68 protein-coding genes, 1 pseudogene and 1 riboswitch are annotated in these 100,517 nt (G+C 72.5%); of the genes and pseudogenes, 50 read left to right on the top strand and 19 right to left on the bottom strand.

Features of this window, described 5'->3' with window-relative positions; genetic code table 11:
* Positions 1-59: 59 nt before the first annotated feature.
* Positions 60-914: a glutamate ABC transporter substrate-binding protein gene (locus tag ACWGDE_RS00810; protein ID WP_453386783.1), complete on the bottom strand. Its 855-nt coding sequence runs from the start codon at positions 912-914 to the stop codon at positions 60-62.
* Between the two features lie 88 nt (positions 915-1,002).
* Positions 1,003-1,788, bottom strand: coding sequence for an amino acid ABC transporter ATP-binding protein (locus ACWGDE_RS00805; protein WP_453386782.1), 786 nt, complete (start codon positions 1,786-1,788; stop codon positions 1,003-1,005).
* A 275-nt stretch (positions 1,789-2,063) separates the two neighbouring features.
* Between ACWGDE_RS00805 and ACWGDE_RS00800 the strand changes: the two genes are divergently transcribed.
* Positions 2,064-2,816 (top strand): response regulator transcription factor, encoded by a 753-nt coding sequence (locus ACWGDE_RS00800; protein ID WP_453386781.1) that lies wholly within the window; start codon positions 2,064-2,066, stop codon positions 2,814-2,816.
* Between the two features lie 12 nt (positions 2,817-2,828).
* Positions 2,829-4,247: an ATP-binding protein gene (locus ACWGDE_RS00795; protein WP_453386780.1), complete on the top strand. Its 1,419-nt coding sequence runs from the start codon at positions 2,829-2,831 to the stop codon at positions 4,245-4,247.
* A 96-nt stretch (positions 4,248-4,343) separates the two neighbouring features.
* On the opposite strand, the pseudogene ACWGDE_RS00790 reads toward ACWGDE_RS00795, so the two are convergent.
* A pseudogene (locus tag ACWGDE_RS00790) lies at positions 4,344-6,447 on the bottom strand (endo-beta-N-acetylglucosaminidase).
* Between the two features lie 146 nt (positions 6,448-6,593).
* Positions 6,594-7,916: a glycoside hydrolase 5 family protein gene (locus ACWGDE_RS00785; protein WP_453386779.1), complete on the bottom strand. Its 1,323-nt coding sequence runs from the start codon at positions 7,914-7,916 to the stop codon at positions 6,594-6,596.
* Between the two features lie 249 nt (positions 7,917-8,165).
* On the opposite strand from ACWGDE_RS00785, the gene ACWGDE_RS00780 reads away from it, so the two are divergent.
* From ACWGDE_RS00780 to ACWGDE_RS00770, 3 genes are all read left to right on the top strand, one after another.
* Positions 8,166-12,395, top strand: a complete 4,230-nt coding sequence (locus tag ACWGDE_RS00780; protein ID WP_453386778.1) for a glycoside hydrolase family 38 N-terminal domain-containing protein — start codon at positions 8,166-8,168, stop codon at positions 12,393-12,395.
* An 8-nt stretch (positions 12,396-12,403) separates the two neighbouring features.
* Positions 12,404-13,435: a LacI family DNA-binding transcriptional regulator gene (locus ACWGDE_RS00775; RefSeq protein ID WP_453386777.1), complete on the top strand. Its 1,032-nt coding sequence runs from the start codon at positions 12,404-12,406 to the stop codon at positions 13,433-13,435.
* Positions 13,436-13,532: 97 nt separating this feature from the next.
* Positions 13,533-14,462 (top strand): ROK family protein, encoded by a 930-nt coding sequence (locus ACWGDE_RS00770; RefSeq protein ID WP_453386788.1) that lies wholly within the window; start codon positions 13,533-13,535, stop codon positions 14,460-14,462.
* An 18-nt stretch (positions 14,463-14,480) separates the two neighbouring features.
* Here ACWGDE_RS00770 and ACWGDE_RS00765 read toward each other — a convergent pair whose 3' ends face one another.
* A complete protein-coding gene (locus tag ACWGDE_RS00765) occupies positions 14,481-15,476 on the bottom strand; it encodes a TAXI family TRAP transporter solute-binding subunit (RefSeq protein ID WP_453386776.1) in 996 nt (331 codons plus the stop codon).
* Between the two features lie 106 nt (positions 15,477-15,582).
* Between ACWGDE_RS00765 and miaB the strand changes: the two genes are divergently transcribed.
* Both miaB and ACWGDE_RS00755 read left to right on the top strand, forming a co-directional pair.
* A complete protein-coding gene (miaB, locus tag ACWGDE_RS00760; protein WP_453386775.1) occupies positions 15,583-17,097 on the top strand; it encodes a tRNA (N6-isopentenyl adenosine(37)-C2)-methylthiotransferase MiaB in 1,515 nt (504 codons plus the stop codon).
* Positions 17,098-17,210: 113 nt separating this feature from the next.
* Positions 17,211-17,918: a class III extradiol dioxygenase subunit B-like domain-containing protein gene (locus ACWGDE_RS00755; protein ID WP_453386774.1), complete on the top strand. Its 708-nt coding sequence runs from the start codon at positions 17,211-17,213 to the stop codon at positions 17,916-17,918.
* 145 nt (positions 17,919-18,063) lie between these two features.
* Here the strand turns inward: ACWGDE_RS00755 and ACWGDE_RS00750 are convergent, their stop codons facing one another.
* Together ACWGDE_RS00750 and ACWGDE_RS00745 are read right to left on the bottom strand one after the other, a co-directional pair.
* Complete coding sequence (locus tag ACWGDE_RS00750) at positions 18,064-18,309, bottom strand: antitoxin (RefSeq protein WP_453386773.1); 246 nt, start codon at positions 18,307-18,309, stop codon at positions 18,064-18,066.
* A 25-nt stretch (positions 18,310-18,334) separates the two neighbouring features.
* Positions 18,335-18,550, bottom strand: coding sequence for a gliding motility protein (locus ACWGDE_RS00745; RefSeq protein WP_453386772.1), 216 nt, complete (start codon positions 18,548-18,550; stop codon positions 18,335-18,337).
* Between the two features lie 232 nt (positions 18,551-18,782).
* Here ACWGDE_RS00745 and miaA point away from each other — a divergent pair, with 232 nt between their 5' ends.
* From miaA to hflX, 6 genes are all read left to right on the top strand, one after another.
* A complete protein-coding gene (gene miaA / locus ACWGDE_RS00740; RefSeq protein ID WP_453386771.1) occupies positions 18,783-19,721 on the top strand; it encodes a tRNA (adenosine(37)-N6)-dimethylallyltransferase MiaA in 939 nt (312 codons plus the stop codon).
* 125 nt (positions 19,722-19,846) lie between these two features.
* Complete coding sequence (locus ACWGDE_RS00735; protein WP_453386770.1) at positions 19,847-20,398, top strand: hypothetical protein; 552 nt, start codon at positions 19,847-19,849, stop codon at positions 20,396-20,398.
* 59 nt (positions 20,399-20,457) lie between these two features.
* Positions 20,458-21,333 carry a diaminopimelate epimerase gene (dapF, locus tag ACWGDE_RS00730; protein ID WP_453386769.1) on the top strand — a complete coding sequence of 292 codons (876 nt, stop codon included), beginning with the start codon at positions 20,458-20,460 and terminating at the stop codon, positions 21,331-21,333.
* Positions 21,334-21,473: 140 nt separating this feature from the next.
* Complete coding sequence (locus ACWGDE_RS00725) at positions 21,474-23,555, top strand: RelA/SpoT family protein (protein ID WP_453386768.1); 2,082 nt, start codon at positions 21,474-21,476, stop codon at positions 23,553-23,555.
* 85 nt (positions 23,556-23,640) lie between these two features.
* Positions 23,641-25,089: a M1 family metallopeptidase gene (locus ACWGDE_RS00720; protein ID WP_453386767.1), complete on the top strand. Its 1,449-nt coding sequence runs from the start codon at positions 23,641-23,643 to the stop codon at positions 25,087-25,089.
* 208 nt (positions 25,090-25,297) lie between these two features.
* The gene (gene hflX / locus ACWGDE_RS00715) at positions 25,298-26,806 is read left to right on the top strand and encodes a GTPase HflX (protein ID WP_453386766.1); all 1,509 of its coding nucleotides are present in this window, start codon (positions 25,298-25,300) and stop codon (positions 26,804-26,806) included.
* A 109-nt stretch (positions 26,807-26,915) separates the two neighbouring features.
* On the opposite strand, the gene ACWGDE_RS00710 is transcribed toward hflX, so the two are convergent.
* Positions 26,916-28,085, bottom strand: coding sequence for a hypothetical protein (locus ACWGDE_RS00710; protein WP_453386765.1), 1,170 nt, complete (start codon positions 28,083-28,085; stop codon positions 26,916-26,918).
* 505 nt (positions 28,086-28,590) lie between these two features.
* Between ACWGDE_RS00710 and ACWGDE_RS00705 the strand changes: the two genes are divergently transcribed.
* The 5 genes from ACWGDE_RS00705 to ACWGDE_RS00685 all read left to right on the top strand — a co-directional run bounded on the left by ACWGDE_RS00705 (position 28,591) and on the right by ACWGDE_RS00685 (position 39,129).
* Entirely contained in the window at positions 28,591-29,862 is a 1,272-nt protein-coding gene (locus tag ACWGDE_RS00705; protein WP_453386787.1) for a diaminobutyrate--2-oxoglutarate transaminase family protein, read from the top strand.
* Positions 29,863-32,537: 2,675 nt separating this feature from the next.
* Entirely contained in the window at positions 32,538-34,355 is a 1,818-nt protein-coding gene (locus ACWGDE_RS00700) for an IucA/IucC family protein (RefSeq protein WP_453386786.1), read from the top strand.
* A 31-nt stretch (positions 34,356-34,386) separates the two neighbouring features.
* Entirely contained in the window at positions 34,387-35,058 is a 672-nt protein-coding gene (locus ACWGDE_RS00695; RefSeq protein ID WP_453386764.1) for a GNAT family N-acetyltransferase, read from the top strand.
* Positions 35,059-35,192: 134 nt separating this feature from the next.
* Positions 35,193-37,106, top strand: coding sequence for an IucA/IucC family protein (locus tag ACWGDE_RS00690; protein ID WP_453386763.1), 1,914 nt, complete (start codon positions 35,193-35,195; stop codon positions 37,104-37,106).
* 52 nt (positions 37,107-37,158) lie between these two features.
* A complete protein-coding gene (locus tag ACWGDE_RS00685) occupies positions 37,159-39,129 on the top strand; it encodes an ATP-dependent DNA helicase (protein ID WP_453386762.1) in 1,971 nt (656 codons plus the stop codon).
* 153 nt (positions 39,130-39,282) lie between these two features.
* Here ACWGDE_RS00685 and lexA read toward each other — a convergent pair whose 3' ends face one another.
* Positions 39,283-40,074, bottom strand: coding sequence for a transcriptional repressor LexA (lexA, locus tag ACWGDE_RS00680; protein ID WP_214953278.1), 792 nt, complete (start codon positions 40,072-40,074; stop codon positions 39,283-39,285).
* Between the two features lie 477 nt (positions 40,075-40,551).
* Between lexA and nrdR the strand changes: the two genes are divergently transcribed.
* Positions 40,552-41,064 (top strand): transcriptional regulator NrdR, encoded by a 513-nt coding sequence (nrdR, locus tag ACWGDE_RS00675; RefSeq protein ID WP_453386761.1) that lies wholly within the window; start codon positions 40,552-40,554, stop codon positions 41,062-41,064.
* A 141-nt stretch (positions 41,065-41,205) separates the two neighbouring features.
* Complete coding sequence (locus tag ACWGDE_RS00670) at positions 41,206-44,103, top strand: vitamin B12-dependent ribonucleotide reductase (protein WP_453386760.1); 2,898 nt, start codon at positions 41,206-41,208, stop codon at positions 44,101-44,103.
* A gap of 76 nt (positions 44,104-44,179) precedes the next feature.
* Here ACWGDE_RS00670 and ACWGDE_RS00665 read toward each other — a convergent pair whose 3' ends face one another.
* On the bottom strand, positions 44,180-45,139 hold the full coding sequence (locus ACWGDE_RS00665) for a DUF1152 domain-containing protein (RefSeq protein WP_453386759.1): 960 nt from the start codon (positions 45,137-45,139) through the stop codon (positions 44,180-44,182).
* A 69-nt stretch (positions 45,140-45,208) separates the two neighbouring features.
* On the opposite strand from ACWGDE_RS00665, the gene ACWGDE_RS00660 reads away from it, so the two are divergent.
* The 5 genes from ACWGDE_RS00660 (at position 45,209) to ACWGDE_RS00640 (ending at position 50,351) form a co-directional block, all read left to right on the top strand.
* Positions 45,209-46,033 (top strand): arylamine N-acetyltransferase family protein, encoded by an 825-nt coding sequence (locus ACWGDE_RS00660; RefSeq protein WP_453386758.1) that lies wholly within the window; start codon positions 45,209-45,211, stop codon positions 46,031-46,033.
* Between the two features lie 32 nt (positions 46,034-46,065).
* Positions 46,066-46,671 carry a YdbC family protein gene (locus tag ACWGDE_RS00655; RefSeq protein WP_453386757.1) on the top strand — a complete coding sequence of 202 codons (606 nt, stop codon included), beginning with the start codon at positions 46,066-46,068 and terminating at the stop codon, positions 46,669-46,671.
* A 107-nt stretch (positions 46,672-46,778) separates the two neighbouring features.
* Positions 46,779-47,438 (top strand): histidine phosphatase family protein, encoded by a 660-nt coding sequence (locus ACWGDE_RS00650; protein WP_453386756.1) that lies wholly within the window; start codon positions 46,779-46,781, stop codon positions 47,436-47,438.
* Between the two features lie 11 nt (positions 47,439-47,449).
* Complete coding sequence (locus tag ACWGDE_RS00645; RefSeq protein WP_453386755.1) at positions 47,450-48,367, top strand: ADP-ribosylglycohydrolase family protein; 918 nt, start codon at positions 47,450-47,452, stop codon at positions 48,365-48,367.
* Positions 48,368-48,548: 181 nt separating this feature from the next.
* Positions 48,549-50,351: a DUF4153 domain-containing protein gene (locus tag ACWGDE_RS00640; protein ID WP_453386754.1), complete on the top strand. Its 1,803-nt coding sequence runs from the start codon at positions 48,549-48,551 to the stop codon at positions 50,349-50,351.
* Positions 50,352-50,438: 87 nt separating this feature from the next.
* Here ACWGDE_RS00640 and ACWGDE_RS00635 read toward each other — a convergent pair whose 3' ends face one another.
* On the bottom strand, positions 50,439-52,007 hold the full coding sequence (locus ACWGDE_RS00635; RefSeq protein ID WP_453386753.1) for an MFS transporter: 1,569 nt from the start codon (positions 52,005-52,007) through the stop codon (positions 50,439-50,441).
* A 125-nt stretch (positions 52,008-52,132) separates the two neighbouring features.
* Between ACWGDE_RS00635 and ACWGDE_RS00630 the strand changes: the two genes are divergently transcribed.
* The 3 genes from ACWGDE_RS00630 to ACWGDE_RS00620 all read left to right on the top strand — a co-directional run bounded on the left by ACWGDE_RS00630 (position 52,133) and on the right by ACWGDE_RS00620 (position 54,347).
* Positions 52,133-52,735, top strand: a complete 603-nt coding sequence (locus ACWGDE_RS00630) for a TetR/AcrR family transcriptional regulator (protein WP_453386752.1) — start codon at positions 52,133-52,135, stop codon at positions 52,733-52,735.
* A 188-nt stretch (positions 52,736-52,923) separates the two neighbouring features.
* Positions 52,924-53,634: a ribonuclease HII gene (locus ACWGDE_RS00625; protein ID WP_453386751.1), complete on the top strand. Its 711-nt coding sequence runs from the start codon at positions 52,924-52,926 to the stop codon at positions 53,632-53,634.
* A 59-nt stretch (positions 53,635-53,693) separates the two neighbouring features.
* The gene (locus ACWGDE_RS00620) at positions 53,694-54,347 is read left to right on the top strand and encodes a hypothetical protein (RefSeq protein ID WP_453386750.1); all 654 of its coding nucleotides are present in this window, start codon (positions 53,694-53,696) and stop codon (positions 54,345-54,347) included.
* Between the two features lie 178 nt (positions 54,348-54,525).
* Here ACWGDE_RS00620 and ACWGDE_RS00615 read toward each other — a convergent pair whose 3' ends face one another.
* Positions 54,526-55,155, bottom strand: coding sequence for a hypothetical protein (locus ACWGDE_RS00615; protein ID WP_453386749.1), 630 nt, complete (start codon positions 55,153-55,155; stop codon positions 54,526-54,528).
* A gap of 215 nt (positions 55,156-55,370) precedes the next feature.
* Positions 55,371-57,530, bottom strand: coding sequence for a RecQ family ATP-dependent DNA helicase (locus tag ACWGDE_RS00610; protein WP_453386748.1), 2,160 nt, complete (start codon positions 57,528-57,530; stop codon positions 55,371-55,373).
* A gap of 152 nt (positions 57,531-57,682) precedes the next feature.
* Here ACWGDE_RS00610 and ACWGDE_RS00605 point away from each other — a divergent pair, with 152 nt between their 5' ends.
* The 7 genes from ACWGDE_RS00605 (at position 57,683) to ACWGDE_RS00575 (ending at position 68,371) form a co-directional block, all read left to right on the top strand.
* Positions 57,683-58,960 (top strand): DUF4192 domain-containing protein, encoded by a 1,278-nt coding sequence (locus ACWGDE_RS00605; protein ID WP_453386747.1) that lies wholly within the window; start codon positions 57,683-57,685, stop codon positions 58,958-58,960.
* Positions 58,961-59,235: 275 nt separating this feature from the next.
* The gene (locus tag ACWGDE_RS00600) at positions 59,236-61,233 is read left to right on the top strand and encodes a glycogen debranching N-terminal domain-containing protein (protein WP_453386746.1); all 1,998 of its coding nucleotides are present in this window, start codon (positions 59,236-59,238) and stop codon (positions 61,231-61,233) included.
* 126 nt (positions 61,234-61,359) lie between these two features.
* Positions 61,360-62,106, top strand: coding sequence for an NUDIX hydrolase (locus ACWGDE_RS00595; RefSeq protein ID WP_453386745.1), 747 nt, complete (start codon positions 61,360-61,362; stop codon positions 62,104-62,106).
* 182 nt (positions 62,107-62,288) lie between these two features.
* Entirely contained in the window at positions 62,289-64,115 is a 1,827-nt protein-coding gene (locus ACWGDE_RS00590; protein WP_453386744.1) for an ATP-binding cassette domain-containing protein, read from the top strand.
* Positions 64,116-64,266: 151 nt separating this feature from the next.
* The gene (locus tag ACWGDE_RS00585) at positions 64,267-65,208 is read left to right on the top strand and encodes a FadR/GntR family transcriptional regulator (RefSeq protein ID WP_453386743.1); all 942 of its coding nucleotides are present in this window, start codon (positions 64,267-64,269) and stop codon (positions 65,206-65,208) included.
* Between the two features lie 486 nt (positions 65,209-65,694).
* Positions 65,695-67,287, top strand: a complete 1,593-nt coding sequence (locus ACWGDE_RS00580) for an RNA polymerase sigma factor (RefSeq protein WP_453386742.1) — start codon at positions 65,695-65,697, stop codon at positions 67,285-67,287.
* Between the two features lie 124 nt (positions 67,288-67,411).
* On the top strand, positions 67,412-68,371 hold the full coding sequence (locus tag ACWGDE_RS00575) for a S1 family peptidase (RefSeq protein ID WP_453386741.1): 960 nt from the start codon (positions 67,412-67,414) through the stop codon (positions 68,369-68,371).
* A gap of 119 nt (positions 68,372-68,490) precedes the next feature.
* Here the strand turns inward: ACWGDE_RS00575 and ACWGDE_RS00570 are convergent, their stop codons facing one another.
* On the bottom strand, positions 68,491-68,727 hold the full coding sequence (locus ACWGDE_RS00570; RefSeq protein WP_112449103.1) for a DUF7455 domain-containing protein: 237 nt from the start codon (positions 68,725-68,727) through the stop codon (positions 68,491-68,493).
* A gap of 446 nt (positions 68,728-69,173) precedes the next feature.
* Between ACWGDE_RS00570 and ACWGDE_RS00565 the strand changes: the two genes are divergently transcribed.
* The 3 genes from ACWGDE_RS00565 (at position 69,174) to ACWGDE_RS00555 (ending at position 73,588) form a co-directional block, all read left to right on the top strand.
* Positions 69,174-71,291 (top strand): DNA gyrase/topoisomerase IV subunit B, encoded by a 2,118-nt coding sequence (locus tag ACWGDE_RS00565; RefSeq protein WP_453386740.1) that lies wholly within the window; start codon positions 69,174-69,176, stop codon positions 71,289-71,291.
* 174 nt (positions 71,292-71,465) lie between these two features.
* Complete coding sequence (locus tag ACWGDE_RS00560; RefSeq protein WP_453386739.1) at positions 71,466-71,999, top strand: DUF485 domain-containing protein; 534 nt, start codon at positions 71,466-71,468, stop codon at positions 71,997-71,999.
* Entirely contained in the window at positions 71,996-73,588 is a 1,593-nt protein-coding gene (locus ACWGDE_RS00555) for a solute symporter family protein (RefSeq protein WP_453386738.1), read from the top strand. The genes ACWGDE_RS00560 and ACWGDE_RS00555 overlap by 4 nt, the downstream gene beginning before the upstream one ends.
* A gap of 69 nt (positions 73,589-73,657) precedes the next feature.
* Here the strand turns inward: ACWGDE_RS00555 and ACWGDE_RS00550 are convergent, their stop codons facing one another.
* Positions 73,658-74,314, bottom strand: coding sequence for a DUF7342 family protein (locus ACWGDE_RS00550; RefSeq protein WP_453386785.1), 657 nt, complete (start codon positions 74,312-74,314; stop codon positions 73,658-73,660).
* Positions 74,315-74,415: 101 nt separating this feature from the next.
* Entirely contained in the window at positions 74,416-76,017 is a 1,602-nt protein-coding gene (locus ACWGDE_RS00545; RefSeq protein ID WP_453386737.1) for an ATP-binding protein, read from the bottom strand.
* Between the two features lie 239 nt (positions 76,018-76,256).
* On the opposite strand from ACWGDE_RS00545, the gene ACWGDE_RS00540 reads away from it, so the two are divergent.
* From ACWGDE_RS00540 to ACWGDE_RS00515, 6 genes are all read left to right on the top strand, one after another.
* On the top strand, positions 76,257-80,546 hold the full coding sequence (locus ACWGDE_RS00540) for a discoidin domain-containing protein (RefSeq protein WP_453386736.1): 4,290 nt from the start codon (positions 76,257-76,259) through the stop codon (positions 80,544-80,546).
* A gap of 170 nt (positions 80,547-80,716) precedes the next feature.
* Entirely contained in the window at positions 80,717-81,736 is a 1,020-nt protein-coding gene (locus ACWGDE_RS00535; protein ID WP_453386735.1) for a LacI family DNA-binding transcriptional regulator, read from the top strand.
* A 226-nt stretch (positions 81,737-81,962) separates the two neighbouring features.
* Positions 81,963-83,363: an ABC transporter substrate-binding protein gene (locus ACWGDE_RS00530; RefSeq protein ID WP_453386734.1), complete on the top strand. Its 1,401-nt coding sequence runs from the start codon at positions 81,963-81,965 to the stop codon at positions 83,361-83,363.
* A gap of 112 nt (positions 83,364-83,475) precedes the next feature.
* A complete protein-coding gene (locus ACWGDE_RS00525) occupies positions 83,476-84,384 on the top strand; it encodes a carbohydrate ABC transporter permease (RefSeq protein ID WP_453386733.1) in 909 nt (302 codons plus the stop codon).
* Positions 84,385-84,398: 14 nt separating this feature from the next.
* On the top strand, positions 84,399-85,274 hold the full coding sequence (locus tag ACWGDE_RS00520) for a carbohydrate ABC transporter permease (protein ID WP_453386732.1): 876 nt from the start codon (positions 84,399-84,401) through the stop codon (positions 85,272-85,274).
* Positions 85,275-85,328: 54 nt separating this feature from the next.
* Positions 85,329-86,936, top strand: coding sequence for a glycoside hydrolase family 13 protein (locus tag ACWGDE_RS00515; protein ID WP_453386731.1), 1,608 nt, complete (start codon positions 85,329-85,331; stop codon positions 86,934-86,936).
* A gap of 24 nt (positions 86,937-86,960) precedes the next feature.
* Here the strand turns inward: ACWGDE_RS00515 and ACWGDE_RS00510 are convergent, their stop codons facing one another.
* On the bottom strand, positions 86,961-88,205 hold the full coding sequence (locus ACWGDE_RS00510) for a citrate synthase (RefSeq protein ID WP_453386730.1): 1,245 nt from the start codon (positions 88,203-88,205) through the stop codon (positions 86,961-86,963).
* A 69-nt stretch (positions 88,206-88,274) separates the two neighbouring features.
* Here ACWGDE_RS00510 and ACWGDE_RS00505 point away from each other — a divergent pair, with 69 nt between their 5' ends.
* Together ACWGDE_RS00505 and ACWGDE_RS00500 are read left to right on the top strand one after the other, a co-directional pair.
* A complete protein-coding gene (locus tag ACWGDE_RS00505) occupies positions 88,275-89,360 on the top strand; it encodes a citrate/2-methylcitrate synthase (RefSeq protein ID WP_453386729.1) in 1,086 nt (361 codons plus the stop codon).
* Between the two features lie 14 nt (positions 89,361-89,374).
* Positions 89,375-90,493 (top strand): CobW family GTP-binding protein, encoded by a 1,119-nt coding sequence (locus tag ACWGDE_RS00500; RefSeq protein ID WP_453386728.1) that lies wholly within the window; start codon positions 89,375-89,377, stop codon positions 90,491-90,493.
* A 97-nt stretch (positions 90,494-90,590) separates the two neighbouring features.
* Here the strand turns inward: ACWGDE_RS00500 and ACWGDE_RS00495 are convergent, their stop codons facing one another.
* Both ACWGDE_RS00495 and ACWGDE_RS00490 read right to left on the bottom strand, forming a co-directional pair.
* A complete protein-coding gene (locus tag ACWGDE_RS00495; protein ID WP_453386727.1) occupies positions 90,591-92,696 on the bottom strand; it encodes a restriction endonuclease in 2,106 nt (701 codons plus the stop codon).
* Between the two features lie 106 nt (positions 92,697-92,802).
* On the bottom strand, positions 92,803-95,259 hold the full coding sequence (locus tag ACWGDE_RS00490) for a DNA gyrase/topoisomerase IV subunit A (RefSeq protein WP_453386726.1): 2,457 nt from the start codon (positions 95,257-95,259) through the stop codon (positions 92,803-92,805).
* A 293-nt stretch (positions 95,260-95,552) separates the two neighbouring features.
* On the opposite strand from ACWGDE_RS00490, the gene ACWGDE_RS00485 reads away from it, so the two are divergent.
* The 4 genes from ACWGDE_RS00485 to ACWGDE_RS00470 all read left to right on the top strand — a co-directional run bounded on the left by ACWGDE_RS00485 (position 95,553) and on the right by ACWGDE_RS00470 (position 100,279).
* The gene (locus ACWGDE_RS00485; RefSeq protein WP_453386725.1) at positions 95,553-96,905 is read left to right on the top strand and encodes a M16 family metallopeptidase; all 1,353 of its coding nucleotides are present in this window, start codon (positions 95,553-95,555) and stop codon (positions 96,903-96,905) included.
* Positions 96,906-96,925: 20 nt separating this feature from the next.
* Entirely contained in the window at positions 96,926-98,293 is a 1,368-nt protein-coding gene (locus ACWGDE_RS00480) for a M16 family metallopeptidase (protein WP_453386784.1), read from the top strand.
* Positions 98,294-98,477: 184 nt separating this feature from the next.
* Positions 98,478-98,636, top strand: a riboswitch (cyclic di-AMP (ydaO/yuaA leader).
* 13 nt (positions 98,637-98,649) lie between these two features.
* The gene (locus tag ACWGDE_RS00475; protein WP_453386724.1) at positions 98,650-99,450 is read left to right on the top strand and encodes a M23 family metallopeptidase; all 801 of its coding nucleotides are present in this window, start codon (positions 98,650-98,652) and stop codon (positions 99,448-99,450) included.
* A gap of 163 nt (positions 99,451-99,613) precedes the next feature.
* Positions 99,614-100,279, top strand: coding sequence for a GntR family transcriptional regulator (locus tag ACWGDE_RS00470; protein WP_453386723.1), 666 nt, complete (start codon positions 99,614-99,616; stop codon positions 100,277-100,279).
* The last annotated feature ends 238 nt before the right edge of the window (positions 100,280-100,517 follow it).

Below are 100,517 nucleotides of genomic sequence, written 5' to 3'. Positions count from 1 at the left end.
GTCCCTCACCGATGAATCAGTCCTCACCGAATGGATCGGCCGGCGGACCGGCCGCCGGATCAGCTGCCTTCGGTGACCGCGGGGGCCGGCTCGTTCTTGTAGCCGGAAGGACCGAAGTTCTTCTTCACGGCCGCCTCCCAGGCGCCGTCCGCCTCCATCTTCTTGATGGCGGCGTTGACCTTGGTCTGGAGCTCCTTGTCGCCCTTCTTCAGACCGATGCCGTAGTTCTCGTTGCTCAGGGTCAGCCCGACCAGCTTGAACTTGCCCTTGTTCTTGTCCTGCGAGGCGTAGCCGGCCAGGATCGAGTTGTCCGTGGTCAGCGCGTCGACGGCCTTGTTCTCCAGGCCGGTGAGGCACTCGGAGTAGCCGGCCTGCTCGAGGAGGTCGGCCTCGGGGGCCAGCTTCTTCTTGACGTTCTGCGCCGAGGTGGAGCCGGTGACGGAGCAGAGCTTCTTCTTGTTGAGGTCCTCGGCCTTGGTGATCGAGGTGTCGTCCGCGCGGACCAGCAGGTCCTGGTGGGCGAGGAAGTACGGGCCGGCGAAGTCGACCTTCTGCTTGCGCGTGTCGGTGATCGAGTAGCTCGCCACGACCAGCTTGACGTCGCCGTTGTTGATCAGGTTCTCGCGCTCGGCGCTGACGGCCTGCTTGAACTCGATCTGGTCCGGCTCGTAGCCGAGCTCCTTGGCCACGTACGTCGCCACGTCCACGTCGAAGCCCGTGAACTTGCCGTCGGGGGTCTTGAGGCCCACACCCGGCTGGTCGAACTTGATGCCGATGACGATCTTTTCCTTCTTGGCCCCGCCCGACGGGCCCCCGTCGCTGGCGGCCTTGTCGCTGTCGCCGCCACAGGCGGTCGCGGTCAGGGCGAGAGCGACGGCGATGGCGGCGGCCGCGCCGACCTTGGTGAGCTTCATGGTGGACTTCCCTCGAAGTGAGACGTGAGACAGACGTGAGACGTTGTCGGAAGACGATCCGTCACCGGATCACTACCAGACGCGAAGCTCAGTGGTGCAGGATCTTCGACAGGAAGTCCTTGGCGCGGTCGCTTCGCGGGTTGCTGAAGAACTGATCGGGCGTCGCCTCTTCGACGATCTTCCCGTCGGCCATGAAGACCACCCGGTTGGCGGCGGAGCGGGCGAAGCCCATCTCGTGGGTGACGACCACCATGGTCATTCCCTCCCGGGCGAGCTGCTGCATGACCTCCAGCACCTCGTTGATCATCTCCGGGTCGAGCGCCGAGGTGGGCTCGTCGAACAGCATCACCTTCGGGTCCATGGCCAGGGCGCGGGCGATCGCCACGCGCTGCTGCTGGCCGCCCGAGAGCTGCGCCGGGTACTTGTCGGCCTGCGAGCCGACACCCACCCGGTCGAGCAGGGACTTGGCCTTCTCCTGCGCGGCGGCCTGGCTCGTGCCGCGGACCTTGAGCTGGCCCAGCATGACGTTCTGCAGCACCGTCTTGTGGGCGAAGAGGTTGAAGGACTGGAAGACCATGCCCACATCGGCGCGGAGCCTGGCCAGCTCGCGTCCCTCGGACGGCAGTTGCTTGCCGTCGACCGTGATGGTGCCCGAATCGATCGTCTCCAGGCGGTTGATGGTCCGGCACAGGGTGGACTTGCCCGACCCCGAAGGGCCGATCACCACGACGACCTCACCGCGGGCGATGCTCAGGTCGATGTCCTGCAGCACGTGCAGCGCGCCGAAGTGCTTGTTGACGTTGCTCAGTACGACCAGGCCGTCCGCGGCACCCGCCGCGTCCTGCACGTCCTTGGTCACTGATACTCCGCTCATCGGCTTCTTGCTCCGTCCTCCGTCGGTTGGGAGGACAGTAGTGACGTGGCGCGCACAGCGTCATCACATCTGAGGGAGAATTGAGCATAACGATCCGGCCTCGCACCGATACGCTCCGTACGCTCGGACGCCGGGCACCGGCCGCGGCCGTACCGGGTGCATAACGGAAGCCCCGTCGGACCGGAACCGCCTTGACGTGGGAGTCCGCATCGGCGTGGATGCTTGGTGGCCGCCAAACGAATGACTGATGAGGAAGAAGTGGAGAGGGGGACGACATGAGACTGCTGCTCGTCGAGGACGACGACCACGTCGCCGCCGCCCTGTCCGCGATCCTGGCCCGGCACGGCTTCAAGGTGACCCATGCCCGCAGCGGCGAGGAGGCCCTGCAGGCACTGCTGCCCGCCGGCGCACCGCCGCAGGTGGCTCCGTACGGGGTGATCCTGCTCGATCTCGGCCTGCCCGACCAGGACGGTTACGAGGTCTGCGGCAAGATCCGCAAGCGCACCGGCACGCCCGTCATCATGGTCACCGCGCGGGCCGACGTGCGCTCGCGCATCCACGGCCTCAACATGGGCGCCGACGACTACGTGACCAAGCCCTACGACACGGGCGAGCTGCTGGCCCGCATCCACGCCGTCGCCCGCCGGACCGGAGCCTCCGAGGAGAGCGCCACCGGCGTCGTGGGCGCGCCCGGAGTCGTACGGCTGGGCCCCGTCTCCATCGAGCTCTCCACCCGCCGGGTCGGCGTGGACGGCACCGATGTGCCGCTCACCCGCAAGGAGTTCGACCTGCTGGCCCTGCTCGCGCAGCGCCCCGGAGTCGTCTTCCGCCGCGAGCAGATCATCAGTGAGGTCTGGCGCACCAGCTGGGAGGGGACCGGGCGGACCCTGGAGGTCCACGTGGCCTCGCTGCGCTCCAAGCTGCGCATGCCGGCCCTCATCGAGACCGTCCGCGGCGTCGGGTACCGGCTCGTCGCCCCGCCGGCGCCGCAGGCACCGCCCGCGCCGCCGGCCCAGCCCGCGCCCTAGCGGGGAGTCGCCGTGCGCGCCCGTCTGCTCCCGCTGCTCGTCATCCTGATGGCGGGCGTCCTGCTCGCCCTCGGCTTCCCGCTCGCGGTGGCCCTGGCCGCCGGGCAGCAGCAGCGGGTGGTCGTCGACCGCATCGACGACAGCGCCCGCTTCGCCGCCCTCGCCCAGTTCGTCATCGACGCCGAGGGCTCGGACTCCAGCGGGGCCGACGAGCGCCGCGCGACCCTCCAGGGCGAACTGGCCCGCTACCAGGAGCTGTACGGCATCCGCGTCGGCATCTTCCGGCGGGACGACAACGCCATGGTCCGTTCCCCCAGCTGGTGGGAGCTCCCGGAGGACGGCGAGGGGCGCCGCGCCTTCGCGGAGGCCCTCGCCGGGCGGCGCAGCCACGACCCCGGCCAGGTGTGGCCCTGGCAGACGGGCGGCCGGCTCCTCGTCGTCTCCCCGGTCGTCCTCGACGGGGACGTGGTCGCCGTCGTCGCCACCGAATCGCCCACCGACCAGATGCGCGGCCGCATCCTGCGGGGCTGGCTGATCATCGTCGCCGGGCTCGGCGCCGCCATGCTCCTCGCCTTCGGCGCCGCGCTGCGGCTGACCAGCTGGGTGCTCAAGCCCGTGCAGACCCTGGACGCCGCCGCCCACGGCATCGCCACCGGGCGGATGAACTCCCGGGTGGCGGCGGGCGGCGGCCCACCGGAACTCAGACGCCTGGCCCGCTCGTTCAACGAGATGGCCGACAACGTCGAGGACGTACTGGAACAGCAGCGCGCCTTCGTCGCGGACGCCTCCCACCAGCTGCGCAACCCGCTCGCCGCGCTGCTCCTGCGGATCGAGCTGCTCGCCCTCGAACTCCCCGAGGGGAACGAGGAGATCGCCTCCGTACGGACCGAGGGCAAGCGGCTGACCCAGGTACTGGACGACCTGCTGGACCTGGCGCTGGCCGAGCACGCCACCGCCGAGATCAGCCTCGTCGACATCGCGGGACTGGCCGCCGAACGGGTCACCGCCTGGCGGCCGTACGCCGAGGAGAAGGGCGTGCGGCTCACCGGGACGGGCCGGACCGCGGCCACCGGCTGGGCCGATCCGATCGCGCTCTCCAGCGCCCTCGACGCCGTCATCGACAACGCCCTCAAGTTCACCCCGGCCGGAGAGGCCGTCGAGGTCGGCCTCTCCGTGGAGGGCGACCAGGTGCGCGTCGTGGTCGCCGACCGGGGGCCCGGGCTCACCGAGGAGGAACTGCTCCGCGTCGGCGACCGGTTCTGGCGCAGCGGCCGCCACCAGAACGTCAAGGGCTCGGGTCTGGGCCTGTCCATCTCCCGCACCCTGCTCGCCGCGGGCGGCGGATCCCTCTCCTACGAGACGAACCCGCCGCACGGGCTGCGGGTGACGGTGGCGGTCCCGCGCACCGACCCCAGCGCCCTGCGGGAGTGAACCGCGGGGGCGCCGGCTCGAAGGGGCCGGCCGTACGGAGCCCCGCGCGTGCGGGGCCGGTACCGCTACCGGCGCGGCCTTCGGGCGTCGGGCGGCTCAGGTCCAGGTGAGGGCGGTGCGGGCGGGGGCGGAGACGGCGTACAGCTCGTCCACGGCCCTGACCTCGAACACCGCCGCAGGCTCCCGGCCCGCCCGTTCCACGGACGGCAGGTAGAGGGCGGTGGCGCAGGTGCCCCCGAGGAAGCGGCGGGTCCCGTCCGGGAGGAGCCGGGACACCTCGTAGTGCCGCGGCTGCCGGTCCGGACAGTCGCAGGGCCGCCGTGCCGGACCGCTGGGCCGAGGCGGTCACGGCCGGCGTCCCCGGAGCAGCCGGGCGGGGCCGCGCGGCGCCGTCGCGTACCGTCAGGGCGCCGAGCCGCCAGCGCACCGGCTTCTTCCCGAGCCGGGTGATCCGTACGGCCAGTGCGTACGCCGTCCCGCCCGCCAGGTCCGAAAGCCGGACCCGGCCGGTGCGCCAGCCCCGGCCGGTGCCGGGGGTCTCCGCCTCCAGCCAGGTGTACGGGACCTCCCGCCCCGGGGCGGACGGCTCGCGCACGGCCACCCCGAGCTCCACGGCGACCGGACCCGACTCGGTGGCGTGCACCAGCTCCACGACCGTCCCGCGGGTCAGCGGCAGCCGGGTGGAGTGCAGCCCGACGGCGGCCGGAGCGGTGAGTTCCCCGGCGACGAGGAGGCTGGAGCCGCCGCGCCAGGCCCCGGCGAAATCGAGGGTGACCTCGGGGCGGGGCCCGGCGGTGTCCACGACCCAGCGGCGGCCCGGGAGCCGGTCCTGGAGGCCGAGGTTGTTCCACGGGGTGTCGGAGACGACCTCGCCGTCCTCGTACCAGCGCTCGCCGTGCCCGGTGTTGAAGGAGCAGGCGAAGGGCGGGCCGGTGACGGTGGACCGGTCGGCGACGACGGTCGCGGGCGCCCGCCAGGGGTTCGCCGCAGACTCGGGCGCCGGGCGGGCAGGATCCAGGGACGCACCCGTCCAGAACCGGTCGTCGGCGCGGTGGAAGGCGCCGGGGGAGCGGTCCGTGAGGTGGTTGCGCGTCCATTCGGGCCGGTAGAAGCCGTAGGAGACGATGTGGTCGCGCTCGCGGGGGACGATCGCGTCCCAGTCCACCGCGGCGTTCCATCCGTGGGATTCGGTGTCCACGGCCGCCCACAGCTCGTGGCGGTCGCGCCCCAGCCGCCGCGCGAGCGCGCCGGAGGCGGCCAGCTTCTCCCGGGTCCAGCGGAAGTCCACGAACATGGTGTCCGCGACCTTGCCCCGGCGGTCCTCGAAGAAATCCTGGTTGAGCTCGTTCAGCGCACCCTGCCAGCCGACCCGGCCGGTGGAGTTCATCGCGTCGTACCAGGTGACGCGCAGTCCGTGCGGAGCGCCGGCGGCGCGCAGGGCCCGTAGGAACTGCTGCGTGCGGGAGGCCAGTTCGCTGTCGCCGCCCTCCGTCTCGGCGTTGACGAACCAGCCGTCGAACCCGTACGCGCGCGCCACCTGGACCAGCTTCTCGGCGACCGGGAAACGGCCCAGGGCATCGCGCTGGACCAGGTCCCGGGTCCAGCGGAGGTCGCCGCCGTAGACCGCGGGGGGCAGGAACACGTTCCCCAGCACCCGGACGCCGTTGCGGTGGGCGGCGTCGACGACGGGCGCGTTCGGGGCGAGCACGGTGCCCTCGCCCGCGGAGCCGCCCCAGAAGACCAGCTCGTCGATGTACGCCCAGTGGGTGAGGGCGTAGTAGTCGGCGGTGGGGGAGCCCTGGGAGGGGTTGGCGGCCGTGCTCCCGAAGGAGACGAGCGAGGCGATGCGGGCCCGGCCGGCCCGGGCGGTGGTGTTCGGCGGCACCGGGGTGAAACGGGGCGCCAGCGGCACGGTCGAGGTGTTGTGGGCCAGATCGGGATCGGACTCGGGGCTCCACCGCATCAGGGAGCGCCAGGTGATGCCGGGGCCCGGCGTGCCCGCGGGGAGCGAGTCCGGGAACCAGTACGAGGCGTACGGGGCGAGCCCCTCCGGGGGTTCGGCCGGTGCGGTGGGTGTGGCGGGTGCGGCCGCCGGGGCCGCGGGGGAGGCCTTCGCGGCGGCCGCGGCCGTCCCGCACAGCAGGGTGGCGGCGCCGGCCCCGGCTCCGGCGAACAGCATCCCTCGCCGGGTCGGGCGCATGGAGGACGGGCGGCGGAGGGCGGTGTGAGGGTCGACGCCGTTGTCGGTCTCGGACATGAGGGGTTCTCCTCGATAGCGGCCGGTGGGGACGGGGTCGGGTCGGGGCCGGTCAGGTCCCGGTGGGGACGCGGTCGGGTCGGGGCCGGTCAGGTCCCGGTGGGGACTTCGGACACGTGCAGTACCTCGGTGATGCCGCGCGCGGCCAAGTGCTCGGCGTCCCCGGCGAGTTCGGCCAGGACCACGGCCGGCCGGACCCCTTCGGCGGTGAGCGCCGCCCAGGCCTCGAAGAACGCCCCGCCGGGGGCGCACACCGAGCGGCGCGGCGCGGCCTCGGCTCCGCCGACGTCCACGGCGAGCGCGGTGGAGCGCACCGCCGGCCGGTGCTCGCGGCCCCGCCACTCCTGGGCGATGCGGGAGATGGCCTCGCCGGCGGGCTTGGTCCGGCGGTCGTTGGTGAGCAGCCCGAGGCCGTACTCCAGCTCCGGGAAGTCCGCGAGCTCCCGCGACACGTCGTGCGAGCACCACCAGGTCACGCCCCACAGGTCCGGGCAGTCCAGGGCGTTCGCCACGGTCGCCTCGGTGAAGGAGGCCGCGTGCCCGGCCGGGATCAGCGGCGCGGGCGCGCCCACCTCCTGGAGCCAGACCGGCCGGCGCGGATCCAGGGCCCAGGCCTTGGAGAGCTCGATCAGGTAGGCCGCGTGGTGCTCGGTGGCCGTCCCGGTCCGGCCGTGGCGCTGGGCGGTGCCGTTGAACACCCAGGAGTGCACGGCGGTCGCGGCACCCAGGCGGGCCGCCTGGGCCACGGTGAAGGGGTGCCCGTCCCGGTACCAGGCGGCGTCGTACTCGGCGTGCAGGTGGGCGCGGCCGGGCGCGCCCTTCTCGCAGGCGGCGAGCATCCGCTCCAGCCACGCCCCGGCCTGCTCCCGCGTGATCCGGTCGGGGGCGGGGTGGGGGTCGTCGGAGAACTGGTTGATCTCGTTGCCGACGGTCATGCCGAGGAAGTTGGGCCGGTCGGCGAGGGCGGCGGCCAGCGTGCGCAGGTACTCCTCCTGCGCGGCGACGACCTGCGGGTCGCTGAAGATGTTCCGGCGGTGCCAGGTCCCGGTCCAGGCGGGCAGGAAGTCGAAGCTCGACAGGTGGCCCTGCAGCCCGTCCACGTTGACGTCGAGCCCGCGCTCGGCGGCCGCGTCGGCGAGCGCCACGAGCTGCTCCACGGCGCGGGGGCGGATCAGGGTCCGGTTCGGCTGGAACACCGGCCAGAGCGGGAAGACCCGTACGTGGTCCAGGCCGAGGCCGGCGATCGAGTCGAGGTCGGCCCTGACCTCGTCGAGGTCGAAGTCGAGCCAGTGGTGGAACCAGCCGCGCGTCGGCGTGTAGTTGGCACCGAAGCGCAGGGTGCGGGCGGGGGCCTGGGCCTGGGCGGGTGAGGCGGCGGGGGCGTTCGCGGAGGCGGCGGTGCCGTCGTGCATGAAAGGTCCTGGAGTTCAGGGGGAATTCGCCGGATGCCCCATAACCTGCCGCCCGCGGCCCGGGAAAGTCAATACGCTTCTCATCTCCGAACACCCCGACGTGGCGGGATGGAAGTCCCTCCCTTCGAGGCAGCGGAACTTATGCGCTTCAGCCCTGTTGACAGAAGGGTTTCAGCCGCCCGAAGCTGACCGCACTAATACGGTTTAGCTGTTGTTGACCGGTGTTGTCACGCAAGGAAGTGTGCGGAAATGGACAGCGGAATTACCGTCACGGAGGTCTCCACCCCGGCCCTCTTCACCGGCCCTCCGGAAACCCCTTCCCAAGTCGTCCGCGTCCGCATCCGCCGGGCCCGGCCGGCCGGTCCGCTGCACGTCCGCGTGCTCGGCGGGGGCATCACCACCCCGCATCCGCGCATCGTGCGCGCCGACACCGCCGAGGACTGCGCCGGCACCGATGCCCGCGCGGATCTGGCCGGGTCCGGCCCCCGGCCCGTCCCGGAGTCCACCGTCGAGGTCGCCGTCCGCACCGCCGGCGCCGCTCCCGGAACCGTCCTGCCCGCCACCGTCCGCGTCACCACCCCGGACGGTCGCCCGCTCGCCGACCGGGCCTTCGGGCTGGTCGTCGCCGAGCCCGGCTGGACCGTCCGGCTCGTGCCCCACTTCCACTACGACCCCATGTGGTGGAACACCCAGGCCGCCTACACCGCCCTGTGGGACGCCGCGCCGCGGCCCGGCGAGGCCGAGCGCGGCTGGGAGTACACCGGGGTCCCCGCCTTCACCCTGATCCCGCTCCACCTCCAGCAGGCGCGCGAGGACCCGGCGTACCGCTTCGTGCTCTCCGAGGTCGACTACCTCAAGCCCTACTGGGACACCCACCCCGGCGAACGCGCCGAGCTGCGCGCGCTGATCGCCGAGGGCCGCGTGGAGATCGTCGGCGGCACCTACAACGAGCCGTCCACCAACCTCACCTCCGCCGAGACCACCGTCCGCGGCGCCGTCCACGGACTGGCCCTGCACCGCGGCACCCTCGGCGCCGATCCGCGCACCGCCTGGCAGCTCGACGTGTTCGGCCACGATCCGTCCTTCCCCGCCCTGATGGCCGGCGCCGGCCTCGACTCCGCCGTCCTGGCCCGCGGCCCCCACCACCAGTGGGGCCCGATGATGGACACCTGGGGCGAAGAGCTGCGAGCCCCCGCCGCCATGCAACTGCCCGCCGAGTACGAGTGGATCGGCCCCGGGGGTGAGGGGCTGCTCCTGCACTACCTGCCCGCGCACTACTCCGCCGGCTGGTTCTCGCACCAGGCATCCGACGCCGAGGCCGCCGCCGAACGACTGCTGGACCTCTACGAGCTGCTGCGCACCGCCGCCGCCACGAAGAACGTCCTGATCCCGATGGGCACCGACTTCTCCTGGCCGCACCGCTGGGGGCTGGACGTGCAGCACGCCTGGAACCGCCGCTACTGCTGGCCCCGCATGGAACACACCGGCCCGCGCGCCCACTTCGACGCCGTCCGCGCCGAGTTCGCGGAGCGCGGGGAGCGGCCGCTTCCCGTCACCCGGGAGATGGGCCCCGTCTACACCGGCAAGGACGTCAGCTACGGCGATGTGAAACAGGCCCACAGGGCCGCCGAGAACCTCCTCGAACAGGCCGAGTCCTTCGCCGCCCTCGCCTGCGCCGAAGGCCTCCTCGACTACCCGGGCCAGACGCTCGCCAAGGCCTGGCGCCACCTGCTGCACGCCGCCCACCACGACGCCGTCACCGGGAGCTTCTCCGACCAGGTCTACCTCGACCTGCTCCCCACCTGGCGCGAGGCCCACGAACTGGCCGCCGGTGTACGGGCGGAGGCGCTGCGCGCGCTGACCGCCGAGGCCGACACCCGGGGCCCCGGCCCCCTCGCCGTCACCGTGCACAACCCGGTGTCGTGGACCCGCACCGACCTGGTCCGCGCGAGCGCCGGGCTCGCCGTACTGGGCCTGGCCGGCACCGATGCCGACGCCCGCCACGTCGCCGTCCTGGACGACGCGGGCCGCGGTGCTCCGGTCCACGTCGAGGCCGTCTCGGACGGGGTCGCGGAACTGGTCTTCCTCGCCGAGGACGTGCCTTCGCTCGGTCACCGCACCTGGTGGCTCGCCGCGTCCGAACTCCCCGTCTCCGGCGGCTGGGAGCGGGCGCCGGGGAACGCGGTCCAGAACGAGTTCCTGCGCGCCGAGGCCGACCCCGCGCGCGGCGGCGGCCTGGCCCGGCTGCTGGACCGGCGCACCGGGCAGGAGCTGATCACCGCCGGCGAGGTGGACGAGCTCGTGGTGCAGGAGGAGTACGCCGAGCACCCCTACTTCGGCGAGGGGCCCTGGCACCTGCTGCCCAAGGGGCCGGGCACCGGATCGGGGGCCGCGCCCGCCGAGTCCTGCCGCGTGGAACGCGGACCGCTGGGCTCGCGCATCGTGGCCACCGGGCGGACCGGGCCCGTCCGCTGGACCCGGACGACCACCCTGTGGGACGGCCTGGACCGGGCGGAACTCACCACGACGGTGCACCAGTTCGAAGGCTCCGACCAGCTGCTGCGGCTACGCGTTCCGGCCGACGTGCCCGGCGCGCTGCCGGTCGCGGAGACCGCGGCGGCCGTGGTCGGACGCGGCTTCGCCTTCCCCGAGGCCGACGCCGGGGCCGACCACGCGCGAGCACCGTGGACCCTGGACAGCCCCTGCCTCAACTGGTTCGCCCTGTCGGCGCCGATGACCGGGCCGGGCGGCCGGGCCCTGGGGGCCGCCGAGATCGTGCTCCCCGACGCGGGGGCGCCCCCGGGCCTGCGGGAGCTGGTCACCGCGCTCGGCCGGCACGGAGTCACCTCGGCCCCGACCCGGCCCGGCGGCCCGCGCTGGGGCGACCTGGCGGTGGACAGCAGCCTGCCCGACTTCCGCGTCGCACTCGGCGGCCCCGGGGAGAACGCCTTCACGGCGGCGCTGCTGGAGTCGGCCGGTCCCGCGTACGCGCGGGCGGTACGGGAACACGCGCGGGTCTGGATCCCGGCCCGCGCCGGGCTCCGCTCGCTCTGGAGCCCCGGCTGCGACCTGACCGGGCTCCGCGACCTGCCGGTCCTCGTCGTCACGGAGCCGGCGGCGCGGCTCGCCCGGGCCGTCGCGGAGACGGGCCGGCTCGAAGCCCGGCCCCCGGAGGCGGCGGCGTACCCGCACGGGGAGGCGTACGCGGGCCGCACCGTCGGGCTCCTGGTGCGCGGAACGCCCAGCTTCGCCGTCGACACCGCCGGGCGCCTGCACAGCACCCTGATGCGGTCCTGCACCGGCCGCCCGAGCGGGGCGTGGATGGACCCGCCGCGGCGCACCGCGCCCGACGGCAGTTCCTTCCAGCTCCAGCACTGGACCCACGTCTTCGAGCACGCACTGGTGGCCGGAGCCGGGGACTGGCGGGCGGTGGACCTGGTGCGCCGGGGGCGGGAGTTCAACAAACCGCTGACCGCCGTCACGGCCGCCCCCGGCGAGGGGCCCCGGCCGCCCGCGCGCTCACTGCTCGGGGTGGAGCCGGCCGACCGGGTCCTGATCGAGACGGTCAAGCGGGCCGAGGGCTCCGGCGAGCTCGCGGTGAGGCTGCGCGAGACGCACGGCCGCCCGGTGGTGGCCGAGACGCTGTGGCCGACCGATCCTGCCGCCGAGGCCGATCTGCTGGACCGCCCGCTCGGCTGCTCCGGGGGCGGGATCGAGGGCGCCGCGACGACCACGCTGCTGCTGCTCGCGGAATCGGGCATGCCGCTGCGGGAGGGCGAACGGGAGCCGCACCAGCCGGTGTTCAGCCGCTACTGGCTGCACAACACCGGGACGGCCCCGCTCGGCGACGCCCCGTACACGGTGACGTGCGAGGGCATCGCGGCCGAGGCCTCGGTCACCGTCGCGGCCCACGGCCCGGCAACCGGCGGCCCGGTCGCGCTGGAAGTCCGGGCCCCGGACGGCTGGCGGACCTCCTGGACCCGGCAGCGGGTCGAACTCGCGCCCGGCGGCCACGCCCGGCTCCCGCTGGCGGTGGAACCCCCGGCCGGCGCGCGACCCGGCGAACACCTGGTCCGGGTCCTCGCCGACACCCCGGCCGGCGCGTTCGAGGACGTGCTCACCGTCACCGTCCCCGGAGCCCCCGCCGGCCCGGCCGGGCTGTGGGTGGACGCGCCGGAGCACGTCGTCACCGTCGCCCCGGGCGCGCGGGCGCGGCTGCGGGCCCGGATCGGCTCCACCGGCGTCCGCTCCGTCCTGACCGGGCAGGCGTACGCGGTCTCCCCGTACGGCGCCTGGCAGTTGACGGCCCCCGCCGTGCTTCCGGTCGAGGTGCCGGCGGACGGCGCGGCCGAGGCCGTCTTCGAGGTGCGGCCGCCGCTCGGCACGCCTCCCGGGGAGTACTGGGTCGTGGTCAAGGCGGTCTGCCAGGGCAGGATCGCGTACGGTCCGGCCATTGCCGTCCACGTCAGCGAGGGATGAGACAGGCCATGGCCCGCAGACCCACCATCAAGGACATCGCCCGCCGGGCCGGTGTGTCGGAGAGCGCGGTCTCCTTCGCGCTGAACGACCGGCCGGGAGTCTCCCAGGACACCCGCGCGCGCATCCGCGAGGTCGCCGAGGAGCTCGGCTGGCAGCCCAACAGCGCCGCCCGCGCCCTCTCCGGCGAACGGTCCGGCGCCGTCGGACTGGTCCTCGCCCGGCCCGCGCACACCCTCGGCGTCGAGTCCTTCTTCCTCCAGCTGGTCTCCGGCATCCAGGAGGTCCTGGCCGCCGGCCGGATCGCCCTGCTCTTCCAGGTCGTCCCGGACATCGACGCCGAATGCGCCGTCTACCGCCGCTGGTGGGCCGAGCGGCGCGTCGACGGGGTCATCGTCGTGGACCCGAGGACCGACGACCCGCGCCCGGCCCTCCTCGAACAGCTCGACCTGCCCGCCGTCACCGTGGGGGAGACCAGCCCGCCCTCCACCCTCTCCGCGGTCCGCGCGGACGACGCCGGCGCCATGGCACAGGTGCTCGGCCACCTCCACGGGCTCGGCCACCGCCGGATCGCGCACGTCGCCGGACTGCCCGGGCTCGCCCACACCGAGCGCCGCATCCGCTCGCTGCGCGCCGAGGCGGACCGGCTCGGGCTCGGCCCCGATGACGTGCGCTCGGTCGCCACCGACTACTCGGACGCCGAGGGCGCGGCGGCCACCCGCCGGCTCCTCGCCGAGCCGCTGCCGCCGACCGCGATCGTCTACGACAACGACGTGATGGCGGTGGCCGGAGCCGCCGTCGCCGCCGAACTGGGCATCCCCGTGCCGGCCCGGCTCTCCCTCGTGGCCTGGGACGACTCCGCGCTCTGCCGGGTCACCCACCCCCGGCTCACCGCCCTCGTCCGCGACACCGGGGCCTTCGGCCGGATCGCCGCCGAGGAACTCCTCGCCGTCCTCGCGGGCGGCCCGCCGAGGTCCCGGGAGAGCGAGCTGCCCCGGCTCGAGCCCCGCGAGAGTACGGCCCCGCCACCGGCCGCATACTGAAATCCGAGACCCTTCTGGAGCCACCGTGACCACTCCCACTCCCGCACCCGCCTCCGCGTTCCCCGGCCCCCGCGCCGGCGCGGGGGCCGGATCCGGCCTGACGGTCGCGATCGACATCGGCGGTACGAAGATCGCCGGGGCGCTGGTGGACCCGGACGGCACGATGACGGCCACCACGCGCCGCCCGACCCCGCGCTCCGCGGACGGCGAGAGCGTTTTCGCCGCCGTCGCGGAGGTGGTCGCCGAACTCGCGAAGTCCCCGCTCTGGCCCCAGGCGGTCCGCTGCGGCATCGGCAGCGCGGGCCCGGTGGACGCCGCGCTCGGCACGGTGAGCCCGGTCAACATCGGAGCCTGGCGGGGGTTCCCCGTCCAGGCCCGGGTGGAAGCGGAGCTCGCCGGGCACGGGGCGCCGGTCCCCACGGTGCTGGCCGGCGACGGGGTGGCGATGACGGCCGCCGAGCACTGGCTGGGCGCCGCCCGGGGGCACGCGAACGCACTGTGCATGGTGGTCTCCACCGGCGTGGGCGGCGGACTCGTCCTGAACAACCGGCTCCACCCCGGCCCCACCGGCAACGCCGGTCACATCGGCCACATCAGCGTCGCCTTCGACGGGGAGCCCTGCGCCTGCGGCGGCCACGGCTGCGTGGAGTCCATCGCCTCCGGCACCGCCATCGCGCGCTGGGCCCTGGCGCAGGGCTGGACCCCGGCCGGGGACGCCACGGCCGCCGGGGTGGCCGCCGCGGCCGCCGCGGGCGATCCGGTCGCCCTGGCCGCCTTCGACCGGGCGGGACGGGCACTGGCCGCGGCGATCGCCGCCACCGCCACCCTCGTCGAGACCGACATCGCCGTCGTGGGAGGGGGCGTCGCCGCCGCCGGAGACACCCTCTTCGGGCCGATCCGCGCGCACCTGGCCTCGTACGCGACGCTGTCCTTCGTCAAGGAGCTCCAGGTCGTCCCGGCGACGCTGGGCACGCACGCGGGCCTGATCGGCGCCGCCGCCGCGGCGACGATGCTGCTCCCGTCCTGAGCGCAGGGACGGCAGGGCCTACGGCTTGACCGAGCGGTAGTACCGGGCCGCGCCCTCGTGCAGCTTCAGCGGATCGGTGTAGATCGCCGTCCGCAGGTCCACCAGCTGCGCCGCGTGCACCTGGCCCCCGATGCGGTCCCGGCTGTCGATCACGGTGCGGGTGAACTGCTCCGTCAGCTCGGCCCCCGTGTCCTCCCGGGTCACCAGCAGGTTCGGTACCGCCACGGTGGCCACCGCCGAGGTGTTGCGGGCCATGGCGTAGGCGTCCTGGGGCATCACCGCCGCCCGGTAGTAGCGCGCCGGGCTGCCGCTCTCCTGGAGCGTCTGCACCAGGTCGCCGAGCTGCACGAGCCGGATCTCGAACCGCTCCGACAGCTCGCGCACGGCGTTGGTCGGCAGCCCGCCCGACCAGAAGAAGGCGTCGATCCGGCCGGCCTCCAGCTCCGCCGGCATGGTGTCGATGCCGATGGCCACCGGGGTGACGTCGCGGGCCGGGTCCAGCTTCGCCGCGGTGAGCAGCCGCTCCGAGATCAGCCGCACGCCCGAGCCGTTCTGTCCGACCGCGACCCGCTTGCCGCGCAGGTCCCGGGCCGTCTGGACCGGGGAGCCGGCGGGCACCACGAGCTGCACGTAGTCGTCGTAGAGGCGGGCGCAGCCGCGCAGCCGCTCCGCGCCGGGCTTCCGGTCGAGCTGGTACTTGAACACCGCGTCGGCCGTCGCCACCGTGAAGTCCGCCTCACCGGCGGCCACCCGCTTCAGGTTCTGCTGCGAACCCTCGCTGGTCTCCAGCCGCACGCGCACCCCGGGCATGTTCTCGGCGAGCTCCTGCTCCAGCAGCTGCCCGTAGAGGTGGTAGACCCCGTTCTGGACGCCGGTGCTGAAGGTGAGGTCCCCCTTCAGGTCGGGCTCCCCGAAGGGCCTGAGCCACCAGAGGAGCGCGCACAGGACGGCCAGTACGGCCACCAGGGCCCGCAGGGCGTGGCGCCTGCTGATCCGGGGCGGTACGAGAGGCATGGCCGCGATCCTGCCACCGACCCGCCCTCCTGTCACGGCCCGCCCCGGCCGCCCGCCGGCCACCGCCGGGGCCCCGGCCGCCCCACCCGACCCTTACCCTTGCTGGGTGAGCACCGAGGGCGAGGCGACTGTTGTGAAAACGTACGAGGTCCGGACGTACGGCTGTCAGATGAACGTGCACGACTCCGAGCGGCTGTCCGGCCTGCTGGAGGACGCCGGGTACGTCCGCGCCCCCGAGGGGTCCGACGGCGACGCCGACGTCGTCGTGTTCAACACGTGCGCCGTCCGCGAGAACGCCGACAACAAGCTCTACGGCAACCTCGGCCGCCTCGCCCCCATGAAGACCAAGCGCCCCGGCATGCAGATCGCCGTCGGCGGCTGCCTCGCGCAGAAGGACCGCGACACGATCGTGGACCGTGCCCCCTGGGTCGACGTGGTCTTCGGCACGCACAACATCGGCAAGCTGCCCGTCCTGCTGGAGCGCGCGCGCATCCAGGAGGAGGCGCAGATCGAGATCGCCGAGTCGCTGGAGGCCTTCCCCTCCACGCTGCCGACCCGGCGCGAGTCCGCGTACGCGGCCTGGGTCTCGATCTCCGTCGGCTGCAACAACACGTGCACCTTCTGCATCGTCCCGGCGCTGCGCGGCAAGGAGGAGGACCGCCGGCCCGGCGACATCCTCGCCGAGGTCGAGGCCCTGGTCGCCGAGGGCGTCTCGGAGATCACCCTGCTCGGCCAGAACGTGAACGCGTACGGCTCCGACCTGGGCGACCGCGAGGCCTTCTCCAAGCTGCTGCGGGCCTGCGGCGCCATCGAGGGCCTGGAGCGGGTCCGCTTCACCTCCCCGCACCCGCGCGACTTCACGGACGACGTGATCGCGGCGATGGCCCAGACCCCCAACGTCATGCCGCAGCTGCACATGCCGATGCAGTCCGGATCGGACACGATCCTCAAGGCGATGCGCCGCTCGTACCGCCAGGAGCGCTTCCTCGGCATCATCGAGAAGGTCCGCGCCGCCATCCCGCACGCGGCGATCTCCACCGACATCATCGTGGGCTTCCCCGGTGAGACGGAGGAGGACTTCCAGCAGACGATGCACGCGGTGCGCGAGGCCCGCTTCGCCAACGCCTTCACCTTCCAGTACTCCAAGCGCCCCGGGACCCCGGCCGCCGACATGGAGGGGCAGATCCCCAAGGAGGTCGTCCAGGAGCGGTACATGCGCCTGGTCGCCCTCCAGGAGGAGATCTCCTGGGACGAGAACAAGAAGCAGGTCGGCCGCACGCTGGAGGTCATGGTCGCCGAGGGCGAGGGCCGCAAGGACGGCGCCACGCACCGGCTGTCCGGGCGCGCCCCCGACAACCGCCTCGTGCACTTCACGAAGCCCGCGCAGGAGGTCCGCCCGGGCGACGTGGTGACGGTGGAGATCACCTACGCGGCCCCGCACCACCTGCTGGCCGAGGGCCCGACCCTGTCGGTTCGCCGTACGCGTGCGGGCGACGCCTGGGAGAAGCGCAACGCGGCTCCGGCGCAGCCGAAGGGCGTCCTGCTGGGGATTCCCACCCTGGGCGTCCCGGCCCCGCTGCCGGTGGCGGCCTCGGGCTGCGCGGCACCCGCCTCCTCCTGACGGGCCGCGGCACCCGGTCCTCCTGACGGGGCCCCTGACCGGGCCCCTGGCGGGCCCGCTCACGCCTTTCGGGCCACTGCCGGGGGCGGCCGGCTACGGCTACGCTGCGGATCATGCTCGTAGCCGCTGCCGTCTGCCCCGCCCCGCCGATGCTCGTGCCCGAGATCGCCGCGGGAGCCGCCGCCGAACTCGGTGACGCCCGTACCGCGTGTTCCGACGCGCTGTCCGTGCTCGCCGCCTCCCGGCCCGATCTGCTCGTCGTGGTCGGAGCCGCCGACCCGGACCACCAGGGGGCCTACCCCCAGGGCTCCCGCGGCACCTTCCGCGGGTTCGGGGTCGAGACCGACGTGAGCCTCGGCGAGGGCGAGGAGGGGCCGCGCCTGCTGCCCGCCCCGCTCGCCGTCGGAGCCTGGCTGCTCCGCCGGGCCGGCTGGGGCGCCGCGCCCCTGGAGGGGTTCGGGGTCGCCGGGCCGCTGGACACCGAGACGTGCCTGCGGGCCGGCCGGGAGCTCGCCGCGCGCGACGCCCGGGTCGCGCTGCTCGTGATGGGTGACGGCAGCGCCTGCCGCTCGCTCAAGGCCCCCGGCTACCTCGACGACCGCGCCGCCGCCTTCGACGCGGAGGCCGCCCGCGCTCTCGGCGCCGCCGACGTGGCCGCGCTCGCCGCCCTCGACGCGGGACTCGCGGGCGAGCTCCAGGCCGCCGGACGGGCCCCCTGGCAGGTGCTCGCCGGCGCCGCCGAGGGTGCCGGACTCGAAGGCCGGCTGCTCTACGAGGACGCGCCGTACGGGGTCGGGTACTTCGTCGCCGCCTGGTCGTAGCCGGACCGCCGGACCGCCGGCCCGCCCGTACCGGCCCGCCCGTACCTGCCCGTACCGGCCCGCCCGTCCGGCCGTGAGCGGCCCCGGACACGGCAGAGGGGCGCGGCGCCACGCTCGGTGGTGCCGCGCCCCTCCAGGAACCGCGTCAGGAAGCCGCCGGCGGCGTCGGCCCGCCGGGAGCGTCCTTGTGCGCGATCTTGCCCAGGGCGTCCTTCGCCTTGTCCGCGCCGCTAGAGATCTGGCCGCTGTACTTGCCCTTGGTCTTGGAGTCGACGGCCTTGGCCATCTTGTCCAGATTCTGGGCGATCTTGCCCTCGTGCTGCTGCGCGAGGTCGCCGACCTTGTCCTTGGCGGGCGCGAGCTTGGCCTTCAGATTGTCCAGCAGGCCCATGGGTCACCTTCCAATGGCGGGGTAGCTACGTACGGGCACCCTCGCCGGCCTCGCTGTCCGCGGCGACCTCCGCCGACTGCTGCTTCGGGATCTCGACGGCTTCCACCGCGTCCTCCTCGGCCACAGCCGGCCCGGTCTCGGCCTCGTCGGCCGTCACGGACTCCGCCGTCAGATCCGCGGCGGCGACCTCTTCGGTCGTCGCCTGGCTCTTGCGGCCGAGAAGCCGGTCCAAAATGCCCATGTCTACTCCTATAACGTTACTCGTGTGAGTGAAGTTCCGCCGTGGACTGGCCCGTGGACGAGCCGGTGAGCGGCCCCTGGACGGCCCGTGGACGAACCGGCCCGCGCCGGTCCGGAGCCGGGCGTACGACAGGCGCGCGCCGGGCCGGAACCCCGCCAAGGCAACGACCCCGGTACGACCCCGTCACGTAGCTCGATCGGGTACATGCCGTGAGGTTTGCGAGACTGGGGCGGTGAGGAAAGCAGCTCCCGCCCCGCGGGTCATCGCCGTCGTCGGACCCACCGCGGCCGGAAAGTCCGATCTGGGCGTAGCCCTGGCCCGTCATTTCGACGGCGAGGTCGTCAACGCCGACTCGATGCAGCTGTATCGGGGGATGGACATCGGCACCGCCAAACTGACGACCGAGGAACGCGGCGGGGTCCCGCACCACCTCCTCGACATCTGGGACGTCACCGAGACCGCGAGCGTCGCCGAGTACCAGCGCCTCGCCCGCGCCGAGATCGACAAGCTGCTCGCCCAGGGCCGTACGCCGGTCCTCGTCGGCGGCTCCGGCCTGTACGTGCGCGGCGCGCTCGACGCCATGGAGTTCCCGGGGACCGACCCCGAGATCCGGGCCCGTCTGGAGGCCGAGGCCACCCTGCGCGGCCCCGGCGCCCTGCACGCCCGCCTCGCCGCAGCCGACCCGGCCGCGGCGCAGGCGATCCTGCCCAGCAACGGCCGCCGCATCGTGCGCGCGCTGGAGGTCATCGAGATCACCGGCCGGCCGTTCACCGCGAACCTGCCCGGCCACGAGTCCGTCTACGACACGGTCCAGATCGGCGTGGACGTGGCCAGGCCCGAGCTCGACGAGCGGATCGCGCTGCGCGTGGACCGGATGTGGGAGGCCGGGCTGGTGGAGGAGGTCCGTGATCTGGAGGCCGCCGGACTGCGTGACGGAATCACCGCCTCCAGGGCGCTCGGCTACCAGCAGGTGCTCACCGCGCTCGCCGGGGAGTGCACGATGGAGGAGGCCCGTGCCGAGACGGTCCGCGCCACCAAGCGGTTCGCCCGCAGGCAGGACTCGTGGTTCCGCCGCGACCCGAGGGTGCACTGGCTCAGCGGGGCCGCCGCGGACCGGGGGGAACTCGCCGGACTCGCGCAGTCGTTGGTCGAACGAGCGGTCACAGCCTGATCACGTGATGGCATCGGGACGCCCCGCGCGCCCGTTCGGGGCCTGACGGCGTGCCATCATCAAACTTCCGACGGTGTCGTCACCGGCGGTGAACGGCGGCGTACGAGGACCGAACGGGAGGGCGCGTGGCGATGGAGGCCGGCCCTCGCGACACCGGTCGGGACGACTCCCGGCCGGAAACGGACCCGACGCTTCACGGAGCGCTCGCGGAGACCGACGACGGGTTCGAGGTCGACGGTCCCGGCGCGGACGGCCTGGGACTGCCCGCGGACCCCGCGCGGCTGAGCCCCGACGGCCCGGACGCACCCGACTCCGCCGAGGCGGAGGCGGCCGCCGCCCCCGCCTTCGAGGTGGAGCTGCGCCCGCAGCGCCGACTGCGCCTGTGGCAGATCGCCCCCATCGTCGTCCTGGCCGCCTCCGGATCGCTGATGTTCGCCTTCCCGCTCGCCTTCGAGTTCGGCGACGGCGGAGCGGTCGTGGCCATGCTCGGGTTCCTGATCAGCTGCTGCGCGGGCGGCTGGGGCATGATGGCCGCGCGCCGGGTGGGCTACGCCCTGCCCGGGCTCCCGGCCCGCGGCTCGGGCCGGCGCCCCGACTGGCGGGTGGCCGGGCTGTACGCGCTGGTCGCGCTGGTCGTCGTTGCGCTCGCCGTGTACCGGGTGGCCCGGCTCCGCTAGGTCCCCGGTGGCCCGGCTCCGCCGGGCCCCGCTTCCGCGCGGCTCGGTACCATGGGCGCGTGACGCAGAAGAGCCTCTCCTTCCTCAAGGGCCACGGCACCGAGAACGACTTCGTGATCGTTCCGGACCCGGACAACGCCATCGAGCTGCCGGCGACCGCCGTCGCCCGGCTGTGCGACCGGCGGGCCGGGATCGGCGCCGACGGCGTCCTGCACGTCGTGCGCTCCGCCGCGCACCCCGAGGCGGCGCACATGGCCGGCGAGGCCGAGTGGTTCATGGACTACCGCAACAGCGACGGCTCCGTCGCCGAGATGTGCGGCAACGGCGTCCGCGTCTTCGCCCGCTACCTCCACCACGCGGGCCACGTCGAACCCGGCGACCTGGCCGTCGCCACCCGCGGCGGCATCAAGCGGGTGCACCTCGACAAGGCCGGCGACGTGACCGTCTCCATGGGCCGCGCCGAGCTGCCCGAGGGCGAGGTCACCGTCTCGGTCGGTGCCCTTTCCTGGCCCGCGCGCAACGTCAACATGGGGAACCCGCACGCGGTGGCCTTCGTTGACAGCCTGGACGATGCCGGGAACCTGCTGGACCCGCCCCCGTACAGCCCGGCGTCCGCCTACCCGACGGGTGTCAACGTCGAGTTCGTCGTCGACCGCGGCCCCCGGCACGTCGCCATGCGCGTCCACGAGCGCGGCTCCGGCGAGACCCGCTCCTGCGGCACCGGCGCCTGCGCGGTGGCCGTGGCCGCCATCCGCCGCGACGGCGCGGACCCGGCCGTCACCGGCGAGCCCGCCACGTACACCGTCGATCTGCCCGGCGGCACGCTGGTCATCACCGAACACCCCGACGGCCGGATCGAGATGACCGGACCCGCCGTCATCGTGGCCGAGGGCGAGTTCGATCCCGCCTGGCTCACCGAAACGGCTTTCGTCTAAAGCTTCCCTCTAATGGGTGATCCGTTTCACGCTGAGCGAGAGGTGGACTGCGCCACGTGGTGGGGTCGGTAGCATCAGGCACCGGCCCTGAGGGCTCACCCCATGCCCACCACCGCCGGTCGAAGCCGCCGGAGGTGCCCATGAGTGCAGAGGCCACGAACCCCGAAGCACGCCCCGAAGAGCGCCCAGAACTTCGCAGACGGGGCCGGACCAGGCTTGACCTGCGACGACTTGGCCGCGCCGCGCTGCTCGGCCCCGCGTCCAGGGACCGGTTGCCGGACGCGATCGGCCACGTCGCCGAGGCGCACCGGGCCCATCACCCCGACGCGGACATGTCCGTCCTGCGCCGCGCGTACCTGCTCGCGGAGACCTCGCACCGCGGTCAGATGCGCAAGAGCGGTGAGCCGTACATCACACATCCGCTCGCCGTCACCCTGATCCTGGCCGAACTCGGCGCCGAGACCACCACCTTGACGGCCTCTCTCCTGCACGACACGGTCGAGGACACCGACGTGACCCTCGATCAGGTCCGCGAGGAGTTCGGCGAGGAGGTCTGCTTCATCGTCGACGGCGTCACCAAGGTCGAGAAGATCGACTACGGGGCCGCCGCCGAGCCCGAGACCTTCCGCAAGATGCTCGTCGCCACCGGCAACGACGTCCGCGTGATGTCCATCAAACTCGCCGACCGGCTGCACAACATGCGCACCCTCGGCGTGATGCGCCCCGACAAACAGGCCCGCATCGCCAAAGTCACCCGGGACGTACTGATCCCGCTCGCCGAACGGCTCGGCGTACAGGCCCTGAAGACCGAGCTGGAAGACCTCGTCTTCGCGATCCTGCACCCCGAGGAGTACGAGCACACCCGCTCCCTCATCGCAGCCCACGCGGGCGACCGCGACCCGCTGCCCGCCATCGCCGACTCCGTACGGGCCGTCCTGCGCGAAGCGGGCATCGCCGCCGAGGTGGTGGTGCGGCCGCGGCACTTCGTCTCCGTGCACCGGATCGCCCTCAAGCGCGGCGAGCTGCGCGGCTCCGACTTCGGCCGCCTGCTGGTCCTCGTCGCCGAGAACGCCGACTGCTACGCGGTGCTCGGGGAACTGCACACCTGCTTCACCCCCGTCGTCTCGGAGTTCAAGGACTTCATCGCCTCCCCGAAGTTCAACCTCTACCAGTCGCTGCACACCGCCTTCGCCACGCCCGAGGGGTACGTCGCCGAAGTCATCGTCCGGACCCGGCAGATGCACCGGGTCGCGGAGGCGGGCGTGGTGGCGCTCGGCAATCCGTACACCAACCCGCCCGCCGCCGAGTCGGCCGACTGCGACGAGGAGCGCGTGGACCCCACGCGCCCCGGCTGGCTGTCGCGGCTGCTCGACTGGCAGCAGTCGGCGCCCGACCCCGACACCTTCTGGAACGTCCTGCGCTCGGAGCTGGCGCAGGACCGCGAAATCACCGTGTTCCGGGCCGACGGGGGCACGCTGGGCCTGCCGGCCGGCTGCAGCTGTATCGACGCCGCCTACGCGCAGTACGGCGAGGCGGCCCACGGCTGTATCGGCGCCCGGGTCAACGGGCGCCTGACCTCCCTGTCCTCCCGGCTCTCGGACGGGGACACCGTCCAGCTGCTCCTCTCGCACGACGCCGCCTCCGGGCCCTCCGCCGACTGGCTGGACCACGCCAGGACCCCGGCCGCCCGGATCGCCATCAGCAGCTGGCTGGAGTCCCATCCCGACGGGGCCGGGCCCGCCGCGGCCGCGCCGCGGGCGCCGCTGTCGGTGGTGGGGGCCCGGGGCGGCGGCGGCAACGCCGTAGCCGACCTGCCGGACGCCACCGTGCGGCTCGCGGGGTGCTGCACGCCGGTGCCGCCGGACGCGGTCGAGGGGTTCGTCGTACGCGGCGGGGCGGTCACCGTGCACCGCGTCCAGTGCGCGACGGTGGCCCAGATGCGGGCGGTGGGGCGCACCCCCGTCGCCGTGCACTGGCGGGCGACCGCCGACTGCCGGGTCACGCTGGTAGCCGAATCGTTCGGCCGCCCGCACCTGCTGGCCGATCTGACCGAGGCCATCGCCCGCGAGGGGGTCGAAGTGGTCTCCGCGACCGTGGAACCGCCGGTCGAGCAGCGGGTCCGCCACACCTACACGCTCCAGCTCCCCGACGCGGCGGGACTCCAGGCGCTCATGCGGGCCATGCGGGACGTGCCGGGCGTCTACGACGTCAGCCGGGCGTAAGCGGTCCGGCCCGTGGGACCCCTTTCGGGTGGAGCCGTCGCGCGTCGTTCGCGGGCGCGTGGCGGGCGCTGATAAGCGGTGGGGGATGCAGCTCACCTCCCCGCGCCTGCGCGCCGCCCTGCTGGCCGCGGCCTCCCTCACCCTCGTCGCCGCCGTGGTGCCCCCGCCCAAGGCCCTGGGCATCGGCGACCCGCTGTTCCCGGAACTCGGGAACCCCGGGTACGACGTCCTCTCGTACGACCTGTCCTTCGCGTACAAGGACAACAACAGCCCGCTCGACGCGGTCACCGTCATCGACGCGCGCACCCTCGCGCCGCTCGAGACCGTCAACCTCGACTTCACCCACGGCAAGGTGGCGTCCGTCGAGGTCAACGGGGAGCCGGCCCGGTTCGAGAGCGTCGGGGAGGACCTCGTGCTGACCCCCGCGCGGCCGCTGGCCGCCGGCGCCCCCCTGCACATCGCCGTCCGGCACACGAGCGACCCGCGCGGCCGCGGCGACGGCGGCTGGGTGGTCACCGAGGACGGGCTGGCGATGGCCAACCAGGCCGACGCCGCCCACCGGGTCTTCCCGTGCAACGACCACCCCGCCGACAAGGCGTACTTCACCTTCCACATCACCGCGCCGGCCGGGCTGACCGCCGTGGCCAACGGGGTGCCGGGGGTGCTCCCGGCCCACCGCGCGGGCGCCGCGACCACGTGGACGTACCGGACCCTGCACCCGATGGCCACCGAGCTCGCCCAGGTCTCGGTCGGCGACTCCGCCGTCGTGCACGGCACCGGTCCGCACGGACTGCCGCTGCGCGACGTGGTCCCGTCGGCGGACCGGGAGCGGCTGGAGCCCTGGCTGAAGAAGACCGCCGGGCACATCGCATGGATGGAGGAGCGCGTCGGCCGCTACCCCTTCGAGAACTACGGGGTGCTGATCGCGAAGGCCCGGACCGGCTTCGAGCTGGAGACGCAGACGCTCTCGCTGTTCGAGAGCGGACTGTTCGCGGGCGGCGGGGGATACCCCGAGTGGTACGTCGAGTCCGTGATGGTCCACGAGCTGGCCCACCAGTGGTTCGGCGACAGCGTGACCCCGCGCGCCTGGTCGGACCTGTGGCTCAACGAGGGCCACGCCACCTGGTACGAGGCCCTGTACGCCGACGGCCTCGGCAAGTACTCCCTGGAGCGGCGGATGCGCGAGGCCTACCAGCGCTCCGACCAGTGGCGCGCGGCCGGCGGCCCCCCGGCCGCGCCGAAGCCGGCCCCGCCGGGCGAGAAGATCGGGCTGTTCCGGCCGGCGGTCTACGACGGGGCCGCGCTGATCCTGTACGCGCTGCGCCAGGAGATCGGGGCCGAGGCCTTCGACCGGGTGGAGCGGCGGTGGGTGGGCGAGCACCGGGACGCGGTCGCGGGCACCGAGGAGTTCGTACGCCTGGCGTCGCAGGAGGCCGGACGGGACCTGAGGGCCTTCCTGGAGCCCTGGCTCTACGGGAAGAAGACGCCGGCCATGCCGGGGCATCCCGAGTGGGGCGGCCCGAAAAGCGTGTGACGCGTGCGGAACGGGCATGCCACCATCGACGAGGCCGTTCTACGGGGCCCCGCACCACGGGGGGCGCAGCGTCGCGGGGACACCCGGGGGAATCCCCGGGGAGTGTCACGCGTTGGACATGACAGTGTTGTGTCACGCGCGGGAGTAGCTTTGGCCTTGGCTCCGCTTCGCCTGACGCGGACGCATTCGAAAACGACGTAAGGATCCAATGACCTCCTCTTCTTCCCCTTCCCAGGACGCGCGGGACGACGCAAGGACTGCGGCGGACTCGCAGAGCTTCACCGAGAGCCTTCGGGCCGACGCCCTGATGGAAGAGGACGTCGCCTGGAGCCACGAGATCGACGGAGACCGGGACGGCGCCCAGTACGAGCGCTCCGAGCGCGCGGCCCTGCGCCGCGTGGCCGGCCTCTCCACCGAACTCGAGGACGTCACCGAGGTCGAGTACCGCCAGCTCCGCCTGGAGCGGGTCGTACTCGTGGGCGTGTGGACCTCCGGCACGGTGCAGGACGCGGACAACTCCCTCGCGGAGCTCGCCGCACTCGCCGAGACGGCGGGGGCACTCGTACTCGACGGCGTGATCCAGCGCCGCGACAAGCCCGACCCGGCCACCTTCATCGGTTCCGGCAAGGCGCGCGAGCTGCGCGACATCGTCATGGAGAGCGGCGCCGACACCGTCGTCTGCGACGGCGAGCTCAGCCCCGGCCAGCTCATCGCCCTCGAGGACGTCGTCAAGGTGAAGGTGGTCGACCGGACCGCGCTCATCCTCGACATCTTCGCCCAGCACGCCAAGTCCCGAGAGGGCAAGGCGCAGGTCGCGCTCGCGCAGATGCAGTACATGCTGCCGCGACTGCGCGGCTGGGGTGCCTCGCTGTCCCGGCAGATGGGTGGCGGCGGCGGTGGCGGCATGGCCACCCGCGGCCCCGGTGAGACCAAGATCGAGACCGACCGTCGCCGGATCCGCGAGAAGATGGCGAAGATGCGCCGGGAGATCGCGGAGATGAAGACCGGCCGCGACATCAAGCGGCAGGAACGGCGCCGCAACAAGGTGCCCTCGGTCGCCATCGCCGGATACACCAACGCCGGCAAGTCCTCGCTGCTCAACCGCCTCACGGGCGCGGGCGTCCTGGTGGAGAACGCGCTGTTCGCCACCCTCGACCCGACCGTGCGCCGGGCCGAGACCCCCTCCGGCCGGGTCTACACCCTGGCCGACACCGTCGGCTTCGTCCGGCACCTGCCCCACCACCTCGTCGAGGCGTTCCGCTCCACGATGGAGGAGGTCGGCGACTCCGACCTCATCCTGCACATCGTGGACGGCTCGCACCCGGCTCCGGAGGAGCAGCTGGCGGCGGTCCGCGAGGTCATCCGCGAGGTCGGCGCCGTCAAGGTGCCCGAGATCGTGGTGATCAACAAGGCGGACGCGGCCGACCCGCTGGTGCTCCAGCGCCTGCTGCGCATCGAGAAGCGCTCCATCGCCGTCTCGGCGCGCACGGGTCAGGGCATCGAGGAACTCCTCGCGCTCATCGACGCGGAGCTGCCGCGGCCGGCGATCGAGGTCGAGGCCGTGGTGCCCTACACGCGCGGCTCGCTGGTCGCCCGTGCGCACGCCGAGGGCGAGGTGATCTCCGAGGAGCACACGGCGGAGGGCACCCTGCTCAAGGCGCGGGTGCACGCGGAACTGGCGGCGGAGTTCGCTCCGTACGTGCTCGCGAAGCACTGAGGCGGCGGCCCGCTGGCCGTGCGCACGTGAAGAGGGCCCCCGCGGATGCGGGGGCCCTCTCCTCTTGCCCTGCGGTTGTCGTCCGGGTGCCGGCCGGTTTGCCGTCGGGCTACTTGAACTTGCCGCTCACGGCGTCGAAGACGCCCTTCGCCTCGGGGCCCAGCCGCGGTCCGGCCAGCCAGCCCGCCTTCGCGGGACCGATCGAGGTGTTCGACACCAGCGCCGGCTTGCCGTCGGCGCCCGCCGCGACCCAGCCGCCGCCCGAGGAACCGCCGGTCATCGTGCAGCCGATGCGGTACATCGCGGGGTCGGTCGCGTTCAGCGACAGCCGGCCCGGCTTGTCGGCGCACTGGAAGGCCTTCTGGCCGTCGAACGGAGCCGCCGCCGGGTAGCCGGTGGCCGTCATGCTCGTGATCTTGGGCGTGGCCGCGGCGTTGAACTCCACCGGGAGGGCCGTACCGACCGTCTCCTCGAGGGACTTGCCGCCACCCTTCTCCGGGGTCACGTGCAGCACCGCGAAGTCGTACGGGGCACCCGCGCCGCCGGTCGGACCGCCGGTCGCGATCCACTGGTCGGAGGTCTGCGCCCAGTCGCTCCACCACACGCCGTACGGGGCCACCTCCTCGCGGGGCGCGCCCTTGAGCGCGGCCGCCGGCTTGCCCGTGTTGTTGTACGACGGGACGAAGGCGATGTTGCGGTACCAGCCGCCGGACTTTCCCGCGTGCACGCAGTGGCCGGCCGTCCAGACCATGTTGGACTTGCCGGGGTGCGCCGGGTCCTTGACCACGGTCGCCGAGCAGACCATCGAGCCCTCGGGGCCGTCGAAGAAGACCTTGCCGGAGGCCGGAACGCTCTGGTGGTAGGGCGGGTTCACGGCCTTGGCCGTCACCGGGGCCGGGACGGGATCGGTGACGCCCTGGTCCTTGCCCGCGTCCGGGTCGACGGCCGGGGGCTGCGGGGTCTTGGCCGCGTCACGCATGCGGTCCGGGTTCCACAGGTCCTCGATGATCGGGTTGATGTAGTCGCCCGCCTCGCGGAGCCAGTCCTCCTTCTTCCAGTTCTTCCACTCACCCCCCTTCCACTTCTCCAGGTCGATGCCGTGCTCCTTGAGCTTGTCCTTGAGCCCGTCCGGGATCTTCACCCCGTCCAGGCCGGTGGGCAGGCTCGCCGCCACGGTCGGCTTGGCGTCGGTCTCACCGTCGCCGGGCCCGCACGCCGCGGCGGTCAGCGCGAGCGCGGCCGAGCACAGGATCGCGGTGACCGGTCGAATCGGTCGCATGTCGTGAATCCCCCTGGTGGTTCGGGATGGTGCCTGGGTTTGCAGCCCCCCACTATGCCGCTGCCGTGGGGGACGGCACAGCCCGGGGCGACGGTTCCGTCGCGGGAGGCCCGATCTCCGGGCGGGGCAAGGATCTTGGGGCCACCCGTGATCCGTCGCCGTCACCGTCGTTGGTACGTACGGGGGATGGGGGAGCAGCGTTGGTGTTCGAGGCGCACTCCGGAAGAGCAACCGTGCGGGAGGAGCGACACTCGTGGCTTTGACGAGCGGGCAGGCCGCGGCCGCGGCGCACGTCCCGCCGCAGACGAACCGGGGGCCGGAGGCGGGGCCGGGGGCGAGCCCGGGGGCGGGGGGCCCGGCGGGACCGGAGTCGGGGCCGGCGGGGACCGCGGCCGCGGGACCGGAGCCGGGAGAGGTCCCTGGTCGGGGCTCGGCCGGTCCGGGATCCGGCCGGGGCTCGGCCGGGCGGGGCTCCTCCGGCCGGGGCTCCGGCGCGGGCGAGGGGATCCTGCGGCGGCAGGCCCAACGGGAGTCCGCGGCACGGACGTACGCGCGCTCCCTGCCCATCGTCCCCGTGCGCGCCCGCGGGCTGACCATCGAGGGCGCGGACGGACGGCGCTACCTCGACTGCCTCTCCGGCGCCGGCACCCTCGCCCTCGGCCACAACCACCCCGTCGTGCTCGAAGCGATCCGCGGAGTCCTCGACTCGGGGGCCCCGTTGCACGTCCTGGACCTCGCGACACCGGTCAAGGACGCCTTCACCACCGAGCTGTTCGCCAACCTGCCGGCGGAGCTGGCCGCCGACGCCCGCGTCCAGTTCTGCGGACCGGCCGGGACGGACGCCGTCGAGGCCGCGCTCACGCTCGTCCGCACGGCCACCGGCCGGTCGGGGATGCTCGCCTTCACCGGGGCCTACCACGGCATGACCACGGGCGCGTTGGAGGCCTCGGGCGGCGCGGCGGACGTACGGGTGACCCGGCTGCCCTACCCGCAGGACTACCACTGCCCGTTCGGGATCGGCGGGGCCGAAGGGGCGGAACTGTCGGCCCGTTGGACGCAGAACCTGCTCGACGACCCCAAGAGCGGGGTGGCGGCCCCGGCCGGGATGATCGTCGAACCCGTCCAGGGGGAGGGCGGGGTCCACCCCTCCCCGGACGCCTGGCTGCGCAGGATGCGGGAGATCACGGCGGCGCGGGGGATCCCGCTGATCGCCGACGAGGTCCAGACGGGGGTCGGCCGGACCGGAGCCTTCTGGGGCGTCGACCACGCCGGGGTCGTACCCGACGTGATGGTGCTGTCCAAGGCCATCGGCGGCAGCCTGCCGCTCGCGGTGATCGTGTACCGGGCGGAGCTCGACCAGTGGGCCCCCGGAGCCCACGCCGGAACCTTCCGCGGCAACCAGCTGGCCATGGCGGCGGGCACCGCGACCCTGGCCTACGTCCGGCGCAACGGCCTCGCGGACCGGGCGCGGACCCTGGGCGCGCGGATGCTGGCCTCCCTGCGGACCCTGATCCCGGCCCACCCGTGCGTGGGGGACGTACGGGGCCGCGGGCTGATGATCGGCGTCGAACTGATCGACCCGGACACCGGGGGAGCCGCGCCCGCCCTCGCGGTGGCCGTCCGCCAGGCGTGCCTGGACCGCGGCCTGATCGTCGAACTCGGCGGCCGCCACTCCAGCGTCGTGCGCCTCCTCCCCCCGCTGACCCTGACCGACGAACAGGCCACGGCCGTCCTCGACCGCCTGGCCGACGCCATCCCCGCCGCCACCGGCCGCTAAGGACCCCCATGCCGACCCCTCCCCCCACCCCACCGGGCCCGCCGGCCGCCTCCCCGATGCCTCCTACTGCGGCCTCGGCCCTACCACCGTCCGAAACCCCCACCCCACCCGGACCGCCGCCCGCCTCCCCGTTGCCTCCAACCGCGGCTTCCCAGCAGCCGCCCGGTCCGGCCGTGGCCGGCACGGAGCCGCGATCGCCTGGAACTGCCACCCCGCCCCGGGCACCGGCTGCCTCCCCACCTCCCGCAACTGCGGCGTCCACACAGCCGCCTCCACCGGGTGCAACCCCGACTTCGCCCGGTCGTCCGGCCGCTCCGCTGCGTCTGCCCACTGAGGTCTCCGCGCTGCGACCCCTGTCCGTCTCCAGCCAGCCGCCCGGTCCGGCCGTGGCTGCCACGGAGCCGCGATCGCCGGGGAACCCCAGCCCGCCTGGGCCGTCGGCCGGCTCCCTGACCCCGGGGGCTGTCGGGTCCGCCTTGCCGTCCTTGTCGGGTGCGACACCAACTCGGCAGCCCCTGTCGGCCGTCACACCCACCTCACCCGCCCTGGCTGACCCGTCGGCCGTTTCCCCGACCCGGCCGGTCGTGGCGGCCCCGCCCTTGTCCTCCGCCGTGCCGTGCGGGCCCGTACCGCCACCGTCGGGGGCCTCCGCGACCTTTACGACCTGGCCTGCGGCCGTCCCGGTATCTCCGCCGGCAGCGCCATCCGTCGCCGCCTCGACGCCGCCGCCCGCGGCTGTGCCTGCTCCTGTGTCGGTCGGGTCCCTGCCGTCGCCCCCCGCGCCGCCCACGCCGAGCAAGGCCTTCCCGACATCGCAGACCCCGCCGCCGGCTGTGCCGGACGAGGCCTCGCCGTCCTCGTCGGCCCCCGCCGGGGCTACGGCCCCCGACCTCCCGCTGTCATCGCCGAAGCCTTCCGTGCCGGTCGAGCCCGTGTCGCCGCCGCCGAGCCCCGCGCCGACCGCGCCGGGCGGGGCCTTGCCACCTTCATCGGTCCCCGCCGGTGCCGAGGTGCCTCCCCTTCTGCCGCCGCGGACCGATGCCGACGCGTCCGCCCCGTCTTCGTCTGCCCCCGTGCGGGCTGGCGTGGGTGGCTCGCTGCCGTCCTTGTCGGCTCCTGCGTCGGGCGTCCCGGGGGTGGCACGTGTCGTCGCAGTCGAGCCCGGGCTTCATGCGGTCGTCCCCGCCGACTCCGGAGCGTGCCCCGCCTCCGAGGCAGCCGCACCGACCTCAATGCCCGCCGGGACGCTGCCGCCCTCGTCCGGGGCCCGGGCTTCCGAGCTGACCTCGACCTCGGTCGCCGGGCCCCTCTCACCTCCGTCGGGCGCCACCTTCGGCGTCCGCGCAGGGGCGGGAGCCGTGCCAGTCACACCCCCTGCCACCCCCATGGAGGATCGGTCCATGCCTGCTTCGGAGGCTCCCACCCCCGCCCCTGGCTCCGCGCCGCTTGACTCGACCGGGCCCGTGCCTGCCCCACTTCTCCCCGCCGACGCCGACAGCCCGTCTGCTTCCGCCTCGGCCGGACCGGCTCCGACCATCCCCGTCGTGACGGCCCCAGCCCCTGGCGCCGAGTTCGCCTCCGGGGACGGGCCCACCCCGCCGCACAGCGGGCCGGCGGTGTCCGCCGCCCTCGGCGCCGACTTCCACGGGGCGGGCGACCCCAGCCGGCCTTCGGAGGCCCAAGCGTCCCCGACCCCGGGAGTCACCGGCGCTGCCCACCCTTCGGCGGTCCGCCCGTCATCCGCCTGGGCAGCCACGGCCGGTGCCCCGCCCTCGGGGGTCCACCCGTCCCCGGATCCGGCAGTCACAAGTGATGCCCGGCCTTGGGAGGTCCACCCGTCCCCGGGCCAGGCAGTCAGAGGTGATGCCCTGCCGTCGTCGGTCTGTCCGTCCCCGGATCCGGCAGCCACAGGCGACGCCCAGCCTTCGACGGTTCACCGGTCCCCGGATCCGGCAGCCACGGCCGGTGCCCAGCCTTCGTTTGTCGGCCCGTCATCGGACCGGGCCGTCATGGCCGGTGGCCGGGCCTCGACGGTCCGCCCGTCCGCGGATCCGGTAGCCGCGGCCGGTGCCCAGCCTTCGGTCGTCGGCCCGTCATCGGGCCCGGCCGTCACGGCCGATGCCCAGGGCTCGGTGGTCCGCCCGTCCCCGGACCCGGCACACACAGGCGGGGCCCAGACTGCGGTATCGCCTGGTCCCGACAGCGCCGCGGGCCTTCTGCGGCCGGTCGTCGGTGCTGTCTGGGGGGTTCCGGACGGGCCCGTATCGGCCGGGCCGACCTCCGGACTCGGTGTCGGCGGTCGCTCTCCGCAGCCCGAGCCGGAGCCTTGGAGCGCGGCGTCGCCGGGTGGGCCCTGTCCGTCGGTATCCGGCCCCGCCGGACCTGCCCCGTCCGCACCGGGGCGGACGGGCGGGGTGGCGCCGGCGGGCCCGGGCGGTGGGGCGTTGCAGGAGTGGCCCGCGCAGGCGGGCGCGGCCGGAGGGACGGCCTTGCCGCTGGCTGCGGCCGCCGGACTCGGGGAGGACTCGGCGGCCGAGCGGCCCCGCGAGTCGTCCACGCCGCCGGAGCGGGACGCCTCGGCCCCGGCGCCCTCCGGGCACGCGGATGCCCTGCCGGCATCCGGCGGGCGCTCCGCACTGCCCGCCGGTACCCCGCCGGGCACGCCCGGCGCGGGCATGCCGTGGGCGGCGGCCGCGCCGCGGCCCGGTGGGGACTCGGCCAGCGTGCCGCGGCAGCAGGACGGCACGGTCAGACCCCGCGTGGGCGCGGCCGACCCCCTGGACCACCCCGAGCCCAGGATCGCCGCCGAGGCCGCGACCGTGGAGGGCCTGCTGCGCTGCTGGGTCCGCGAGACCGGCCTCGGCCGGCCCGCCGGACCCGTGCTGCGCGTCCCCCTCCCCGCGTCCGGCACCGCCCTGCTCGTCGCCGTCCGCTACTGGTCCGCGGCCGGCTGGCACCGCTTCGGCCCGGCCCGGATCGAAGGCGCCCCCGCCGACGCCCCCGCCGTGGACGCGGTCACCCTGGCCGCGCTGATCTCCCGTGAGGGACAGGCCGCCCCCGGCAGCGCGGACCTCGTCGGCAGGGTCGCCGACTCGGTGCACCGCACCGCCGAGTTCATCGAAGACCGCCGCAAGCGCTCGGACGCCCCCGCCCCCGTCGCCTGCGACCGGTTCCTCACCGCCGAACAGTCCCTCCTGCTCGGCCACCCGCTGCACCCGACCCCGAAGAGCCGCGAAGGCCTCTCCGAAGCCGAAGTGCGCCGCTACTCACCCGAACTGCACGGCTCCTTCCCCCTGCACTGGGTGGCGGTCGCGCCCGCCGCGCTCGCCACCGATTCGGCCTGGACCGAGCGCGGGCGCCCCGTCTCCGCCGCCCGACTGCTGGCCCGCCTCGCCCCCGGGCTCCCGGTGCCCGACGGCGCCACCCCCCTTCCCCTTCACCCCTGGCAGGCCCGCGACCTGCTCCAGCGCCCCGCCGTCGCCGCCCTCCGCGACGCGGGACTCCTGCACGACCTGGGCCCGTACGGCGACCCCTGGTATCCCACCTCCTCCATCCGCACCGTCCACCGGCCCGGCGCCCCCGCGATGCTCAAGCTCTCGCTGGGCCTGCGCATCACCAACTCCCGCCGCGAGAACCTCCGCAAGGAACTCCACCGCGGCATCGAGGTGCACCGGCTGCTCCGCACCGGCCTCGCCGAGCAGTGGCAGGCGGCGCACCCCGGCTTCGACATCGTCCGCGACCCGGCCTGGGTCGCCGTCGACGCCCCGGACGGCACCCCCGTCCCCGGACTCGACGTCATGCTGCGCCACAACCCCTTCCGCCCGGACGACGACGCCCTCTGCATCGCCGCACTCACCGCACCCCGCCCGTGGCCGGGCCGGACCACCATGACCTCCCGGCTCGCCGAGACCGTCGCGCATCTCGCCGCCACCACCGGACGAACCACGTCCGCCGTCTCCGCCGAGTGGTTCCTGCGCTACCTCGACCACGTAGTCCTGCCGGTCATCGCCTTCGACGCCCTCGCCGGCATCGCCCTCGAAGCGCACCAGCAGAACACGCTGGTCCTCCTCGACCCGGCCGGCTGGCCGGTCGGCGGCCGCTACCGCGACAACCAGGGCTATTACTTCCGCGCGTCACGCCGCGCGGAACTCGAGCGCCGGCTCCCCGGTATCGGCGCCGCCAGCGACACGTTCGTCTCCGACGCCGTCACCGACGAACGCTTCGCCTACTACCTCGGCATCAACAACGTGCTCGGTCTCATCGGCGCCTTCGGATCCCAGAGGCTCGCCGACGAGCGCGTCCTGCTCGCCGCCTTCCGCCGCTTCCTCGGCAAGGCCGCGGGCCTGGGCCCGCTCCCCGAGCGGCTGCTCGACTCGCGCACCCTGCGCTGCAAGGCGAATCTGCTCACCCGCCTGGGAGGCCTCGACGAGCTCGTCGGCCCCGTCGACACCCAGTCCGTCTACGTCACCATCGCCAACCCCCTTCACGACTGACGCGTCCGTACCGACACGGAGAAGAGCCCCGATGCCCTCCACCGACTTCCACACCGGTGCGCCCCACACCGATGTCTCCCGCCCCCTCGCACCGCATCTCACCCCCCGGCTGCTGCCCCTGCTCGCCGAAGCGGATCTGCTGGACTCCCCGGCGGGCTGGGGCGGCATCACCACACGGGCCGGGGTCTTCCGCCTGGAACCCGTACGGCTCGACCGCGACCTGCAGGTGCTCACCCGTTGGATGAACGACCCGGAGGTGGACGCCTACTGGGAACTCGCCGGCCCCGCCGCCGTCACCGCCGCCCACGTGCGGGCACAGCTGGACGGGGACAGCCGCAGCATCCCCTGCCTCGGCCTCCTGGACGGCACGCCGATGAGCTACTGGGAGATCTACCGGGCCGACCTCGACCCGCTCTCCGCGCACTACCCGGCGCGCCCCCACGACACGGGTATCCACCTGCTCATCGGAGACGGCACGAACCGCGGCCGAGGCTTGGGGACGGCGCTCCTGCGCGCCGTCTCCGACCTGGTCCTCGACAACCACCCGCGCTGCATGCGTGTCATCGCCGAACCGGACATCCGCAACACCCCCTCCGTATCAGCCTTCCTGAACTCCGGTTTCCGCTGTTCCACAGAGATCGAACTGCCCGGCAAGCGCGCCGCGCTGATGATCCGCGAGCGGGCGCTGCGCAATCTCCTCTGAGTGCCGCCCCGCAGATCCCGGATCACTGACGCACGCTCACCCGCCTTCCGCTTCCGCTCCCGTGTCCAGCGCTGTACCTCTCACTTCGAAAACTCTGCGTCACGCAGCAAAGTTCCCGATCCTCGAGGAGTCCCGTGCAGAATTTCTCCGCCGCCCCAGACTCCGCGGGCGCTCATTTCTCGGACACCGTGCCCCCGTCGCCCCAGCACCCGTGCACCCCACCCGAACTGAACCACCCGACCTGGGACTTCGCCGCCCGCCGCCTGCTCGCCAAGATGCTCGGCGAGTTCGCGTACGAGGAGATCATCAGCCCGGTCCCCGCCCCGGCCGCCTCCGGCGACGCCTGGACGCTGACCCTCGACGACGGCAGCAGCCTCGGCTTCCGGGCCCGCCGCCGCGCCTACGGCAGCTGGCACGTCACCCCCGACACCATCACCCTCACCACGGCGCCCACCCCCGGAGCCCCACCCGCCCTGGGAGCCCCACCCGCCCCCGGAACCACCCCCGGAACCCCGACCGCCTTCGGGGACCCGTACGCCTTCCTCATCCGCGCCCGCACCCTCCTCGGCCTCGACGGCGCCACCCTCGGCCACATGGTCCGCGAGCTCAGCGCCACCCTCGCCGCCGACGCCCGCATCGACCACACCGCGCTCACCGCCGACGTCCTGGCCGACCTCGACTACGCCGCCCTGGAAGGCCACCAGACCGGCCACCCCTGGCTCGTCCTCAACAAGGGCCGGATCGGACTCTCCGCCTCCGACACCGCCGCCTGGGCCCCGGAAGCCCGCACCGCCCAGCGCCTGCCCTGGCTCGCCGCCCACACCTCCCTCGCGCAGTACAGGGGAACCGCCGGCCTGGAAGACCCCGCACGCCTCTACTCCACCGAGCTCGACCCCGTCACCCGCGACCTCTTCGACCGGACCCTGCGCGAGCGCGGTCTCGATCCGCTCGGCTACCTCTACCTCCCGGTCCATCCCTGGCAGTGGGACGAGGTCGTCCTGCCGCTCTTCGCCCCGGCCCTCGCCGCCGGCACCCTGGTCCCGCTCCCCGCGGACCCCGACCTCCGCCTTCCGCAGCAGTCGATCCGCACCTTCCTCAATCTCACGCGCCCCGACCGCCACAGCGTCAAGCTGCCCCTCTCCGTCCTCAACACCATGGTCTGGCGCGGCCTGCCCTCCGACCTGGCCCACGCGGCGCCGGCCGTCACCGCCTGGATCCACTCGATCCGGGACGCGGACCCCTTCCTCCGCGACGAGTGCGGAGTGATCCTGCTCGGCGAAGTCGCCTCCGTCACCGTCCGCCACCCCGTCTACGACGCGCTCCCCGAGGTCCCGTACCAGTACAAGGAGCTCCTCGGTGCGATCTGGCGCGAGCCGCTGGCCGGCCACCTCGCCCCCGGCGAGCGCGCCCGCACCCTCGCCTCGCTCCTGCACACCGATCCCCGCGGCCGGTCGTTCACCGCCGAGCTCGTCGCCCGCTCGGGCCTGGCCCCCACCGCCTGGCTCCAGCGCCTCTTCGCCGCCCTGCTGCCCCCGCTGCTGCGCTTCCTCTACCGCTACGGCACCGTCTTCTCCCCGCACGGCGAGAACGCGGTCGTGATCTTCGACGAGCACGACGTCCCGGTCCGGCTCGCGGTCAAGGACTTCGTGGACGACGTCAACATCAGCGCCGAGCCGCTGCCCGAGCTGGCCGCCATGCCCGACGAGGTCCGCGCGGTGCTGCTCAGCGAGCCCGCGGACTTCCTGCCCCAGTTCATCCACTCGGGACTCTTCGTGGGCGTCTTCCGCTACCTCTCCGCCCTCTGCGAGGACCGCCTGGGCGTCCCCGAGGACACGTTCTGGTCCCTCGTACGGGCGGAGATCCTGCGCCACCACGCCCGCTTCCCCGAGCTCAAGGAGCGCTACGAGCTCTTCGACCTCCTCGGCGAACGCATCGTCCGCCTCTGCCTCAACAGGAACCGCCTCTACGAGGACGGCTACCGCGACCGCCCCGACCGCCCGCACGCCGTGCAGCACGGCACCGTGCCGAACCCCCTGCACCGGCCGTGAGTCCTCTTCGGTGCGGTCGCTGTCGGTGGCGCCCCGTAGGGTTGGCACTGCTATGACGAAGCCCTCCCTCCCCGACCTGCTGCACGCCGCCGTCTCCGCCGTCGGCGGCACGGAGCGGCCCGGCCAGGTGGCCATGGCCGAAGCCGTCGCCGAAGCGATCGACGACAACTCCCACCGCCTCATCCAGGCCGGTACCGGTACCGGTAAGTCCCTGGGCTACCTGGTGCCGGCCCTCGCGCACGGCGAGCGCGTGGTCGTCGCCACGGCGACGCTGGCGCTTCAGCGCCAGCTCGTCGAGCGGGACCTGCCCCGGACGGTGGAGGCGCTGCATCCGCAGCTCCGCCGCCGCCCGCAGTTCGCCATGCTCAAGGGCCGCTCCAACTACCTGTGCCTGCACCGCCTGCACGAGGGCGCCCCGCAGGACGAGGAGGAGGGCCTCTTCGACCAGTTCGAGGCGGCCACCCCCACCAGCAAGCTGGGGCAGGACCTGCTGCGCCTGCGCGACTGGGCGGACGAGACCGAGACCGGCGACCGCGACGACCTGACCCCGGGCGTCTCCGACAAGGCCTGGTCGCAGATCTCCGTCTCCTCCCGCGAGTGCCTGGGCGCGACGAAGTGCGCGTACGGAGCCGAGTGCTTCGCGGAGGCCGCCCGAGAGCGGGCCAAGCTCGCGGACGTGGTCGTCACCAACCACGCGCTCCTCGCCATCGACGCCATCGAGGGCGCCCCCGTGCTCCCGCAGCACGAGGTCCTGATCGTCGACGAGGCCCACGAGCTGGTCTCCCGGGTGACCGGGGTCGCCACCGGCGAGCTCACCCCCGGCCAGGTCAACCGCGCCGTGAAGCGGGCGGCGAAGCTGGTCGACGAGAAGACCGCGGACTCCCTGCAGACGGCCTCCGAGACCTTCGAGCGCGTCATGGAGCTGGCGCTCCCCGGCCGGCTGGAGGAGATCCCCGAGGACCTCGGCTACGCGCTGATGGCCCTGCGGGACGCCTCGCGCAACGTGATCTCGGCGATCGGCAACACCCGCGACAAGTCCGTCCACGACGAGGACGCCGTGCGCAAGCAGGCCCTCGCCGCGGTGGAGAGCGTCCACGGCGTGGCGGAGCGGATCATGGCCGGCTCCGAGTACGACGTCGTCTGGTACGAGCGCCACGACCGGTTCGGCGCCACCCTCCGGGTCGCTCCGCTGTCGGTGTCGGGCCTGCTCCGCGAGAAGCTGTTCGAGGACCGCTCGGTGGTCCTGACCTCGGCCACCCTCAAGCTCGGCGGTGACTTCAACGGCGTCGCGGCGTCGATGGGCCTCTCCCCGGAGGGCGTGGAAGGCGAAGACGCACCGCAGTGGAAGGGCCTGGACGTCGGCTCGCCGTTCGACTACCCCAAGCAGGGCATCCTCTACGTCGCCAAGCACCTGGCCACCCCCGGCCGCGAAGGCACCCGCGGCGACATGATGGACGAACTCGCCGAGCTGATCGAGGCCGCCGGCGGCCGCACCCTGGGCCTGTTCTCCTCCATGCGCGGCGCGAAGGCGGCCGCCGAGGAACTGCGCGGCCGGCTCGACAACCCGATCCTGCTCCAGGGCGAGGAGACGCTGGGCGAGCTGATCAAGAGCTTCGCGGCCGATCCGAAGACCTGCCTGTTCGGCACCCTGTCGCTGTGGCAGGGTGTGGACGTGCCCGGACCCAGCTGCCAGCTGGTGGTCATGGACAGGATCCCGTTCCCGCGCCCCGACGACCCGCTGATGAGCGCACGGCAGAAGTCGGTCGAGGAGCGCGGCGGGAACGGGTTCATGTCCGTCGCGGCCACGCACGCGGCGCTGCTCATGGCCCAGGGCGCGGGCCGGCTCGTACGGGCCACCGGTGACAAGGGCGTCGTCGCGGTCCTGGACCCCCGGCTGGCCACGGCCCGCTACGGGAGCTTCCTGCGGGCCACGCTGCCGGACTTCTGGTACACCACGGACCGCAACCAGGCCCGCCGCTCGCTCGCCGCGATCGACGCTGCGGCGACGGCCGAGGGGAAGTAGTTCTCGGGAGCACGAGCGGGACCATCAACGGGGCAACCCAAGCGGCGAACAGCCATGTCCGCGAGAGCGGTGGCGGTTTAGCCGTGTAAAGGGGCGCGAAGCAGCTCCGGGACCGGCGCAGTAGGTCCCGGAGCTGGATGGGGGCGCGGGGAGTCAGACCCTGCGCAGTACCGCGACGACCTTGCCCAGGATGGTGGCCTCGTCGCCGGGGATCGGCTGGTAGGCGGCGTTGTGCGGGAGCAGCCAGACGTGCCCGTCCTCGCGCTTGAAGCGCTTGACCGTGGCCTCCCCGTCGAGCATGGCGGCGACGATGTCGCCGTTCTCCGCTACCGGCTGGCGACGGACCGTGACCCAGTCGCCGTCGCAGATGGCGGCCTCGATCATCGAGTCGCCGACGACCTTGAGGCAGAACAGCTCACCGTCGCCGACGAGCTGGCGGGGGAGGGGGAACACGTCCTCCACCGACTCCTCGGCGAGGATCGGGCCACCGGCCGCGATCCGGCCGACCAGGGGTACGTACGAGGCCGCGGGCTTGCCCGTGGTGTCCGTGGGCTGCGAGCTGGGCTGGTCGGAGCCGCGTACCTCGTACGCCCGGGGGCGGTGGGGGTCGCGGCGCAGGAAGCCCTTGCGCTCCAGGGCCATCAGCTGGTGCGCGACCGACGACGTGCTGGACAGGCCGACCGCCTGACCGATCTCCCGCATCGACGGCGGGTAACCGCGCCGCTGGACCGAGTCGCGGATGACCTCGATGACCCTCCGCTGCCGGTCCGTGAGCCCGGAGCTGTCGGCGCGGATGCCTGGAGGTCGCCCTGGCAGCGAGCGTGCGGGGCGTACGGGCTCCGCCTCCGGGTTCAGGCTTGCGTCATTCATGGCATGCACCGGCTCGAGTCGGCTCTGGGAGCGGTTCTGGGCAGTGATGGTGGCACTGTCTGCGGTGGTGGTCACGTCGGCCCCTCTCGAAATGTTCTCCCTAGCTGGACAACGGTAGTTGCTTTCGAAAGGTTGCGCCAAACACACGTTCGAGTGAAAAATCGGAGATCACCCACCGTGGTCACATCGTGGGGTGTATGGCCGACCGGCGGGCCACTCGGACCGAACGCGGGTTCGGCTTCGGAGCCACTGCTTACGGTACCCTTCCGGGTCGGGTCGCCACCGTCCGGGTACGCGCCCAGTGTGACACCGAGAGGCCCTGTATCCGGCCATCGGACACCGCGACACGCGGAGCGGCGTAAATCCACCACAACCCAAGATCTAGTGGTTGGATGAGCGCTGCCACCCAGAAGTTGTGGTCCTCGGTCTGCCGAGGTCCTCGGCATCGCATATGCTTGTGGCTGCTTCACGAGCCCCCGACAGAGCCTCGCCTCTGTCGTTCAGGGGTCTCGTGAGGTGATTCAGTCGTGCCAAGAGGAGGGTGAGGGAACCATGCACTGCCCCTTCTGCAGGCACCCCGACAGCCGTGTCGTCGACAGTCGGACCACCGACGACGGCACGTCGATCCGCCGGCGCCGCCAGTGCCCCGACTGCTCCCGTCGCTTCACGACGGTGGAGACGGCCTCGCTGATGGTGATCAAGCGCAGCGGGGTGACCGAACCCTTCAGCCGTACCAAGGTCATCTCCGGCGTGCGCAAGGCGTGCCAGGGACGGCCGGTCACCGAGGACGCCCTCGCCAAGCTCGGCCAGCGGGTCGAAGAGGCGTTGCGCGCCACCGGGAGCGCCGAGCTGACCACCCACGACGTGGGTCTGGCCATACTCGGCCCGTTGCAGGAGCTCGACCTGGTCGCGTACCTCCGGTTCGCGTCCGTTTACAAGGCGTTCGACACACTCGAAGACTTCGAGACCGCCATCGCGGAACTCCGCGTGCCGCGGCCTCACCCCGAAGAGTGCGAGCCCGGTGGGACCGCTTCGGTCCCCGTGCCCGCCTCCGCCGCCGACTGACCGAACGGCCCGTTCCGCACCGCGTGCGCACCGCGGAACGGCCGGTGGGTCCGGCGAAGAGACGTAGATACAAGACACAGCACCGTGCCGCGGAATAGCGCTGGCACTTTAGGGCGTTTTGCCCGCATTGGGAGGAACGGCATGACAGAGACGGCGAGCAGCTCGGCACGAGGTTCCCGCTCCAAGGGAACCAAGACTGCCAAGAGCGGCCTGCGTATCGAGCGCATCCACACCACCCCGGGCGTGCACCCGTACGACGAGGTGAGCTGGGAGCGCCGTGACGTCGTGATGACCAACTGGCGCGACGGTTCGGTCAACTTCGAGCAGCGTGGCGTCGAGTTCCCCGACTTCTGGTCGGTGAACGCGGTCAACATCGTCACCAGCAAGTACTTCCGCGGTGCGGTCGGCACCCCGCAGCGCGAGACCGGTCTGAAGCAGCTGATCGACCGGATCGTGAAGACCTACACGAAGGCCGGCGAGGACTTCGACTACTTCACGTCGCCCGCCGACGCGGAGATCTTCGAGCACGAGCTGACCTACGCCCTCCTGCACCAGATCTTCAGCTTCAACTCGCCGGTGTGGTTCAACGTCGGCACGCCCCAGCCGCAGCAGGTCTCCGCCTGCTTCATCCTCGCCGTCGACGACTCCATGGAGTCGATCCTCGACTGGTACAAGGAAGAGGGCATGATCTTCAAGGGCGGCTCCGGCGCCGGCCTGAACCTCTCCCGCATCCGCTCCTCCAAGGAGCTCCTCTCCTCCGGCGGCAACGCCTCCGGCCCGGTCTCCTTCATGCGCGGCGCCGACGCGTCCGCCGGAACGATCAAGTCGGGCGGCGCCACCCGCCGCGCGGCCAAGATGGTCGTCCTGGACGTGGACCACCCGGACGTCGAGGACTTCATCGCGACCAAGGTGAAGGAAGAGGAGAAGATCCGCGCCCTGCGCGACGCGGGCTTCGACATGGACCTGGGCGGCGACGACATCACGTCCGTCCAGTACCAGAACGCCAACAACTCCGTCCGCGTGAACGACGAGTTCATGACGGCCGTCGAGAACGGCACCGAGTTCGGCCTGCGTGCCCGCATGACCGGCGAGGTCATCGAGACGGTCGACGCCAAGGCGCTCTTCCGCAAGCTCGCCGAGGCCGCGTGGGCCTGTGCCGACCCGGGCATCCAGTACGACGGTGTGATCAACAACTGGCACACCTGCCCCGAGTCCGGCCGCATCACCGCGTCCAACCCGTGCAGCGAGTACATGCACCTGGACAACACGTCCTGCAACCTCGCCTCGCTGAACCTGATGAAGTTCCTCGACGACGACGGCAAGGGCAACCAGTCCTTCGACGCCGAGCGCTTCGCCAAGGTCGTCGAGCTGGTCATCACCGCGATGGACATCTCCATCTGCTTCGCGGACTTCCCGACGCAGAAGATCGGCGAGAACACCCGCGCCTTCCGCCAGCTGGGCATCGGCTACGCCAACCTCGGCGCCCTGCTGATGGCCACCGGCCACGCGTACGACTCGGACGGCGGCCGCACCCTCGCCGCCTCGATCACCTCGCTGATGACCGGTACCGCGTACAAGCGCTCCGCCGAGCTGGCCGCGATCGTCGGCCCGTACGACGGCTACGCCCGCAACGCCGAGTCCCACAAGCGCGTCATGAAGCAGCACGCCGACGCCAACGCCGTCGCGCCGCGCACCGAGGACCTGGACAACGTCATCTGGGCCGCGGCCACCGAGGCCTGGCAGGACGTGATCCGCCTCGGCGAGAAGAACGGCTTCCGCAACTCGCAGGCCTCCGTCCTCGCGCCGACCGGCACCATCGGTCTCGCGATGTCCTGCGACACCACGGGCGTCGAGCCGGACCTGGCCCTGGTCAAGTTCAAGAAGCTCGTCGGCGGCGGCTCGATGCAGATCGTCAACGGCACCGTCCCGCAGGCCCTGCGTCGCATGGGCTACCAGGAAGAGCAGATCGAGGCGATCGTCGCCCACATCGCCGAGCACGGCGTGGTCGTCGACGCCCCGGGCCTGAAGCCCGAGCACTACTCGGTCTTCGACTGCGCGATGGGCGAGCGTTCCATCTCCGCGATGGGCCACGTCCGCATGATGGCCGCGATCCAGCCCTGGATCTCCGGCGCGATCTCCAAGACGGTCAACATGCCGGAGACGGCGACCGTCGAGGAGATCGAGGAGATCTACTTCGAGGCGTGGAAGCTGGGCGTCAAGGCGCTCGCCATCTACCGCGACAACTGCAAGGTCGGCCAGCCCCTCTCCGCGAAGAAGAAGGAAGAGGAGAAGGAGGAGGTCACCGCCAAGGCGGAGGACACCATCCGGACGGCCGTCGAGAAGGTCATCGAGTACCGCCCGGTCCGCAAGCGCCTCCCGAAGGGCCGCCCGGGGATCACCACCTCCTTCACGGTCGGTGGCGCCGAGGGCTACATGACCGCGAACTCCTACCCGGACGACGGTCTCGGCGAGGTCTTCCTGAAGATGTCCAAGCAGGGTTCGACCCTCGCGGGCATGATGGACGCCTTCTCGATCGCCGTCTCGGTCGGTCTGCAGTACGGCGTCCCGCTGGAGACGTACGTCGCGAAGTTCACGAACATGCGCTTCGAGCCGGCCGGCATGACGGACGACCCGGACGTGCGGATGGCGCAGTCGATCGTCGACTACATCTTCCGCCGCGTGGCGCTCGACTTCCTGCCCTTCGAGACCCGCTCGGCCCTCGGCATCCACTCCGCCGAGGAGCGTCAGCGCCACCTGGAGACCGGCTCCTACGAGCCCCTCGAGGACGAGCTCGACACGGAGTCCCTGACCCCGTCGGCTCCGGTCGCCCCGCTGGCCGCGGTGCCCGCCGCCCCGAAGCCGGTCGCGGTCGCCCCGGTCCCGGCCCCCAAGACGGCGCACTCCAACGCCGAACTGGTCGAGATGCAGCTCGGCGTCTCCGCCGACGCCCCGCTCTGCTTCTCCTGCGGTACGAAGATGCAGCGCGCCGGCTCCTGCTACATCTGCGAGGGCTGCGGCTCCACCAGCGGCTGCAGCTGACAAAGCTGAGGGCTGCCACTGAGTAGCCGAAGAAGCGGGGACCGGCACGCGCCGGTCCCCGCTCCTTCGTGTCGGATCAGTGCGGGAAGGTCCGGGCCGGGCGGGTGGTCGTCTCGTCCCGGAAGGCCGCGATCCGCGAGCTCACCTGTCGCATCAGGTGGGTGTCCTCGATCCGGTCGAGGTAGAGGCAGCGGGCGGCCAGGCCGGCCAGCTCGAAGGTGAAGCACAGCGACATCAACGGGTTCACGAAGAGCTCGCTGCCCCGGGTGCGGTCGGTGAAGCGGACGTCCCCGAAGGAGCCGCGGACGGCCGCCGCGATCGAACCGTTCACGATGCTCGGGTGCTCCGGGGTGCGGTCCTGGGCGTGGGCCACGGCGTCGAGGTACAGCGCGCCCTCACGGGTGGCGCGGGGTATCGAGAACGCGCCGAGGTACGCCCCGTCCCGCTCCAGCGCCGCGATGTTCTCCAGTACCAGCGCGTGGTTCACCCCGTGGTACGCGTCCACGCCGAAGCCGACCGAGACGACCAGGCGCTCGGGTACGTCCTCCAGCGCGGCCAGCGCCGCCACGCTCGCCAGGTCCTCCTCCGGGGTGCCGAGCCCGGCTTCGTCGCCGCGCATCAGGATGTCGGTGCCCCCGTCGACGAGGACCACCGCGTCGATGCGGTGCAGGTCGATCAGCGCCCGGTAGGCGGCCCGCAGCGGCTGCACGCCGACCTGGGGGAAGGCGTACACCGTGGACGGGTACCCGTGCAGCTCCAGCCACTGGGCCAGGGTCCGCTCCGGGAAGTAGCTCTGGTGGGGCCCGGACCCGGGGGTGACGGCGGCGAGGTCCGGGGCCACCCAGTCGTCGGCCGGGAGGCCCGCGAGCGCGCTGAAGGAGAGGTTGGCCAGGTACACCTCCTTGCCCTGGTGGAGGAGGGAGAGGGCGATGGGGAGCCCGGAGTAGATGTCGAAGCCGCCGCCGGCCCCGGCGACGAGGATCCGCTCGGAGCCGGCCAGGCGGTCGAAGAGAGGGGTGGTGTGCAGGGCGCTCATGACGATCATTGTGTGGGGCGGTACCACCGGGGCGCCCCGTGATGTCGGGATGCGCGGAGCGGGGAAGCCATGTGGAGCGGTGAAGAGCTGGATCTGGACGCCTATCTGGCGAGGATCGGCTGGGACGGCGGGGAACTCCGCGCGGATCTCCCGACGTTGAAGGCAGTACACCGGGCCCACACCGGTGCGATCACCTTCGAGAGCCTGGACGTGCTGTTCGGCCGCCCCGTCGAGCTGCAGGTCAAGGCCATCGAGGACAAGCTCGTGCAAGCCCGCCGCGGCGGCTACTGCTACGAGCAGAACACCCTGCTGGCCGCCGCCCTGGAGCGGATCGGCTTCGAGGTCTCCGGGCGCGGTGCCCGCAACCGCTCCCGGGGGGACGCCCTGCTCGCGGTGACGCACGCCGTCCTCGTCGTCACCGTCGAGGGGGAACCGTGGCTCTGCGACGCCGGGTTCGGCTGGCAGGGCCCGCGCGAGCCCGTGCCGCTGGCGCGCCCCGGCGCCGAAGTGCGGCAAGGGGAGTGGGTGTTCCGCGTCCGGGAGGAGGCGGACGGAGTCCTCGTGCTCTGCGTGTCGCGCGAGGGCACCTGGCGGGACCTGTACGCCTTCTCGCCGCAGCCCTACCACCCCGTCGACTACGTCGTGCTGAACCACTACAGCTCCTCGCACCCCCGCTCCGCCTTCGTCGGCCAGGTCATCGTCCAGCGCCCGGGCGACTCGGACCGGCTGGCCCTCGTGGGGCGGGAGCTCACCCGGCTGAGCCCGGACGGGCGGACCGAGCGGCGGGAAGTACCGGCCGACGGGCTGCTCGCCCTGCTCGACCGGGAGTTCGGCCTTCGGCTGTCCGAGCGGGACGCGACCGAACTCCTTCGGATGTACCGCGCCGGGGACTGACCCGGGCCCTGCCGGGACCGTACGATGGCGCAGTGCTGGTCAAGTGGATTCGCTGCACGGTGACGGACCGACGCGGGTTCGAGCGCGGGCAGCGCAAATGGGCGGGGCTGCCAGGGGAACCCGGATTCCGGGGACAGGGCGGCGGCTGGAGCCGGGGCCGGCAGGGGGTGGCGCACGTCTTCGCCTTCTGGGAGAGCCGTTCCTTCTACGACTCCTTCATGGCCCGCTCGCACGACAGGCTGGCCGCCTCCCAGAACGGCACCTACACCGACGCGCGGGTGACGCTCTTCGACCACCGCTTCGATGTGAAGACCGGCTTCGAGCCGCGCTTCACCGACGCCGATGTCGTCCGGGTCGCCCACACGCGGGTGCGGGAGGGCCGGGTCGACCACTTCGCCCTCATGCAGGAGAAGGTGTGGAATCCGGCCATGGCGGGCTCGCCCGGCATGATCCGGGGCCTCTTCGGCGAGGCCCCCGGCCGGGAGTTCCTGGTGCTGTCGATGTGGCACGCGGCGGCCGAGCACGGGAAGTACCGGCAGGAGCGCGTCGAGCGGCTCTCCCTGCGCGCCCAGATCCAGGCCGACGTGGAAGCGCTCACCGGAGACGTCGTCGACCTCGAACCCTCCTGGACGGTGTGACCGCAGCGGGACCCGGGGCGGGGCGACGAGCCGATTGTATGGTCGCCGGACGCCCCACCGGCGTGCCCCGGTCGGTGCACCCGCCGGTGGCCGAATAGGGTCGTGGAATGGTTCGACCACGGCGCATCGTCCTTGTCCGGCACGGGGAATCGGAGGGCAATGCCGATGACACGGTGTACGAGCGGGAACCCGACCACGCACTGCGGCTGACCCGCACCGGGCACGAGCAGGCCGCGGAGGCCGGCGTCCGGCTGCGGGAACTCTTCGGCGACGAGCACATCAGCGCGTACGTCTCCCCGTACCGCCGGACGCTGCAGACCTTCCGGGAGCTGCGCCTGGACCCGGCGCGCGTCCGGATGCGCGAGGAGCCGAGACTGCGCGAGCAGGACTGGGGAAACTGGCAGGACCGGGACGACGTACGTCTCCAGAAGGCCTACCGGGACGCCTACGGGCACTTCTTCTACCGGTTCGCCCAGGGCGAGTCGGGCGCGGACGTGTACGACCGGGTCGGCTCCTTCCTGGAGAGCCTCTACCGCAGCTTCGAAGCCCCCGACCACCCCGAGAACGTCCTGCTCGTGACGCACGGTCTGACGATGAGACTGTTCTGCATGCGCTGGTTCCACTGGTCCGTGGCCGAGTTCGAGGCCCTCTCCAACCCCGGGAACGGCGAATACCGCGTCCTGCTGCTCGGCCCCGACGGCCGGTACCGGATGGACCGCCCGTTTGAGCGGTGGACCACACCCGAGCCTTACGACCTGGACGGCTAGAGTGACGCGGGATGACCTCTGACTCCTCTTCCGAAAGGCGCTACGCACGCGCCATGGCCAGCCTTCGCGGTCTGGCCCTGGGTGACGCCCTGGGTTCCCAGTACTTCGTCCCCGTGAACTACCCGCTTCTCAAGCGGCGCGAGCTGCCCGCCGGAAGCGATCCGTGGCAGTGGACGGACGACACCGAGATGGCCTGCTCGGTGGTGGCCGTACTCGCCGAGCACGACCGGGTGGACCAGGACGCGCTGGCCGCCTCCTTCGCCCACCACCACGACTTCGACCGCGGCTACGGGCCGGCCGTGAACCGGATGCTGCGCCTGGTCCGCGAGGGCGCGGACTGGCGCACGCTCGCCGCCGAACTGTTCAACGGGCAGGGCTCGTGGGGCAACGGCGCGGCCATGCGGGTCGCCCCGCTGGGTGCCTGGTACGCCGACGACCCGGAGCAGGCCACCCACCAGGCGGAGATCTCCGCCTACACCACCCACCAGCACCGCGAAGCGGTGTGCGGAGCGATGGCCGTGGCGGCAGCGGCCGCGCTGGCCGCCGCTCCGGGCGGACCGCCGAAGGCCGCCGACCTGCTGGACGGAGTCATCGCACTGGTGCCGCGCAGTGCGGTGGGCGCCGGTCTGCGCAGGGCGCGCGACATGCTGGACTACGGCGACGCGACGACGGTCGCGGCCGTACTGGGCTGCGGACGGCGCACCAGCGCCCACGACACCGTGCCGTTCGCCCTGTGGTCGGCGGCGCGGAGCCTGGACGACTACGAGCGGGCGTTCTGGACCACCGCGCAGGTCGGCGGGGACGTGGACACGACCTGCGCGATCGTCGGCGGAGTACTGGGCGCGCGGGGCGACGAGGTGCTTCCGCAGGCCTGGCTGTCCCGGACCGAGGCCCTGCCGGCCTGGCTGCCGGAGACGGCTTCGAACTAGCGGGACCCGCCTGCGCGGTGCCCGAGGGTCCCGGACGGGGCGAAGAGTCCCGTTTCGATTGTCACGGTCCTGACACAGAGCTCTTTTGATCCTGTTCAAAACTGCATTCCACCGGCCTACTCTGTCCGCTGCGCCGCCCCCAACAGGGAAGCCGGGGGCGGCTGAACAGGGGAGGGAAGCGATGTCGGAGAACACCGACGGGAGCACCGGCGGTAACGCCGGCGAGAGTTCGGGCGGGAGCGCGGAGGCGACTGCGGGCGCGGCTGCGGACGCGACCACGGAAGCGGCCGCGGGCGGGGGCGCCGCGGAGGGGGCCGCCGGAAGCACCGCGCAGCAGGCCCAGACGCAGGCCCAGACGCAGGCTCAGGCGCCGAAGATCCCCGCCCAGTCGGCCCCCGGGGCGCCGGCGCAGGCCCCGCCCGGGTGGGACCCCAAGGCCTGGCAGACCCACCAACTGCGCAAGGAGCGCGCGGCCTCCGGCGCCTGGTCGCTGGCCCCGCTCGCCTGGGCCGAACTCGCCCGGCCCGCGACGGTGGGGCCGATTCCCGCCGCCGTGGCCGGTGCCGCGGTCGCCTCCGGCGTCGCCGTGGCCCTGCTGCTCGGCGACGGGCTCGGTCCCGGTCTGCTCCTCGCCGTGGTGCCCGCCCTGGTCGGCGCGTACCTGGCCGCCCGCGGGGCCGGACGCACCGTCCGCCCGTGGACCGCGGTCTGGGCGCTCGGCTGCCTGGCCCTGCTCGCCGTACCGGCCCTGCGGGACTCCGCCTGGCCCTCCACGCTGGCCCTGCTCGCCGCCGTCCTGACCGGCGCCCTCGCCCTGCACGGCAGCCGCAGCTGGCCCGCCATCCTGCTCAGCCCCATCGGCTTCGTGGACTCCGCCGTCCTCGGCGTGCGCTGGCTCTGGAACGGCCTGCGCTCGCGGGGCAGCGGTACCCGCGACCGCTGGCTGCCCGTGGCGAAGGCCGCCCTGGTGGCGCTGGTCCTGCTGGTGCTCTTCGGGGCGCTGTTCGCCTCGGCCGACGCCGCCTTCGCGGACCTGCTGAGCGGACTGACCCCCGATGTCAGCGGAGCGGACGGTCCGGTCCGCTTCCTGCTCTTCCTGCTGGGCACCGTCGTCGCGGTCGCCGTCGCCCGCACCGCCGCCGGGCCCTCCCGCTGGGACCGCATCGAGGTGGCCCCGGGCAAGGCGCGTTCCCGGGTCGAGTGGGCCCTTCCGCTCGTCGTGCTGAACCTGCTCTTCGCCGGGTTCAACGCCGTGCAGCTCACCGTCCTCTTCGGCGGCTACCGCGAGGTCCTCGCGGCCACCGGCCTCACCTACGCGGAGTACGCCCGGCAGGGCTTCTGGCAGCTGCTCTGGGCCACCCTGCTCACCCTCGCCGTGATCGCGCTCGCCCTGCGCTGGGCCCCGCGCGGCGGAGCGGGCGACCGCCGTCTGGTGCGCGCCGTGCTCGGCACGCTGTGCGCGCTCACCCTCGTCGTGGTGGCCTCCGCGCTGCACCGCATGGACCTGTACGTGGACGCGTACGGGCTGACCCGGCTGCGCGTGTCGGTCGCCGGGATGGAGCTGTGGCTCGGGCTGGTCATCGTCCTGATCATGGCCGCCGGGGTGTTCGGCGCCCGGTGGCTGCCCCGCGCGGTCGCCGGGAGCGCGGTGGCCGCCGTACTGGCCTTCGGGCTGCTGTCCCCGGACGGGCTGATCGCGGAGGGCAACGTCGCGCGGTACGAGCGGGACGGCAAGATCGACCTGGCGTACTTCCAGTCCCTGTCGGCGGACGCGGTGCCCGGCCTGGACCGGCTGCCCGAGCCCCGGCGCTCCTGCGCCCTGCGCGCCATCAACGACGAGCTGGCGAAGGCGGGCGACGTGCCCTGGTACGCCATGAGCCTGGGGGAGCGCCGGGCCCGGCAGATCCTGCGCGAGCGCCCGGTGAAGGCCTCGTACGAGGAATGCTCGCGCCTGGGCACCTTCGCCGACCGGAACGAGTACTAGGCCGTACGAGTTCTGCCGCCCGTACCCGTACGAGGGCCCCGGCGCGGGGAAGTTCCCGCGCCGGGGCCCACGTACGCGTACTCCTGCTCAGGCCGGCGGACCGGCCTGGGCGGCGGTCCCGTTGAGGGCCTCCAGATCGCTCTTGCGCACGCGGATCACCACGAGCGCGGTGACGAGCGCGACGCCCGCCATCGCCACGGCCGCGATGAAGGCGGTCGCGATCCCGCGGGTGAGGACGATGTCCCCCCAGGGGTCGGGCAGCCGTCCGGTCTGCTGGAAGAGTGCGGCCTGGGCCTGGTCGGCGTGCGCCATGAAGTCCGGGACCTGCTTGCCGGCCTCGGTCCGGCCCGCCGTGCCGAACACGGTGACCAGGATGGACAGTCCGAGCGATCCGCCGACCTGCTGACTGGCGTTGAGCAGCCCCGAAGCCGCGCCCGCCTCCTCCGGTGCCACCCCGGAGACGGCCGTGAGCGTGACGGTGACGAAGTTGAGGCCCATGCCGAAGCCGAACAGCAGCATCGGGCCCAGTACCCCGGCGACGTACGAGCTGTCCGGCTCGATGAAGGTCAGCCACGCCAGTCCGATGCCGGTGAGCGCGGACCCGATGACCATGAACGGCTTGGGGCCGAGGCGGGGCAGCAGGCGCTGCGAGATCCCGGCGGCGGTGACGATGGCGACCGTGATGGGCAGGAAGCCGATGCCCGACTGGATCGGGGAGAAGCCCAGCACGTTCTGCACGAACTGGACGATGAAGAAGAACATCCCGAACATCGCGGCGGCGAGGCTGAGCATGACCACGTAGGTGCCGGTGCGGTTGCGGTCGGCGAACATGCGCAGCGGGATGATCGGATCGGGCGCCCGCGACTCGATCGCCACGAAGGCCGCGAGCAGGACGACGGCCATGCCGAACGAGCCGAGGGTCAGGCCGTCGCGCCAGCCGTCCTGGGAGGCGCGGATGAATCCGTAGACGAGCGAGGCCATTCCGCCCGTGGAGGTGAGCGCTCCGGCGATGTCGAAGCGGCCGGGGTGGCGTTCGGATTCGCTGATGTAGAGCGGGGTCAGGAAGGCGATCAGCAGGCCGATCGGCACGTTGACGAAGAGGACCCAGCGCCAGTCGAGCCATTCGGTGAGCATGCCGCCGGCCAGCAGTCCGATGGCGCCGCCGCCCGCGGAGACCGCGGCGAACACCCCGAAGGCGCGGTTGCGTTCGGGGCCCTCGGGGAACGTCGTCGTGATCAGGGCGAGCGAGGTCGGTGAGGCGATGGCGCCGCCGACGCCCTGCAGGGCGCGGGCGATCAGCAGCTGCCAGGGCTCCTGGGCGAATCCGCCGAGGAGGGAGGCCAGGGTGAAGAGCAGGATGCCGGTCAGGAAGACGCGCCGCCGGCCGAGGATGTCTCCGGCGCGGCCACCGAGCAGCAGCAGGCCGCCGAAGGCGAGGGTGTAGGCGCTGATCACCCAGGACAGGTCGGTGGTGGACATCTCGAGGTCGGTCTGCATGTGCGGGAGCGCGATGTTCACGATCGTCGCGTCGAGGACGACCATGAGCTGGCAGGCGGCGATGACGGCGAGCGCCACCCCAGTGCGCCCCTCACGGCGGGCCGCGCCCGGTATTCGGGACTTGGAGAGCTGAGGAGTCGTCACTGTGGATCCCCCCATAGTGAAATAGTGAACTCAGACGTTCACATCGAGCCCACGGTAGGGAGTCAGCCTTAGTGAACGCAAGCGTTCACTAAGGCTGAAAATACGTGCGACGGACGCGCGAACCGGGCGGAGGTACGGAAGTGATGGGTTCGCGCTGGTCGCAGGCGTCGGGCGGGCGCAGGCGCGGGCCCGAGCTCGAACGGGCGATCCTCGACGCCGCGTTGGAACAGCTGAGCACCGTGGGCTGGAACGCGCTCACCATGGAGGGCGTGGCCCTCGGCGCGCGCACCGGGAAGGCGGCGCTGTACCGGCGCTGGCCCTCGAAGGCGGACCTGGTGGCCGATGCGCTGCGGTCGGGACTGCCCCCGCTCGGCCGGATCCCGGACCTGGGATCGGTGCGCGAGGACCTGTACGCGCTGTGCGTGCGGATACGGGACGTGATGCGCTCGCGGGCCGGGCAGGCACTGCACGCGGTGCTTCACGAGTGCGACCCCGGTCACGCGGTCCGGTTCCACGACCTGGTCCGGTCCGGGCTGCACGAACCGGCGCACCGGCTGATCGGCGAGCTGGTGCGGCGCGGGATCGACCGGGGGGATGTCCGGCCGGACGCCACCGGTCCGTTCGTCGTGGATGTGATTCCGGCCATGATGATGTACCGGGCGAAGGTGTGCGCGAGCGAATGGGGGGACGTGGACATCGCCGCGATGATCGACGAGGTAATGGTGCCGCTGCTCAGGGTGTGACGCGGGGGAGGGGCCCGGGGCGCCCGGTGACGGGTCGGGGCGGGGCCGGGGAAGGGTCGGCGGTGGGTCGTGCCGGGGCCGGGGAAGGGCCGGCGGTGGGTCGTGCCGGGACCGGCGGCGGGCCTGCGGCGGGCCGTCGAGGGGCCGGGGTGTGCAGGCGGCCCGGGGCGGCGTAATCTGGCTGCGCCATGCCGTACGAAGCACCCACTCACACCGTCGAACGCTCCCTCCGAGCGACCACCGGCGCCAAGGTCATAGCCGGGGTCGACGAAGTCGGACGAGGGGCCTGGGCCGGTCCCGTCACCGTATGTGCGGCGATCACCGGCCTGCGCCGGCCGCCCGCGGGCCTCACCGACTCGAAACTGATCACCCCCAAGCGACGTGACGCGCTCGTCGGCGTCCTGGAGGACTGGGTCACGGCCTACGCCCTGGGGCACTCCTCCCCGGAGGAGATCGACGAGCTCGGCATGACCGCCGCCCTGCGCCTCGCCGCGGTGCGCGCCCTGGAGGCGCTGCCCGTGCGGCCCGACGCGGTGATACTCGACGGCAAGCACGACTATCTCGGTGCGCCCTGGCAGGTCCGGACGGTGATCAAGGGCGACCAGTCCTGCGTGGCCGTCGCCGCCGCCTCGGTGATCGCCAAGGTCCGGCGCGACCGGATGATGGCCGAAATCGGTGAACAGGGCGGTGGAATCGAGGACTTCGCTTTCGCCGCCAACGCCGGATATCCCTCGCCCGTGCACCGGGCGGCGCTGGAGGAGAGGGGGCCGACCGCGTACCACCGGCTCTCGTGGTCCTACCTCGACGCGCTGCCCCGCTGGCGTCACCTCAAGAAGGTGCGCCGCAGCGAGGAGTCGATGGAGCTGGAAAACGGAGGCCAACTCGGCTTCGATTTCTGATCGCACGTACGTGCCACCCACCGGTACGTTTCGTACCGGTGTTTGATAGATATCAACTCATGCCTCTCACCCCCGCCCCCGAGGAGCCTCAGATTCACGAGAGTGCCCAGGGTCCCCGCGTCACGCCGGCCGCGAGCCGCACCGCGCAGACCCCCCGTCCCGTACCTGGTCCGCGTCCCGCCCCCGTGCCCCGGCCCGGACGCCCCGGTTCCTCTCCCGCGGCGGCGAGCCGCGCGGGAGGCGCTCCCCGGCCCGCACCGCCCGTGCAGCGTGCGCCGCAGGCCACCCCCGCAGCCGCCACCGCGCCGTCGGTCTCGGCGGCCGTACCGCAGGTCCAGCTGATCCCGGCGTCCGCCGAGGGTGCGCTGGACGCGGCCGAAGAGGCCGTGGACCTGCTGCTCGACACCGGGCGCGCGCCCGGCGACATCCTGGTGCTCACCACCGGCGACCCGCACCCGTGGGCCGCGCACGAACTGTCCTTCGGCGAGGCCGCGTACTGGGCCCTGCACGATGCCGGGGACGACGTCTTCTACGCGGACGCCGCGCAGGTGCAGCGTGCCTCCGGCCGTCCCGTCGTGGTCTTCGCGGCCAACGGCGGACCGGTCGACACGGCCGCCGAGGCCCTTCCGGTCGCGTTCGCGCGGGCCGGTGCGCTGCTGATCGTGTGCGGCGAACCGCAGCAGATCAACTCCGTGCTGGGCGCGGGCGTCTGACGCCCTGCAGTCCCGCACGGTCGAGGGGCGGGGTGGGCGAACAGCCGGCCCTGCCGAAGTCCGAGGCCTGACCAGCCGTACGCCCGATTCAGGGTGTACGGCCGTTGGGCGTGCCCGCGCGCATCCGAGGACCGTTCGGGGCGCGGCGGTTCCGCGGAATCCGCCGGCCCTGCGGGCTTCAGCGCGCGGCCGTGCGGCGCAGGGCCTCCGCCGCTCCGCCCCCGGTCCGCAGGGTGAGCGGGGCGAACTCGGCGGCCGCATCCCCGAGGCGCTCGGGCCGCGAGTCCGAGCTGGGCCGGCGGCCGCCGCGGCCTTCGCCGAGCACCTGCCAGCCGCCGCGGGTCAGCGTGATGTACGCGCCGCAGCGCAGCCCGTGCAGGGTGCACGCGTCCCGCAGCCCCCACATCCAGGCGCCGTCCTCCTCGGTCCACCGCTCGTCGCCGTCACGGCAGTAGAGCAGCACCGCGGTCCGTACCGGGGTCCTGCGCCGCAGGTCGTGCGGGATGATCCGGCGCAGCCGCGAGAGCAGGGCGTTGCGGTATTCCCAGCCGTCGGCCGAGACCGAGCGCTGTACGAAGGAGGCGCTCGCGACGAGCCGCTCCTCGGGTCCGAGCACGGCGATCACGGCGGTGGACGGCACCGGAGCGTGCCGCGAGTGCAGACCGCTGACGACCTCGCGCGGATTGCGCAGCAGGGGGACGCCCGAAGAGGTCCATTCGGAGGGTTCGAGCAGTCTGCCGTGCCGGCTGGCGCCGCGGGTGGCCGTCGTCAGGGACGTGGTCGAGGGCGGGGCGAATCCGAAGGTCACTGTCCTCCCTTCGGGTACACGCCCGCGAACGGGCACGGCTGGAGTGCGGGCACGCCGCGGCCCGGCCCAGGAGGGTGCCGTCGAGCCGAGCGGGAGCACTGCAATTCTCGCGTGGCCCGTGAGCATGCGGCAACGAGCAATTGACGCCGCCGACCGGAATTCGCCGGTATGCCGTTCATATCCTTGCCCCGCCACGCCGAAGATGACTCATTCGGCTACGGCTGAAGCGCCAGTACCAGCGGAAACACCTCCTTGGCACCTTCCCGCCGCAGCAGCCGGGCGGCGACCGCGAGCGTCCATCCGCTCTCGGCGCGGTCGTCGACGAGGAGGATCGGACCAGCGGTCTCCTTCAGCGTCGCGGCGAGTTCCGGCGGAACGGTCAAGGCCTGGTGGAGGCCGCGCACCCGCTGGGCGCTGTTCGAGGAGGGCAGGCCGAACTCCGGTGCCTGGTCCGTATAGGCGATCGTGCCGAGCAGGGGCATCCGCCCGACCTCCGCGATCCGCGCGGCCAGCGAGCCGACGAGCAGGGGCCGGCCGCGCGAGGGCAGCGCGACCACTCCGACCGGGCGGGCGGGAGCGTCCGCAGCGCCGGAGGCCCAGCCGCCGGGGCCGCGGGCCCAGTCGGCGAGCACCGCCACGACGGCCTGCGCGACATCGTCCGGAACCGGCTGGTCGGGCGTGCCCGCGGCGAGCATCGGGCGCAGCCGGTTGCCCCAGCCGATGTCGGAGAGCCGGCCCAGCGCGCGGCCCGTGGAAGCCTGTTCGCCCGCCGGGATGCGGCCCTTGAGGTCCACGCCGACCGCGGCGAGCCCCGTCGGCCACATCTTGCGGGGCTCCAGCTCCACGCCCGGCCGTCCCAGCTCCCCGCGGGCGGTGTCCAGCGCGGTCGAGGAGACCTCCGCCGTGAACCGGGCTCCCGCGCAGTTGTCGCAGCGGCCGCAGGGAGCGGCCTCCTCGTCGTCGAGCTGGCGGCGCAGGAACTCCATGCGGCAGCCGGTGGCCGCCGCGTAGTCCCGCATGGCCTGCTGCTCGGCGGCCCGCTGCCGGGCCACCCAGGCGTAGCGCTCGGTGTCGTAGGCCCACGGTTCGCCGGTCGAGGTCCAGCCGCCCTTGACCCGGTGCACGGCGCCGTCGACGTCGAGGACCTTGAGCATGGTTTCCAGCCGGGTGCGCCGCAGGTCGACGAGCGGCTCCAGGGCGGGCAGGGACAGCGGACGGCCGGCATCGGCCAGCACCTCGAGGGTGCGCCGCACCTGCTGCTCCGGCGGGAAGGCGACGGAGGCGAAGTACTGCCAGATCGCCTCGTCCTCCCGGCCCGGCAGCAGCAGGACCTCCGCGTGCTCCACGCCGCGGCCGGCACGGCCGACCTGCTGGTAGTAGGCGATGGGGGAGGAGGGAGAGCCGAGGTGCACGACGAAACCGAGATCGGGCTTGTCGAAGCCCATGCCGAGGGCCGAGGTGGCCACCAGGGCCTTGACGCGGTTGGCCTGCAGGTCGTTCTCGGCCTGCTCGCGGTCGGCGTTCTCCGTCTTGCCGGTGTACGAGGAGACCGTGTGCCCGCGGTGGCGCAGGTACGCGGTGACCTCCTCGGCCGCGGCAACGGTCAGGGTGTAGATGATCCCCGAGCCGGGGAGCTCGCCGAGGTGGTCGGCGAGCCAGGCCAGCCGGTGCGCCGCGTCGGGCAGCGTGAGCACCGCCAGGCTCAGGCTCTCGCGGTCCAGGGGCCCGCGCAGGACCAGCGCGTCCGTACCGGCCCCGGTGCCCAACTGCTCGGCCACGTCGGCGGTCACGCGGGCGTTGGCCGTGGCGGTCGTGGCCAGCACGGGGACGCCCGGCGGCAGATCGGCCAGCATCGTGCGCAGGCGGCGGTAGTCGGGGCGGAAGTCGTGCCCCCAGTCCGAGATGCAGTGGGCCTCGTCCACCACGAGCAGACCGGTCGCGGCGGAGAGCTTGGGAAGCACCTGGTCACGGAAATCGGGGTTGTTGAGCCGTTCCGGGCTCACCAGCAGGACGTCCACCTCGCCGGCGGCGATCTCGGCCTGGATCGACTCCCATTCCTCGGGATTGGCCGAGTTGATCGTCCGGGCGTGGATCCCGGCCCGGGCGGCGGCCTCGACCTGGTTGCGCATGAGCGCGAGCAGCGGGGAGACGATCACCGTGGGACCGGCGCCGCTCGCCCGCAGCAGCGAGGTGGCGACGAAGTACACGGCGGACTTGCCCCACCCGGTGCGCTGGACCACCAGGGCCCGGCGCTTGTCCGCGACGAGGGCCTCGATCGCCCGCCACTGGTCCTCGCGCAGCTTGGCGGTCCCCGTGGGGTCGCCCACGAGACGGGCTAGTACGGAGTCGGCCGAGGACCTCAGGTCTGCGTTCATGCCCCCATGCAACCCGATGGCTCCGACATACCGCGAATGCCGCTCTGGTCCTGTGGACGACGGAAGGCCGATCCGTCCGCTTCGCGGCGAGACCGGTTGGGGAGTTATCCACAGGGGTTTCCGGATCCGGCCGGGCACGGGACCTTCGGGACATGACGAACAACCACGAAGCACGCACCCCGTCCGACCGGCCCTCCGCCGGCCCCTCCGCGGCCGCCGAAGCATCCCGGATCACCTTGCGCAGCCCGGCCGAACTGGCCGACGCGCTGCCCTACATGCTCGGCTTCCACCCGACCGATTCCCTCGTCATGGTCGCCGTCCACGGCGAGGGCGGCCGCTTCGGCGGCCGGCTGCGGGTCGGCATCCCCGCCACCTCCGCGGAATGGGAGGACACCGCCCGGCAGGTCGCCGAGTGCCTGGTCCACGGCAGTGAGCGGCGCGGCACCAAGCCCGACGGCATCATCGTCTTCCTCTGCCAGGACCCGAGCCCGGGCGAGAGCGGGCAGCGGGTGATGACCAGGCTGCGCCCGCTCGCACAGCGGATCCGGCTGGCCTGCGGGGCCCTGGACGTCCCCGTGCTGGAGGCCCTGTGCCTCTCCGCCGGGCGGTACTGGTCCTACTGCTGCCCGGACGAGCGCTGCTGCCCGGCCGAGGGCAGCGCACTGGCCACGCCGGGCACCTCGGTGATGGCCGCCGCGGCCACCTTCGCCGGGCTGCAGGTCCGGGGCTCGCTCCGGGAGATCGAGCGCAGGCTGACCCCCCTGCGGGGGAAGGACGCCGAGGCGATGGAAGGAGCCCTGGACCGGGCGGCCGCGGCCCTGGTGCCGAAGATCCTCGACGGTGCGACCCGGGCGGAGGTGGGCGCCGATACCGTCCTGCTCGCCCGGGCGCTGATGCAGCGCATGACCCTCGCCCCGCCGGTCGAGGGCGGTCCCCTCGCCGACGACTGGGACGACGCGCTGCTCGGCCACGAGGAGGCCGCCTCGCTCATCCTCGGCCTCCAGGACCGCGAGATCCGCGACATCGCCGCCGAGTGGATGGAGGACGAGGAAGCGGCTCCCGCCCTGCGGCTGTGGCGGGCACTGGCCCGGCGCTGCGTCGGGGCCTACGGGGAGCACGCGGCGGCCCCGCTCACCCTGGCCGGCTGGGTCTGCTGGTCCACCGGGGACGAGCCGACCGCCCGGATCGCGCTCGGGATGGCGCTGCGGGCGGACGACGGCTACCGCTTCGCGCAGCTCCTCCACCAGGCCTGCAACGAGGGGATCGACCCGGAAGGGCTGAGGCAGTGCCTGAGGGAGGAGCGGAGGCGGCGCGAGCCGCGCAGGGGACGCCTGTCGGCCGGATCCCGGCGGGGTGTCACCAGGCCGCCCGGCCGCCGGAGCCGGGCCGACCGCCGCGAGTCCGGCCGCACCGCGGGGAGCGGGCAGTGAACCGGGGCCGGGACGGGGACCGGGGCCTGGACCACGCCCGGGGTCGTGCCCCGGGCAGGGAAGGCGGTGGGGCCGTCGGGTCCGAATGGTGGGTGTGGGGTCCCGCGCTCGCGGTCCTGTGCCTGCGGTCCCGGCGGCGGGCGTGCCTCCGGAGGGCGCAGCCCCGGCCGGGGCCCGTGACCCGGGCGGGGCCCGGGACGTTGCCCTGGGGGGTGGTGGGGGCCCGGCCGCGCCGCCGCCCAGCCGACCCGACCGGAGCGCAGACAAGGCGACGCATGTCCCACCCCGTACCCCCTGCCCGCGTACCCCCCACCGTTCCGCCCGCCCGAAGGCCCGACCTGCCACCCGTGCACGGCTCCGTCGTCTGCCTGGCGGCACCCTGCCTGGTCGTCTCGCCCGAGCACGGCCAGCTCACCGGGCGCGGGGTCGACGGCGTCTACCGCTCAGGGCGAAGGCTGCTGTCCCGCTGCGTGCTGCGCGTCGCCGGCCGGGACCCGGTCGCCGTGCAGGGCCGCAGCCTCGGCGCCGACCGGGCCGCCTTCACCGCGACCGTCCGGACCGGGGCCGACGCAGGGCCCGACCCGGACGTCGGCGTGGAGCGGGTCCGGCACGCCGACGGCACCGAGCGGATCACCCTGCGCAGCTTCACCGCCCGGCTGCTGCGGTTCCCCGTGGAGATCCTGCTCGGCACCGACCTGGCGGACCTGGCCGAGGTGGCGGCGGGCCGGGCCGGTCCGGAGCTGCCCGCCGGGGTGCACGCCGCCGGGCTGCGCTGGACCAGTGGCGAGGCCCAGTCCGTCACCGCGGCGGAGCCGCCTCCGGACGACGCGCTCGCCTCGACGGGACTGCTGCGCTGGCAGCTCGAACTGCGCCCCGGGGAGTCCCGCACCATCGAACTGCGGACCACCGGGAACCGCGGGGCGCGGGCCCCGGCCGGGCACGTGGCCAATCCGCTGGCCGACGACGCCCGCGCGGAGGGTGACGACCCGCGGGCGGAGGCATGGTTCCGCACCAGCGTCCAGGACCTGGGCGCGCTCCTGCTCAGGGACCCGAAGGAGCCGGCCGACGCCTACGCGGCGGCCGGGGTGCCGTGGCGGCTCGGACTGGCTCCGGCGGAATCCCTGTGGGCCGCCCGCATGGCACTGCCGCTGGGTACCGGGCTGGCCGCCGCGACCCTGCGGATCCTGGGGCGCACCCAGACCGGCGGCCGGGGCCGGGACGCCGGGAAGATCCCCGGACCCTTGCGCGGGGCCGGGCCGCAGCTGCCGCCCGGCTGCACCGGGACCGAGGCGACGCTCGCCTTCCCGGTGGTGCTCGCCGAAGCCCGGCGCTGGGGGATGCCCGAGGAGGAGGTGGCCCAGCTCCTTCCGGCCGCCGAGCGGTGCCTGGACTGGCTGCGGGGGGCCCTGGGGGAGGACGGCTTCCTCGCCGACCCCGATCCGGGGCCGCGCCGCTGTGAAACCCAGGCCCACGCCCATCGGGCCGCGCTGCTCGGAGCCGACCTGCTCGCCGGGTGCGGGCGGCCCGGAGCCGAGGAGTGGCGGGAGCGGGCGGCCGCCCTGCGAGAGCGGTTCGCAGCCCGGTTCTGGGTCGACGGGCCCGATGGCGGCAGGCCCGCGGCGGCCCTGCACCCGGACGGGCGGCCGCTGCCCCGGCTGACCGGGGCTGCCGCGCACCTGCTGGACACCGGTCTGCTGGGCGGCGGCGTACTCGCGGCGGGACTGCTCGACCGGGTCCGCACCGAGCAGCTGGCGCGGCTGCTCGGAGCCCCCGCGATGGACTCGGGGTGGGGGCTGCGGAGCATGGCGGTGCGCGAGCCGGGGCACAACCCGTTCGGCTACCGCTCGGGTGCGGTGCGCCCGTACGAGAACGCGGTCGCGGTGGCCGGCCTGGCCCAGGCCGGCTTCGAGAAGGAGGCCACCGGACTGCTCCGGGGCCTGCTGGACGCCGCGGAGGCCTTCGGGTACCGGCTCCCGGAGATGTACGCGGCCGAGCAGCGCACCGCGGGCAGCGCCCCGCTTCCGCATCCGGCGGCCTGCCGTCCGGCCGCGGTCGCGGCCGCCGCCGGCATCCACGTCCTGACCGCCCTCGCCGGAATCCGCCCGGACGCCCCGGCGGGCACGGTCGCCCTCGCCCCGCTCCCCGGCGCCCCGCTCGGCGGGATCCGCCTCTCAGGGCTGCGGGTTTCGGGAGAACCCTTCGCCGTCCGGATCAGCCGGCTCGGCCTCGGCATGGTGGAGGAGGCGGCCGATGCGCTCCAACTGGGCGGCTAGGGCGAGTCGTACGCTCCGGTCCGGGCCGTGCGCTCCGGTCCCGAGGACGGGTCGCGGCTTCCGGTTTCACGGTCCGAGGATCACCAAAGCTCTGTTTATCGTCAGGCAGACGACTATGATCGCGGCATGTCGCCCTACGACCCGTCGGCCTTCCCGCCCTTCGCCGTCACCGTCGACCTGGTCGTGCTCACCGTGCGGCGCCACGCGCTCTGCGCGCTGGTGGTCCGGCGGGGCGAGCAGCCCTTCCAGGGACGCTGGGCGCTGCCCGGCGGATTCGTGCGGGGCGACGAGGACCTGGCCGCGGCCGCGGCCCGCGAGCTCTCCGAGGAGACGGGCCTGTGCGCCCACGACCCCGCCGCTCCGGACGTGGGCAACGGGGCGCACCTCGAACAGCTGGCGACCTACGGCGATCCGAAGCGCGATCCGCGCATGCGCGTGGTCAGCGTGGCGCACCTGGTGTTGGCTCCGGACCTGCCCGCGCCCCGGGCCGGCGGAGACGCCAACAGCGCGCGCTGGGCCCCCGTCGACGAACTCCTGTCCGCAGACGGGCAGGCCGGCGGCGGACTCGCCTTCGACCACGAACAGATCCTCGCCGACGGTGTGGAGCGGGCCCGCTCCAAGATCGAGTACTCCTCGCTGGCCACCGCCTTCTGCCCGCCCGAGTTCACCGTCGGTGAGCTGCGCCGGGTCTACGAAGCGGTCTGGGGCGTCGCCCTCGATCCGCGCAACTTCCACCGCAAGGTCACCGGCACCCCCGGGTTCCTGGTGCCGGCCGGGGGAACGACGACCCGTCAGGGCGGCCGTCCCGCCCAGCTGTTCCGGGCGGGCGGGGCCACCCTGCTCAACCCGCCGATGCTGCGCCCGGAAGTCTGACGCACCGGCAGCCGGGTCCGGAGCCCAGCCCGGAGCCCGGCAGTCTTCCCGGTCGGCTTCCCCTTTGGGGCCGACACGGTCGAGACTCGGTGTCAGGTTCGCCGAAAATCGGACATATCGCGTTATCTTGCTAAGGGTATTCACCCTGCCGCAGAGCGGTCTCACCCCCCGCGAGAGAAGCGATGCTCCAGGCCATCGGACTCACCAGCACCCCCCGTCGAGACCTCCCGCCCCGCGTGGACGACCTCACCTTCGAGGCCCGCCCCGGGAGCGTGACCGCGCTGCTCGGCGACCCCGGCTCGGGCAAGACCACCGCGCTGCGGCTCATGCTCGAACTCGAACCGGGCCGCGGAGTCACCTACTTCCGCGGGCGCCCCCTGCACCGGATCCCGCATCCGGGCCGCGAGGTCGGCGTGCTCCTCGGAGATCTTCCCGGCAACCCGTCGCGCACCGTCCGCAGCCAGCTGAGGATGCTCTGTGCCGCGGCCGGGGTGCCGGCCTCCCGGGCCGACACCATGCTGGAGGTCGTCGGCGTCGCCGGTCTGCGCGACGAGCGGCTCGGTTCGCTCTCGCTCGGCATGGAGCGCAGGGTCGCCCTGGCCGCCGCGCTCCTCGCCGACCCCTGCACGCTGCTCCTCGACGAGCCCGGTGCCGGGCTCTCGCCCCGCGAACGGAGCTGGCTGCACGGGCTGCTGCGCGGGCACGCCTCACTCGGCGGCGCGGTGCTGTTCACCACCGACGACGCCAAGGAGGCCGCGCGCAGCGCCGACCGGGTCGTCAGCATCGAGGCGGGCCGGCTCGTCGCCGACCAGGACGCCGCCGAGTTCGCCCGGACCCGGCTGCGGCCGCGGGTGGCCGTGCGCACCCCGCACGCCGCCCGGCTGGCCGACGTACTGGGCCGCGAGGCCCGGGCGGCACAGCGTGCGGTGGAGATCGTCGAGGAGAGCGGCAGTCGCCTGTCCGTGTACGGCAGCAACTGCGCCGAGGTCGGCGAGGCGGCCTTTAGGCACGGGGTGCTCGTCCACCAGCTCGCCGACGAGACCGGCGACGCGGGCGCGCCGCCGTCGCTGCCGCGCGCCCGTGCCGCATCCGGGGCCGCGTCCGGGACGGCCGGCGACGGCGGGACGCAGCCCGGCGCGGGCACCGGCACCGGCACCGCTGGTGACGGCGAGGGCAGCGATCGCACGCAGTCCCGCCGGTCCCGCACCGGGCGGCCCGCGTCGGCCGTGCGCCGGCTCGGCGGACCGCTGCGGCCGCTGCGCTACGAACTGCACCGGGTCTTCGGCACCGCCACCCCTGCCCTCACCGCGGCCGTCGTCGTCGCCGTCTCCGTCGTCACGGCGCTGGTACTGGCCCGGGCGGGCCACACCGGGCAGAACCGTCTGCTCGCCGCCTGGCCGGAGTTGCTCCCCCTGCCGCCCGCGGCTCTCGGAGCGGGGCTGCTCGGCGCGCTGGCCTTCGGCGAGGAGTACCGCTACCCGGCGCTCGCCGCCGACCGGGGCACCGTCCCGCGCCGGCTCGGGCTGCTCACCGCGAAGCTCGGGGTCAGCGCCGCCCTCGCGCTGCTGTTCGGAGCCCTCGCCGTGACCGCCGACGCCGCCGCCCTGGCGCTCGTCTTCGACAGCGGCCCGCTGCGCACCCCGGCGGAGTGGGTCTCCCCGGCCGCGAGTTGGGCGGGACTGCTCATCGGCTGCGCCTGGTCGGGAGTCCTGGCCTCGGGCGTGTTCCGCTCCGCCGCCGCGGGACTGGCCGCGGTGCTCGCCGTACCGGTGATGGTCGTACCGCTGGTGCGCAAGGCGCTGGACGGACCGTCCGCGTATCCGGTGACCGGGCTCGCGGAAAGACTGCGCGGGCTGGCCTGGGCGCAGTGGCCCCCGGAGGCCGACCGCCTGGTCCTCGGGGCCCTCCGGGTGATGGCCCAACCGGTCGGCACGGCACTGGTGTTGTCGCTGATGGTCCTGTTGTGCGCCTATGGGTTCACAGGACTGCGTGGCCGCGTCCGATTGTGAGGGATCGTTGGTGATCGTTCCGGTACGGGAGGAGACCCCATCGAGACCGATGCCGTTCACATCGGGAGCCTCGGATCGCAACTCCCCGTAAAAGGCCCGGTTCTTTACGATAAGTCGTCAATTGCGTAGGTGGCACCGATCACCCTTTCGTGTGCTTTTCACCAAAGACCTCAAGGGTCGTGGAGGCACGGCCGACAAAGGATTCGTGAGTACCCTTGCGCACACCATGATGACCGCCGCCCGCCATGCCGATTCCGGCCTCGCCGGCCCGGGCGAACTCGACCGCTACCCCTACCCGGAGGCCTCCGGGGCCGACCGCGTGGGAGTGCCCCACTGGGACGGATCCGACGTCGAGTTGAGCCGCGTCGGCCGGCGCGCGGCAGGCAGCCGCGGCCGCGGACTGCACGGCCAACTCGTCCAGCAGCTCGGCCAGATGATCGTTTCCGGCGACCTCGGAGCGGACCGCCCCCTGGTCCCCGAGGAGATCGGCCAGCGCTTCGAAGTCTCCCGCACGGTCGTCCGCGAATCGCTGCGGGTCCTGGAGGCCAAGGGCCTCGTCAGCGCCCGCCCCAACGTCGGCACCCGGGTCCGCCCGGTCGCCGACTGGAACCTGCTCGACCCCGACATCATCGAGTGGCGCGCCTTCGGCCCCCAGCGCGACGACCAGCGCCGCGAACTGGGCGAACTGCGCTGGACCATCGAGCCGCTCGCCGCCCGCCTCGCCGCCGGCCACGGCCGCCCGGACATCCAGCAGCGCCTCGCCGACATGGTCGAGATCATGGGGCACGCCCTCGGCCAGGGCGACTCGATCACCTTCGCGCGCGCGGACAACGAGTTCCACGCGCTCCTCATCCAGGTCGCGGGCAACCGCATGCTCGAACACCTCTCCGGCATCGTCTCCGCCGCCCTCCAGGTCTCCGGCAGCCCCATCACCGCCTGCGACCGCCCCAGCGAGACCTGCGTCGCGCACCACGCGCGCATGGTCGAGGCCCTCGCCGCCGGCGACGCGATCGGCGCGGAGAACGCCATGCGCCAGCTCCTGACGGTGCATCCGGAGGTCGAGCGCGTGGTTCCCGCCCCGCGCGAGCACTGACGAGCGCGCACACGGGGGCGCGCACGGGAGCGCGGAGGTCCGCCGGCGTTTCGCCGAGCCCCGGGGGGTGCCCCCGGACGCGGTCCGGGGGAGGGTCCGGCGGCACCGGCGGCGGCCGCCGCGGGGCCCACGCCCCCTCGGCCCCGGCCCGCGACCGCCGGGACACCTGCACCGGGTAGCCGTCCGGCCCCCGAAACGGGGCGTGTTCGGACCAACCGGACGCACACAAATCACGGTATGACCGGCATGGCATCAAACGGGGTGTGACTCGGGCCACGAAGATTGGGCGTAACGCTCAGCGAGGTCACGCGATGACCTAAGAGGTGATGGCCGACGGAGGGAAGACAGCAGCCCTTGCGGGTGCTGTGCAGCTCCCCGGCCCCTGCCCGCGCCCCCGGCCCATCCCCAGTCGGTGGTCGTCGGCTCCGGTCCAGCACCACCAGGCCCGGGGTCGGAAGCCGTTTCCATCGTTCCGAGAGGTTGTTCGTGTCGGCCAGCACATCCCGTACGCTCCCGCCGGAGATCGCCGATTCCGAGTCTGTGATGGCGCTCATCGAGCGGGGCAAGGCCGAGGGGCAGATCGCCGGCGATGACGTGCGTCGGGCCTTCGAGGCTGACCAGATTCCTGCGACCCAGTGGAAGAATGTTCTGCGCAGCCTCAACCAGATCCTCGAGGAAGAGGGTGTGACGCTGATGGTCAGTGCCGCGGAGTCGCCCAAGCGCACCACCCGCAAGAGCGTCGCAGCGAAGAGCCCCGTCAAGCGGACGGCCACCGAGCCCGTTGCCAAGAAGGCGGCCGCGAAGACGGCCGCCGCGCCGGCCGCGGCCGTGGCGGCCCCGGAGGCCGAGGACCAGGCCCTCGAAGCCCCCGGATCCGGTGACGCCCTCGCGGAGGGGACCGCGACCGAACCCGCCGCCAAGAAGACGGCGGCGAAGAAGACGGCGGCGAAGAAGGCCGCGCCCGCCAAGAAGACCGCGGCCAAGAAGACGGCGGCGAAGAAGACCGCCGCCAAGAAGGACGCCGACGACGACGGCGAGGAGACGGCCGAAGAGGGTCCCGGCGCGGCCAAGGCCGATGCCGAGGAGGAAGAGGACGGCGCCGAGAGCAAGGGCTTCGTCATCTCGGACGACGAGGACGACGCCCCGGCCCAGCAGGTCGCCGTGGCCGGCGCGACCGCCGACCCCGTCAAGGACTACCTCAAGCAGATCGGCAAGGTCCCCCTCCTCAACGCCGAGCAGGAGGTGGAGCTCGCCAAGCGCATCGAGGCCGGACTCTTCGCTGAGGACAAGCTCGCCAACTCCGACAAGCTGGCGCCCAAGCTCAAGCGCGAGCTGGAGATCATCGCCGAGGACGGCCGCCGCGCCAAGAACCACCTGCTGGAGGCCAACCTCCGCCTCGTGGTCTCCCTCGCCAAGCGCTACACCGGCCGCGGCATGCTCTTCCTGGACCTGATCCAGGAGGGCAACCTGGGTCTGATCCGTGCGGTGGAGAAGTTCGACTACACCAAGGGCTACAAGTTCTCCACGTACGCCACGTGGTGGATCAGGCAGGCGATCACCCGCGCCATGGCCGACCAGGCCCGCACCATCCGCATCCCGGTGCACATGGTCGAAGTGATCAACAAGCTGGCCCGCGTCCAGCGCCAGATGCTCCAGGACCTGGGCCGCGAGCCCACCCCGGAGGAGCTGGCCAAGGAACTCGACATGACCCCCGAGAAGGTCATCGAGGTCCAGAAGTACGGCCGCGAGCCCATCTCCCTGCACACCCCGCTCGGCGAGGACGGCGACAGCGAGTTCGGCGACCTCATCGAGGACTCCGAGGCGGTCGTCCCGGCCGACGCCGTCAGCTTCACGCTGCTGCAGGAGCAGCTCCACTCGGTGCTCGACACGCTGAGCGAGCGCGAGGCGGGCGTGGTCTCGATGCGCTTCGGCCTCACGGACGGCCAGCCCAAGACCCTCGACGAGATCGGCAAGGTCTACGGGGTCACCCGTGAGCGCATCCGCCAGATCGAGTCGAAGACCATGTCGAAGCTCCGTCACCCCTCCCGGTCCCAGGTGCTGCGCGACTACCTCGACTGACCCGCACGACGGCGGCCGGCGGGCGCGTTCCGCGCAGGTCGCCGCCGGTGGCCGCGCGGGTGCGCACGGCCACCGGGCGTCCCACTCTGGGTGGAGTCGTGAACACTCGGAGTCAGGAGGCCTCATGCGTCGTCCCTTTGCCCGTGTCCTGGCGGGAGCGCTGACCATAGTGGCGGGAGCGGCGGCGGCGCCGCTGAGCCAGGCGCCGCGAGCCGCGGCGGACAGCGTGGTGATCGGCGGAAAGCCGGTGAAGGTGGCCGATGCCCCGTGGGTCGTGGCCCTCGCCAGCCGTGACCGGTTCGGAGGTACGCGGGGCGGTCAGTTCTGCGGGGGCGTCCTCGTCGCCCCGACCAAGGTCCTGACCGCGGCGCACTGCCTGGCGCGCCAGGTGCTCGGCGGCCCGGTCGACTCCGTCCGCGACTTCCGGGTGATCACCGGGCGTACGGAGCTGCGCGCCACCGAGGGGCGGGAGATCGCGGTGCGTTCCGCCCGGGTGAACCCCGGCTACGACCCGGGCAGCAACGCCGGCGACCTGGCCGTACTGGACCTGGACGAGGCCGTGCCGGCGCAGTACGTGCTGCCGATGGCCGGCCCCGGGGATCCGGCGTACGGGGCGGGGACGGACGCGGCCGTATACGGCTGGGGCGACACGAGCGGCTTCGGCGACTACGCGTACGCCCTGCGGGCCGCCAGGGTGACCGTGCTGGCGGACGAGGTCTGCGGGCGGGCCTACCCCGGGGACGCCGACGGGCAGTACCGGTCCGACTCCATGGTGTGCGCGGGTGACCGCGAGGGCGGCAAGGACGCCTGCCAGGGGGACAGCGGCGGGCCACTGGTGGCCCAGGGCCGCCTCATCGGGCTGGTCTCCTGGGGGCGCGGCTGCGGCCGGGCCGACAGCCCGGGGGTCTACACGCGGATCGCGCCGCTGCTCGGTTTCGTCGCCGAGCCCACCACCGGCCCGGAGACGGGTCAGGGCGGGCGGGGACGTCCAGATGCCCGCGCGGAGCTGGGGATCGGCGCACGCCCCGCCCAGGGGCCCGGACGGGGCCTTCTGTCGGGAGCCCGGCCCGCGCCGAAGCGCTGACAGCCGGGACCGGCCGGGTCCGGACATGAGGACGGGCGGTGCCTCTGGGTCGCAGAGGTACCGCCCGTCGACCGGCCTGGCCGGTCCTGGCTCGTCGGATGCGAGGTGCAGGCCTAGTGTCAGCGGTCCTCGGGTTCGGCGGCACTGGCCGCCGGAGCGGACGTGAGCCGCTCGGTCTCATCCTGTATTTCCGCGGCGATCTTCTTGAGTTCCGGCTCGAACTTGCGTCCGTGGTGGGCGCAGAAGAGCAGTTCACCGCCGCTCAGCAGGACGACGCGCAGATATGCCTGGGCGCCGCAACGGTCGCATCGGTCAGCGGCCGTCAGCGGGGTCGCGGGTGTCAGAACAGTAGTCACGTCGCCTCTTCTCTAGCTCGACGAGCTGTCGTACCAGGGTCAACATCCAACCAGGCCGAAAACGTTCCCGCTCGCGGCTTTTCCTCGAAACTTCCTTCCGAAGCTGGCCGGCTGCTGCCGGTTGGCGGCGAAGGAGCCGTATTGCGTTGCTTTACGGTTTCGCGTTGTCAGGTCGTTCGCTTGTCGCAGTTCTGCCCTCTCCGGCTGAGTGCCGGTTGTTCATGAGGACGTGCCCGAACACTAAATGGTTCATGCGTGGAAGGGAACGTGATGTTTGCTTCACTCGCGCGGAGGATCGAACACCCGTGCGCATCTGGACTAGGCTGACGAAGGGCCTGGGGTGGCGTTGCATCGGCTCTACCAGGCCTCGGTACCCTTCCAGCGGCAGCCGAGCCACCACTGTGCCCGACCGGGCCAGAAAAGAAATTCAGCGAGGAGCGAACTGCGTGACCGCCGACACGTCCGTGCCCAGCGCACTGCTGACCGGAGCAGACCGGGACGGCTCCAACTACACCGCGCGGCACCTGCTCGTCCTCGAGGGCCTCGAGGCCGTCCGCAAGCGCCCCGGCATGTATATCGGGTCCACCGACAGCCGTGGCCTCATGCACTGCCTCTGGGAGATCATCGACAATTCCGTCGACGAGGCCCTGGGCGGGTACTGCGACCACATCGAGGTGATCCTCCACGAGGACGCCTCCGTGGAGGTCCGGGACAACGGCCGCGGCATCCCCGTGGACGTCGAGCCGAAGACCGGCCTCTCCGGCGTGGAGGTCGTCATGACCAAGCTGCACGCCGGCGGCAAGTTCGGCGGTGGCTCGTACGCGGCCTCCGGCGGCCTGCACGGCGTCGGCGCCTCCGTGGTCAACGCCCTCTCCGCCCGCCTCGACGTCGAGGTCGACCGGGGCAGCGCCACGCACACCATCAGCTTCCGCCGCGGCGTCCCCGGCATGTTCACCGAGCAGGGCCCGGACAGCCCCTTCGACCCCGCCAACGGCCTGCGCAAGGGCAAGCGGATCACCAAGGGCAAGACCGGCACCCGCATCCGCTACTGGGCCGACCGGCAGATCTTCCTCAAGGACGCCAAGCTCACGCTGGACACGCTCTACCAGCGCGCCCGCCAGACGGCCTTCCTCGTCCCCGGCCTGACCATCGTCGTCCGCGACGAGCGCGCCCTGGAAGGGGCCGGCAAGACCGAGGAGACCTTCCGCTTCGACGGGGGGATCAGCGAGTTCTGCGAGTACCTCGCCCAGGACAAGGCCGCCTGCGACGTCCTGCGCCTGACCGGCACGGGCACCTTCAAGGAGACCGTCCCGGTCCTCGACGACCGCGGCCACATGACCCCCACCGAGGTCACCCGCGAGCTCGGCGTGGACATCGCCCTGCGCTGGGGCACGGGGTACGAGACCAACGTCAAGTCCTTCGTGAACATCATCGCCACCCCCAAGGGCGGCACCCACATCTCCGGCTTCGAGCGCTCGGTCACCAAGACCGTGAACGAGGTGCTGCGCTCCGCGAAGCTGCTGCGCGTGGCCGAGGACGACGTGGTCAAGGACGACGCGATGGAGGGCATGACGGCCGTCGTCACCGTCCGCCTCGCCGAGCCGCAGTTCGAGGGCCAGACCAAGGAGGTGCTCGGCACCTCGGCGGCCACCCGGATCGTCGCGGCCGTCGTCGCCAAGGAGCTCAAGGCCTTCCTGACCTCCACCAAGCGGGACGACAAGCAGCAGGCCCGCGCCGTGATGGAGAAGATCGTCGCGGCCGCCCGGACCCGCATCGCGGCTCGCCAGCACAAGGAGGCGCAGCGCCGCAAGACCGCGCTGGAGTCCTCCTCGCTGCCCGCCAAGCTGGCCGACTGCCGCAGCGACGACGTGGAGCGCAGCGAGCTCTTCATCGTCGAGGGGGACTCGGCGCTCGGCACCGCCAAGCTCGCCCGCAACTCGGAGTTCCAGGCGCTCCTGCCCATCCGCGGCAAGATCCTCAATGTCCAGAAGTCGTCGGTCTCGGACATGCTCAAGAACGCCGAGTGCGGGGCGATCATCCAGGTCATAGGAGCCGGCTCGGGCCGGACCTTCGACATCGACGCCGCCCGGTACGGGAAGATCGTCCTGCTCGTGGACGCCGATGTGGACGGCGCGCACATCCGCTGCCTGCTGCTCACGCTCTTCCAGCGCTACATGCGCCCGATGGTCGAGGCGGGCCGGGTCTTCGCCGCCGTGCCGCCGCTGCACCGGATCGAGCTCGTCCAGCCGAAGAAGGGCCAGGACAAGTACGTCTACACGTACTCGGACAACGAGCTGCGCCAGACCCTGCTCGAGTACCAGCGCAAGAACATCCGCTACAAGGACTCGATCCAGCGCTACAAGGGTCTCGGCGAGATGGACGCGGACCAGCTGGCGGAGACCACCATGGACCCCCGCTTCCGCACCCTGCGCCGGATCAACATCGGCGACCTGGATTCGGCCGAGACGGTCTTCGACCTGCTCATGGGCAACGAGGTGGCCCCGCGCAAGGAGTTCATCACCAGCTCCGCCGCCACTCTGGACCGCTCCCGGATCGACGCCTGATCCCGGTCGGAACCCCCGGTGCCCCCGGTGGCACCTCCGGGCGCCTGGCACACCGGTGCTCTTCACTCCATCACCTGATGGAGTGAAGAGCACCGGTACACCAGTCCGGAAACCTCCCTCCCGCACATCCTTGTGGGCACGCGGCCAATGCGGCGGCGTGACAAGGAGAGTTCGGTGGACAAGCACGAAGGTCGTGATGCCGGAACGATCCGGCTGGACGACCCCTGGTACGACGCGCTGGCCGTCGGATGGGGCGAGGGCGCGGGTACCGGCGTAGGCGAGGGTTCCGGCGGATCGGCCGGCGAGGGTGCGGAAACGTCACCGCCTCGGTCGTCCCCCGGCGGTCCGCACACGCCCGGAGCATCCGACATCTACCTCGAAGTGCAGCGCAGCGCCGCCTTCCAGGAGGTGCGCAGCCGCTACCGAAGGTTCGTCGTCCCCGCGACCGCCGGGTTCTTCCTCTGGTACGTCGCCTACGTGATCGCGGCCACCGCGGCGCCGGGCGTGATGGCCCGGCCCGTGGCGGGGTCCGTCAACGTGGCCCTGCTGGCCGGTCTCGGGCAGTTCCTCAGCACCTTCCTGCTGACCTGGGCCTACGCCCGGCACGCGCGGCTGCGGCGCGACCGCGCGGCCCTGGACCTGCGCTGGACGGTCTTCGAGCAGGAACGCGATCAGGAACGCACGCGGGCGCGGGGGGCGGGCCGGTGACCACGGAGCACCAGACCCTGGCGCTGCTCCTGTTCAGCGTCTTCATCGCCGTCACGCTGGGCATCACCACCTGGGTGAGCCGCAACCGGCACGGATCGGCCGAGGAGTTCTACGCGGGCGGCCGGCTCTTCTCCCCGCTGGAGAACGGTTTCGCCATCGCGGGCGACTACATGTCCGCCGCCTCCTTCCTCGGCATCTCCGGCCTGATCGCGCTCTTCGGCTACGACGGCCTCCTGTACTCGGTGGGCTTCCTCGTCGCCTGGCTGGTGGTGCTGTTCCTCGTCGCGGAACTCGTCCGCAACTGCGGCCGTTTCACCCTCGCCGACGTGGTCGCCGCCCGGATGAGCGAGCGTCCGGTGCGGATCGCCGCGGGGACCTCCTCGGTCGTCGTCTCGGTGCTGTACCTCGTCGCGCAGATGGTCGGCGCGGGCAGCCTCGTCGGCCTGCTGCTCGCCGATTCGGGCCGGACCGCACGGACGCTGACCGTGATCGGGGTCGGCGCGCTCATGGTGATCTACGTGTCCTTCGGCGGCATGCGGGCCACCACCTGGATCCAGATCGTCAAGGCCGTCCTGCTGATGGGCGGGGCGATCACGCTGACCTTGCTGGTGCTGCTGCGCTTCCACGGGAACTTCGACCAGCTGCTCAGCAGCGCCGCCGAGCGCAGCGGGCACGGGAACCGCTTCCTGAGCCCCGGGCTCAAGTACGGCGGCGACTGGACGGCCCGCTTCGACTTCATGAGCCTCGGGCTCGCCCTGGTCCTCGGTACGGCCGGGCTGCCGCACATCCTGTCGCGCTTCTACACGGTGCCGACGGCGCGGGCGGCCCGCCGGTCGGTGGTGTGGGCGATCGCGCTGATCGGCGGCTTCTACCTGATGACCATCGTGCTCGGCTTCGGGGCGGCGGCGCTGCTCGGACCGGAGCAGGTCAGGGCCTCCAACGCCTCGGGGAACACGGCGGTTCCGCTGCTCGCGGCGTTCCTGGGCGGCGGGGCCGAGTCCACCGGCGGCGCCGTGCTGTTCGCCTTCGTGGCCGCCATCGCCTTCGCGACCATCCTCGCCGTGGTCGCCGGGATCACCCTGGCGTCTTCGGCCTCCGTCGCGCACGACCTGTACGCCTCGCTGAAGCGCCGCCACGCCCGCCAGCGCAGCGAGGTGGCGGTGGCCAGGGTCGCCGCCGTCGGGATCGGGGCGGTGGCGATCGCGCTGGGGCTGCTCGCGCAGGACCTCAACGTGGCCTTCCTGGTGGGGCTGGCCTTCGCGGTGGCGGCCTCGGCGAACCTGCCGGTGCTGCTGTACACCCTGTTCTGGCGCGGCTTCACCACGCGGGGCGCCGTCTGGTCGGTGTACGGGGGGCTGGTCCCGGCGGTGCTGCTGGTGGTGCTCTCGCCGGTGGTCTCCGGCAGCCCCGAATCCCTGTTCCCGGGCGTGGACTTCCAGTACTTCCCGCTGCAGAACCCGGGCCTCGTCTCGATCCCGCTGGGCTTCCTGGCGGGCTGGCTGGGCACGGTCACCTCCGCGGAGGAACCGGACGAGCGGCGGCACGCGGAGACGGAGGTCCGCTCCCTGACGGGGGCCGGGGCGGTCTGACGGCCGGGTGGGGTCGCCCGGGTGAGGGAGCCGGCGTGAGGGCATCCGCGTGAGGGCACCCGCGGGGCGTCATCCCGTCGCCGGGGGCTGCCAGGCGTAGCGGTGTTCCGGGCGGCCCGTCTCGCCGTAGCGCAGGGCCAGGGTGACGCGGCCGGAGCGGTCGAGGAGCTTGAGGTAGCGCTGGGCGGTCTGGCGGCTGATGCCCGCACGGTCGGCGATCTGCTGGGTGGAGAGCGGGCCCTCGGCGGTGCGCAGGACCTGGCGGACCAGCTCGGCGGTGGTGGGGGAGTGGCCCTTGGGCAGGTCCTCGGTGCCGCCCGCCGCGGCGAGGGTGCCGAAGATCCGGTCCACCTCCGCCTGTTCGGCCTCGCCGCCCGTGTCCAGGGTGCGGCGCAGGGCCGCGTACGCCTCGAGGCGGGTGCGCAGGCCGGCGAAGGTGAAGGGTTTGACCAGGTACTGGAGGGCGCCCAGGCGCATCGCGGCCTGGACGGTGGCCAGGTCGCGGGCGGCCGTCACCATGATGACGTCGGTGTGGTGGCCCCGTTCGCGCAGGCGCCGGACCAGGTCCAGGCCGTTCTCGTCCGGCAGGTAGTGGTCGAGGAGGATCAGGTCCACCGGCCGGGAGTCGAGGAGCGCCAGGGCCTCCGCCGCCGAATGGGCCCGGGCCGACACGCGGAAGCCGGGAACCTTCGCCACGTAGGCCGCGTTGATCCGGGCAACACGCATGTCGTCGTCGACGACCAATACGTCGAATTCGCGGTAGCCGCTGTACTCGCGGTGGCCGCTGTGGTCTCCGTGCACGCCGGAGATCCTGCTCGGGGTCTCGTTCATCGCAGGGCCTCCGGGAGCACGACGGAGAATTCCGCCCCTCCGTCCGCTGCCTCGCCGGCCCGGACGGTGCCGCCCTGCCGCTCCGCCAGGCGCCGCACCAGCGCGAGACCGAGCCCGCGCTCACGGTGGGCCCGGGGCTGCTTGGTCGACCAGCCCTCGGTGAAGATCTCCTCGCGGCGTGCCGCCGGGACGCCGGGGCCGCTGTCGCGGACCAGCAGGACCGCCGTGCGCCCCTGCGCCCGGATGTCGACCTCGACCAGCGGCGCGAGCGAGCCCACCGCCGCGTCCAGCGCGTTGTCGACCAGGTTGCCGACGATGGTGACCAGCCCGCCCGGGTCCACGAGGCGGTCGGGCAGCAGGGCCCGGTCGGCCAGGCGGAGCGGGACGCCGCGCTCGGCGGCGACGGTGGCCTTGCCGACCAGCAGCGCGGCGAGCAGCGGGTCGTGGATCTTCTCGGTGACCTGTTCGGCGGTGCTGCGGTGCACGCCGACGACCTCCGTCACGAACTCCACCGCCTCCTCGTACAGACCCAGTTCGAGCAGGCCGAGGAGGGTGTGGAGGCGGTTGGCGTGCTCGTGGTCCTGTGCCCGCAGGGCGTCGATCAGGCCCTTGGTGGAGTCGAGCTCGCGGCCCAGGTGTTCGAGCTCGGTGCGGTCGCGCAGGGTGGCCACGGCTCCGCCGTCATCGGTGGGCATCCGGTTGGCGACCAGGACCCGTGGGCCCTGGACGGTGAGCAGGTCGTGGCCGGTGACGCGGCCGGTCAGGACGTCGGTGGTGCGGCCCGCGCCCAGTACGTCGTCCAGTGCGCGTCCGGCGACCGCGTCGGCGGAGTCGGGCGCGAGGCCCAGCAGCCGGGCGGCCTCGTCGTTGACCAGCCGGACGCGGCCCTCCCGGTCGAGGGCGATCACGCCTTCCCGGATGGAGTGCAGCATCGCCTCGCGCTCGGCGAGCAGGCCCGCGATATCGGAGAAGGCCAGGTCCCGGGTCTGGCGCTGGATCCGGCGGGAGAGGAGGTAGGCGGCGAGGGCCCCGGCCGCCAGGGCGCCGCCCGCGTAGGCGAGCAGGCCCGGGATGGCTCCGAGCAGGCGGGCCTGGACGCTGTCGTAGGCGATGCCGACCGAGACGGCGCCGACGATCTCGCCGTCGGCGGCGAGCAGCGGGACCTTGCCCCGGGCGGAGCGTCCGAGGGTGCCCTCGTCGATCTCCATGACCTCGCGGCCCGCCAGGACGTCGCCGGGGTCGGTGGAGACGGGCCGGCCGATCCGGTCGGGGCTCGGGTGCGAGCGGCGGATTCCGGCCGTGTCCATGACGACCACGTACTCGGCGCCCGTGGCCCGGCGGATCCGCTCGGCGGAGGCCTGCACCGGGCCGTCGGCCGAAGGACCCGAGACGAGGAGCCCGGCGGCCACCGCAGGGTCGGCAGCCGTGCTCTGGGCGATGGCCAGGGCGCGGCGCATGGCCTGGTCGTCGAGCTGCGCGCTCAGCGGGGCCAGGAACAGACCGGTGGCCAGGACCAGCACCCCGGCCGCGATGGCCAGCTGGGTCAGCAGGATCTGGGAGACGGCCCGCCTGGGCAGCCCGAGGCGCCGGGAGCTCATGTGGGGGAACCGCAAGGACCGCATGTGTACGAACGGTAGGCCGAATCGGGCTCAAGCGGAATTTCCCTCTTCTACGCAAATGACTTGCGTTATTTGCGCCCAGCTTGCGCAAGCGATGACGGCATGAAAGTGCTGTCAGAGATGTAGACGACTCGGCAATGCTCTGCAACTCTCGCACCGCACACCGCAAATTCCTTTCTCCTGTGGTTCAGAAAGTTCATGTCGAGGGACGAGGACATATGAGAAGGCACAACTGGAGATGGCGGGCCCTGGCCGCCTTGATCAGCACCGCCCTGCTGATGCTGGGCTGGCCCGCTCTCACCGCCGTGGCCGCCGGCGGACCGAGCGTCTCGGCGGGCCGGCCCGCCACCGCGAGCAGCACCAACGGCGCCTACACGGCCGCCAACGTCACCGACGGCAACCAGTCCTCGTACTGGGAGAGCGCCGGGAGCACCTTCCCCCAGTGGGTGCAGACCGACCTCGGAGCCACCACCCGGATCGACCAGGTCGTGCTCAAGCTCCCCGCAGCGTGGGAGAGCCGGAACCAGACCCTGTCCGTCCAGGGCAGCGCCGACGGCACCAGCTACAGCACCCTGGTGAGCTCGGCGACGTACACCTTCGGCCAGGGCGCCGGGAACGTGGTCACCATCGGCTTCCCGGCCACCCAGACCCGGTACGTGCGCATCGACATCACCGCCAACACCGGCTGGCAGGCGGCCCAGCTCTCCGAGCTGGAGGTCCACGCGCCCGGTGAGTCCGGGAGCAACCTGGCGCTCGGCAAGACCCTGACCGCGAGCAGCAACACCCAGGTCTACGTGGCGGGCAACGCCAATGACGGCAACACGGCCAGCTACTGGGAGAGCGTCAACAACGCCATGCCGCAGTGGCTCCAGGCCGACCTGGGCTCCTCGGTGCGCGTGGACCGGGTGGTCCTCAAGCTGCCCGAGAACTGGGGTGCCCGCACCCAGACCCTCAAGATCCAGGGCAGTGCCAACGGCACGGACTACACCGACCTGACCGCCTCCAAGGCCTACGAGTTCAACCCGGCCGGCGCCAACGCGGTGACCATCACCTTCGACGCCACCACCACCCGCTACCTGCGCGTATGGATATCGCAGAACTCCGTACAGCCCGGCGGGCAGCTCTCCGAGCTGGAGATCTACGGACCGACGACCGGTGACACCCAGGCGCCGACCGCTCCGGCCGCGCTCTCCTACAGCGAACCCGCCACCGGCCAGATCAAGCTCACCTGGAACGCCTCCACCGACAACACCGGTGTCACCGGCTACGACGTCTACGCCAACAACCAGCTGCGCACCAGCGTCGCCGGCAACGTCACCACCTACACCGACACCCAGCCGGCCTCCGCGAGCGTGACGTACTACGTCCGTGCCAAGGACGCGGCCGGCAACCAGTCGGCGAACAGCAACAGCGTGACCCGTGCCGGGGAAACCGGTGACACCCAGGCCCCGACCGTCCCGGGCGCCCTGGCCCTCACCGAGCCGGCGTCCGGCCAGATCAGGCTGACCTGGCAGGCCTCCACCGACAACGTCGGCGTCACCGGCTACGAGGTGTTCGCCAACAACGTGCCCGTCACCACGGTCGCGGGCGACGTCACCACCTACACCGACACCCAGCCGGCCACCGCCACCGTGAGCTACTTCGTCCGGGCCAAGGACGCGGCGGGCAACCGCTCCGGCGACAGCAACTCCGTGACGCGCAACGGCAGCGGGGGCGGCGGATCCAACCTGGCCGTCGGCAAGCCCATCACCGCCTCCTCCGTGATCCACACCTTCGTCGCGGAGAACGCCAACGACAACAGCACCAGCACCTACTGGGAGGGTGCCGGCGGCGCCTACCCGAGCACCCTGACCGTGGCGCTCGGCGCCAACGCCGACGTGGACCGCCTGGTCCTCAAGCTCAACCCGGACAGCAGCTGGGGCACCCGTACCCAGAACATCCAGGTCCTCGGCCGCGAGCAGAGCGCCCCGGGCGTCACCGGCCTGGTCGCCGCCAAGGACTACGTGTTCAACCCGGCCTCCGGCTCGAACACCGTCACCATCCCGGTGAACGCCCGCGTCGCGGACGTGCAGCTGCGCTTCACGTCGAACACCGGCGCCTCCAACGGCCAGATCGCCGAGTTCCAGGTCGTGGGCGTTCCGGCGCCCAACCCGGACCTCCAGGTCACGGCCCTGAGCGCCGCTCCGGCCGCCCCCGTGGAGTCGGACTCCGTCACCCTGTCCGCCACCGTCAAGAACAGCGGCCCGGCCGCGGCGGCCGCGAGCGCCGTCTCCTTCCAGCTCGGCGGCTCCAAGGTCGCCACCGCCAACGTGCCGGCCCTGGCCGCGGGCGCCACGGCGGCCGTCACGGCCGGCATCGGCCCGCGCGACGCGGGCACGTACCCGCTGAGCGCGGTCGTCGACGAGGCGAACGCGGTCATCGAGCAGAACGAGACGAACAACGGGTTCACCGGTTCCCCGCTCGTGGTCCGGCCCGTCGACAGCTCGGACCTGGTGGCCTCGGCCGTCGCCTGGTCGCCGGGCGCCCCATCCGCCGGCCAGCAGGTGGACTTCTCCGTCACCGTCAAGAACCAGGGCACCGTGGCGGCCGCCGCGGGCACGCACAACGTCACCCTCACCCTTCAGGACGCGGGCGGCGCCACCGTCCGCACGCTGACGGGCTCCTTCGGCGGCGCGCTCGCGGCCGGCGCCTCCACGGCACCGATCGCGCTGGGCAACTGGACGGCGGCCAACGGCAAGTACACCGTCAAGGTGGTCCTCGCCGACGACGCCAACGAACTGCCGGTCAAGCGCGGCAACAACACCTCCACCAAGCCCTTCTTCGTCGGCCGCGGGGCGAACATGCCCTTCGACACGTACGAGGCCGAGGACGGCGTGGTCGGCGGCGGGGCCAATGTCGTCGGCCCCAACCGCACCATCGGCGACATCGCCGGCGAGGCCTCGGGCCGCAAGGCCGTGAACCTCGACGCGACGGGCGAGTACGTCGAATTCACCACCCGGGCCGCCACCAACACCCTGGTCACCCGTTTCTCCATCCCGGACGCCCCGGGCGGCGGCGGGATCGACTCCACCATCAACGTCTACGTCAACGGCGTCCTGAAGAAGGCCCTGCCGCTGACCTCCAAGTACTCCTGGCTCTACGGGGCCGAGGCCGGCCCCGGCAACTCGCCGGGCGCGGGCGCCCCGCGGCACATCTACGACGAGGCGAACATCCTGCTCGGCGAGACCGTCCCGCAGGGCAGCAAGATCCGCCTCCAGAAGGACGCGGCGAACACCTCGACCTACGCGATCGACTTCGTGAGCCTGGAGCAGGCCACGGTGATCCCCAACCCCGACCCGGCCACCTACGCCGTGCCCACCGGCTTCACCCACCAGGACGTGCAGAACGCCCTGGACAAGGTCCGCATGGACACCACGGGCAAGCTCGTCGGCGTCTACCTGCCGCCCGGCGACTACGAGACGGCGAGCAAGTTCCAGGTGTACGGCAAGGCCGTGCAGGTCGTCGGCGCCGGACCGTGGTTCACCCGCTTCCACGCCCCGTCCTCGCAGGACAACACCGATACCGGCTGGCGCGCGGAGGGCACCGCGAAGGGCTCGTCCTTCTCGGGCTTCGCGCACTTCGGCAACTACACCTCGCGCATCGACGGTCCGGGCAAGGTCTTCGACTTCTCCAACGTCACCGACATGACCATCGACAACATCTGGGACGAGCACACGGTGTGCCTCTACTGGGGCGCCAACACCGACCGGATCACCATCAAGAACTCGCGCATCCGCGACACCTTCGCCGACGGCATCAACATGACCAACGGCAGCACGGACAACCTCGTGGCCAACAACGAGGCGCGCTCCACGGGTGACGACAGTTTCGCGCTGTTCTCCGCGATCGACGCGGGCGGCGCGGACATGAAGAACAACGTCTACGAGAACCTGACCACGATCCTGACCTGGCGTGCGGCGGGTGTGGCCGTCTACGGCGGCTTCAACAACACCTTCCGCAACGTCTACATCGCCGACACCCTCGTCTACTCGGGCATCACGATCAGCTCGCTGGACTTCGGGTATCCGATGAACGGATTCGGGACCGATCCGACGACCTTCGAGAACATCTCGATCGTCCGGTCGGGCGGCCACTTCTGGGGAGCGCAGACCTTCCCCGGAATCTGGATCTTCTCGGCTTCCAAGGTGTTCCAGGGAATCCGGATCAACAACGTCGACATCATCGACCCGACGTACAGCGGAATCATGTTCCAGACCCAGTACATCGGAGGACAGCCGGTCAATCCCATCAAGGACACCGTCCTGAAGGACATCACCATCACCGGGGCGAAGAAGAGCGGCGACGCCTTCGACGCCAAATCCGGGTTCGGTCTCTGGGCGAACGAGATGCCCGAGGCGGGACAGGGACCGGCGGTGGGTGAGGTCACCATCCAGAACCTGCGGATGAGCGACAACGCCGTGGACGTACGGAACACGACCTCGACGTTCAAGATCAACCAGCTGCCGTAGCGGGCGGCCGGCGAGAGAGCGGCGGGGCGGCCCTGCGGGGTGCCCCGCCGCTGCTCGGCGTGATCGCGGAGCCGCCTCGGCGCAGGGGGTTCCGCGCCGGATCCGGATGGGCCAAACTGGCCGTAATCGAACTGCAAGGAACTTGCATTGTTTGCGCTACTCTTGCGCTCATGACGCGACGACTTGCTCAAGTAGCGAAGAAGGTGGGGGTCAGCGAGGCAACGGTCAGCCGGGTGCTCAACGGCAAGCCGGGCGTCTCGGACGCGACCCGCCAGTCCGTGCTCACGGCCCTCGACGTCCTCGGCTACGAGCGCCCCACCCAGCTGCGCGGCGAGCGCGCCCGGCTGGTCGGCCTGGTCCTGCCGGAACTCCAGAACCCGATCTTCCCGGCCTTCGCCGAGGTCATCGGCGGCGCGCTGGCCCAGCAGGGGCTGACCCCGGTGCTCTGCACGCAGACCACCGGCGGGGTGTCCGAGGCGGACTACGTCGAGCTCCTGCTCCAGCAGCAGGTGTCCGGCGTCGTCTTCGCCGGCGGACTGTTCGCGCAGGCCGACGCCCCGCACGAGCACTACCGGCTGCTGCACGACCGCAAGGTCCCGGTGGTGCTCATCAACGCCTCGATAGAGGACCTGGGCTTCCCCTGCGTGTCCTGCGACGACGCCGTCGCGGTCGAACAGGCCTGGCGCCACCTGGCCTCGCTCGGCCACGAGCGCATCGGCCTGGTACTGGGCCCGCCCGACCACATCCCCTCGCTGCGCAAGCTCGTGGCCGCCCAGGCGGTCGCCGCGGCGGCCGGTACGGAGCTGCCCGCCGAGCACGTGGAACGGGCATTGTTCTCCCTGGAGGGCGGCCACGCGGCCACCTCGCGACTGCTGGACCGCGGGGTGACGGGCATCATCTGCGCGAGCGACCCGCTGGCCCTCGGGGCCATCCGGGCGGCCCGCCGCCGGGGGCTGGACGTACCGGGGGAGGTCTCCGTCGTCGGGTACGACGACTCGGCGTTCATGAACTGCACCGAACCCCCGCTGACCACCGTCCGCCAGCCCATCGAGGCCATGGGCCGGGCCGCCGTGGAGCTGCTCACCGCGCAGATCCAGGGGGCCGCCGTACAGCCCGGTGAGCTGCTCTTCGAGCCGGAACTCGTGGTGCGAGGCTCCACGGCGCAGGTCCCGCGCCCCCGGCCCGCGTAGCGCCCCGCTCCGCTCCGCCCCTCGAACCACAGGGCCCCGCAACGTCTCACCGACGTTGCAGGGCCCTGTTTTGCGTTCCGTGTCCGACCTGTCCGGCAGCTCACTGCCAAACTCTTGCGAAATCTGCGCGAGATATTGCGTTCATCTGGTGGTGGTGGTTGAGTGTGCCGCGCTCGCCCCCACACTCGCCCCACGCCTCCTGCTTGATGCTCGAAGGGGACCACCGATGAGAACCAACATCCGCCGCACCACCGCGGCCGCCCTCGTCTCGGCGCTCGCCGTCACCGCCCTCGCGGCCTGCGGTACGAGCAGCGGGGGAGACGACACCAAGAACCAGCCGTCCGGCGGTTCCGCGGACGCCACCGCACCGCTCGACCCGAAGACCAAGGTCACCCTCTCCATCGACTGCATGCCGCCCGCGGCGAAGGCCGCCGAGCTCAAGCAGTGGAAGGAGGACGTGGCGGAGTTCAACAAGACCTACCCGAACGTCACGATCGAAGGCCGCTCCACCCCCGGCCAGTGCCTGGAGCCCCCGCGCTTCACGGCGATGCTCAAGGCCAAGTCGCAGCCGGACGTCTTCTACTCCTACTTCACCGACCTCAAGCAGGTGCTGGACAACGACGGCGCCGAGGACATCTCGGCCTACGTCACGGCCAAGACGGTCCCGGGCTTCGGCGACATCGACAAGAACGTCATCAACACCCTCAAGAACGACGGCAAGCTCTACGCCCTGCCCACCAGCAACTACACGATGGGCCTGCTGGTCAACCGCAAGCTCTTCCAGCAGGCGGGCCTCAACCCCGACCAGCCGCCGCGTACCTGGGACGAGGTCCGGGCGGCCGCGAAGAAGATCGCGGCGCTCGGCAACGGCACGGCCGGCTACGGCGAGTACAGCGTGGAGAACACCGGTGGCTGGCACTTCACCGCCGCGATGTACGGCATGGGCGGCGACGTCGTCGGCGCCGACGGCAAGGCGGCCTTCAACAACCCGACCGGCAAGCAGGTCGTCGACAACCTCCACGCCATGCGCTGGGAGGACGACAGCATGGGCAAGACCCAGCTGCTCAAGTGGGGCGACCTGCAGAAGCAGATGGCCTCGGACAAGCTCGGCATGTTCCTCGCCGCGCCCGACGACATCACGTACATGGTCCAGCAGCTCTCCGCCAAGTACGAGAACTTCGGCATGGGACCGATCCCCGGCGGCGCCGCGACGCTGGCCGGCGGCAACGGCTACATGATCAAGAAGGGCAGCTCGCCCGACAAGATCAAGGCCGCCGTCGCCTGGCTGAACTTCAAGACGCTCTCGGTCGGCAAGGGCCAGTTCCAGTACGACCGCAGCAAGGCCGACGGCCTGCCGGTCGGACTTCCGCAGCCCGCCTTCTTCACCGGCGCCAGCAAGGCCAAGGACGACGAGCTGAAGGCCGCCAGCGCCACCATGCCGGTCGCCAACTTCAAGCCCTTCCTGGACAACCCGGTGCCCGGCAAGGCCGAGCCGCTGAAGGCCCAGGAGGTCTACAAGGTCCTCGACAAGGTGATGTCGGGCGTCCTGACGAACAAGGACGCCGACGCGGCGCAGCTGCTCGCGGAGGCCGAGAAGGCCGTCAACCAGGTGCTGGCCAACCAGTAGCGGACCGGCCGGGGGAGGTCCGGGCGGCCTCCCCGGCCCGGACCCGCCCCCGGGCCGTGAGCCCCGTACCCCCGCATATCGATGGCGACGACCCACCAAGGAGCGAGCGGCGATGTCGGCTCCCACCCTGTCCGGTACCTCCCGCGAGGAATTCGTCCGGACGCTCAAGCGGAACCTCTCGGCCCACGGCTTTCTGATCGGCGCCGTCCTCTGCTTCTCCTTCTTCTCCTGGTACCCGATGGTCCGGGAGTTCCTGCTGGCCTTCCAGAAGACCGAGGGCGGCACCGTCCGCTGGGTCGGCTGGGACAACTTCCGCTACGTGTTCAACGATCCGGCCTTCTGGCAGGCCTGGCGCAACACCCTGCTCTTCACGGGGCTCGCCCTGCTCCTCGGCTTCGTCGTGCCGTTCGTCGTCTCGATCGTGCTCAACGAATTCCGGCACGCGCAGGGCTATCTGCGCCTGCTGGTCTACCTGCCGGTGATGATGCCGCCGGTGGCCTCGATCCTGCTCTTCAAGTACTTCTACGATCCCGGCTACGGCGTCTTCAACAAGATCCTGGAATTCCTGCACCTGCCGGCGCAGGACTGGCTGCAGTCCACCGACACCGCGATGCTGTCCGTCGTCATCGCTTCCACGTGGATGAACATGGGCGGAGCGACCCTGATCTACCTGGCCGCCCTCCAGGGGGTGCCCGGCGAGCTCTACGAAGCGGCCGAGCTCGACGGGGCCGGCGTACTGCGCAAGATCTGGCACGTCACGATCCCGCAGACCAGGCTCATCCTCTCGCTGATGCTGCTCATGCAGATCATCGCGACGATGCAGGTGTTCGTCGAACCCTTCATGCTGACCGGCGGCGCCGGCCCCGAGGGGTCGACCACCACCGTCGTCGTCCTCATCTACCAGTACGCCTTCAGCTTCAACCAGTACGGCGGCGCCGCGGCCCTGGGCCTGTGCCTGCTCGTCCTGCTCGCCGGCTTCTCCGCCGTGTACGTCCGGCTGAGCAGCGACAACGAGAACTGACGGGAGCACCTCACATGGCAGAGCGCACGCTGATATCGCCGGCCCAACTCGGCCGCACCCGGGGCAAGGTCCTCTACTGGAGCGCCCTGGCCGTGGTCGTCGTCGGCTTCACGGTCGTCTTCCTCGGGCCCCTCTACTGGATGGTGGCCAACGGCCTCAAGAGCACCCAGGAGTTCACCCAGGTCCCGCCGACCCTGGTCCCCGACTCCCTGCACCCCGACAACTACGCGGCCGCCTGGAAGGTCATGGACCTCGCCAAGCTGCTGTTCAACACCCTCTACTACGCCTTCGGGGCCCTGGCCTTCCAGCTCGTCCTCGACGTGGCCGCCGCGTACTCGCTGTCCAAGCTCCGGCCCGTCCTCGGCAAGGCCGTTCTCGGGATGATGCTCGCGACGCTGATGATCCCGGCCACCGTCCTCGTCGTACCGCAGTACCTCACGGTCCTGGACATGCCGATCATCCAGCGGAACCTGCTCAACACGCCCTGGGTGATCTGGCTGCCCTCCGTCACGAACGCCTTCAACATCTTCCTGCTGAAACGATTCTTCGACTCCATCCCCGGAGAGATCCTCGACGCCGCCGCCATCGACGGAGCCTCCGCCCTGCGCACCCTGCGCTCCGTGGTCCTGCCGATGTCCCGGCCCGTCCTCGGCGTCGTGTCCATCTTCGCCGTCGTCGGGGTCTGGAAGGACTTCCTCTGGCCGATGCTCACCCTCCCCGACCCGGCCCTGCAGACGCTCAACGTCGGCATCTACTCACTGGCCAGGGGAGTCCCCGAGAACCATCTCGTCGCCGCGCTCGCGATGGCCTCGGCGCCCACCCTCGTCATCTTCCTGATCTTCCAGCGCAACATCATGAGCGGCCTGACGGCAGGCTCCCTCAAGGGGTGAGCAGCACCCCGCACCGCCGCCGTGCCCGGCCGCCCCCTGTGAGAGGACCCCTCCGTGGCTGACTTTCCCCTGCCCGAAAACGCCGCCGACTGGTGGCGCTCGGCCGCCATCTACCAGGTGTACGTACGGAGCTTCGCCGACGGCGACGGGGACGGCACCGGTGACCTCGCGGGCGTCCGGGCCCGCCTCCCCTATCTCTCCGAACTGGGCGTGGACGCGCTCTGGTTCACCCCCTGGTACCTCTCCCCGCTCGCCGACGGCGGCTACGACGTCGCCGACTACCGCGCCATCGACCCCGCCTTCGGCACCCTCGCCGAAGCGGAGAAGCTCATATCCGAGGCCCGCGAACTGGGCATCCGCACCATTGTCGACATCGTCCCGAACCACGTGTCCGACCAGCACGCCTGGTTCAGGGCGGCCCTCGCCGCCGGCCCCGGCAGCCCGGAGCGCGAGCTCTTCCACTTCCGCCCCGGCCGCGGCGAGCACGGCGAACTGCCGCCCGGCGACTGGCCCTCGCAGTTCAACGGCGCCGCCACCTGGACACGGGTACCGGACGGGGAGTGGTACCTGCACCTGTTCACCCCGCAGCAGCCCGACCTCAACTGGGACCACCCCGCCGTCCGCCGGGAGCACGAGGAAGTCCTGCGGTTCTGGTTCGAGCGCGGAGTGTCCGGCGTACGGATCGACTCCGCGGCCCTGCTCGCCAAGGACCCGGCCCTGCCCGACCTGGCCGGCCGCTCGCCCGAACCCTGGCCCGGCGAGGTCCACCCGTACATCGACCGGGACGACCTGCACACCATCTACCGTTCCTGGCGCGCCATCGCGGACGAGTACGGGGCCATCTTCGTCGGCGAGGTCTGGCTCCCGGACTCCGAGCGCTTCGCCCGCTACCTGCGCCCCGACGAGCTGCACACCGCCTTCAACTTCTCCTTCCTCAGCTGCCCCTGGGACGCGGACCGGCTGCGGACCTCCATCGAGGAGACCCTCGCCGAGCACGCCTTTGTCGGCGCCCCGGCCACCTGGGTGCTGTGCAACCACGACGTGACCCGTACGGTCACCCGCTACGGGCGCGCCGACACCGGCTTCGACTTCGCCGCCAAGGCCTTCGGTACCCCGACCGACCTGGCACTCGGCGCCCGCCGGGCGCGCGCCGCCGCGCTGCTGACCCTGGCCCTGCCCGGAGCCGTGTACGTCTACCAGGGCGAGGAACTCGGGCTGCCGGAAGCCGAGATACCGCTCGGCCGCATCCAGGACCCCATGCACTTCCGCTCCGGCGGCACCGATCCGGGCCGGGACGGCTGCCGGGTTCCGCTGCCGTGGACCGCCGAGCCCTGGAACGACCCCTGGCTGCCCCAGCCCGCCGACTGGCCGGCGTACGCCGCGGACCGCCAGGACGGAGACCCGGACTCGATGCTCACCCTCTACCGGACGGCCCTCGGCCTGCGCCGCGCCGCCGGCGGCTTCGGCGGGGGATCGCTGGAGTGGCTGCCCGCGCCGCCCGGGGTGCTGGCCTTCACCCGGCCCGACGGGCTGGTGTGCGTGGCCAACCTGTCGCCGGAGCCGGTCGCGCCGCCGGCGCACACGAGCCTCCTGCTGAGCAGTTCCGCCCTGGACGAGGACGGGCTGCTTCCGCAGGACACGGCGGTCTGGCTGCGGACCTGACGCCGCGGCCGGACACCCCGCCCGTCACGGCACCGGCTGTGGCGGGCGGGGGCCTTCGTACTGTCCGCTGGGCCTCATCCGCAGCGGACGCTCCTGGTACTCCTCCAGCGCGTGCGCGATCCATCCGGCCGTGCGGGCCACCGCGAAGACGGTCTCCCCGGCCTCCGCCGCCATCCCGCACGACACCGTCAGCACCGACAGCGCCAGGTCCACGTTCGGGTACAGGCCGCCGCCGTGCCGGGCCATCACCCCGGCCACCTCGCGCGCCGCGCCCAGCGCCGGGGCGGCCTGCGCCAGCCCCTCCAGCCGTGCGAACAGGGCCGTCGCCCGCGGGTCCTCGCCCTTGTAGAGCCGGTGCCCGAGCCCGGGCACCCGGCGGCCCGCGCGCAGGTACTCGGTCACCACCGGCGCGGCGCCCCCGCGTTCGAGCACTTCCACCAGCATCCGGTGCGCGAGCCGCCCGGCGGAGCCGTGCAGGGGGCCCTCGAGCGCGCCGAGCCCGGCCGAGACCGCCGCGTACGGATGCGCGCGCGCCGACGCGGCCACCCGTACGGCCAGGGTCGAGGCGGCCAGGTCGTGGTCCGTGAGCAGCGCGAGCGCCAGGTCCAGCACGGCCAGCGCGTCCGGGTCCGGGTCCAGGGCGGAGAGCCGGGGCCACAGCTGCCGGGCGAGGCGGCCGTCCCCGCCCCACTGCGCGGGCCCGACCTCGGGCAGGGCGCCGACCAGGGTGGGGATCAGGGAGCGCGCGGAGCCCAGTACGGAGGCCTCGGACAGGTCGAAGCGCAGCGGGTCCGCGACCGCCGCGGCCGCGACGGCCACCCGCAGCCGGTCGACGGGGCCGCTGTGCTCGGGCAGCGAGGCGACCGCCCGCCGGGCGGCAGCGAGGGACTCCGGGGGAGCGGTGAACCGGGCCCCGTGGAGCAGGGTCCCCGTCCACAGCCACTCGGCGACCTCCTCGTAGCGGTACCGGGAGGCCAGCTCCACGGCGTCCACACCGCGGAAGTAGTACCGGTCGGGCTCGATCAGGGTCAGCGCGGTGCGGACGGAGAGTTCCCCGGCGGAGCCCGAGGGCACCGCGGCCTCCCGCCGGCTGCGCAGGGCCAGGGCCTCCACCTCGGCGGCGTCGAAGCTGCTGCCCCGGCCGACCGGGTCGCGGCGGCTGGTGAGCTGGCCGCGGCTGACGTACGCGTACACGGTGGCGGGTTTCACGCCCAGCAGCCGGGCGGCCTCCTGGGTGCTGAGCCTTCGCTCACCGGACTCCTCGTTCATGGCCGCCACCCTACATATATTGATCGGATCAATATTGACAGTGATTGAGTCATCATCGATGGTCGATCCATGGACACCATCGACACACCTGCCGTAGCCGCCGCATCGGCCTCGCTCGCCGACCCCGTCGTTCCCGTCGTTCCCGTGGAGCCGCCCCGGGGCCTCGCGGGAGTCGTGGTCACCGAGACCGGACTCGGTGACGTCCGGGGCCGTGAGGGCTTCTACCACTACCGCCAGTACTCGGCCGTCGAGCTCGCCGAGAGCCGCACCTTCGAGGACGTGTGGCACCTGATGTTCCGCGGCACCCTGCCGGCGGGAGCCGCCGAACGCGCCGCCTTCGCCGCCGGGTTCCGCCCGGTCTACGACCTCACCCCCGAGCGCCGGGCCGCCGACGCGATGGCCGCCTGCGCCGCCGTGCCGACCCTGCTCACCGCGCTGCACAGGCTGGGCCACGGCCTGGAGCCGGTGGAACCGCGCGAGGACCTCCCGTACGCCGCCAACTACCTCTGGATGCTGACCGGGCAGGAGCCCGATCCGGTCCGGGCCCGCGCGGTCGAGCGGTACCTGATCTCCACCGTCGACCACGGCTTCAACGCCTCCACCTTCACCGCCCGCGTCATCGCCTCGACCGGCGCCGACGTCGCGGCCTGCCTCACCGGGGCGATCGGCGCGCTCTCCGGCCCGCTGCACGGAGGCGCCCCCAGCCGGGCCCTGGACACGCTCGACGCGATCGGCACGGCGGACCGGATCGACCCGTGGATCCGCGAACGGGTGCTCGCCGGGGACCGGATCATGGGCTTCGGGCACCCCGTGTACCGCACCGAGGACCCGCGCTCGCGGATGCTGCGCGAGATCGCCCTCGGGTTCGGCGGCCCGCTCGTGGACTTCGCCGTGGAGGTCGAGCGGCACGTGGAGGAGATCCTCGCCGAGCTCAAGCCGGGCCGTGAGCTGCACACCAACGTGGAGTTCTACGCGGGGGTGGTCATGGAGCTGTGCGGGCTGCCGCGCGAGATGTTCACACCGACCTTCTGCGCGGCGCGCGTGGTCGGCTGGAGCGCGAACGTCCTCGAACAGGCCACCGATTCGAAGATCATCCGACCGGCCGCCCGCTACACCGGCCCGACCCCGCCCCAGCCGGTCCCCGTCCTCGGCTGACTACGATCGACCGGGTGAACAGCATCCCTGTGGTCGTCCTCTCCGGATTCCTCGGATCGGGCAAGACGACCGTCCTCAACCATCTCCTCGGGAACCGGGGAGGCACCCGGATCGGGGTCGTCGTCAACGACTTCGGCTCCATCGAGGTCGACGCGATGTCGGTGGCCGGCCAGGTCGGCGACTCGATGGTCTCCCTCGGCGGCGGCTGCCTGTGCTGCGCGGTGGACGGCAGCGAGCTGGACGCGTACCTGGAGAAGCTCGCCGACCCCGTCCACCGCATCGACGTGATCGTCATCGAGGCGAGCGGGCTGGCGGAGCCGCAGGAGATGGTCCGGATGCTCGTCGCCAACGAGAACCCGGCCGTCCGCTACGGCGGCATGGTGCAGATCGTCGACGCCGCCGAGTTCGACGCGACCCGGGAGCGGCACCCCGAGACCGACCGCCACCTGGCCGTCGCGGACCTGGTCGTGCTGAACAAGACCGACCGCGTCGACGCGGCGGAACGGGTCCGGATCGAGGGCGCGCTCGCCTCGCTCTGCGCGCCGGGCATCCCGGTCGTCGGCGCGGACCACGGGCGGATCGACCCGGAGCTGCTCTTCGACCGCCGGCCCTGGACGGAGACGCGCGGACAGCTCTCCTTCGAGGACCTGCTGGCCCAGGCGCACGACCACGATCACGAAGGTGAGCACGGCGGCGACCATGCCGGGCACGTGCACGCGGCCTACGAGAGCACGGAGTTCGTGTCCGAGCAGGCCCTCAGCCCCCGCCGGTTCATCGACTTCCTCGACCGGCGCCCGGCCGGGCTCTACCGGATCAAGGGCTACGTGTACTTCGGCGTGCCCGGCCACGAGGAGCGCTACGAGGTCCACGCGGTCGGCCGCTTCCTGCGCTTCGTCCCGCAGCCCTGGGGGCGGGGCGAGCCGCGCCTGACGCAGCTCGTCCTGATCGGCTCGGGCACCGACGGCCCCGCGCTCCTCCGCGAGCTGGAGGCCTGCCGCGAAGCGGCTCCGGGCCTCGCCGGCCCGGAGAGCATGTGGGGCGTCCTGCGGTACGTCGCCCGGGACGCGGAGCCCCCGGGCGCCCCGGACCCGGAGGACCCCTTCGAGGCCGAGGCGGACCCGGAGGACCTGTAGACCGCCCGCTGCGCGGGGCCTTTCCCCTACCCGCCCTTCCCCCGTTCCCCGGGCTGCGCCCGGACCCGCCTCGGGCTGCGCCCGGACTTTTGGGGTGTCAGACGACCTCGATGCCGAAGTCGCCGAGCAGGGGTTCCAGGCCGCCCGGGTAGCCCTTGCCGCCGAGGACGAAGTCCCAGTCGCCGCTCGGGCGGCGGCGGAAGGAGCCGAGGACCAGGGCGGTTTCGCCGGCGCGGCCGTCGGAGACCTCCAGCTGCCCCAGCTCCCCGCCCGTGGTATCGAGCAGCCGGATCCGGGCGTCCGTGAAGCCGGCCAGGTCGGCGTCCGCATCGACCTCCGGGTCGATCGCGGCCACGAGGACCAGCCGGTCGGCAGCCTGCGGCAACGCGTCGAAGGCGACCAGCAGCGCCGCCTTGTCGGGCGCCGCGTGCGCGTGCGTCCGTACCGAACCGTCCGGGGTGTTCGGGTTGTTGAAGAACACGAAGTGGTCCTCGCTCAGCACCCGGTTGCCCTCGCAGACCAGCGCGCACACGTCGAGTGCGACCGACCCCGCCCAGGACATGCCGAGCACGTTGTGGTCGGCGGGGAGCGGCTCTTCCGCCGTCCCCTGGGCCGACGCCGGCCCGGGGGACGGGGCCGCGTCGGGCGAGCCCCCGCCGAGGCGTCCGCGCAGCCCGTGCTGGTGCAGCAGGTCCACCAGTTCGGCCCCGGGAACCAACTCCAGGGGCTTGCCGTTGGCGAAGGTGTACGACCCGGGTCCGAAGGTCGCGGTGGTGACCAGCACCCCCTTGTTCGCTCCCCGGTCCTGGACCGTGCCGTACAGGTCCCGCACGGCCGTCGGCGGGACCGTGTTCCGGTAGCGCTTGACCTGCACCACGATCCGCCCGCCCCGGATCGGGGTCGGGTCCAGCGCTTCGACGTCCACGCCGCCGTCGCCCGAGCGCTGCGTGGTGACCGCCTCCATGCCCATCGCGCGGAAGAGTTCGGCCACCAGGTTCTCGAACGCGATGGGGTCCATCGCGAAGAGGTCGGGCTCCTCGTCGCCGCTGTCAGCGTGCCCACCGTGGCCGATGACCGTGCCGACCTCGCCGGGGCGACGCCCCGGACGCACCGTGGCCAGTTGGTCGGGCTTCGCCGAGAGCTGCCCGAGCAAGCCCTCCACGAGGCAGTCCACCGCGCTGACCTGTTCCAGGCGCAGTCCCGCGAACGTGGTGCGCGCCGCCGTCACGGTGCCGAGGACGAACTGCGCCTCCTGTCCCGTCACGGGATCGGGGCGGTCGACGAAGCCGTTCACCAGGACCGAGTCGAGCACCCCGAACTCGTCGGCCGCATACAGCTCGCGCACCACCAGGAGCATGCACTGTGCAAGGAGGTCCCGGTACAGCGCCCGCCGCTCCGTCACCGGGCGGGGCTTCACCCTGTACTGGCCCGTGCTCGGCAGGTACTGGACCGACCTGGCTTCCGGCACCACCGCGTACCCGGGCAGCTCCCAGTCCAGCACCAGCTGACGCGCGACCGGGTCGTAGGCGGCCGCCACCTGCCTCGGCAGCGCCTCGGGCCAGGCCGTCGAGACGTAGAGGGCCGCGGAGAAGTACTCCACCACCGCCTCGGGGTCGCCCGCGCGCAGTGCGGCGGCCAGCTCGGCGAGCCCGCTGTTGTGCGCCCGGATCGCGGCGAGCTGCTCCGCCGCCCAGGTGTCGTACTGCTGTCGGTACGCGGCCAGCCGCTGCTGCCGCTGCGTCTCGGCCGCCTGCGCGGCCTGCCAGGCGGCCGTGTACCGCGCGTGCGCGTCCCGCTCCGCCTGGGCCCGCTGGCCCGAGCCGAGGGTCCAGCCGCTGCTCTGCTGCTGGAACTGCTCGATGCGCGGCAGTGCCACCGGATGCGCCAGGTCTCCCGGGGCGAACGGTTCCAGCTGTTCCGGCCGGATCATGGTCGCCGTGCGGAAGGCCGGTGCCCTGCATCCCGTGACCAGCAGCACCTGCAGGGCCTCGACCTCGGAGTCGAGCTGCGCGGAACGCCGTCGCGCCTCGGCGTCGTGGCGCTGCCGGTCGGCTGCCTGCTGCTGCCGTTGGCCCCGGACCACTCCGCCTTCGTAGGGCCGTTGGGGGTGTTCCGCCTCGCGTTGCCGGACCAACTGCATCTGCTGCGTCCGGCGCTGGGCTTCGGCCCAGTCCCTGATCGATCCGTCCGACCGACGACTCATCAGTTCTGTGTCTCCCCGCCCCACCGACAGTGCCAAGAGGGAAAACACTAGTCGCCATTCGGGTGGTACGTCCCCTGGACGTACCACCCGAATGACATGGAACCCCCTACAGCGCCGCCCCCGCCAGCGCCGCGACCACCGCCGGCAGCGCCGTGCCCGAGCCGTCACGGCGCGGGTCGACGGCGGGCAGGTCGGCCGGGGTGCCGTTCGCCGCGGCCGCGCGGGCCGGGGAACCGCCCGCCCAGGCCAGGAGCAGCGTGTCCTCGCCCTTCAGGAAGCGCTGGCAGCGGACGCCGCCGGTGGCGCGGCCCTTGCGCGGGTACTGGTCGAACGGGGTCAGCTTCCCGGACTGCATCGAGTCGTCCAGGGTCCCGTGCGAGCCGGCCACCGTGAACACCACGGCGTCGCGCGCCGGGTCGACGGCCGAGAAGTGGATCACCTTGGCGTTGTCGGAGAGCTTGATGCCGGCCATGCCGCCCGCCGGACGGCCCTGCGGGCGCACCTGGCCCGCCGGGTAGCGCAGCAGCTGGGCGTCGTCGGTGATGAAGACCAGGTCCTCCTCGCCCGTGCGCAGCTCGACGGCGCCGACGATCCGGTCGCCGTCCTTGAGGGTGATGACCTCGAGCTCGTCCTTGTTGGCCGGGTAGTCCGGCACGACCCGCTTGACCACGCCCTGCTCGGTGCCGAGCGCCAGGCCCTGCCCCGATTCGTCCAGCGAGGTCAGGCACACGACCTTCTCGTCCGCCTCCAGCCCGGAGAGGAACTCCGACACCGGGGCACCGCCCGCCAGGTTCGGCGCGGCGTGCGTGTCCGGCAGCTGCGGCAGGTCGATCACGGGCAGTCGCAGGAGCCGCCCGTAGGAGGTGACCACGCCGATGTCGGCCCGGGCGGTGGCCGCGACCTGCGAGACGATCAGGTCGTGCTTGGCGCGGGCGCCGCCCTCCTCCTCGGGGAGCGGGTCGGCGTTCGCGGTACGGGCGAGCAGGCCGGTGGAGGACAGCAGCACCCGGCACGGGGTGTCCTCGACCTCCAGCGGGACGGCCGCGACCGCGGTGCCCGCCGACTCCAGCAGCACCGTACGGCGCTCGGTGCCGAACTTCTTCGAGACCGCGGCCAGTTCCGAGGAGACCAGCTTGCGCAGCTCGCTGTCGGAATCCAGGATTCCGGTCAGCTCGTCGATCTCGCCGGTCAGCCGGTCGCGCTCGGACTCCAGCTCGATCCGGTCGAAGCGGGTGAGGCGGCGCAGCGGGGTGTCCAGGATGTACTGGGTCTGGATCTCGCTCAGCGAGAAGCGCTCCATCAGGCGCTCCTTGGCCTGGGCGGAGTTGTCGCTGTCCCGGATGATCCGGATGACCTCGTCGATGTCGAGGAGCGCCACCAGGAGGCCCTCGACCAGGTGCAGCCGGTCGCGCCGCTTGCCGCGGCGGAACTCGCTGCGCCGGCGCACGACCTCGAAGCGGTGGTCGAGGTAGACCTCCAGCAGCTCCTTGAGGCCCAGCGTCAGCGGCTGCCCGTCGACCAGCGCGACGTTGTTGATGCCGAAGGTCTCCTCCATCGGCGTCAGCTTGTACAGCTGCTCCAGCACGGCCTCGGGGTGGAAGCCGTTCTTGATCTCGATGACCAGGCGCAGGCCGTGCGAGCGGTCGGTGAGGTCCTTGACGTCCGCGATGCCCTGGAGCTTCTTCGAGCCGACCAGGTCCTTGATCTTCGCGATGACCTTCTCGGGGCCGACCGTGAAGGGCAGTTCGGTGACGACCAGGCCCTTGCGGCGCGGGGTCACGTCCTCCAGCGCCACCGTGGCACGGATCTTGAAGGTGCCGCGCCCGTTCTCGTAGGCGTCCTTGATGCCCGAGAGGCCCACGATCCGGCCACCGGTGGGCAGGTCGGGACCCGGTACGAAGCGCATGAGCGCCTCCAGGTCCGCCTCCGGGTAGCGGATCAGGTGGCGGGCGGCCGCGATGACCTCGCCCAGGTTGTGCGGGGCCATGTTGGTGGCCATGCCCACCGCGATCCCGGACGCGCCGTTGACCAGCAGGTTCGGGTACGCCGCCGGCAGTACGACCGGTTCCCGCTCCTGGCCGTCGTAGTTCGCGGCGAAGTCGACGGTGTTCTCGTCGATCCCGTCCGTCATCAGCGAGGCCGCGTCGGCCATCCTGGACTCGGTGTAACGCATCGCGGCCGGCGGGTCGTCGTTGCCGAGCGAGCCGAAGTTGCCGTGGCCGTCGACCAGCGGGAGCCGCATGGAGAAGGGCTGCGCCATGCGCACGAGGGCGTCGTAGATCGACGCGTCACCGTGCGGGTGCAGCTTGCCCATGACCTCGCCGACGACACGGGCGCACTTGACGTAGCCGCGGTCGGGGCGCAGGCCCATCTCGTTCATCTGGTAGACGATGCGCCGGTGCACCGGCTTCATGCCGTCCCGGGCGTCGGGCAGGGCGCGGGAGTAGATCACCGAGTACGCGTACTCGAGGAAGGAGCCCTGCATTTCGTCGACGACGTCGATGTCGAGGATCTTCTCCTCGAAATCCTCCGGCGGCGGGGTCTTCGTGCTGCGGCGGGCCATCGCTGCGCGGCTCCTTAACCAAGTATCGGGATGAGCTGAGCTCTCACGGGGTGGGGCTGGTGGTCGTACGCGGGTGGTGCTGAGGGATGGTGCGGGGGCGGTGCTGGGGATGGTGCGGGGGTGGTGCCGGGTTTCGGACAGAGGGGTGACGCGGACCATTGTGGCCCGAGGCACCGACAACGCCGACTCCGACCCAGGAGTGGGCCGGGAACTTCTCCGCCTCCCGACACGCTTGCATACAGTGGCAGGTCTGACAGGAATCTCTGCATCGCGATCGAAGGGACCACATGCCCATGGGTCACACGGCCACAGCTCAGGCCGGCTCCGGCGGCCTCACAGCGACCGAGCACCGGCTGGCCAACGGCCTGCGCGTGGTGCTGTCCGAGGACCACCTGACCCCGGTCGCCGCGGTCTGCCTCTGGTACGACGTCGGCTCGCGCCACGAAGTCAAGGGACGCACCGGTCTGGCTCACCTCTTCGAGCACCTGATGTTCCAGGGCTCGCAGAACGTCTCCGGCAACGGTCACTTCGAGCTGGTCCAGGGAGCCGGCGGTTCCCTCAACGGCACCACCAGCTTCGAGCGCACCAACTACTTCGAGACGATGCCGACCCACCAGCTGGAGCTCGCGCTGTGGCTGGAAGCGGACCGGATGGGCTCGCTGCTGGCCGCCCTGGACGACGAGTCCATGGAGAACCAGCGCGACGTCGTCAAGAACGAGCGCCGCCAGCGCTACGACAACGTCCCGTACGGTACGGCCTTCGAGAAGCTGACCGCTCTCGCCTACCCGGACGGCCACCCGTACCACCACACCCCGATCGGCTCGATGGCCGACCTGGACGCCGCGTCCCTGGAGGACGCGCGCGCCTTCTTCCGTACGTACTACGCGCCCAACAACGCGGTGCTGTCGGTCGTCGGCGACATCGACCCCGAGAAGACGCTCGCCTGGGTCGAGAAGTACTTCGGCACCATCCCCGGTCACGACGGCAAGCAGCCGCCGCGCGACGGCTCGCTGCCCGACATCATGGGCGAGCAGCTGCGCGAGGAGATCGTCGAGGACGTCCCCGCCCGCGCGCTGATGGCGGCCTACCGGCTCCCGCACGACGGCACCCGCGAGTGCGACGCCGCCGACGTGGCGCTGACCGTCCTCGGCAGCGGCGAGTCCTCCCGGCTGCACAACCGGCTGGTGCGCCGCGACCAGACCGCCGTCGCGGCCGGTTTCGGCATGCTGCGCCTGGCCGGCGCCCCGTCGCTGGGCTGGCTGGACGTCAAGACCTCCAGCGGGGTCGAGGTGCCCGCCATCGAGGCGGCCGTCGACGAGGAGCTCGCGCGGTTCGCCGCCGAGGGCCCGACGGCCGAGGAGATGGAGCGCGCCCAGGCCCAGCTCGAGCGCGAATGGCTGGACCGGCTGAGCACGGTGGCCGGCCGCGCCGACGAACTGTGCCGCTTCGCGGTGCTGTTCGGCGACCCGCAGCTGGCGCTGACCGCCGTCCAGCGCGTCCTCGACGTCACCGCCGAGGAGGTCCAGGCCGTGGCCGCGGCCCGACTGCGCCCGGACAACCGCGCGGTGCTCGTGTACGAGCCGATCGCGGCGGACGAGACAGAAGAGAACGACGCGAGCGACGAGAACGAGGGGGCGGAGCAGTGAGCGACACCGCAGCCGTCACGATGACCTTCCACCCGCGCCCCGAGGCCGGCGAGCCGCAGCCGTGGGCCTTCCCGGCCCCCGACCGCGGGGTACTGGCCAACGGCCTGACCCTGCTGCGCTGCCACCGCCCGGGCCAGCAGGTGGTGGCGGTCGAGATCAACCTCGCCGCCCCGCTGGACGCGGAGCCCGAGGGCCTCGACGGCGTGGCCACCATCATGGCCCGCGCCCTGTCCGAGGGCACCGACAAGCACTCCGCCGAGGAGTTCGCGGCCGAGCTGGAGCGCTGCGGCGCGACCCTCGACGCGCACGCCGACCACCCGGGCCTGCGGGTCTCCCTGGAGGTCCCGGCCTCCCGGCTGCACAAGGCGCTGGGCCTGCTCGCCGAAGCGCTGCGCGCCCCGGCGTTCGCCGACGCCGAGGTCGACCGCCTCGTGCGCAACCGGCTCGACGAGATCCCGCACGAGCTGGCCAACCCGCAGCGCCGCGCCGCCAAGCAGCTCTCCAAGGAGCTGTTCCCGGCCTCCCTGCGGATGTCCCGCCCGCGCCAGGGCACCGAGGACACCGTCTCCCGCATCGACGCCGCGGCCGTACGCGCCTTCTACGAGGCCCACGTACGCCCCGCGACCTCCACCGCGGTGGTCGTCGGCGACCTGACCGGCATCGACCTGGACGCCGTCCTGGCCGACACCCTGGGCACCTGGACCGGCGACAGCGCCGATCCGCGGCCCGTCCCGCCGATCACCGCCGACGACACCGGCCGCGTGGTCATCGTGGACCGGCCGGGAGCCGTCCAGACGCAGCTGCTGATCGGGCGCATCGGTCCGGACCGCCACGACCGGGTCTGGGCGCCCCAGGTGCTCGGCACGTACTGCCTGGGCGGCACCCTGACCTCCCGCCTGGACAAGGTGCTGCGCGAGGAGAAGGGGTACACGTACGGCGTGCGCGCCTTCGGCCAGGTGCTGCGCTCCACCGCCGACGGCAAGGGCGCCTCGATGCTCGCCATCAGCGGCTCGGTGGACACCCCCAACACCGGCCCGGCCCTGGACGACCTGTGGACGGTGCTGCGCACCCTCGCCCAGGGCGGCCTGACCGACGCCGAACGGGACGTGGCGGTACAGAACTTGGTGGGCGTGGCCCCGCTGAAGTTCGAGACGGCCGCCTCCGTCGCGGGCACGCTCGCCGACCAGGTCGAGCAGGAGCTCCCGGACGACTACCAGGCGCAGTTGTACGCGCGGCTCGCCGAGACCGGGACGGTGGAGGCCACTTCGGCGGTCGTCAGCGCCTTCCCGGTGGACCGCCTGGTCACGGTCCTGGTGGGCGACGCCTCGCAGATCGAGGAGCCGGTGCGGGCCCTCGGGATCGGCGATGTGACGGTCGTCTCCAACTGACCGAAAACTCAAGGGACTCCGGTGGCTTGTCCGCCGGAGTCCTTTTTGTCTGTTTAGTCGCATGGTTGCTTGTATGTGGTGTGGCGTACGCAACAAAAAGGCGTGTCTGTTTGGCGATTGACTGATGATCCGCCTAGCGTCGGCCGTGCTGTCCGTCAGTTGTAACCGCCGCGCCCGCGGCACCGGACAGCGATCGCCGAGTCCCCGTCAGGCGCGAGCCTGGGGAGCCGGGGACCCACATGTGTCCCTGGGGTGAATCGGACCGCCTCGCAAGAGGGGGCCCGTAGGAGACCTTCCTGCTCCGAACCCGTCAGCTAACCCGGTAGGCGAGAAGGAAGGAAAGGATCAGCCCCTTCATGGCGTTTGGCAGTCGTCCCGCCGGCTCCGGCAAGCACCGCGGTTCCAGCCGTATGAGCCGCAAGACCGCCGGTTACGCCGGCATAGCCGCCCTCGCCGCCACCGGCGTCGTCGGCTCCCTGGCCGGTCCCGCGTTCGCCGCGGACAACAAGGCCCCCTCCCTCGAGGACACCGGCCTGAACACCATCGTCGTGGCCGACGAGCTCGCCGGCGAGATCCAGGCCCAGGCCGACTCCCAGCAGCGGGCCGCCGAAGCCGCCGCCGCCAAGGCGCAGGCCGAGGCCGACGCCAAGCAGCGCGCCGCCGAGGCCAAGGCGAAGGCCGAAGCCCGCGCCAAGGCCGAGCGCGAGGCCGCCGAGCGCGCGGCCCGCGAGGAGGAGCGCAAGCGCCTCAACACCTTCGTGTCCCCGCTCGACGACACCTACGTCAGCACGCAGTACCACGCGGGCGGCGGCATGTGGTCCTCCGGCAGCCACACCGGCATCGACTTCCACGCCTCCTCCGGCACCTCGGTGCACGCGGTCGGCGTGGGCACCGTGGTCGAGGCGGGCTGGGGCGGCGCGTACGGCAACAACGTGATCATCCAGCACGCCGACGGCACGTACACCCAGTACGGCCACATGTCCTCGCTGAGCGTCTCCGTCGGCCAGCAGGTCGCCGCGGGCCAGCAGATCGGCCTGTCGGGCTCCACCGGCAACTCCAGCGGCCCGCACCTGCACTTCGAGGCCCGCACCGGCGCCGACTACGGGTCGGACATCGACCCCGTCGCGTACCTGCGCTCCCACGGCGTCACCGTCTGACGCGAGGCGCGACCGCACTTCTTCCGCGAAGGCCCCGGCTCTCCCGAGCCGGGGCCTTCGCGTTGTGTGAATGTTTCGTATTATCGGCCGTCCTCGGAAATTATCGTGTGTTGCAATAGAGTCGCAGCGCGCACAGCCATACGAAATAGGCGGAGGTCCGGTCTTGCGTATTCCCGCGCACACGGTATGCACAGCAATCCGCGACGACATCGTCTCCGGGGTGTTCGGCCCCGGCGGCAGACTGACCGAGGAGGTGCTGGCCCGCCGGTACGGCGTCTCGCGCGTCCCGGTGCGCGAGGCGCTGCGCACGCTGGAGTCCGAGGGGTTCGTGACCACCCGCAGGCACGCCGGCGCCTGCGTGGCCGAGCCGACCGAGCAGGAGGCCGCCGACCTCCTGGAGCTGCGGATGCTGCTGGAGCCCCTCGCCGCCGCGCGGGCCGCCCGACGGCGCACGGAGGCCCACCTCAAGGTGCTGCGCGGCCTGGTCAGGCTGGGCCAGGAACGGGCCAGGAGGGGCCAGGGGGAGGATCTGCGCTCCCTGGGCGGCTGGTTCCACGAGACGCTCGCCCAGGCCTCCGGCAGCCCCGGGCTGATCGCGCTGCTCACCCAGATGCGCCACAAGGTCGCCTGGATGTACGTGGTGGAGGCTCCGGTGCGGCCCGTGGAGTCCTGGGCGGAGCACGGCGCGATCGTGGACGCGGTGGCCCGGGGCGACGCCGAGCGGGCCCGGGCGCTGACCGCGGTCCACGCGGACCGGGCGGCCGGGGCGCACCGCATCCGCGTGAGGACTCCGCAACCTGCCGTAAACACGGCGAGCGGCCGGCTTTAACAATCGCCGTATACAAAGGTCGGATATCCGCGCGGTTTCCGTTGATCCGGTGCCGGACGATTCGGCGCCCCGTGATTCCGGTGATTCCGCGTCGAATGTCCCGGCGGTCCGGTCAATTGTTTTCCGCGGGCCGGGCGGGCGGAATTCGTTGCGCGCATTTCGGTCGCACCCCCGGTTCGTGGACGCAGTTCGGGCCGGGAAACACCGAAGCCGTTGCCCCCCGGCCTCGGTCGGGGGG

The organism is Streptomyces sp. NPDC054956, from assembly GCF_053609185.1.
The sequence above is the reverse complement of the archived record's forward strand: the minus strand, read 5'-3'. Positions and strand labels throughout refer to the sequence as shown.

Bases quoted from the DNA above. Each gene is read 5' to 3' on its own strand.
- ACWGDE_RS00810 (WP_453386783.1), bottom strand. From the start codon at position 914: ATGAAGCTCACCAAGGTCGGCGCGGCCGCCGCCATCGCCGTCGCTCTC.
- ACWGDE_RS00805 (WP_453386782.1), bottom strand. From the start codon at position 1,788: ATGAGCGGAGTATCAGTGACCAAGGACGTGCAGGACGCGGCGGGTGCC.
- ACWGDE_RS00800 (WP_453386781.1), top strand. From the start codon at position 2,064: ATGAGACTGCTGCTCGTCGAGGACGACGACCACGTCGCCGCCGCCCTG.
- ACWGDE_RS00785 (WP_453386779.1), bottom strand. From the start codon at position 7,916: ATGCACGACGGCACCGCCGCCTCCGCGAACGCCCCCGCCGCCTCACCC.
- ACWGDE_RS00780 (WP_453386778.1), top strand. From the start codon at position 8,166: ATGGACAGCGGAATTACCGTCACGGAGGTCTCCACCCCGGCCCTCTTC.
- ACWGDE_RS00775 (WP_453386777.1), top strand. From the start codon at position 12,404: ATGGCCCGCAGACCCACCATCAAGGACATCGCCCGCCGGGCCGGTGTG.
- ACWGDE_RS00765 (WP_453386776.1), bottom strand. From the start codon at position 15,476: ATGCCTCTCGTACCGCCCCGGATCAGCAGGCGCCACGCCCTGCGGGCC.
- ACWGDE_RS00755 (WP_453386774.1), top strand. From the start codon at position 17,211: ATGCTCGTAGCCGCTGCCGTCTGCCCCGCCCCGCCGATGCTCGTGCCC.
- ACWGDE_RS00750 (WP_453386773.1), bottom strand. From the start codon at position 18,309: ATGGGCCTGCTGGACAATCTGAAGGCCAAGCTCGCGCCCGCCAAGGAC.
- ACWGDE_RS00745 (WP_453386772.1), bottom strand. From the start codon at position 18,550: ATGGGCATTTTGGACCGGCTTCTCGGCCGCAAGAGCCAGGCGACGACC.
- ACWGDE_RS00725 (WP_453386768.1), top strand. From the start codon at position 21,474: ATGAGTGCAGAGGCCACGAACCCCGAAGCACGCCCCGAAGAGCGCCCA.
- ACWGDE_RS00720 (WP_453386767.1), top strand. From the start codon at position 23,641: ATGCAGCTCACCTCCCCGCGCCTGCGCGCCGCCCTGCTGGCCGCGGCC.
- hflX (WP_453386766.1), top strand. From the start codon at position 25,298: ATGACCTCCTCTTCTTCCCCTTCCCAGGACGCGCGGGACGACGCAAGG.
- ACWGDE_RS00710 (WP_453386765.1), bottom strand. From the start codon at position 28,085: ATGCGACCGATTCGACCGGTCACCGCGATCCTGTGCTCGGCCGCGCTC.
- ACWGDE_RS00700 (WP_453386786.1), top strand. From the start codon at position 32,538: ATGCCGTGGGCGGCGGCCGCGCCGCGGCCCGGTGGGGACTCGGCCAGC.
- ACWGDE_RS00695 (WP_453386764.1), top strand. From the start codon at position 34,387: ATGCCCTCCACCGACTTCCACACCGGTGCGCCCCACACCGATGTCTCC.
- ACWGDE_RS00685 (WP_453386762.1), top strand. From the start codon at position 37,159: ATGACGAAGCCCTCCCTCCCCGACCTGCTGCACGCCGCCGTCTCCGCC.
- nrdR (WP_453386761.1), top strand. From the start codon at position 40,552: ATGCACTGCCCCTTCTGCAGGCACCCCGACAGCCGTGTCGTCGACAGT.
- ACWGDE_RS00670 (WP_453386760.1), top strand. From the start codon at position 41,206: ATGACAGAGACGGCGAGCAGCTCGGCACGAGGTTCCCGCTCCAAGGGA.
- ACWGDE_RS00665 (WP_453386759.1), bottom strand. From the start codon at position 45,139: ATGAGCGCCCTGCACACCACCCCTCTCTTCGACCGCCTGGCCGGCTCC.
- ACWGDE_RS00660 (WP_453386758.1), top strand. From the start codon at position 45,209: ATGTGGAGCGGTGAAGAGCTGGATCTGGACGCCTATCTGGCGAGGATC.
- ACWGDE_RS00650 (WP_453386756.1), top strand. From the start codon at position 46,779: ATGGTTCGACCACGGCGCATCGTCCTTGTCCGGCACGGGGAATCGGAG.
- ACWGDE_RS00645 (WP_453386755.1), top strand. From the start codon at position 47,450: ATGACCTCTGACTCCTCTTCCGAAAGGCGCTACGCACGCGCCATGGCC.
- ACWGDE_RS00640 (WP_453386754.1), top strand. From the start codon at position 48,549: ATGTCGGAGAACACCGACGGGAGCACCGGCGGTAACGCCGGCGAGAGT.
- ACWGDE_RS00635 (WP_453386753.1), bottom strand. From the start codon at position 52,007: ATGGGGGGATCCACAGTGACGACTCCTCAGCTCTCCAAGTCCCGAATA.
- ACWGDE_RS00625 (WP_453386751.1), top strand. From the start codon at position 52,924: ATGCCGTACGAAGCACCCACTCACACCGTCGAACGCTCCCTCCGAGCG.
- ACWGDE_RS00620 (WP_453386750.1), top strand. From the start codon at position 53,694: ATGCCTCTCACCCCCGCCCCCGAGGAGCCTCAGATTCACGAGAGTGCC.
- ACWGDE_RS00610 (WP_453386748.1), bottom strand. From the start codon at position 57,530: ATGAACGCAGACCTGAGGTCCTCGGCCGACTCCGTACTAGCCCGTCTC.
- ACWGDE_RS00605 (WP_453386747.1), top strand. From the start codon at position 57,683: ATGACGAACAACCACGAAGCACGCACCCCGTCCGACCGGCCCTCCGCC.
- ACWGDE_RS00600 (WP_453386746.1), top strand. From the start codon at position 59,236: ATGTCCCACCCCGTACCCCCTGCCCGCGTACCCCCCACCGTTCCGCCC.
- ACWGDE_RS00595 (WP_453386745.1), top strand. From the start codon at position 61,360: ATGTCGCCCTACGACCCGTCGGCCTTCCCGCCCTTCGCCGTCACCGTC.
- ACWGDE_RS00590 (WP_453386744.1), top strand. From the start codon at position 62,289: ATGCTCCAGGCCATCGGACTCACCAGCACCCCCCGTCGAGACCTCCCG.
- ACWGDE_RS00575 (WP_453386741.1), top strand. From the start codon at position 67,412: ATGCGTCGTCCCTTTGCCCGTGTCCTGGCGGGAGCGCTGACCATAGTG.
- ACWGDE_RS00550 (WP_453386785.1), bottom strand. From the start codon at position 74,314: ATGCGTGTTGCCCGGATCAACGCGGCCTACGTGGCGAAGGTTCCCGGC.
- ACWGDE_RS00545 (WP_453386737.1), bottom strand. From the start codon at position 76,017: ATGAGCTCCCGGCGCCTCGGGCTGCCCAGGCGGGCCGTCTCCCAGATC.
- ACWGDE_RS00540 (WP_453386736.1), top strand. From the start codon at position 76,257: ATGAGAAGGCACAACTGGAGATGGCGGGCCCTGGCCGCCTTGATCAGC.
- ACWGDE_RS00535 (WP_453386735.1), top strand. From the start codon at position 80,717: ATGACGCGACGACTTGCTCAAGTAGCGAAGAAGGTGGGGGTCAGCGAG.
- ACWGDE_RS00530 (WP_453386734.1), top strand. From the start codon at position 81,963: ATGAGAACCAACATCCGCCGCACCACCGCGGCCGCCCTCGTCTCGGCG.
- ACWGDE_RS00525 (WP_453386733.1), top strand. From the start codon at position 83,476: ATGTCGGCTCCCACCCTGTCCGGTACCTCCCGCGAGGAATTCGTCCGG.
- ACWGDE_RS00520 (WP_453386732.1), top strand. From the start codon at position 84,399: ATGGCAGAGCGCACGCTGATATCGCCGGCCCAACTCGGCCGCACCCGG.
- ACWGDE_RS00510 (WP_453386730.1), bottom strand. From the start codon at position 88,205: ATGAACGAGGAGTCCGGTGAGCGAAGGCTCAGCACCCAGGAGGCCGCC.
- ACWGDE_RS00505 (WP_453386729.1), top strand. From the start codon at position 88,275: ATGGACACCATCGACACACCTGCCGTAGCCGCCGCATCGGCCTCGCTC.
- ACWGDE_RS00495 (WP_453386727.1), bottom strand. From the start codon at position 92,696: ATGAGTCGTCGGTCGGACGGATCGATCAGGGACTGGGCCGAAGCCCAG.
- ACWGDE_RS00490 (WP_453386726.1), bottom strand. From the start codon at position 95,259: ATGGCCCGCCGCAGCACGAAGACCCCGCCGCCGGAGGATTTCGAGGAG.
- ACWGDE_RS00485 (WP_453386725.1), top strand. From the start codon at position 95,553: ATGGGTCACACGGCCACAGCTCAGGCCGGCTCCGGCGGCCTCACAGCG.
- ACWGDE_RS00480 (WP_453386784.1), top strand. From the start codon at position 96,926: ATGACCTTCCACCCGCGCCCCGAGGCCGGCGAGCCGCAGCCGTGGGCC.
- ACWGDE_RS00475 (WP_453386724.1), top strand. From the start codon at position 98,650: ATGGCGTTTGGCAGTCGTCCCGCCGGCTCCGGCAAGCACCGCGGTTCC.